We start from the raw sequence: 115343 nt of genomic DNA on the forward strand, positions 1-115343 counted from the left end.
CACGCTGGACCTCAGACAAAGAACTATATGCACGCATAAAAACTGCTCCCCGGAAGTCGGAACTGAATTTCTCAGTCCAACTTCCGGGAAGCAGTTCATCCCGGCCGTGCGGCCGTGGAAGTGAGAGAGCGTTCTGAAGAAACCCGCCAAAGGTGAGAGAGCGTCCCAAAAAAACCGGCAGGAAGTGAGAGAGCGTCCGTACTGGATGGGGCCAGTCGGTCCTAGGCGTCCGTGCGGAAGACCTGGACCACGGAGGGGCGCGGGGCACGGACCTGGCCGCGCGCCGGCGTCGTGCCTGCCGGAACGTAGTCCGGGAAGTACGAGTTGGGCGCGTCGAACGTCCCGTCCTCGCCCGGGTGCTGCACGGAGACGAAGACGGTGCGCTCGTCGTCGTGGATGATCGGTCCGCAGGTCTCGCCGTCGCGCGGCACGGCCAGGAACTGCTCCACCTTGCCGCGCTCAGCACCGTCGAGCGTGACCTTGAACAGGCCGTCCGCGCGGCCGATGCCGGAGGGGGCGCCGTCGGTGGAGATCCAGAGGTTGCCCACGGAGTCGAACGCCAGGTTGTCCGGGCAGGAGATCGGCGAGACCTGGTCCACCGGGAAGCCGGAGAAGTAGGTGACGTCGCCCTGGGCCGGATCGCCGCAGACCATCAGCAGGTTCCAGGTGAACTTGGTGGAGGTCTGGTCGCCGGTTTCGGTGATCTCCACGATGTGGCCGTCGCGGTTGGCGTTGCGCGGGTTGATCTCGGTGGCGCCTTCCTTGCCCACCTTGCCGCGGTCGGAGTTGTTGGTGCAGGCCACGTAGACCTTGCCGGTGTGCAGGCTGGGCTGGACATCCTCACAGCGGTCCATCTTGGTGGGGCCCACCTTGTCGGCGGCCAGGCGGGTGTAGACCAGCACCTCTTCCACGGACATGCCCGTCACCTTCGACACGCCGTTCTCAACCAGCGCCAGCCACTCGCCGGTGCCGTCGAACGAACCGTCGGACGGAACCGCTCCGGTGCCAGTGATCTCCGCGGCAGGCGAGTTGCCGGTGAACTTGGCGACGTACAGGTTGCCCGCGGACAGCAGAGTCATGTTGTGCTTGCGGTCGCCCTCGCGGTACTTGTCCTTGGAGACGAACTTGTAGAGGTAGTCGAAGCGCTCGTCGTCGCCCGAGTAAGCCACCACATGGCCGGACTCGGCCACGATCACGTTGGCGCCTTCGTGCTTGAAGCGGCCCAGCGAGGAGTGCTTCTTCGGGGTGGAGGTGGGGTCGAACGGGTCAACTTCCACGATCCAGCCGAAGCGGTTGGCCTCGTTTGCGTAGTCGGCGTTACGGGTGTCGAAGCGGGGATCGTCCAGTTCCCACTGGCGGGCCGTGGGCTTGTTCGTCAGGCCGTAGCGCTTGTCGTAATCGGACGTGCCCGGGGAGACGAAGTAGCCGTTGAAGTTCTCTTCGCCGGAGAGGATGGTGCCCCAGGGGGTGGTGCCGCCGGAACAGTTTCCCAGCGTGCCCTTGATCCAGCGGCCCGCATCATCGCCCTTGGTCTTGACCAGCGAAGAGCCCGCAACGGGACCCGTGAGTTCGTAGACCGTGCTGTTCAGGTAGCGGCGGTTGAGCCCGGCGCCCTTGACGTAGCTCCACGGCTGGTTCTTGTTCTTCCGCTCCAGCTCCACCACTGTGAGGCCGTGCGCGGCCTGGCCGACTTTCCGGACGTCCGCGGCCGGCATGGTGGCCGGGAACATGATGCTCTCGTTGGTGTATTCGTGGTTCGCGAACAGCAGGGCGCGGCGGCCCTTGCTGCCGGAGATCTCCAGGATGTCCGAGTAGTCGTTGTTGTAGCCGAACTGCTGTTCCTGGGCGGCGGCCGTCTGGTTGTTGAGGTCGAAGTCCGGCGCGGTGTTGAAGATCGGGTCGCCCCAGCGGATGACCGGCTGCCAGGTGAACCCTGCGGGCACGGTCAGCTTGTCCACGTCCGCGGCGACGGACGGGATCGCGGTGAACTGCAGCTTGGATACGCCGAAGCCGTCCTTTGCAGCGGCGGCGAGGCCCGTGCCGCCGTCGGCCACTGCAGTTCCGGCGGACGTTACTGCACTGCCGAGCACGACGGCGAGCGCGCCAGCGGCGCCGAAGCCGAGGGCGGCGCGGCGGGACATCGTGGCAGAGGCGATGTCGCGGAAGTAGCTGTTGGAGCTGGTGTTGCAGACCTCGCCCGAGCAGGCGTTGTCGCACTTCAGCGCACAGGTGACGGGGCTGCGCTTGCCTTTGGTGTGGCCGAGCATGGGTAGCAGGGCAAACTTACGTCCGGTCGTATCAGACATGGGGGCCTTCCAAGGGATGTGATGCGGTCCCGCCCACCCTTCCAGCGGATCCCAACCGGCAGTTGTCAGACAGGTGAAGATCCGGTGAACAGGAAGGAGTGAGAGAGCGTCGCAGGAAAACCCGCGGGAAGTGAGAGAGCGTCGCAGGAAAACCGACAGGAAGTGAGAGAGCGTCCGGGGTGGGGGAGCGGGGAGGTTACGGGCGGTCGCCTGCCGGGGATGCCAGCAGGGCGTGGACGCGGCGGAGGCGCTCCAGCCACCAGTCCCGGCGGTCCGGGGAAGCGGCGTATCGCTCCAGCAGCCCGGCGTCGGCGCCGACGTCGCGGACGCGGATGGCGCCGTCGTCGGCCACCAGCGGGTCCAGCGTGATGTCCTGCTCAAACAGTGACACCGTTCCCAGCCCGCACGCGTACGGCAGTTCGGGGAGCGCCGCCGCCAGGGCCAGCCCGGCGCGGATCCCCACCGAGGTGTCCAGCGCGGAACTGACGACGGCGGGCAGCCCTGCTTGGGCGACGATGTCCAGGGCGCGGCGCACTCCCCCGAGCGGCGCCACCTTCACCACGATCAGGTCGGCCGCGCCCGCCCGAGCCACACGAAGGGGGTCGGATTCCTTCCGTACGCTTTCATCCGCGGCAATCAGCACGGGGATGCCGGCGGCCCGCAGCCGGCGGCGCACTTCGGCCAGGCCCTCGATGTCCGGCACCGGCTGCTCGGCGTATTCAAGCCCGACGGCGGACAGCCGGGTCAGTGCCTCGACGGCGGCGGGCACGTCCCAGCCGCCGTTCGCGTCCACCCGGATGGCTGCGTCCGGGAGGGCGCTGCGGACGGCGGCAACCCGGGCGGCGTCGTCGTCGAGCGTCTGGCCTCGTTCGGCCACCTTGACCTTGACGGCGTCCACCCGGCCGAAGCGGGCCAGGACGTCCGGAACACGGTCCGAGGCAACGGCGGGAACGGTGGCGTTGACGGGAATCACGGAGCGGACGGGAGGCGGAAACCCCTCCCAGCCGGCCTCGATGGCGGAGGCGAGCCAGGGGGCGGCTTCGTCGTCGTCGTATTCGGGAAAGGGGCAGAACTCCCCCCAGCCGAGCGGGCCGTCCAGCAGCAGGGCCTCGCGCCGGGTGATGCCCCTGAACTTCACGCGCATGGGCAGGCTCACCACATGTACGGACGCCGCAAGCTGCTCCAGCGAAGGCAAAGCCGGGAACGAATCAGGGAGCTGGCGTTTGGCGTCGGCGGGCATGATTTCACTCTACCGGCCACGTCTGACGGTTATGGGGCCCGCGCTTTAAGCGCCTGGGCCAACAAGTCCTTGGTAGGGCCGACGGCGACTGGGGGCGAGCTTCACGTTTTATGAGACTCGTCGCCGCCGGCCCAGCTCAAGGAGCCCCGGGCATGCATTCCCTGCGGTTAGCCGCCTGATCTGCTGCGGGGCGGCCGGTGTAAAACCCGGCCGTTAAGAAGATCGTAGGGATTGAATGCCGGGCCCACATGAGTGAGTGCTACTCGTTTTTGCCGGTGGATGGTACTCAAGGAAGCGGCCATCACGCGCCGCCAATAGCGCATGATGGCCGCCTCCGGTGAGCGGCATCCAGTGGGTCGTTTGAGTGGGGCTACCGGTGCCCGCGGCCGTCATCATTGGCGCGGTCCAGCAGCTTGCAGATGTCCTTCGCGCGCCGGATGCTGTTGTGCTTAAGGGCCCGGGCCCGGAGACGTACTTCCCCCCGATAGCAGCGCCAGCGATAGAGTGGCGGGCATGGTTTTGCGGATGCCAATGCCCGTAGTGTCACCGTCCCGGGTCATTGGCATCCGCTACGGCCGCCGGCTTAGTGCTGATCGGCTGACGCCCGCTACGTCCCAGCCTATGAAAAATGGCCGCCGCCCGGCACGAGTATTTGCTACCTGTTTTGGCGGCGGATTGTTGCCAGTGTCCGCGGCGGATACGGTGCTCTCCTCCCCCAATCCAGCACCGGTCTCCGGCCTGTTCCCAGCTTTCTGTGGGACGCTGATGGTGATGAGTTCCCACCTTAAAGATTCCCGACGACGGCGGCCCGCCGGGCAGGTGCGTGGCGCCGTGGCGCTGGGTGCTCTGTGCATCCTCGCGACGCTGGCCTGTGTGGCCGGCCTGATCGCGACGTACTACTTCTTCGTGCGGACCACCACGGGCCAGTACATTGACGAATCGGCGCTGGTGGAGGCCGTGGCCATCCACGGCCCTGCCGGGAAGGCCGCCACCCGGTTCCTGGACTGGCTGCCCACGGTGTCGCTGGTGGTGGGCGCCGTCGTCGTCCTCCTCGTCTCGGTGATCCGGAAGCGCTGGCGTGCCGCCGGCATTGCCGTTGCCGCGTGCATCGGGGCGAACATCGCCACGCAGGTCCTGAAGGCGCTGTTGCCGGAGCGGCCGTTCCGCGGCGTGGAGACCCTGGAGCTGAACTCGCTGCCGTCCGGCCACACCACGCTCGCTGCCTCCGCCGCTGCCGCGGTGTTCCTGATGGCCTCACCGCGGTGGCGGCCGTTCGCAGGATTTGCAGGCGGCAGCTTCGCGATCATTTCCGGAGTTTCCACCGTGGTGAACCAGTGGCACCGCCCGTCCGACGTGATTGCGGCCTTCCTGCTGGTGGGCGTATTCGTCATCCCGGCCGGCTGGCTCATCATCCGCACCGGGAACACCTGGAACGTGTGGGACGGCTTCGGCGGGCACTGGGCGTCCTCGCGCTGGTGGCTGCGGCTGCCGGCCCTGATCTGCCTGGTATTCGCCGCGGCCGCCGCCTTCCTGCTGACCCGCTACGTGCCCGGCGAGGGCGGCAGCGGCACGAGCTACTTCTGGGGCGGCATCTCGCTGGTCGTGGCGGCCGGCTACCTCGCCGCCGTGGCAACCACCGCCCTGTTTGCGTTTGCCGCGCGCCGCCCGGCGGGTGGCTGACAGTCCGGCTACTCCAGGAACGAGGCGTTGAAGGAGTTCAGGTCCACCGGAATGCCGTTGAGGCTCTGCTCGAACTTCTGCTGAATGCCGATCCGCATGGTGCTGGAGGTGTTCCAGCCGCCGTACTGCACCGGCGTAGGCGCGAGGTAGTCGGCCGTCCAGGTGGAGTAGTTAAGGTTGCTTGCAGTGTTGGTGTCCCAGAGCGGCACGTCGGCGAAGGCCGTGCTGCCGCCCATGAGGTCCGGCCACATGCCGCTGCCGCTGTAGATAACCGGCCGCACGCCCATGCTGCGGACGCCGTCCACCATCTCGCGGGTTACCGGAGGGCTGCCCGGCTCCACGTCCAGGGCGAAGAACTGAAGCTGGGCTGCATACGGTCCCGCGGCGCTGATGCCGCCCCGCCAGCAGGAGGCGTCCCGCGTGTACACGGCAATTTTCAGGCCTGCGTCCAGCGCCATCTTCAGCTGGGCCTGGGTCCGGTACCAGGGGTCGCAAGTACCCCATGCGGTGGAGTGCATCACGTAAAGCCTGATCCCGGCGTCGTACGCTTTTTTGAACCAGGCGGGATCTGAGATCGCGGCTGTCGTGTCCACTACCTTCACCGAAGGGCTGGTGGCGGGCGGGCGGACCTTGGCGGGCTGCATCTTCACCTCCTGGACTGAGTTCTTAAAGGCTGAGTCGTTACGCGCCGAAGCGGGCTGCAGCGCTGCCGCCTGGACTTCCGACGCCGGCGTGGCCGCGGCGGGGGCCGAAACCGGTGCCGCGGCGGGGGGCGTTCCGAGGCCCAGCAGGAGGGGCAGTGCCGCGAGGGCGGCAACAAGGTTGATCTGAAGCAAAACGATACTCCTGGGTCTGGCCGGCCCGGTTGGATCGGGGGCAGGCATGGCGCAGCGAAGGCCGCGTTCGGGTGAGATGCGCAGTTGATCGAGCCCAGTTCCCGGTCAACCCATGGGACCGCGCACAAGGTGCGCCGAGGTCCGCCCCCTACTTTACGGATGTTGCAGCAGGTAGCGAAAAGCGGAAAAGAGAGTTGACCTGCCGGGTCCCTCATTGGTATAGGCCAGCGGAGTTCCGTCCCATTTACATTGCCGCCGGCGGGGGCCAGAATAAATCGCACAACAGCCTCCACTGGCTCAGCAGCGAGCTGACTTCCGTGCTGCTTAACCAGGGGGCTGATTTCATGGCCGGCATCTACGATTCAAAACTCTCCACCCGCGTGGATTTCCCGGCCCGGGCCAGGGCGGTGGCGTCCATTCCATCCTTGCTGAGGGTGCAGGGATTCCTGGGCACCCATGCCCGCCGCCAGCATGACCCGGGAATCTGCGATTTCACTTTGGGCAATCCGCATCAGATGCCGCAGGAGGCGTATGTCTCGGCGTTGCGGGACCAGCTCGAACCCCGGAACGAAAGCTGGTTTGCCTACAAGACGAACGGCGCGGAGGCCCAGGTCGCCGCGGCCCAATCGCTGCGGCGTCTGCTCGAGATGCCGTTCGAGCCGGAGGACTTCCTGCTCACCACGGGCGGTTTCACGGCCATAGCCATGGCGTTGAAGGCCGTGGCCGATCCGGGCGACGAGGTGATTTACAGCCTGCCGCCGTGGTTCCTGTACGAACCGATCATTGTTGAGGCCGGGCTGGTGCCGGTCAAAGTGCACATCAACCCCGAGACGTTCGACCTGGATCTGATGGCCATAGCCTCCGCCATTACGCCGCGGACCAGGGTGGTGATCGTCAATACGCCCAACAATCCCACGGGCCGGATCTACCCGGAGACGCTGCTGGTGAAGCTGGCCGCGATGCTGGAACTCGCCTCGGAGCGGAACGGGCGGCGGATCTATCTCCTGTCTGATGAGGCCTATAACCGGATTGTGTATGACGGCGCCCGCTTCCACAGCCCGGCCGAGTTCTATCCGTACACGCTGCTGGCCTACTCCTACGGCAAGACGCACCTGGCACCCGGGGAGCGCGTGGGGTACCTCGCTCTGCCGCCCACCATGCCGGACCGGGACGGCCTGCGCGAAATCCTGAGCGCCCTTCAGGTTGCCCTGGGGTGGATCTACCCCAACGCCCTGCTCCAGTACGCGTTGCCCGCGCTGGAGACGTTCACCATCGACGTCGCGCAGCTGCAGCGGAAGAGGGACCGGCTGTACCAGGAGCTGACCGGGATGGGCTACCAACTGCACCGGCCGGAGGGCTCGTTCTACCTCTTTGTGCACTCGCCGGTGGCCGATGACGAAGCGTTCACCGAGTCCCTGGCCGCCCGGAACGTCTATGTCCTGCCGGGGGTCCTGTTTGAAACACCGGGGTTCTTCAGGATCTCGCTGACCGCCAACGAGGACATGGTGGAACGCAGCCTGCCCGTGTTCGCAGAGGCCATCCGGCTGGCGGAGGTTGGGTAGGGCGGAAGCAGAAGCGCGAGCCAGGGGCCCTAATCGTTGCCCTGTCCGAGCCTGGCCACTATGGACGGGTGCACCAGCATGTTGCCCGTTTTCGCATGACGGAGCGTTTCCAGCACGAGCGCCAGGGGGCCTTCCTTCGGAAGGAAGGCACACACTCCCATTGCCGCGGCTTCGCACAAAGCCGCGGGCGTACATTCGGCGGTCAGCATCACGATTCTCGTCTCCGGTAACGCCAGCAAGATCTGCCTGGCGGCGTCCAGCCCGCTACCGTCAGGCAGCCGATAGGACATGATCACGGCATCGGGCTTCACGGAACGCGTCATGGCCACACCTGACTCGACTGACGTTGCTGCCCCCACGCCATGCAGGCCCGGCTCGCGCTCCAAGGCATCAGTGAGCTGCTCGACGAACATTTCGGGGTGTCCAATTGTCAGGACCATCCGTTCGGCCTCCCCCGGCTCCGGTCGCCTTGGCTCGGGTCGCGCGTGTCCGGTGCCTCCAGTGCCTGGGGTACCCGCAATCTCGAGTACGGTCTCCGGTTCGTCGGTAGCGGCCGTGCCTTGCAGGAGGCGGGCGTGCGCCGCCTGCAGGATCGGCCCCGGCGCGCACCCCATTTCCTGGTCCATCACGTGCCGGCACCGGTCAAATTCCCGCAGCGCTGCGGTCAGCTGCCCGGACCGTTCCAGCCCAAGGACCAGCACCGTCCAGGCGCGTTCGGCCAGGGCATCGTCCTCCAGCGCGGCGGCTGCCCAGAGGATGGCGGTTTCTGATTCTCCCAGCGCGCACGCCGCCTGGGCAGCTTGGACTTTGGCCTCCACCACCCGCGCCGCGTGCAGGGTTCTTTCCTCCTCCGCCCAGGCGGGCAGGAGTTCTCCGCCGAGCAAGGGCGCTGGAGCAAGGGCGAGTGCCTCCGTCAGGAAGCTGAGAGCCTGCCGCGGTTCAGCCTGCGCGGCCAGGCGGAACAGGACGTCGAACCGGTCGAGGTCCAGGTCCACCAGGGCCCTGTCCATGAGGTAGCCGCCGGTCACTGTCTTCAGCGGTCCGGCCCGTCCAGACCCGGGCTGCAGGTGGCGGCGCAGGACGCTGACGTGGCTTTCCAACGTTGGATGCGCCAGGACGGGGGCGCGACCCTCCCACAACAGGTCGATCAGCCGCCCCTTCGACACCGGGCTGCCCAGATGGAGCAGAAGGATTTCCAGGATCTGGCGTGGCTTGGGTCCGCCCAGGTCATGCGCGCCCAGCGTCAGAGCCCCGCGTCGAACGGTCAGCGGACCCAGGATGCTGACGTCCAGCTTGCCGGACGGAACCATGGCCTCCGAAGCCGACAACCCTCTGTGCGGTTCTGAAACCAATTCCACTTCCAGCATGCGGGAAACCCCCAATTCCACACCGACGGCGATTAGGGACCATCCTTACTCAGCAAGCTGATCATTAGCCTGAGTAACCGCTACTTGTTAATCGGCCCCGGCTCCCTCAAAAACCGCCGTCGGCTACCCACTGCCCCTGCCATTCCGCCGAACACGCCGGGCCATGTGTTGACTCACCGCGGGTCGCGGAGGAATATCGCAGGTGTCCGCACCGGCGCTGTCAGGGCTCCCGCCGTCGTGCAGCGCGGGTGGCCCCAGCCGGAAGAAGGATCGCGCATGTCCATATTCGCCACCACTCCCGAAAGCCAGGCGTTCGGCCAAAAGGCGAAGATTTACGACGACGAACTCCGGTCCCGCGGTTACGTCGCCAAGCACGCCAAGGACCTGGCGGTGAACCCGGAAGCGTATCTGGCGTTCGAAGCGCTCATCAGCGCCATCACCCAGAACATGGACCTCCGGCGGTACGAGCTGGTCACCCTTGCCGCAGCCCAGGCACTCGGATCCGCCCATTGCCGGCTTGCCCACGGGCTAAAAGCCCTGCGGGCCATTGACGAGGAAGAGCTGATCCAGATCGCCCGGGACTACCACAACGCGGGGCTGTCACCGGCGGAGGTGGCCATGATGGAGTACGCCGAACGGATCAGCACCGACGCCGTGAACATGACGGACTCGGACACGCTGGAGCTCAGGGACCACGGCTTCACCGACCGGGAAATCCTGGACATCACCCTCGCGGCTGGCGCCCGCAACTACCTGAGCCGCGTGCTGCAGGCCATCGCCGCCGAGGTGGACGTACCCACCAAGCTCTCCCCGCAGCTCCGCAGCGCCCTGTTGGCGCCGCTGGCCAAGTATGGAGCCGCCGCGAAGCCCCGCCACCGGGACGCCTGAACCCGCCGCCGTCAGGCCGCACGCCAGGCCAGCTCCTTACGCCAAAGGGGGCTCCCTACGCCAAAGCAGCTGCGAGCGCCCTGAGCATCCACTCCCGGTATGCCTCCGGGGTCCAGCCGGCGTCGTTCACCAGCGTGCGGTAGGCCTGAGGGTGCCCCAGCGACCAGATGGCAGCGGCAGCGTCCTCATCCGACATCCCCGACGTCAGGCCGCCCCGCTCCCGGACAGCCGCGGCCGCCTCGTGGTACCGCGTCAGCCGTTGCAGCGCCCGGGCCTTTTCCAGCTTCGCCACTTCCGTATCCACCGCCGCTGCCTGGGCAATGACACCCAGCACCGCCCCTGTCCGCTGATGGACTTCGACGAACCAGTCCGCCAGCACAGCCAGCATGGATTCGAGATCCGGAGCCCGGCGGGTCCGTTCGCGCATGAACTCCAGCACCTGCACCGGCGCGTTTGGCCCCGATGCTGCGGCGTCCAGCACTGCGGAGAGGAGCGCCGCCTTATTGCCCACGGAGTTGTAGACGGTCTGCACCGCAACCCCGCTCTCCACCGCGATGCCTTCGATGGTGGTGCGCACGTAGCCGTTCGCCAGGAAGAGCCGGCGGGCGGTGGCCACAATGTGCAGCCGGGTGTCCGCCGCCTGGGCCGTCCTGCGGGTGACCTTGGGTGATGCAGGGGTGGGTGCTGTGGTTTTTCCTGGCATGAGATTAGACTATCCCTCCACTCACTGGAATGGTATTCTAACCATATCGGAGCATAAGGTCGTTCGGTCAAGGGAGCCAGTCATGGACCAGGACGTGCATCAGTTTGATGTAGTGGTGCTCGGCGCCGGGCAGGCGGGTCTTGCCGCGGGCTATCACCTGTCCAGAGCGGGGCTGCGGTTCGTCATTCTGGAGCAGGCACCCCGGATCGGGGATGGCTGGCGGGCCAGGTGGGACTCCCTTCGGCTCTTCACCCCGGCCCAGCGCGACGGCCTCCCCGGCCTTGCCTTCCCGGCGGCCCGCAACACGTTCCCTTCCAAGAACGAGTTCGCCGACTACCTTGAGGCCTATGCCCGGGAGTTCAGCCTTCCGGTCCGGACCGGGGTGCACGTGGCGGGCGTTCGTCCAACGGACTCCGGCTTTGCCGTCACCACAGGCGATGGCGTGCTTCAGACGCACAACGTCATTGCCGCGGTCGGCGCCAACGTGGTCCCCCGCGTCCCGGCTGCGGCCGCCGGGCTGGATGGCGGGATCCTCCAACTTCACGGCTCGCAGTACCGGCGCCCGTCGGACATTCCGGAGGGGGACGTCCTGGTGGTCGGCGCCGGGACCTCCGGTGCCGAGATTGCGTTGGAGCTCGCTGCCACCCACCGGACCTTCATCGCCGGCCGCCCCACGCCGCACGTTCCCGACCCTGTGCTGCGCTGGGCCGACCCCCTCTACTGGCGCTTCATCCATTTCATCCTGACGACGGACAACCCGCTGGGACGGAAGGTGCGCGCCAATTTCCACCGGCGCGGGGCGCCGCTGATCCGGATCTCGGTCAAGGACCTGGACAGGGCCGGCGTGGTCAGGCTGCCGCGGTTCAGCGCCGTTGCCGGCGGACAGCCGGCGTTCGACGACGGCACGTCCCGCAGCGTACGGACCGTCATCTGGGCGACGGGCTACAAGCCGTCGCTCGAGTGGATCGAGGGCCTGAGCCTGACGGAGTGGGGCTGGCCGGAAACCCGCCGCGGCGCCGTGCCGGATCTGCCCGGGCTGTATTTCGTGGGCATGCCGTTCCAGTACTCGCTCACGTCGGGCCTCATCGGCGGAGTGGGCCGGGACGCGGCGTATGTTGTGGACGGAATCCTGGCGCGAACCCGGGAAGGCGTCCCCGCTCAGGTTAAGTAGCCCCGCTCCCCCAACTAGGTAGCAGTTAATGTCGTTATGGGGGCTCAAAACGACATCTAATGCGACCTAGTTGGGCGGGGCGATCTAGTTGGGCGGGGCGAGTTCGAAGATCCCGCAGCCGAAGCCGTCCGCGTGGATTCCGCCGTCGTCGACCGTCACGCCCTTGCCGATCAGGCTCCGGACTGCCGAACCCGGAGGAAGCTCCACCGTCACCCGGGCCGCACGCCGGAGCGGGTTGACGACGACCAGGTGCGTCTCGTTCCTGAGGTAAACGAGCGGATAGCCGACGGCGAGCAGTCTTCTGGACGGCCGGGTTCCCAAAGCCGGGGTTGATTTACGGAGTTGGACCAGGCCCCGGACAAAGTGCAGGAGCGACTGTGGATCGTCCATTTGTTCCGCTACGGTGGGCCGTTCCGGGTCGGGATCCTGCGGAAGGTACAGCTCCTGCGGCGGCGCTGTGGAGAATCCGGCGTTGGGAAGGGAGTTGTCCCACTGCATCGGGGTCCGGCAGCCTGCACGGTTGTATTTGGGCGTCCAGATGCTGCCTTCCTTCTCGGGGGCATCTTCCAGGTAGCGCATGCCGATCTCGTCGCCGTAGTAGATCGACGGAATGGAACCCCAGGTCAGCAGGAACGTGAAAGCCGCCGGGAGTTGTTCCCGCGTCCGGTTCCCGCACACCAGCCGCGAGAAATCGTGATCGGCGGAGGGCAGCACCACCAGGCGATCCGTCCCGTTGGTCTCGGGATGGTGATTCCACAGGCTGAGGAACCTCTCAAAAGCACGGGTTCCCGCGGCAGCGTCAGCGTCAGCGTCGAAATAGCAGGGCTCGGTGCTCTCCTGCCAGGGCAGGATGCCCGCGCCGCCGTTGTTGAAGAGCGCGCTGTGTTCGTCGTGGATGACGAGCGAGAAGTCCGCATCGAAGCCGCCGCGCACTCCGGCGTCCGCGGTCCTCAGCTCATCGCTCTCCGGGATGAGGACGGCGTCCGGATAAGCGCCGCGCATCCACTCCCCCAGCTCACGCCACAGAGCCGTGGTCTCAACGAGGCCGGGGTCGTCCTTCACCAGGGAGAATGCCATGTCCACGCGGAAACCCGCGATGCCCTGATCCAGCCAGTACCCGATGATTTCCCGGAGCGCCGCCCGGTTCTGTTGGGGTCCCGCCGCGTCCGGCAGTTGGCGCCACGGTTCGTCCGGCGTCAGCCGCGCAAATCCAAAATTCAGCGCCGGCTGCTCCGGGAAGAAGTTCTTCAGGTACCAACCGGGGCGGCTTCCCGGCGCGGCGACAAGGGCATCACCGGCGCGGTCCGACCAGACGTAGCGGTGGTCGGACTCGTCGTTCATGGATGCCTGGAACCACGGATGGTCAACGGACGTGTGGCCCGCCACCAGGTCCAGCAGCACCCGGATTCCGCGCGCGCCCGCTTCCTGGACGACGGCGATCATGTCCTCGTTTGTCCCGTAGCGAGGGGCGATGGTGAGGTAGTCCGACACGTCGTAGCCCGCATCGCGGAAGGGCGAGGCGAAGCACGGGTTGAACCAGATCACGTCCACCCCAAGCCACTCCAGGTAGTCCAGGTGCCGCCGCACCCCGGCGAGGTCACCCACACCGTCTCCATTCGAGTCCGCGAACGACTGGGGATAGATCTCGTAGATCACGGCGTCCGCCAGCCACTGAGGGGCCACCACGGCGCCGGCCGTTGCCTCCCTGCCAGCAGATGCCTCCACGCCGGTCACGAAGGCGTCCCCGGCAGAGCGTGGTGCGCGGCGGGGTCGAACGGGTCAAATGCGGCCGTGCCCATCATGAAGATCCCGCGCTGGGGAATCCAGAAGTCGCCCAGCCGGGTCTGCACCGGGAGGGGTTTCAGGCTGCCCAGGTCCTCGCCCCGCAGCGTGGCAGTGCTTCCCGAGATGAACCACACCCGCTTGGGGTTGGCCCGGAAACCCTGCCCGTTGGGTACCCGGCCAATGAGCCCCATCTTTCCCGACTGCAGCACCGGGCCTGCCACCGCTCCCATGACCCGCAGGAACGCCGGGTTCCGCCACAGTCTGGCCGGCAGGGCGGAGGCGACCGCGGACATCGCCCGGGTGATTGGTGTGGCGGCGAGGCTGACCTCCCAGTGGAGGCCGACGTCGTCCGCTATATCCACCGTGAAGCGGTGGTCATCAAGCCACGCGACGTCGATCCGGTGGACCGAGGTGGACTCCAGGGCGCTGCCGAAGTAGCGCGGGCAGGACACCGCAGCGGGCACACTCGTGTACATGGTCCAGGAACCGGAGGGGCGGCGCACCCACACCGACGTGTAGCCCGGCCCAACAGAGGTGACAGCGAACCTGCGCATGGCGAGCAGGTAGCCGGAGCTGAACGCCTGCCCCATGAGGCCGTAACCGGAAAACCGCTCGTCTTCCCCGTCCGGCAGCCGGGATTCGCGATCGGCGGAGGCGATGATCGCCCTGATGGACTCCATGGCGCGCCCCTACGCCTGCCGCCGGTAGGTGGCCTCAACCACCTGGTACGGGTCGTGGCCCGGAACCACGTTGTGCATGGTGATGCGTCCGCCGTTGCCGTCGCCGGGCTCGACGTGGATCTGCCAGCCCCAGTCGGGGCCCTCCGGAGCGGGATACGTGCAGGCCAGCCGGGCCACGCCGTCGTCGTCGATCGTCCCGGACAGGGTGAGCCACTGCGGCGCCGCATGGAAGGAATCCACCCACACGGCGGTCGCGCCCGCCGGACCTGAGCCCAGAAGCAGCAGGCCGTTCTGCGGCTGGCCCTCCTGCGACCAGGTGTACTCGATGGTCACGAAGTCCTTGGCCGTTACCGCGACCGTCGCGGCCGACACTGATTCCTGGTACTCATCGGTGGGCATGAACCGGAAACGGTTGTGGCCCTGCCAGCTTCCGGTGAACGGCGCCAAAAATTCGACAATTTTCATACGGGCAGTCTGTCCCGGATCCGCCTGCACCGCTAGTAGCGCAGCCCGGCGAAGCACATATGACAAGGGTAGGATCGTGAGGTGAAAAAACAATCCTGCGGTGCCTGCGGTTCGGCCGTTTACTTTGAAAACTCGGTCTGCCTGCATTGCGGGACCAATCTCGCTTACCTGCGGAGCTCGCGCGCCGTGGTGGTTGCGGACAGCCAGGGCCGGCACACGGATGCGTCCGGAAACACCTGGCACCGCTGCGTCAATTTGTTGCTATCCGGGTGCACTTGGCTTGCGCCGGAGAGCGGCCGCCAATGCTTCAGTTGCGAGCTCACGCGTACTCGACCGAACGACAGCGATGCCAAAGGCCTGACGCAGTTCGTTGCCGCCGAGCAGGCCAAGCGCCATCTCATTGCCGAACTCGATGAGCTTGGCATGCCCATCGTGACCCGCGCCGAAGATCACGACGGCGGCCTGGCGTTCGACCTGTTGTCCAGCGTCAAGGAAGATGTGGTGATCGGACATGCTGAGGGTGTCATTACCATCAATCTGGCCGAGAGCGACGACGCCTATCGCGAAAGAATGCGAACCCAACTCGATGAACCGTACCGGACCATGCTTGGTCATTTCCGGCATGAAGTGGGGCACTATTTCGAGACGGCGCTCGTGTTCGGCCACGAGGGACGGACGCGCGAGGCGAGGGAACTCTTTGGCGACGACACCAAGGACTACCAGGCAGAAATAGACCGCCACTACAGCGAAGGCGCTCCGGAGGACTGGAACGAGCAGTACATTTCAAAATACGCCACCATGCATCCCTATGAAGATTTCGCCGAGTCTTTCGCCCACTACCTGCACATCTGCGACACCCTCGATACCGCACGGGAGTTCGGACTAATTTCTGCCGCTTCCCGGGATTCCTCTTTCCGTACGCGTGTGGAAGAGGAGTGGCTGCCCCTCTCCATAGCTTTGAACCAGGTCAACCGCAGCATGGGGAAAGCCGATCTCTACCCCTTCGTTCTCTCAAGTCCCGTGATCGACAAGCTCGAGTTCGTCCACGGGCTGCGCACTTCAGCGACCCCCTAAGCCCGCCGGCGGCGGGCGGCCCCGGCCTCCTGTTTAGGCTGCTCGGGAACTGCCAATGGACCCACTTACCCTTCCGGCTCGCCGGCCGACATATCGCCGACGTCGGGCGTGCCCTCGGCGAGCGCGTAGCGCTGCAGCACCGCCCCCTTCGGTGAGGCGAGCACCGGCTCGATGAGGGTGAGGTTCGTCGGCACCACCCCGTCGGCGAAGACCTTCTTTCCACTGCCGAGGAGGATCGGATACACCCAGAGGGTGAGCCGGTCGAAGAGCTTCTCGGCGAAGAGGGTCTGCACGAAGTTGAGGCTGCCGATGACGTGGGTGTTCTCGTGCCGGTCGCGCAGTTCGCGCACGCCGGCCGCCACATCAGGGCCGAGCAGTGTGGAGTCGGCCCACTCGAGGGTTGGCGCCTGCCGGGAGGCGACGTATTTCGGGATGCGGTTGAACAGCTGCGCGATGTCACCGTGCTGATGCGGCCAGTACGCGGCAAAGATATCGTAGGTTCGGCGCCCCAGCAGCAGCGCGTCCATCCCGGCCATCCCGGACTGGATCTGCTCGCCGACCACCTCGTCGATGAGGGGTGCCTGCCAGCCGCCAAACTCGAAGCCGTCCGCAGGGTCCTCGTCCGGGCCGCCGGGCGCCTGCGCCACGCCGTCGAGCGTCGTGAACAGGTCTATGTGGATCAGTCCCATGCCGTGTTCCTCCTCTGTCGCCCGTCGTCGTCCCGGCGACGGGATCACTTCGAGGCTGGCACACGATTCCCGGCGAAGCAACAGGTAATGGACGCCGGCCGCTAGTAGTTCCGGCGGTGCCTGAGCCGGGGAATGGTGATGGCAAATACGACGGCGGCGGCGAACCCCAGTACGCCGGTGGCCCACACGCCGGCCCCCAGTGAGACGGCGGCGGTGACGCCGGAGAGGAGCACCGGGCCGCCGGTGGCGCCGGCGTCGGCAATAAAACGCCAGAGCCCCAGGAACTGGCCGCGGCCGCGGTCCGGAGAAAAGTCTGCGCCTAGGGTCATGATGAGGCCGGAGCTGATGCCGTTGCCGAACCCGATCAGCAGCGCCGCCAGCAGCAGGCCCACAAAGCTGCCCGTCAGCGGGATGAGCATCAGAGCGGTACCCATGATCACCGTGGACGGGATGGCCACCCACTGCCTGCCCTTGCGGTCCATGAGCTTGCCGGCCGGGTAGAACACCAGCATGTCGATCGCCCCGGAGAGTCCGTAGATCAGCGAGGCGTGCGTGGCGTCCATGCCCAGGTTGTCCGCCCACAGCGGGATGACCACCTGACGGGACGCTCGCAGTGCGCTGAGCAGCAGGATGCCGGCGCCCACGGTGAGGAACACCCCAGCGTGGGACCTGGCGATGCCGCGCATCGTGGGTTCCGGTCCGCGGTGCGCGTCGCCCGAACCGCCAACAGCGGGCAGGTCGGGGATGGTGACGGACAGGACGGCGGCCGCGGCCATGGCGGCCACACCCACCCAGTACGCGCCGCTGATCCCGGCAAACTGCATGACGCCGGCGCCTACGAACGGCCCGATGAAGATGCCGATCCTGCTCACGCCGCCCAGGGTGGACAGGGCGCGGGCGCGGAAGGCCACCGGCACCGCTTCGGTCAGGTATTTCTGCCGGGCCAGGCTGAAGACGCTTGCAGCCATCCCGACGACGATCATCGCCACGGCGAGCAGCCACAGTCCGTTGGGAATCACCGAGGACAGCCCCGCCGCCGTCAGCGCCAGCGCACCCGCCGCGGCGGCCCCCACGATGGACCAGCGTTCCCCGAATTTGAGGGTGATCAGGGAGGCCGGCAGGTTGAAGAACCACGAGCCCAGGCCGATCAAAGTGACGATCAGCGCGGCCACCGCCACGGACGCGCCAAGGTCGCGGGCCGAAAGCGCCACCACCGGCAACACCGCTCCCTCACCGATGCAAAAGAGCAGCGCGGGCCCGAACGCGGGGACGGCAATGCTGCGGAGGCTGAACGGTTTCGTGGCTTGTGCGGAGGTCATCCCTTTCATCCTATGCAGGCCCGGCCCGGACGGCCGCCCGGGCCAAAGGACTCGCAATACAGATTCCCGTGGCGGAATGGAATTTGATTGTTTGGCCGCAATCTCTGTGGCATTCTTTGCATGTCGCTGCGCTTCCGGGGCCAGCGAATCCTGGGGGCTACCGGAGGTCTCATCGCTGCACCATTTCCCCCGGCTCACATGTCTAAAACGGGGAGAAATCAATTGCACCAATTCACTACAAGTCTGCGCTCGTTGCGGAATACCAGAACTGCACGCAAAGCCGCAGCCGCCCTCACCTGCACCGCACTGCTTTCGGCCACTTTCTTTGTGGGCGGCACGGCAGCCACTGCGGCTCCGGTAGCGCCGGGCGCGGAAACATCCAACGCCCAGGGCGAGCAGGTGGGAGCCCCTGCAGTCGCACCGGCACCCACCGGTAAGGCGCTCGACGCCGGCCAGGCACCCGCCGCCGGCAGCGGCGCCGTCACCGGCGGCGGCCCCGTCACCGAGGGTGCCACGCCTGCCGGCGGGACGATCGACAGGACAAACAGCCAGCAGATCACCGATGTCTTCAACGCCATCAATGCCTTCCGGGCCACCAAAGGGCTAAAGGCCGTGACGTTCAACGCCACCGTGTCAGAAATGGCCGAGGACTGGTCCGACTACATGGCCACCAGCGGCAATTTCGGACACAACCCCGGCTTTTATTCGGATCCTCGAGTGGAAGGCCGCTGGACCTACGCGGCGGAAATCATCGCCGGCCGCCCGGACTACTCAGGCTCCGGGCTTGTGGATCAGTGGATCGCCTCACCCGGCCACAATGCGATCATGAGTGACCCCAACTACACCACCATCGGCGTCGGAATCGCCCGCGTCCAGGATGAGGTGTACCTCCTGGGCACCGTGAACTTCTTCAACTTCGAAGTCGCCCCGGCCGGCAGCTACACCACGGCCGCGGACTTCCTGAACAGCGGGTCCGAAATGTCCGGGCCGTTCGCGGATGTCCCCGCCGGAACCCAGTTCGCGGGCGAAATCAACTGGCTCGCCAGCAAGGGCATCAGCACGGGCTGGAAGGAAGCAAACGGCACCACCACGTACCGCCCGGTGACACCAGTCAACCGCGACGCGATGGCGGCGTTTATGTTCCGCCTGGCCCGCCTGGGAGGACAGCCCGACTACACACCCCCGTACTACTCGTGGTTCGATGACGTTGCTCCCGGGACGCAGTTCTACAAGGAGATCAACTGGCTGGCAGAGTACGGCATCTCCGGCGGCTGGGATGAAGGCAACGGCCAGTACACGTACCGTCCGCTGACGACGGTGAAGCGCGACGCCATGGCGGCGTTCCTCTACCGTCTGGCGGGCCAGCCCGAGTTCACTCCCCCGGCCACCTCGCCGTTCGCGGACGTGACCACGTCGACCCAGTTCTACAAGGAGATTACCTGGCTTGCCTCCGTGGGTATCTCCTCCGGCTGGGACGAAGGAAACGGCAGGTTCACCTACCGTCCGCTGAACTCCGTCAACCGCGACGCCATGGCTGCCTTCATGTACCGCCTGTACAGCATGCCGGTCAGCTAGGTACGGCTGGACAGGTGTCGACGGCGGCAACCGGCATGTCTTGTTGACGGTCGTTAACGGTCGATGCGGCAGGCGAGTTCATAGCCGTCGATCTCGTGAGTGATGGTGTAGTCGGTGGATGGGTGCAATCGCTTGACAATGTTTTTGAGGTTGCCCCATTCCTTGGGAATGCCTCCGGCGATCCGGTCCACGAGGATGCAGTCCGGGGTGGGGTTCGTGTTGCCGATCCAGTACACGTCGTGGTCATCGACTAGATAGTTCATCAGCCCGATGTCTGTCTCAACGCTCGCCCCGGCCGGCACCGGGGCGAGCACGGCCGCTGCGGCATCAGCCCGGGCGGGCGTTGTCCAGGCTTTCGGGTCAGTGAGGGTTCGTAGCGGTAGACCGGGTTGAAGCACCACCGCTGCGGTGATCGCGATGGCGACACCATGGGAGGTGTAGGTGCGCAGCCAAGCCCAGCGGCTATCGGGTCCGTGATCGATCGCGTCGAGGAGGGCGACGAATGCGATCGGCATGAGGACCGCACTGTAGTGCCAGGTGGGCCCCCAATGGCCGTCATTGGTGGACAGGAACCGCCATGCCAACGTCGGAACCAGCACGAGCGCAGCGGGGGACCGCGCTATCAGCCCTCCGGTGACCACGATGAGCAGGAGCAGAGTCTCACCCTTGGACGGATTGAAGAGCGAAGCGGGGTCGGACAGGACGGCCACGGGGTTCGCATTGCCTGCATAGGCCCATGCCCCGTTCGGGTTCAGCCCAGGCAGGATGACCCGGGTGGCCAGCACGAACCAGCCGATACCCCACACGGCCAGCCAGACGCCGACGGGTTTGCGGGCACGATAGGCGATGAGAAGGCCGACCGCGACCACAGTAAGCCCGAGGTCCTCTTTCACGAACACCAGGGGTGCCGCCCAGATCGCGGCCGCCCACCACCGGCTCTCAAGAACGGCGACGAGACTGGCGGTGAGGAGGGGAACGGCGAGGGCTATTTCGTGAAATTGAGCTTCCGCGGCGTTCTGCAATCCCCAGCTGAGCCCGAATGCGATCCCCAGGAGGATGCCAGCCGCTGGGCCGAGGCGTCGTTGCGCTGCGCGGGCGAGGATGCCTGCGGCCGCGGCGAAGCACAGCGCCTGGATCACGAGGAGGGTGAAGGCGTGGGGGAAAGCAGCGTAGACCGGAGCGAAGATGGCCAGCAACGGGTGGAAGTGGTCACCCAGAAGGTTGAACCCGTCACCCTTCACCGTCACAATCGGAGCCCGCAGCGTTGCGTACCGGTCGAGGAGTTGGGCGAAAATGCTCAGATCCCACGACTTCACCGTAAACTGCGACCACTGCCACGCCGCGAACACGACGTACGCCGCGGCGACGATAACTGCCACGACGACCGGTGCTATCCACAGAGAGTGAGCGTGGCGGGCTGGCTCTAGGCGAGAGGCAGGCTGCACGGCGGCCACAGGCCCGACAAGATGTTGATCACGGAACCGACTCTAACCCGCCGCTGGTGGATCCGGGATTGGCCTGACACGCCGGGCGGTGCCTGGAATGGCTGGGGAAGCATTTGTTCGACATGTTAATCCGGCCGGAATAGACTTCGCTCACTTGCACTTTTCCGGGTGCCGTTTGGATTCATTCTCTGGGGGAACAATTGAAAATGCTCGGGCGGCCCAAAACATTCGGGCCGGTAATCCTCGCGGTGATTCTGCCGCTGCTGTTTATGGCACCGGCACCAGTGGCCACCGCGGCAGTCGAAGCCACCATAAGCGGTACGTTATCCGTTCCCCGGGGTGCGGATGTGACGAATGCGTACGTGGCCATTTCGGGTACGAATTACTCCCGGCAGATCGGCGTTTCCGCGGACGGTTCGTACCGCTTTGGCGAACTCGCTGCCGGGTCCTATACGGTGCGCTTTGACTACCAGTCCTGGCCCAGCCCGGACAGCGCCCGCCCTGCCCCGCAGTGGTACAAGAACGGTGCCACATTCAGCCAGGCAACCAGCATCACGGTTGCAGCCGGCCAGAGCGTTAGCGGCATTTCGGCAACGCTCGACGACGGCGCTTTCATCAGCGGCCGGCTCACCTTGCCGTCGGGCGTGGACGCCTCAAAGGTCAGGATTGTTGCCAGCGAGACGGGACATACCAGCTACCTGCACTCCGCCACGGTATATGCACGGGCTGACGGCAGCTATACGCTGAAGGGCCTCCCGCCCGGCCGGTACCAGCTGTCCTTCTCTTCGCAGGACCGGGCCGGCGGCGGCATTGTCAGCACCTACTACGGCGGGTCCACCGAGGCCGCCGCCAAGGTCCTGGACGTCCCCCACCTCGGCGGCATCAACAATGTGGACCAGTCGCTCACCGCCGCCGGCGCCATCAGCGGTACGGTCACGGTTCCGGAAGGCATCTCGCCGGCGGGGGTCTTCGCCACCGCCAATCCGCAGGACGGGTCCAGCGGGGTCCCCAGCGCCCGGACGGATGCCAGCGGAAACTTCGACATCGGGCATGTGACTCCCGGGACGTACAAGCTCCTCTTTGAAGCAGACGGCCTCGAGCCGCAGTGGTACGGCCAGACTGACTGGTCCGTGGAGTCGCCCGTGCTGACGGTGGAGGCCGGGCAGGTCCTCTCGGGGCTGACGGAGGACATCCTGCTGACGGCCCCCGCTTCGCCGCTGGTGTTCGCAGACGTTCCCCCGGGCACCCAGTTCGAGGCGGAGATCAACTGGCTCGCCGGCCAGGGCATCAGCACCGGCTGGACTGAACCGAACGGCACCAAGACCTACCGCCCGCTGGGGCCGGTGAACCGCGACGCCATGGCCGCCTTTATGCACCGGCTGGCCGGCAAACCGGATTTCTGGCCGCCGCCCGTCTCACCGTTCGCCGACCTGGCTCCGAGCGACATGTTCTTCAAGGAAATCATCTGGCTTACCGCCCGGAACGTGTCCACGGGCTGGGTTGGCGGCAACGGCACCAGGACCTTCGGCCCGAGCCGGCCGGTCAACCGCGATGCGATGGCCGCCTTTATGTACCGCCTTGCCGGCAGGCCTGCTTTCACTGCGCCGGCCGCGTCGCCATTCACGGACGTGTCCACGGACAACGTGTACTACCACGAGATCACGTGGCTGGCCGCCCAGGGCATCTCCACGGGTTGGAAGGAAGCGGACGGGACTAAGACCTTCCGCCCGTACCAGGCGGTGAACCGGGACGCCATGGCGGCGTTCATGTACCGCTTCGCCTCCAAGTTCACCCCGGTGTAGTCCCGGATCGAATCCTCCCGGTCCTCTCTCGTGCCGGCCCTTTGCGGACTACGATCAGAAGTATCGCGAACTACACCTTCGCAGTCCCCGGGTTTACGTCGAATAAGGACGACACATGACATCGAAGTCCGCCAGCACGCGTGAACCGGTTGAACAGCCGCCTGCCGTCATTGGCGGGCTGGCTGGCCGGCTCAGTGACCTTGCCCGTGACCTGCAGCAGGAACAGGACACCGAAGCGATCCTGGCCACCATCGTCCACGCCGCCCTGGAACTGATCCCGCACGTCACCGATGCATCCATCAGCCTCGTGACCGGCCGCCGCCAGGTTCAGTCCCGGGCCGCGTCGGGGGAACTTCCCCTCAAGGTGGACGCGCTGCAAAGCGAAAAAGGCCAGGGCCCCTGCCTCGACGCCGCCTATGACCAACGCGTCGTCCGCGTCCCTGATCTGAGCAAAGGCAAACGATGGCCGGATTTTGCGCAGGCGGCCTACGACATTGGCGCGCGGAGCATGCTCTCCATCCAGCTCTTTGTGGAGGGGGACAAACTCGGCGCCCTGAACCTTTACGGCGACGAGGTGAACGTCTTCGACGAGGAATCGGAACAGATCGCAATGCTCTTGGCCGCCCACGCCGCCATCGCGTTCTCCGACGCCAAGGAAATCGCGCAACTGACCCGGGCACTGGACACCAGGGACCTGATCGGCCAGGCGAAAGGGATCCTGATGGAAAGATTCAAGATCACGTCCCAACAGGCCTTCCTGGTCCTGACCAAGGCCAGCTCCGAATCGAATATCAAGCTCAGGGACGTCGCCGAGCACCTCACCAGCAGCGGGGAAATCCCCACCCGCCGGAGATGACCCGGAGCTCTGCCAGCATAGGAGGCACGTTATGAACATCGCCGTCGCCGGGGGAACCGGGACTGTCGGCCGCCATGTGGTCAGCGCCGCCAGGGGGCGGGGGCACCAGGTGGTGAGCCTGAGCCGCGCAGACGGCGTGGACCTGCTCACCGGCCGCGGCCTCGACGAGGCACTCCGGGGCGTGGATACGGTTATCGACGTTTCCGGCCCCCGGGCCGTGTCCACCAAGAAGGCCGTGGACTATTTCACAAACAGCACCCAGAATCTGCTCGCTGCGGAGAAGAAGGCGGGGGTGCGGCACCACCTTGCCCTCTCGATTGTGGGCATCGACAGGGCGGCGTCGGGGCTCTACGCGGGAAAGCTGGTGCAGGAGGAGGCTGTCCGCCACGGGGATGTGCCGTGGACCATCTTGAGGTCCACGCAGTTCCACGAGTTTGTGCCGTTGACCGTCAGCGTCGCTTCACTGGGCCCGCTGGTGTTTGTTCCGCGGATGCGGACCCAGCCCGTGGCGGCCCGGGAGGTGGCGGAGGCGCTGGTGGATGCCGCAGAGGCAGGGCCGAGTGGCCCCATGGCAGACCTCGGCGGGCCACGTGCGGAGGAACTGGACGAGCTCGTCCGCGCCTACCTGCAGAAATTCCGCATGCGGAAGCAGATCGCGAAACTTTTCATCCCCGGTTCCATGGGCAAAGCCATGCGCAGCGGCGAGCTCATCCCCAAGCCGGGTGCCGCCGTCGGACGCCAGACGTTCCAGGAGTGGTTGGAGACGGACGCTTCCTCCCCAACGAACAGCGCCTAGACGTACCCGTCCACAATCGCGGCCGCGATCTCCTTGTAGGCGCGGCGGGTCTCGGGGCGCAGCACGTCCAGGGTGACCAGGTCGCCGTCGGCCACTCCGCGGTCATGCGGGACGGCGATCAGCTGCCGGCAGATGCCGGAGAGGTGTTCCTCGATCGCGTCCTTGTCCACGCGGGAGGAGACCTCATCCTTGTCCGTGATCACCACGATCGCGTTGCGGGCCAGGTCCTCGTAGCCGTGGCTCGCGAGCCACTGCAGGGTGCTGCGGGCACGCTTGGCGCCGCTCACCGCGTACCCGGCGGCGATCACCAGGTTGTCCGCGGACTGCAGGATGCCGCTCATGGCGTTGTGTGTGACGCCGGTGCCGCAGTCGGTCAGGGCCACGGAGTAGTAGCCGGAGATGAGCTTGCGGATCCGGAGGTATTCCTCGGCCGTGAGAGAGTCGGACACTTCCGGGTCCTGCTCCCCCGCGATCAGGTGCAGGCGGCCGGCGTGGTGCATGTAGCGGGCCAGTGCGGTGAGGGAGTCCACGGAGTCGATGTTCTTGAGCAGGTCCGTGATGGTGCGCGGGCTGGACTGCTGGTAGATGCCTTCGCCCAGGGCGCGCTCCACGAGGTCGCCCGAGTCCGGGTTGGCGTCGATGGCGCAGGGGGCGTCGCCGCGGAATTCGGCCAGCGTCAGGCCCACGCCCACGGTGGTGGAGGTCTTGCCGATGCCGCCCTTGAGGCTGAGCACCGCGGTGTTGTAGCTCCCCTGCAGCTGGCGCGAGATCCGCCGGCCCAGTTCGTCCTCTTCGCGCTGGCGGGGACCGGGGCCCAGGTTGATGGCTCCGCCGGTCAGTGCGAACAGGGCGCCGCGGAAGCCGCCGCGGGGGCGCGGCTTCTGTTCGCGGACAAAGGAACCGGGTGAGGTGATGAAGTCGGAAATGGGCGCGTCCGCAGCCGCCAGTTTGGCGGCCTGGCGGGAAACGTTCGACGGCGGCGCGCTGGGTTCCGCGGGCACGCCGCCCCGGCGGGAAGTGGCGGGCTGCGCCTCAGGCTGCGAGGCGGGCTGGGCCACCGGCTGGGCGGTGGGCTGGGCAGGAACAGCTGGAGCGGACGCCGGCACCGGGGCCGGAACCGGGGCCGCCGCGGAAACCTCGGCGCCACCTTCCGCTTCCACCTGCGCGTCCGCGACGGCTGCCGCTTCGGCCCAGGAACTCCGGCGGGTGGGCGCGGTGCGGCTGTTGTTCGGGGTGGCAGCGGCGGGCATGGTTCCTGTCCGGGCGTCCGGAGATGCACCTGCCGGGCGACGGAGGTCGCGGCGGCGGCGCGTCTGGGGCTGCCCTGCATTGTGTGCAGTGGCGCGTGCGTTCTTATCGGCCGATTCGGGCATGTTCGTCCCCCCAGGACATTCGGCAAAGCGTGCAACGGCTCTTTACGGCTTCGGTCAAGGAGCAATTCTAGGCGCAATAGGCCAAAAGTCCCCCATATACCGGCCAGGTTCCGGCGGAAGAGAGGCACGGCACAGTTGCCCGGGCGGTGCGTGCGCTTTACATTGAGGCATGGCCAACTCTTCCGAGCACGAGCGCGTCCTGGAACTTCAGGACCTCATTGTCGGCACGCAGAATGTCGCCGAATTCCTGCAACGCCTGTCCGTCATGGCGGCGGGGGCGCTGAGCCGTGAAACGTCCGGCACCGTCGAATGCGGTGTCACCCTGAAGCGGAGGCGCCGGACCTTCACCGTGGCCGGGAGCAGTCCCAAGGCGGTCCTCCTGGACGAGATCGAACAGCGCATCGGGGACGGCCCGTGCATCGAGGCGCTCCGGGTGAAGGCGCCGGTGCTGCTGGCCAACGTGGACACGGATCCGCGCTGGCCGGTCTACCGGGAAGCACTGGAGGCTGAGGGATGCCGTGCCACCCTGGGTGTGCCGCTGGAACTCGGTGAGGATGCGGCCGCCGCGCTCAACTTTTTCGCGTTCGAATCAGGCGTGTTCACCCCGGCAGTCGTGCAGGAAGCCGTGGAATTCGCGGACCTGGCCGGCGGTGCCGTGCGGCTGGCTGTGAGGCTGGGCACCGCGCAGTCGCTGGCGGACGATCTCGCCGCCGCCATGCAGAGCCGCACGTCCATCGACCTGGCGTGCGGAGTGATCATGGGCCAGAACCGCTGCAGCCAGGCTGAGGCCATGGCCATCCTCACCAAGGTGTCCAGCCACCGCAACCAGAAACTTCGCGTAGTGGCCGAGGAGATGCTCGCCAATCTTGTGGGCGGAGGCGTCCACACCCACTTCGATCCCTAAGGATTGAGGCACGACGCCGGCTGGCCGGCGCTGCGGAGTTCAGCGGACCCCACCGAAGCAGGGCCCCAAGGAGCAGCCCGCCGCTGCAGAGTTCAAACGTCAACTGGCCTGTGCGGACAAGTAGGGCTTGCGAGTGGCGCAGCTGCCAAAACAGGTACTGGCTACTGCCGTCTCAGCAGTTGGCAATCCATAAGCTTCAACCCATGAGCATCCAACACTCTCCAAGGTCGGGGCATCCAGTGGCGATCGGGTTTGTCATCGCAAGCTTGGCTTTTGCAGCGGGCGCGGCCGCGACGTCCTTCCTTCACGCATTCGCCGATTCCATCGACTGGCCGGATTACTGACCTACATCAGCCCGCCGGCGCTTCTTTACCCGTCGTCAGCCTCTCGGCGAGTCCGGAGAGCAGGATGCTGATTCCTTCATCCAGCTCCGCCTCTCCGTCGTAGTCCGCCAGGACGGGCGCCAGCTCGCGCAGGTTGGGGAAGTCCCTGGCAGGGAGCCGGTGCAGGCCCAGCCGGAGCAGCGCCACGTTTTCTTCCGGATCCACGATGTATTCCTGAAGTTCGTTCAGGATGTGGCCGTAGAGGAAGCCGTAATAGGCGCGGTAAACGTGGAGGGCGTCGTTCGGCGCAAAGCCCGCCTCGATCAGCAGCCCCAGGATCTGCTCCAGCGGGCGCAGCGTCCCCAGCGGACGGAGGCCCAGCGGTGTGGACAGCGGACGCGTCACCAGCAGCGGCACAACGTTCGGATGCCGGAGGGCCAGGAGCCGGAGGTCGTGCGCGATCCTGCGCAGCTGGGCCTGCCAGTCGGGGTCCGTCGGGAAGATCGCCAACTCGTTGAGGACCAGTTCGGTGATCCCGTCCAGCAGGTCGGCCCGGTTGGCGGCGTAACGGTAGAGGCCCATGGGGTCCCGGTCCAGCGCCTGGCCCAGCCGGCGCATGCTCAGCGCCTCGAGCCCCTCGGAGTCCACCAGCTCAAGCGCTGTCCGGAGGACTTCCTCCCGGTTCAGCCTTCTTCTGGAATCTGTTTCCTGCGGGGCTGACATGGCAGTGGGTCCTTACGTCGGTGTGGCCGGTGGGTGAAAGCATGTGGCTGTCCACTCTTGCTTAACCCGTAGTCTACGCCTAGAGTCTACGGTGTAGATGCATTCGGCGGAGACTAATTTTTAGCCCTACGGATGCGGCTCGTCACTGCTGCTAATCCAGGGCGTGGAACTCCTCAGGCCATGTGCAGGGATCTGGGGTTCAGCTGCTGTAGCCGAACGGCGGCACTTGACGCACGGTACGGAAAGAGCCAACCATGGGCATTTCAAAAATTGATCGTTTTCTCACTGAAGCCACCGTTCCGGACCAGGACGGCGACTCCTCCCTCAGGAAAGACCAGCTCTACGGGCTGTACACCAGCTGGTGCATGCTCAATCAGTTCATCCCGGCAACCGCCGGGGAATTCTGGTCGGAGATGAAGGCGCGCAGGATCAGGTCGTCGGACAGTCGCCTGCGCATGACCGGGGCAGCCGCCGCGGACTACATCCTGGCCACCCGCCCGGTCCTGGTCTAGCAGACAGCAGGCCCGGCAGAAGCACGACGACGAGAGGCCGGTTCGCGGTCAGCCTTGGGGGCTGACCGGGGAACCGGCCTTTTTTGCGCCTACCGGGCCAGGGCCTTCATCCCCTGCTTCGAGAGCGACGAACGCTGCCCGCAGTTGGAGCAGGTGATGCGGTACGCGCGTGACATCGTGAAGATCGGGATGAAGAACAGCGTGAACTTGTTCGCCCGTTCTTCGAGGTGCTGCTCCACGTACTGGCCGCAGGAGCGGCACACTGAAAGCCTCCCGGGCAGTGCCCGCAGGACGGTCTTGAGGCCGAAGAGTAGAAGCATCTCTGCCTTTCTGGGTTTTCTCGACCCGGGGTGGCGAAACACCTGGATTATCAGGGTGCTTACGGTCCAATAGTAATCATGCTTAGTATTAGGTGAGGTTTATCCAGCAGACCCACCACCGTGCTCCCAGCCGCGGTCTCCCGGAAGGCAGGCAACACGCACATGGCTTTGGCCCAGCAGAACAGACCGGCAGGATGGTCCACCCACCGCTTATTGTCGACGGCGGCGCGGCTGGACGAGCGCAGAATTAACCGCCGGCTGGTCGGGCTGGGGCTCACCAAGTCATCCTTCGACGCACTGGACTGCGTGGAGGAGCTGGGCCCTGCCACGCAGAACTGCCTGGCCGACGAACTTGGGATCACCGCCCAAAGCCTGGGCAAGATCCTGGACCGGCTAAGGGACCTGGGTCTCCTGACCAAGGAGCGCGGCGCGGGCGACGGCAGGAGCCGGAGCGTCCGGCTGACGCCCCGCGGGCGGTCCGTGCTGCGGACGGCCGAGGAACTCGTGCGCGGACTCCCCCGGCCCGAGCTTAAGGCGGAGCTGGATTTGCGGCGGCACCTGGAACAGCACATCGCGCATCTCGCGGAGCCCCCGGAAGCCCAGTCCGGCGATACCCAGTCCCGCGATACCCAGGCAGAGGCATAGCCTGACGCGAAAAGAGCCGGCCGCGAATGCACAAACTGCACCCACGGCCGGCCCTTCGAACCGCTAGCTAGTTCCGAACTTCGCGTTGTACCGGTACATGAACGCAGCCATCGCGTCCCGGTTCACCGCCTGGACCGGAGCATAGCTCTTGGACCCGTCCCCCGCCGTCCAGCCGGTGGTGATGCCGGTGGACGCCAGCCAGGTGATCTCCTTGTAGAACTGGTTGTTCGTGGCCACGTCCGTGAACGGGGACACCGCCGGCGGCGTGAACGCGGGCTTCCCGGCCAGGCGGTACATGAACGCAGCCATGGCGTCCCGGTTCACTGCCTGAACGGGGCCGTACGTCCTCGTTCCGTCGGGGTCCGTCCAGCCGGTGGTGATGCCGGTGGACGCCAGCCAGGTGATCTCCTTGTAGAACTGGTTGTTCGTGGCCACGTCCTTGAACGGGGACACCGCCGGCGGTGTGAAGGCCGGCTTGCCGCGCAAGCGGTACATAAAGGCGGCCATGGCATCCCTGTTCACGGGCAGCACCGGACCGAAGGTCTTGGTGCCGTCCGCCGCCGTCCAGCCGGTGCTGATGCCGCTGGATGCCAGCCAGGTGATCTCCTTGTAGAACTGGTTGCCTGTTGACACGTCCGTGAATGACGGCGCGGGAGCAACAGTGGCGTCCGGCGTGGTTGCCGAGGCCAGTAGCGTGCCTGTGCCCTTGCCGTCACCATAGATCCGCACCTGGATGGTGCTCTTGGCGGCAAGCCCGGTCAGTGTGACGTCGGACTTCTGTCCCGCCGCAACCGTCACCTTCGGACGGGTCAGGTCCCCGTTGACGATCACGTGGTAATCAACGGAAACGGTCGACGCCGCGTTGTTGAGTGAGACTGCAGCCTCGGCAGGCTTGGCCGGATCCAGCGTGATGGTTGCCTTCGGATCAGTCACGGGCACCACCGGGGCGTCCGGTGTGGTTGCCGAGGCCAGCAGTGTTCCCGTGCCCTTGCCGTCACCATAGATCCGCACCTGGATGGTGCTCTTGGCGGCAAGCCCGGTCAGTGCGACGTCGGACTTCTGTCCCGCCGCAACCGTCACCTTCGGACGGGTCAGGTCCCCGTTGACAATCACGTGGTAATCAACGGAAACGGTCGACGCCGCGTTGTTCAGTGAGATTGCTGCGTCCGCCGGCTTGGCCGGATCCAGCGTGATGGTTGCCTTCGGATCAGTCACCGGCGCCGCAGGGGCGTAGGTCAGTTCACCCGCCGGCTTGTCAGTCCCCACCGTCGCGCTCACTGGAACTGCCGCGGTTTCCGTGGTGACATTGCCGGAGAACAGCTTGCCCAGCTCGGGCTTGTTGTACGGCGGAGTGACAACCAGCAGGTACTTCCCGGTAGTCAGACCCGAGACGGTGAACTTGCCCTGCGCATCCGTGTACGTCATGCGGGTGACCAACGAACCGTCCGCGGTGTAGGCCTGGACCATCGCGTTAGGAAGGGCCAGCTTCGATTTGTCCGTGACGGTGCCGCTGAGGCTGCCGCCCTTGACCAGGGTTCCGTCCTTGCCGGTGATGGTCTGCCCGGTGGTGACCGCAACGGTGCTTGCGGCACCCACACCGGCGGACTCAGCCTTGTTCTGGAAGAACTGGGCCTCGGCCAGGGAGAAGCCGCTGGACCGGTTGAAGGCAACCTTGTAGCTTCCTGCTGCCAGGCCGGTGACGCTGTAGGCACCGGTACTGTCGGCGTAGCCCTGCTTGACCGGAGCGCCGGTACCGTCCAGGACAGTCACCGGGTTCTGCTCCCCGGCAGAAAGTCCGGCGAGCTTGCCGCTGATCGTGGCGCCCTTGACCAGCGTGGCGTTGATGCCCGTCAGATCCTGGGCCGCGGTCAGGGTCAGCGCGTTAGCAGTACCCGCCGTCGCCGCATTGTTGTACCACTGGTCCACGGCACCGCTGCTGTTGCCTGCGAACCTCACTTTGAAGGATCCCGCCGGGAGTCCGACCAGTCGGTAGCTGCCGTCCGCGGCAACCGCGGAGTAGGCCATATAGATGGATTTGCCGTCTGCGCTGTCAGCGTTGACGCTGACGTTACTCAGGCTGATTCCTGCGGGTACGGTCACCTTGCCGCTGATCGTGGCGCCCTTGGCGAGGGAGGCGTTGATGCCGGTGACATCCTGGCCCTTCGCGACGGTGACGGGATTGGCTGCTTCCGGCGTCGCTGCGTTGTTGTACCACTGCGTCAGGGCGCCGCTGCCGTTGCCGTTGAATTGGACCTTGTAGGATCCGGCAGGCAGCCCCACGAACCGATATGTGCCGTCGGCAGCAGGCCAGGCATTGCCAACATATGTTGCCGCAGCATCGGCCGTGGTCAGGCTGACGTTGGTGTGAGTCACGCTGATGCCGGCGGGTGTTGTGACTTTTCCGCTGATGGTGGCACCCTTCGTCAGGGTGCCGTTGATATCTGCGAGGTCCTGCCCCGGCGTCACGGCAACCGCGGTGGCTGTAGCGAAGGTCTCGGCATTGTTGTACCACTGGGTCAATGCTCCGCTGCTGTTTCCGGAGAACTGGATCTTGTAGGAACCTGCCTCGAGACCCGGGAGACGGTACGTGCCGTCCGCGGCCACCGTGGCTGAGGCTGCGTAGCCCGTTTCAGACGCAGCGGTGAAGGCCATGACGTAGAGCTGGGTGGCATCAGTGCCGGCAGGCACAGTGAGCTTTCCCCGGATGGATGCGCCCTTGGCCAGGGTGGCGTTGATGTTGCCCACGTCCTGGCCCGCGGTGACGGGAACGGCGATGGCGGTTTCCGCCGAGATGGCGTTGTTGTACCACTGGGACAGGGCGCCGCTGTTGCCTCCGGAGAACTGGAGCTTGTAGGACCCGGCGCGGAGCCCGCCCAGCTTATACTTGCCGTCGGCCCCCACCTGGGTGTTTCCGGCATAGGTGGCCATGCTGTCACCCGAGTACGCCGTCACGTTGACGCCGGTCAGCGTTATCCCAGCGGGAGCGCTGACGGTACCGCTGATGGAGGCACCCTTCACCAGGGAAACATTGATGCTGGCCACATCCTGCGCGGCTGCCACGTCCACGGCGTTCGCTGATGCAAACGTCTCCGCGTTGTTGTACCACTGCGAGATGGCACCGGTGCTTCCGGAGGAGAACTGGAGCTTGTAGGACCCTGCTTTCAGGCCGGCCACTTTGTAGCTGCCGTCCATGCCCACCGAGGCAAAGCCGGCCTGGGTCATTTGTGAGTCCGAGCTGTAGGCGCTGACGTAGGTGCGGCTGGGGTCGATCCCTGCCGGCACGGTGACCTTGCCGCTGATGGATGCACCCTTGACCAGCGCAGCGTCAATGCCAGTAAGGTCCTGGCCTGTTGTCAGCGTCAACGCGTTGGCTGCCTCAAGCGAGTCTGCGTTGTTGTACCACTGCGGCAGCGCACCGGCGTTGCTGCCTACGAACTCGATTTTGTAGGATCCGGCGGGCAGGCCAACAACCTTATAGCTGCCATCCGGGGCCAGCCTTGTGTAGGAGGAGAAGAAACCGCTCTGGGGGTCCGTGGGTACCACGTTGATGGACACGGAGCCCAGGTTGACGCCGGCCGAAGCGGTCACTTTGCCGCTGATGGTTGCACCCTTGACCAACGTGGCGTTGATGCCCGTCAGGTCCTGGCCCGCGGCGATATCGACTGCGTTTGCGGTGCTGAAGGATGCCGCGTTGTTGTACCACTGAGTCAGTGCCCCGCTTTGGTAGCCGGAGAACTGCAGCTTGTAAGAACCGGCGGCCAGCCCGGACAGCCGGTAGGTGCCGTCCTGGGCCACCTGGGTGCTGCCGGACTCGTTGTACTCTGCGTCAGTTGTGTACGCGGCTACCCGCATATTCGTCATGTCGGTCCCGGCGGGCGCGGTCACTTTACCGCTGATGCTGGAACCCTTAACAAGGGTCGCGTTTATACCGCTGAGGTCCTGGCCCTTCGCCAGGACCAGGGTTTCCGCGCCTGAGAACGTCGCCGAGTTGTTGTACCACTGCTCAATCGCGCCGCTGTTGTAGCCGGAGAACTTGAGCTTGTAGGAACCCGCGGCCAGTCCCGCGAGCCGGTAGGTGCCGTCTGCGTTCACTGAGACGCTGGTGCTGGGGCTGTACTCGTAGGCCGCCAGGGAGGCGTTAACCTGCATGGTGGTGATGTCAACGCCGGCTGGCACGGTGACTTTTCCGCTGATGCTGGCACCCTTGACCAGGGTGGCATTGATGCCGGTCAGGTTCTGGCCTACGGTCACAGTAACGGCCGTAGCGGTTTCCTGGGTCGCAGCGTTGTTGTACCACTGGGTTTCGGCCCCGCTGTTGTAGCCGGAGAACACGATCTTGTAGGAGCCTGCCGCCAAGCCCTCCATTCGGTACTTGCCGTCTGATGCCACCGAGGCCCAGCCCCAGGTTTGGGATTGCGGGTCCGAGGGTTGCCCGCTGACGTACGTGGACGCCAGGTCCACGCCGGCAGGCGCTGTCACGGTGCCGCTGATGGTGGCAGTGTTGGTGTCCACGGCGAGCGCCGGGACGTTTCCGATGAGCAATGTGGCAGCCAGAACCGCTGCAATTGTGGCGGTAATCCGCCTGAAAATGTGCGTGCGCAAGCGCATTTAGATGATTCCCCCATTAAACGATGCGACGAACACTGCCCCCGCAAGTGAACCCTGTTAGTCACAGGTGATCGCACTATATAGCCACGTAATCAATTTTCCAGTCGTTTTATCCTCAAGACTGTAATAAAGGCGATTGCCGCAGAAAATTTCCTTTCCACACGGCCGAAAGACACTCCTGAAAGCGCAATAATGATGAGCGTTGCCCATTGTTTGACTTGGAGATTAGTGAAAAATCCTGTCGGCGCACGGACGTTCACCTGGGCGCCGTCGCTTGCCATATGTGTCATGGTGGGTTCCCTGCTCGCATTCCTGCCCGGCGGCCTGTTCCGATTTGCCTGGGCCAAGGTGGTGGTTGTTCTTATTGCCTTGGGCGCAGGGCTCCTGGCCGGACGCGCCAACCAAGGCGGACGCCTGCCGCCGTCCACCATGATTCTCCTGGGCGCGGGCTCGATTGTTCTGTTGCTTGCCGCGCTACTCTCCCCCAGTCCGGCCGCTGCACTCTTTGGCCGGTGGCCGCGTTACGAAGGGGCAGTGGTCCTCGCGGTCTACGCCGCCACGCTGGTGCTGGGCGCCAAAGTCCTGGGCGGCACGGACAGCACCTCCAGATGGCAGGTCCTTCACCGTGCCCTGGCTCTGGCCTCAATCCCCCTCGCCATGATCTGCATCCTGGAATCAGCCGGCCTGCGGCCCCTGGGCGGCGCAGCCGACCTCAGGCCGGGCGCCACGCTGGGAAATGCCTCCGATCAGGGCCTGGTGGGCGTGATGATCGCAGGCGCCCTGGCCCTTCCCTCGCTGCAGCCGGGCAAGTCGTCCTGGCTGCTGCGGACAGGGTGTGCCGCAGCAGTTCTGATCGCGGTCCTGTCCGGCTCGCGTGCGGCGCTGCTGGGTCTGGTGGCAGTGGTCTGCGTCTGCACCCTGGGCGTCTTCCTCGCCAGACGCCCCGGCAAGCAGAGCCGCAAGAGGACCCCCACGCAAGGCCTCACGTGGAATGGAATGGCCATTGCGGGAGGCTCGCTCGCAGGGCTGGCGCTCCTCGTCGTCCTGATACCCGGTGCACGGGACCGCTTGTTCTACGGCGACACCGTGACCGGCCGGTGGCTTCTCTGGCAACAAACGCTGGAAATGGCGTGGGAGCACCCGTGGTTCGGCGTGGGCCCCGGCGGCTTTGTCGACGTGTTTCCCGGCTACCAGACCCAGCAGTGGGCGGAACAGACAGGTGGCGACTTTCCACCGGATTCCCCGCACTCATGGCTGCTCCAGGCACTTCTCGCCGGAGGCATTCCGCTGCTGCTCCTTGCCGTTCTACTGGCCGTCTCCACTATCCGCACGGCCGTAATCCGGATCCGCTCCGCGGAGGGAACCCAGCGAAACACCCTCATCGGTGCGCTGGCCGCCGTCGTGGGTTACGGCGTCGGACTCCTGACGGGGTTCACCTCCCCCGGCACGACGCCGCTGGCCGCTTTCATCTGCGGCGGACTCCTCGCAACTACCGTCGCCGCTTCAACGCAAAGTCATACGTCCCGGCTCCGCCAGTGGTTCCAGAGTCCGCCCGCCCGAACAGCTGCAACAGCGGCCGGAGCCCTCGCCGTCGTCGGGGGTCTGATCTTTGCCGTTCCGGCGGCTGTTGCTGAGTGGCCCATGGCGGCCGGAGTGAGCGCCGCCGGGAACGGGGACCTTGCCCAGGCGCAGCGCCATTTTCAGGCGGCGCAGGCACTGCGGCCATGGGACAGCGACACCGCCCTGCTGGCCGCGCAGGCCTTCGCCGGACCGGCCGCCGAGGGTGATCCCGAAGCTGCCGCACGCGCCGTGGAGTGGGCCAAAGTGTCGCTGGCCAGGACGCCCGACTCCGTCGAAGCCGGGCTGGCCCTGTCCATCGGTTACCTCAACAGCGGGGACATTCCGGCCGCCAAGCAGCAGCTGGACGAACTTGTCCAGCGCGCTCCCTACACGTCCGCGCTGTACGTCCAGCGCGGCATCGCATGGTTCGGCCTGGGCCAGCCGGAGCAGAGCATCGCGGACCTGCAGACGGCGGCGGCCCAGTCACCGGATTCGCCGGTTCCGTGGCAGGTGCTGGCCCGGGTGTACCAGCGCGTCGGCCAGGACGGCAAGGCCGCCCAGACGCAGGAGCAGGCGGACCGGCTCTCAGCCCCGCAAATCTCGTTACAGGAGTTCCCCAAGTAAATTCCCGTCAGCCACGTTCCACGGATCCGGGTAGCACTAGGGACCACCAACTTCGACTGGCGTGAGCCGTGTCTGATAGGTTCCGTCGCCCAGCTGGCCATAACCGTTGTCGCCCCAGGCATAGAACGTCCCATCGGTTGCAAGCGCGTATGCTGACCTGGCGCCGGCCACGACGCTCCGCGCCGGGGGGAGGCCGGCAATCTGCATGGGAAGGGACTTCTTCCACGGCCATTGGAGCGAAATGCCCAGCTGACCGTAATAGGTGTCGCCCCAGCCCCAAACAGTCCCGTCTGATTTCAGCGCATAAACGGTTGAATAGAAGCCGCTGATACTTTCGACGCCGCTCAGGCCCGGCACCTGAACAGGAGTGCTCCGGTGCTGGTCTGTTCCGTCGCCCAACTGCCCCTGCAAACCGTAGCCCCAGGCCCATACAGTGCCGTCGCTATGCAAGGCGTACGCACTTCCCCATCCTGATGTCACGGAGCGGACGTTGCTCAGCCCCACTACCTGCACGGGAGTCAACCTGGTGATCTCGGTTCCGTCGCCGATCTGGCCCACTACATTGGCACCCCAGGCCCATACAGTGCCGTCTTCAGCGAGTGCGTAGGCGTTGCCCGAGCCTGCGGCCACGGACCGGACCTTGCCGAGGCCCTGGACCTTGACGGGCAGCAGGCGGTTCGTTGTGGTCCCGTCCCCGAGCTGTCCGTCATAGTTGTGGCCCCAGGACCACACGCTGCCGTCCGCGTCCACGGCATAAACACTGTAGTAGCGCGTGGAGATGGACGTAATGTTTGAAAGGCCCGGAACTTGAACGGGCTGCAGTCGCGTCGTGGTCGTCCCATCACCAAGGGTTCCCCCGTCGTTGTATCCCCACGACCACACCGTCCCGTCAGACTTCAAGGCGTAGGCGGATCCCGTACCTCCCTCAATAGCCACAACATCCGTCAGGCCTACGACGTCGCCCGGCAGCGCGCGGCTGCCTGTGGTGCCGTCGCCCAAGGAGCCGTCGCCGTTGTAGCCCCACGACCTGACGGTTCCTCCGTAGTTAAGGCCGTAGGCAGAGGCGTATCCGCCTGCCATCGCTCTGATGTCTCCTGGGCTATGTTCTTCCGGCGGCGGCGTAGGATCCGGATCGGGCGCGGGATCCCCCGGCGGGAACGCCGCATCAAGATCCGACTCCCACTCGTCCAGGATGTATCTTGCTGAAATTGAGAGGGGCACGCTGTCGAAAAGTGTCTTGTCAATGATCGGGATTGTAATTCTTACGGCGACTTTGAGCTCGCCCTCTATGAACACCCGCACTGCAAAGCGATAACCGGCCGCGTCGCCGGTCACTTGGCCAAGGGCACCGGCCTGCATACCGATGACGAATACCGGACCGCCGACGTCGTAAAGCTTGGTGATCGCGTCAACAGTCGGGCCCATGCTGGCTTCGATGGAGCCTGCCACCTGGGCATCCCCGTTCCTTCCGTACACCGGTGTCTTGTAGGTCGTCTTCGGTGCTGTGCTCTTGTTCTTGATACTGGGTCCGCCGACGGTCGAAGCACTAAAGCCAATATCCTGGGTCCGGTGCACACCCAAGGCCACGGACACGGAGGCCTTGGCGGAGAACCTGCTTTCGAAGGAAACATCCAACGCGTTGGTTATGACCACCGGGACTGGTCCAATGAAAAAGACCTGCGACGGCAAGTCGATGGTGAAAAGCCGATTCTTGAGTGCTTCGGTTGTCTCGACCTTGAGAAAAGCCTCCGCAGTTACATCCACTTTTGTGGACGTCGTCAGAACCACACTGAATTCGTGCACCGTCACGTTGACTTTTCCCCAGTCGAACGACTGGGAAATCTTCGACACCACGCGAAGCCCGAGGCCTATCTGTGCGTTCCCTTCGAGCGCGATCCCGCCGGACGCTTTCATTGCCGCTTTGCTGGCTGCCAAGGTTGCGTCCGAGGCCGCTGACAGGTCCTTCTTGGGCTGGCCGGTCTCAAGCGCAAACTTGACCGCCATGGACAGAGACTCGTGGTGGTCAAGAATCACGCCGTCGTCTGATGCCTCAGCTCGTCCCAGCGCCTCGGGCCGAAGGACCTGGCTGGACGCCGGACCCGCAGAGCCGGCCAGGGTCTGCGCGTCCCCCGCATTCTGGTACGGAGCCAAGTCCACGTCCGCTCCGGTGGCTACAGTCACCGGTTGCACGCCCTCGTCCACCGCCACTACAGGGGTGTCGCCGGGCGCAGGGCTAGCTTCCTTGACGGCTGCCGGGTTCATTCCGTCGAGGACTACCGTTTGGTCGAAGTCGGACTGGTGGATGGCTTCCGTGAGGGTCGCAGGGACTGTGCGCGCCACCCAGCCCGCGGCAGTTTCATCAACCGATACCACGCGGCGGAGGAATCCGTTGGGAGCGGCCGCGACGGCTTGGGATGCAACAATCTCACCCGGAACAGCGGGTGGCTTGCTGTCAAAAAGTATCTTGTCCGGCGTAACCGCCTTAGGGGCGGCCGAACTATCCGTCGGGTCGAGAACCACAACGTCCGCAGCAACCACCGTTTCAGTTGGCCCGGGAAGCGTCGCCGTCACAGAAATACTCGCCGATGATCGGGCACCTGCCCTGTCGGTTGCCCTGACTTCAAAGGTGTAGGAACCGGATGCCGGAACACTCGTTTCCAATGTCCACCGTGTGCCTTGGGGGGTCTGCCGAACTCGAGGGAGTCCAATCAGGTTTCCGGAAACATAGACCTCCATGGCCGACAGGCTGGTGCGGTGCGTCCCCAGGGTGCCTTCCAGCGTGAGGCTGCCCGAGGCGCTCATGTCTATGGTGGCCCCTTGGGCCGGGCTGGTAACTTGCACGGACAAGCCCGAGTCTCCGGTTGCAGCCGCATTCGCTGCCAGCAGCGTTCCCAGCGGGAGGATGGTGGCAGCACCGGAGCCGGCGCTGAGACTCAGCTGCGTTTCGGAGCCGTCGAGAGGGATGAAAGCGAGTTGCGGGGCCGCGCCGGCAATGGCGTCAACCACGGAACCACCGCGTTCGGCGCCCCCGGCGGCCAGTACGGGCGCGCCTTCTACGGGCGCGCCTTCTACGGGCGCCGCTGAGACCAAGGCCAAGAGAACGGCACTGTCCGCTGGCGCAGCGACCTTCACGCCGGCGCCTGTGCCGCTGGCAATCTTCACTGTCTGCCCCGCGCCGGAGGGACTTGGAAGGTAGCTACCCGACACGTTCACCCTCGAGGAGTCTGCTGTGTGGTCGGGGATATAGCCGCGCACGTCCAGACGCAGCGAACCTGATCCTTCCTTCATCGATGCGGGCACCGATCCATCGTCTGACGGCGTGAGCACCGTGGAGATGATGTTGATGCCGGCGCGGACCGGAAGCAGCTGCCCGGCAAGGTCGAGCGTAGTGTCCTGGCTGCTGCGTACATCTACGGTGACGTAGACCCCTCGGACGCCGGTCGCCGGCACGCCCCCGGCGCCCGTGAGCCCGACCCGGCTTTCGTTGGCGGTCAGCGAGGCACCCCCAAGGCCCTGTGCAGTGTCTGCGCGCGTGACAGGTCGGTCTAGCACAATCGTGGAGCCCGGGGACGCCGCGTTGCCGTCGAATGTCGCGATGAGTTCCACCCGTACGGTGCTCGCCGACGAAGCATTCAGGACTGCTGCGGCGTTGTTCAGGGGCGCGAGCACTGTTGTTGAAGCTGCCCCTCGGGCCTCCACATGCAGGGCGGGTACTCCGTTAACGGACAGCACTGTTTCTGCTTGTGCATTTCTGACAGTGAGCCGGATCAATGCAGATGCGTGCCCGGCCGCACGCGCGCCCAGGTTGGCTGTGACGTCCTTCCCCGCCGGCAAAGGCTGGTCGCGCGCACTGAACCGGAACATGAAGGCAGCCATGGCATCCCTATTCACAGCCTGCAGGGGCCGGTAGGAGCGGCTGGCGCCCCCTTCGCTCCAGCCGGTGGAAATCCCCGTGGCTGCCAGCCAGGTAATTTCCTTGTAGAACTGATTGCCCCCGTCCAAATCAACAAACGGAGACACAGCGGGCGGTGTGAATTCCGGTTTGCCGGCCATTCGGTACATGAACGCGGCCATGGCGTCCCTGTTGACCGGTTGCAGCGGCCTATAGGTTCTGAAACCGTTACCTTCGACCCATCCTGAGGAAATACCCTGGGAGGCGAGCCACGCTATTTCTTTGTAGAACTGGTTATTGGGGGCTATGTCCGTGAACTGAGACTGAGCCGGAGCGTCGAAGGGTTGCTTTCCCAGAAGCCGATACATAAAAGCGGCCATGGCGTCCCTGTTAACCGGCGCCACTGGCCGGTAACTTCCGTCAGGCCATCCAGTGGAAATATCCTGGGCAGCCAGCCAGGTGATCTCGCGGTGGAACTGGTTATCGCCGGCAACGTCGACAAACGACTTTGCGCCGGAGGACGTCATGGCATCGGCATACACAGCGCCGGGAGGTTCCTGCGCCTGTACATACGGGCGTGACAGGTCCGCCCGGGCCGGCGCAACGCCTGCTGCCACCAGGAGAACTGCCAGGCAGCCGGCGAGAAAAAAGTCCCATGGTTTGCGGCTCGTAAATGCAGTCGTCAACGTCTCCCCCAAAAGTTGCCTCTCCGGCCTGATGGGATTCTACGGGCAACGTGCCCAAGGAACTATGAATTGGCGAAATACGACTCAACGGGGTTACAAGAGTTACAAGAGTGATAGAAGTGACAAAAATAAGCTTTAGTGAATCTTGATCATTTCTTTGAACCTGCTTGATGATCATCCCGAAGACTCGATCTATCGGAGCCGGACAGGCCTCGAAGGTCTGCGGATAAGCCGCACAAGTTCAAGGGGTACTGGAATGAGCAAAGTAGCTGGACGCAAGAAGCGCATCATCATCACCACCGCTGCCATGGTGGCAATCGGCGGCGGCGCGGCTTTCGCGTACTGGTCCGCAGTTGGCGTCGGCACCGGTGCGGCAACCGCCGGCCAGACGGTGGCGTTCAAGGTCCTCAGCAGCCCGGCCACCGGCGACGCCTTGAGCCCCGGCGGCCCCATCCAGACTGTTGCTTTCACGGTCAAGAACGAAAACACCGGTTCGCAGAACCTGGCAAGCGTGACCGCCAAGGTGGCCAAGGCTGACGGCACGGATTGGGTTTCCGGAACCTGCTCAGCTGCCGACTTCACTGTCACCTCGCCCTCCATCGCTACCGGCCAGCTTGCCGCAGGGGCTACTGCCTCCGGCACGGTCACCATCCAGATGGTCAACAAGGCCGCCAACCAGGACGATTGCCAGGGCGTCACGGTACCGCTGTACTTCGAAGCAAAGTGAAGGGGTAGCGCGCTGACGCTCCTTCTCAACACCGTCAGGTTCATTCCCCAATGGTGAACGTGGCACCCCACCACCCCCAAAGCCGATGTCGAAAAGGTGCGTATGTCCGGCAGGCACAACACCAGCTCCCCCGAATGCCCACGCGGCTTCCGGCGGGGGCTGGTGCTGTTTCAGCGCCTGATCCGTCGCGGCATTGCGGTCTGCGTCGCACTGGTTCTTGCGGTACTTTTGGGAGCTCCGGCAGCATCCGCATACTGGTCGGCAACCGGAAAGGGAAGCACGACGGCGGCCGTCACCACTCTGGCGCCGCCCACCAATGTGACGGTACCGTCGAGCAGCAACTCGAACGTGTCCGTGTCCTGGACAGGGTCGGCCGGGACGCCCGCAGCGACGGGCTACTTCGTCAGCCGCATCACCGGTTCCACATCCGTTCTGGCCTGTGGCAGCAGCCCGGCATCGCCGATAGCAGGCACCAGCTGCACGGACTCCTCGGTTCCAGAGGGTACGCACACGTACTTGGTCACCGCTGTCCACCGCTCCTGGACTGCGGTCAGTGCAGCCAGCGGAAACGTCACGGTGAACAACATGGACACCATCAACTTCATCGTCCAGCCGGCAGCCAGCGCAACGGCCGGGGCTTCCCTGCAGGGCGTGACCGTGGAGCTTCGGACTGCACTGGGGCTCAAGCTGATGAAGCCCGGGGTGCAGATGACCATCGGCATCGGCAACAATCCGGGCGGAGGGACGCTGTCCGGCACACTGACGGCGACCACCGATACATGGGGTGAGGCCACGTTCACGGGCCTGTCCATCAACAAAGCCGGCACCGGTTACACGCTGCTGGCTTCCAGCCCCGGCGTTTCCGGGTCGGTGAGCGCCCCGTTCACTGTCACGGCAGCGGCCGCCGCGCAGCTTGTGGTCACGGGTCCCGCTGCTGGCACAGCGTCCGCAGCCGCTAACATCGGGCCGTTCACTGTTCAGCGCCAGGACGCCTATGGAAACCCAGTGATCGCCGGCAACACCGCGCTTACACTCTCCTCGAACTCCAGCGGCACCAAGCTGTTCGCTACAACGGCTGGCGGATCCGCCGTCACGACGGTGACGATTGTCGCGGGCTCCGCGTCGGCGTCGTTCTACTATGGCGATACCAAAGCCGGTTCCTACAGCGTTAGCATCACCGCCGCAGGGCTGGCGCAGGTTTCGACGCCGGTTAATGTTTCGGCTTCCACGGCCGCGATCATTGAGTTCGTTCAAGGGCCGGTCGGCACGGCCAATGGGCAAACGATGGCGCCTGTTACTGCCCAGGTCCTGGATGCCTTCAGGAATCCGCTGATCACGAGTGCTAACCCCGTGACCATCACCAAAGTCGAACAGTCCGGTAACCTGAGGGGCGCAACACCGCAGTATCTCGCCGGCGGTCTGGCCACCTTCAGCGGGCTCTCGATCACCGGTAAAGGCGCCTATCACCTGATGGCGCATTACGGAACACTGAGCGTCACCAGCGCGGGCTTCAATATCACCTGAACGTCGGATCCGGTTCAATCTGAAGCGGTCGGTGCCTCCTTGGCCGGGGCTCGAGTTGTCGGAGGATAGGGGCATAAGTCCCGATCAATAGGCTGAGTATTGCAGCTTTGCCGCCCAGCCAGGGGCAAATCGGCAACCCGCCCGTCCCGCTGTCCGGTTAACCCGCGCTCACCTGCCTTTTAGCGACTGTAGTTGCTTTCGCACTGGCAGGGGCTGCAGCACTGATACTCGGCCCGACAGATCTGTTCCATCACAAGGCGCTTCAGGTTGGGACCGGATGCCTTGCCTTGACAGTGGTCGCCGCCACCGTGTGTGGAAGCGTGGGCTACGTCCGGGCCCACCGCCGGGACATGGTGATGGGCAAGGGTGCGGTGCAGCTAATTGACACCGCCTTGCCCCCTGAGATCGCTTCAGGGCGGCGCTGCGTGGCTCTACGACGGCCCCTCGACCTGTTCCGGCCTGGTCGGCGGGAGTCTGTACCCCACGCCGCGGACCGTCTGCAGCCATCGCGGATCTTCGCGGTTGTCCCGGAGCTTGCGGCGAAGATTGCCGATGTGGACCTCAACCGCCCGCTCATCGGCTTCGCTGACATAGTCGTTATCGCCGTAGTAGTCGCCACGGACAACCCGAACCAATTCACTCCTGGACTTTACCGCTCCGGCTCCGCGCATCAACTCGTGCAGGAGATCGAATTCGCTGCGCGTCAATTCGACAGGAGCCCCGCCCAGGACGGCCGTCCGGCTCCTGGCGTTCAGCGCCAGGCCATTATGCCGGAGCAGGCCCGGGGTGTTAGCAGCCGTGCGCTTTTCGGCCGCGAGATCTGCGGAGGAGTCTTGCCTAGGCCGACGCATCATCGCCGATATCCGGGCTCGCAACTCCAGAGGCCGAAATGGTTTGGTAATGTAGTCATCAGCCCCGCCTTGAAGAGCTGTCAGCAGATCAGGCTCGTCGGTCCTGCCGGTGAGCATGACGACATAAGCGCCGCTGAACTGACGGATACGGCGCAGAACTTCGAACCCGTCAATATCCGGAAGCCCGATGTCCAAGGTCACCACATCCGGCTGCTTTTCCCTTGCGACGTCCACACCCATGCGGCCATCGGATGCGATATGAACTACAAATCCCGCCTGAAGCAACACGGACTGCAAGAGATTGCGCACGTCGGCGTCATCCTCAATGACTACAGCCACGCCTAAATCGCTCATGGCCCCCCCATTCGCCCGGGCAAACCGCGCCAGCCCAGCCCCACCGCGGTATTCATGCCACATTTTCTAGGCTACAAGAAGCGGGTTTGTTCGCCTAACTTGTTGCTACGAACGTGCGCCGGGAAGCCGAATCGATTCGGGGTTGTCTATCCCTGGAACAGCGCCGCTGCCACCACGCCCGCGGTGATCACCACGAGGACGCCGAGCAGCAGGTAACCGCGCCACTTGGGGCCGGAGCGGTGCGGATTGATATCTACGTAGGGCATTACCGGCGGACCTTTACGGGAACGGGCTTCGCTGCGGCGCCGCGCTTGAGGCGGAGCAGCAGGTACAGAGCGGTGAACGGAATGAACAGGGTTCCCATCAATGCGCACAGCGCAAAGGCATAGTCGGTCAGGGCCACGGAATTACCTCCAGAATGCGTCGTTGCACTCGAGGCTGGCACGCTACGTGGAAACTTTCGCGCTAACGGCCGGCAACGAACGGTGGGATCCCCCATGTCGGATCGTGGATCACTCTATGGTGGCCGCACCTGATTTGTCCAACGCAGTATAGGCGCGCCACAAAACCTGTCAACTGGATGCCGGTTTTAGGCCGTGTGATTCCCGACTCAGCGACCCAGCGCCATCCACACCACGACGGCGGTGGCAGCGGCCAGCGCCGCCAGCCCCACGTTGGCCAGCACGCGCAAACGCCGCTTCCGCACCTCACGCCGCCAATCCCTGGACGTCAGACCACTCGTATATTTCCCCATGACGGCGATAGTACCTGCACAATGTTTCAGGAAAACCAAGTCAAGCGGTTTAAGACGCAGGAATTAGTGCGAGAACCCGTTCGCATCCCGCAGCGGGAAAGAGTTCCGGGTTTCCGGGGGCATGTTCTGCTGGTCCAGCCAGGATCGGACGGGGTACGGATCATCAGCGACGATGTTCCTCGCCACGAAGCGGCGGAACGCTTCCTTGATGGCTCTAATCATGCACTTACGCTACGGGCCTCCAACTCCTCTAGACAGAGTGGTCTGTACTCGTCTTTTCGGGGTTTCACCACTCGTAAGAGGATGTAAACGGTACTTGCTTTTCCGGAAGAGCGGCAAGAGTGTTAGCGGGCATTTCAGCAATTCAATAACAGCGAAAACCCCCTGCTTTTAAAACATTCGCACCGCATCTAGCGCCACTTCCCGGCGGAGGAGCATACTTTTAACGCCGCCCCAATCGATGGATATTCTCCACCCGGACGGCCCAACACCGGCCGTACCCATCGGGTCCGCCGGCATCCTGGCGAAGGCAGGGCATCCCGCCCCGTGCTTCGCGTCCCTTGCCGAACAATAATCTCGGGTCTCAGAGGGTTGGAAGAAAAAATGAGGAATCGCACCAGAACAGGACTGATGTCCATGGTGGCCGCAGCGGTGCTGGCCGTGGGGCTCGCACCCGCAACCGCCGTTGCGCATGACGGGTCCGGGCGCGGCGGCGACTCGGACAAAAGCGACGACTGGAAGAAGAATTCGCAGCAGCGCAAGCTGGTCAAAACGCTGCGGGATGTCACTGACGATTACCGCTGGCTGGATAACGCAAAGAGGGACGGCTACAAGAAGATTACCGAATGCATCGAGAAGGACGGCGTCGGCGCGATGGGATTCCATTACGCCAAGGAATCCTTGATCGATGACAAGACCCAGGCCCGCAAGCCGGAGATTCTGGTGTACATGCCAAATGATCGCGGACGCATGAAGCTGGTGGCGGTGGAGTTCCTGTCCACGGCAAAGGACCGGCCGGAGATCGCCGGACTGGACTTCGATAACGGGCCGTTCCCGGGTTCTTTTGCCCTGCACGCCTGGGTATGGAAGGACAATCCGGACGGCATGTTCGCGGCGTACAACCCGGACCACAAGTGCCCGAAGTAGCTGACTCCTAACAAAAGGTCACTCACGAAGGGTGGCGGCGCCGCGGTCCTGCCCGGTTGCCGCCACCCTTCACAAAGGTTGCAGGGGTCTCAGCCCTTCGCGGTGATCAGTGCATTCTGCAGGAGGGGAACCAGCTTAGAGTTCCGGCCCCAGACGGGGTCGAAGATCTGCAGTTCCCAGCACTCGGCCAGCGACTTGGCCAGTGTCTCGTTGGTCCAGTCCGTGTAGGTCTCGTGGGCATAGGATGGACCGCCGGAGCTGCCCAGCCAGGTGAACTCCCTCGCCCCGTCCAGCGTCACGCAGATCTGCCCGTTGCCCGACTCCCCCGGAGGGAACACCAGCACCACCAGGTCCGTTTCAACAAGCACTGCCGAGATGACGGCTGCCGACTGTTCCGTGCACCGGCCGGTCACAAAGGCCCGCTGCCCGTGGCCGCTGGATATCTCCGCCCCGGGCTGTGAGTCGTCCGTAAGGAAGCCAAGCCGGTTGATGGCGGCCAGGGCGTCGCTCATGGGGCCGTTCTCGCCAGCGTACTGCGGCGCGGCATAACCGGGCACGAAGCTGAGGGAACCCTCAAGCCAGCGCGCAGTCAGTTCGCAAGCGCCTTCAAGCGTGGTGCAGTTGCGCCACGCGTCCTCGTCGGGGACACCTTCAAACATGCAACTATCTCCTTCAAGTTCCCCAGTAGTCACAAGCAGAATGTATCACTGCTCACACTGGTTACGCTTCGTCACTTGTGTAACACATTGGTGATTACGGGGGCCGTGCGCGAATGACGAGTGTTAGGCATGAGCAGGAAGTTTCTCAGTTGGCAGGAGTTAAACAAGTAGCCTGGCATGAAATCCGAGTGGTGGACTGCTACCAGTGCGTACCAATTCGGGTATCCCCTACTGGTGTCACCCGGGGAACCTCTCCGTAGGGTCGGACGTACTGAGGAAACGACCGGGTGGCAGAAACGGAGCGAGTCCCGATGCAGGTCCGGGCCACAAGCGGCCCGGGTGCCGGCGACGGACCCGTTTTTTGCGTTTCTGGCATTCATCGAATTCCCTCGCGGTATTGATCCCCGTTGACCGGCGGCCATCCGGCGGCGGGTGCATCCGAGCGTCTTCCTCGTTGCCCCTGCAAAACTACTGCCACCCTGGGACGGTGCCCCATGCCCGATTCGATCAATTTAGTCCTCACCATCCTCGGCCCTGTCGTGTTCGTCGGTGTTTCCCTCATAGGCGTGCGGATGGCCTCCTACTGGTGGAGTTTCCTGTTCCGTTGGAAGCGCTTCCGCCGCAGCAAGCCCGTCTCAACCGACGATCTGCACGCCTTGGACGTGCCCTATGTCAAAATCCAGATCACCACCCGCGGATCAGCGGGGAGCACGGAAGTGATAGCGCGGGGAATCCGCAACATTGTCGCACTGGCGTTGGAGGATCCGGCTTTCTACGGCCGGTTCCTGTCCGTGGAGGTCGTGACCGAATCAGCGGCGCAGCCGGACGTGTTCCGGAACGCTTTCCGCGGCTCGCCCATCGTCGTTGACACCCTCGTCGTCCCGCACGTATACGAAACACCGAACGGCACCCGGCTCAAGGCCCGGGGGCTGCACTACGTGGTGGAGCAGCGCCGCGCGCTGTGGAACCGGAAACCGGGGCGGACCTTCATCGTCCATTACGACGAGGAAAGCGTTATGGTCCCGGCCGAGCTGCGCAAACTCATCGGTTGCCTGGCCACAACAAACAAAAGAATCCTCGAAGGTCCTATCTACTATCCGCTGGAATACATGCACGCCTCTGTCCTCTGCCGCGCCATGGAAGCCAACCGCCCCATCGGCTGCTACGAATGCCGTCAGGTCATGGAGTCCGGCGCTCCCCTGCATCTGCACGGATCAAACCTCGTCATCGACGAGTCGCTGGAAAACGATATTGGCTGGGACATCGGCTGCCTCGACGGCCAGCCGTTCATTGCCGAGGACTACGTATTTGGGATGAAGGCTTTCACCGGCTACGGGACGGACGTCTTTGGCTGGCACGGGTGCGTCATGCTCGAACAGCCTCCCTTCTCCGTCCGCAGTGCCTTCAAGCAGCGATACCGGTGGATTTTCGGGGTCCTCCAGGGGATGAACGCCATGAGCCGCAATCCCCTCTTCAAGTCGCTGCCCCGCAGGACGAGGACATCCTTGGTATGGGGCACCCGCTACCGGATCGGCACCTTCGCCCTCGGAGCGGTAGTCGGTGTGCTCTCCGCAATCATCTTCCCTGTGTTCCTGGTCCGATCCATGGAATCGCTGCTATTCAACAATGAGGCTCCGCTGCCAGCGCCAGGGAGCGCGTGGCTCGCCCTCGTGGGAATCATGTGGATGGGCTCGGTCTTCATCGGAGCCTGGCACAACGTCGCAGACGCCGGCCTGGACCGCTGGAGCCGCACGGCGGAAATAGCCAGGGCCCTCGTCGCGGCCCCGGTCGCCGGCCTGATCGAAAGCTCGGCAGCGCTCTGGGCCGTTCTCCAGTGGGCCGGGGGAATGCGCGAAGTCAGCTGGGTACCCACCCCTAAAACCAAACAAGCAGACCTCCAAAGCATCAGGAGCGGTGACTAGCCATGGAACAAAGCACCTCCATCCTCATCAACAACTCGCCCCTAGTCGCCGAAGGAGGCTTCCACCCGGAAACCCATGCCCGGGGCCACTACACCGTGGTCAACCTGCACGCGTCGTCGTCCGTGCAGCGCGCCCTGCTCAGGTCACAGATCAGCTGCGTAGCCCTGGTGTTCGCGGCCCTCCTCCTGGCCGGTGCGTACATCCTGATCCCGCTCGCAATGGCCGTGCACTTCGCGGTTCATCCGGTCCTGCTGTCCGTCACGATCGCAGCAGCCCTCCTGACTGAGTTGGCGCTGTTGGTGACGTTCATCGTCCTGAAAACCGAAAAGCCATCGGAGTAACCAATGGAGAAGCCCCCGATTTTCAGGAACCTTGCCCTCCTGATGTCAGTCATCGCGCTGACCACCGGCGGCCTCGCGGTCACCTTCAACGAAGCCCCGGGCAGGTTCCCGCTCCCGCCGGCGGGCCAGACCTACTTCGGCATCCAACTCGACTCCGAATTCGACGACGTGGAGGGCTACGCCGCCCGACTCGGTTCAACCCCGGCCCTCTACGGACGCTACGTGAATTTCCCGCTGACCGCCGAGGACGAATACCTCGTCAGCAACGAGATCCAGGACCTCGCCAAGAACCGATCGTCCCTAATGCTCACCATCGAACCAAGAAAGGACCTCAGCGTTGTGACCCCGCAGTCGCTCACGGACCTGACCCGGGCCCTGACCAACTGGAACCGTAAGGGGGTACCTGTCATGGTCCGGTTCGCACACGAAATGAACGGTTCCTGGTACCCGTGGGCCCAGCAGCCGGCAGCCTACATCGACAAGTTCCGCCAGGTCGCCGACGCCGTCCATAAATCCCCGGCATCGGCCATGCTCTGGTCCCCCAACGAAGGCGGAGGCTACCCCTTCGAAGGCGGCCCCTACGCCGCCCGAGGCGGCACCCCGGACTTCCAGGCCCTCGACACCAACAAAGACGAAAAAGTCAACATGGACGACGACCCCTACGCCCCCTACTGGCCCGGAGACGACGCCGTGGACTGGGTCGGCCTGTCCCTGTACCACTTTGGCTATGCCTACCCCTGGGGCGAGAACACAGTCCCGGAGCCCGGCAAGCTCGCGGCCAAGATCTCCGGTATGTACAAGAACCCCGATTCAGACCAGACCGCCGTACCGGATTTCCACGCCGAATATGCTGCCGGGCACCACAAGCCGTTCGCGATCTCGGAGACAGCTGCTTTCTACAACACCTCGCGAAGCGACGGCGCCCCGGAACTGACGATCAAGGAAGCGTGGTGGAACCAACTCTTCGACCCCGACCTCCAGCAACGGTTCCCCCAACTCAAACTTGCCGTCTGGTTCGAATTCTCCAAAGAGGAAGACCAGCCCGGGAACCCCGTCATCGACTGGCGAACCACCGCAGATCCGGCCACCGGTGAAGCCTTCGCCCAGGCATTGCCCAACCGCTTCGCCATGGCGCCGCTGAAGAAATAGGAAGACACCCCCATCGGCGGTCCTGGGAGACCGCAGCCGATCAGCCGGGTCCCTGCTGCGCATCTGATCGTTCCTGAATCATCCGGCGGCATGGCCGCCGCCGGGGCCTGCCGGGTCATGGGCCGGCAGGCAGCAGGGCGGGCCGACGGCTGCCAGGACCAGCATCACGCTGGAGGGCAACCGTCGGCCCCCATCCGCCCCTGCCGCCCGGCCAGAACCACGGACTTGCCGCAGCCCCGGGTGCCGCAGCCCTGGGCCGCTTAGTGGAGGAGACTGTCCAGGCGGAAGAGGAACGCCGCCATCGCGTCGCGGCTGATGGGCTGCAGCGGCCGGTAGGACCGCGCTCCCCCGGACTCGGTCCAGCCGGTGGAGATGCCGTTCTCGGCCAGCCAGGACATCTCCTTGTAGAACTGCTGGCCGGTGGAAACGTCGGCAAACGGTGACACCGCCGGCGGGGTGTAGTCCGGCGACCCGGCCATCCGGTAGAGGAACGCCGCCATCGCATCGCGGCTGATCGGCTGCAGCGGCCTGTAGGACCGGCTCCCGTCCGCTTCGGTCCAGCCGGTGGAGATCCGCTGTTCAGCCAGCCACGCCATCTCCTTGTAGAACTGCTGACCGGTGGACACGTCAGCAAAGGGCGATGCCGCAGGCGGCGTGTAGGCGGGCGAACCTGCCATCCGGTACAGGAACGCCGCCATGGCGTCGCGGCTGATCGGCTGCAGGGCCCGGTAACTCCGGCTCCCATCCCCTTCAGTCCATCCCGTGGAGATCTTCCGCTCCGCCAGCCAGGCCATTTCCTTGTAGAACTGCTGGCCCGTGGAAACATCCGCAAACGGCGAGGTAGCCGGCGGCTCGTAGGCGGCGGCCGTGGTCTTGAACGTGGCCGTCCATTCCGCTGCGGCATCCGAGGCCAGGACGTAGTCGGCTTTGGCGCGGGCTGTGACAGTCACCGTGCCGATTCCCGCGTGGGTCCCGGCTTCCACAGCCTGGCCACCCACCAGATAGTCAACGCCGTCTGTCGACGGCACCGTGTAGGTGTCGTCTGCAGTGCCGTCTTTGTCGGAGAAGACGACGGCGGCAGGTGTCACGGCGTAGGGGGTCGCCTTGAAAGTGGTTCTCCACTCGGCGGTAGCGCCTTCGGCCAGGACGTAGTCCGTCTTGGCTCGGGCGGCGACGGTGACCGTCCCGGTGCCGGGGTAGTCCCCTGCCCCGGTGAGGATGCCAGCCACGAGGTACTCGACACCGACCGTGGTCGGAACCGTGTACTTATCTTCGTCGGTGCCATCCTTGTCGGTGAACACGACGGCGGCAGGAGTCACAGTGTAGGGGGTCGCCTTGAACGTGACAGACCATTCGGCTGTGACACCCTCAGCCAGGAAGTAATCCGCCTTCGCCCGAGCCTTCACTGTGACGGTCCCCGACCCCGGATGCGTTCCGGCTTCAACTTCGGTGTCGCCGAGCAGGTACGCAACGCCCTCGGTGGCCGGAACTGTATAGCTGTCCTCGGCGGTGCCGTTCCTGTCCGTGAACACGACAGCGGCAGGCGTCACCGCATACGGAGTCGCTTTGAAGGTGAAGGACCACTCCGCGGTCGCGCCCTCGGCCAGGACGAAATCCGCCTTGGCCCGCGCCTTCACAGTGACTGTCCCGGATCCCTGGTGCGTTCCTGCTTCGACGACGGTGTCCCCGAGGAGGTATTCGATGCCTTCCATCGACGGAACCGCGTAGGTATCCTCGGCGGTGCCGTCCTTATCGACAAATACGACGGCGGCGGGAGTCGCCGAATAGGGCGTCGCCTTGAAGGTAGTGCTCCACTCGGCAGCCGCGCCTTCGGCCAGGACGTAATCGGCCTTTGCCCGAGCCTTGACTTNCACGGCGGCGGGAGTCGCCGAATAGGGCGTCGCCTTGAAGGTAGTGCTCCACTCGGCAGCCGCGCCTTCGGCCAGGACGTAATCGGCCTTTGCCCGAGCCTTGACTTTCACAGTTCCCGACCCCGGATGAGTCCCAGCCTCAACGACCGCTTCGCCGAGCAGGTACTCAACACCCTCGGTCGCAGGGACGGTGTAGGTGTCCTCGGCGGTGCCGTCCTTATCGACAAATACCACGGCGGCGGGAGTCGCCGAATAGGGCGTCGCCTTGAAGGTAGTGCTCCACTCGGCAGCCGCGCCTTCGGCCAGGACGTAATCGGCCTTTGCCCGAGCNACGGCGGCGGGAGTCGCCGAATAGGGCGTCGCCTTGAAGGTAGTGCTCCACTCGGCAGCCGCGCCTTCGGCCAGGACGTAATCGGCCTTTGCCCGAGCCTTGACTGTCACAGTTCCCGACCCCGGATGGGTCCCAGCCTCAACGACCCCGTCGCCCACCAGGTACTCAACCCCCTCGGTCGCAGGGACCGTGTACGTGTCCTCGGCCGTGCCGTCCTTATCGGCAAATACGACGGCGGCAGGGGTCACCGAGTAGGGCGTCGCCTTGAACGTGGCGCTCCACTCCGCGGTCGCGCCCTCAGCCAGGACGTAATCGGCCTTGGCTCGTGCTCGCACGGTAACTGCGCCGGTGCCCGGATGAGTCCCAGCCTCAACGACCGCGTCGCCGTGCAGGTACTCAACGCCCTCGGTCGCCGGAACTGTGTAAGCGTCCTCCGCAGTGCCGTCCTTGTCCGTAAATGTCACCGCTGCTGGCGTCACCCTGTAGGGAGTTGCCTTGAACGTGGCGCTCCACTCTATGGGGGCGCCACCCGCGAGGACGTAGTCCGGCTCCGCCCGAGCCCTAACAGTAACGGTCCCCGAGCCCGCGTATATTCCCGGTTGCACGACGGTGTCGCCTAGGAGGTAGTCGACACCGTCTGTGGCCGGAACCGTGTAGGTGTCCTCCGCTGTCCCGTCCTTGTCAGTGAAGACGACTGCCAGCGGCGATTTCTGATGTTCGGCGTCGACGACGGTGAAGGTGAGGAACTCCAAGCCCAGGCCATCCGTAGGGTTCAAAGTTTGCGTCCGGTTTCCCGCGACATCCATGTACTCGACAAACCCGATCCTGTAAGTCCCCGCTGCCCACGTAAGAGCGTCCACAGTTGCTAGAGAATAACCGCTGCTCAGATCACCAACACGAGATTCGGCACCCCGCCCGAAAATCCGTTGCGTCTTACCCGGCCCGTACAGCCAGAACTCAACATGGGCAATGTCAGACGTATCCGAAACCGTCCAGGCAAAACCGACCATCTCCCCCGGCCCAACTACCTCCGGCGACACCAAAGACACACTCGTCAACGCCGGCGGCGTGACATCCGGAGCGGTTCCTTCAACGGTGAAGGTAAGGAACTCCAAGCCCAGGCCATCCGTAGGGTTAAAAGTTTGCGTCCGGTTTCCCGCGACATCCAGGTACTCGACAAACCCGATCCTGTACGTTCCCGCTGCCCACGTAAGAGCGTCCACAGTTGCTAGAGAATAACCGCTGCTCAGATCGCCAACACGAGATTCGGCGCCCCTCCCGAAAATCCGTTGCGTCATACCCGGCCCGTACAGCCAGAACTCAACATGGGCGATGTCAGATGTATCCGAAACCGTCCAGGCAAAACCGACTGTCTCCCCCGGACCGACAACTTCCGGCGACACCAAAGACACACTCGTCAACGCCGGCGGCGTGACATCCGGAGCGGTGCCTTCGACAGTGAAGGTCAGCAGTTCCAGCTCCAGGCCATCCGTAGGATTCAGGGTTTGCGTCCGGTTTCCCGCGACATCCATGTACTCGATAAACCCGATCCTGTACGCCCCTGGGGACCAGGTAAGTGCGTCCACAACCGCGGAAGAATAACCACTGCTCAGATCGCCAACACGAGATTCGGCACCCCGCCCCAAGATCCGTTGAGTCTTGCCGGGACCGTACAGCCAGAACTCAACATGGGCGATGTCAGATGTATCCGAAACCGTCCAGGCAAAACCGATTGTCTCCCCCGGACCGACAACTTCCGGCGACACCAATGACACACTCGTCAACGCCGGCGGCGTGACATCCAGAGCGGTCGCCGCACTCGCTGCGGGTGACGTGAATACGAGGAGGATAACGAAGGTAGCAGCGAGACCGACCGAAAACCAACGACGAATTTTGAACCCCCAGATGTCAGCAAGGCACCAGAGCCAGATACGCTACCCCGCCCCCAACACCCGCAATGCAGAGTCAGAATAGCCCATCCATTGAAGATTCATGCAAAACCCGCAATGCGGAGTACTGAACGCTAGAGGGTACGCGAAAGCGCACCGTCCCTTAGTGGTGGGGCCTGTCAGATTAACGGTAGGTCTGGCCTGGCATGTGATTAATTGATTCTGTTCTCGAATGCGATCGCGAACGCGTTCAATGCCGGCTTCCACCTCGTGGCCCATCGTGCCCGGCCCTGCCCTGCCCTGTGGGGTCAAGGGACCGGGTCACGAGGTAGAGGCATTTCAGCGCCGCGGCATCATTCGGGAAATGGCCCCTAGCCCGTACCGCGCGCCGGTAGCGGGCGTTGAGGGATTCGATTGCGTTGGTCGAACAGATCACCCGGCGGATCTCGGCGTCCCAGTCAAGGAACGGGGCGAACTCGGTCCAGGCGTTGCGCCAGAGCCGTCCGATCGCCGGGTACTTCGTGGCCCATTTGGCCTCGAATTCCCTGAACCGTTCACGGGCTGCAGCCTCGGTCGGGGCGGTGCATACGGGCTTGAGGTCCCGTGCGAGCTCGTCCCAGTGCTGGCGGGGCGCGTAGCGGAAAGTGTTGCGGATCAGATGGATCACGCACGTTTGGACGGTGGCCTGTTCCCAGACCGCGGTGATCGCCTCGGGCAGGCCCTTGAGCCCGTCGCAGACCGAGATGCACACGTCCTCCACGCCGCGGTTCTTGATTTCGGTCAGGACCCCGAGCCAGTACTTCGCGCCCTCCCCGCCGCCGTCTCCGGCCCAGATTCCGAGGATGTCGCGTTCACCGTTCACGGTGACGCCCAGGACGACGTAGAAGGGCTTATTGCGCACTTGCCCGTCGCGGACCTTGACGTGAATAGCGTCGATGAAGACCACCGGGTAGACGCGGTCCAGAGGCCTGTTGGTCCATTCGGCCATCTCCTCCGAGACCTTCTCCGTGATCCGGCTGATGGTGTCCTTGGAGACAGTGGCGCCGTAGACGTCATCGAAGTGCGCCGCGATCTCTCCGGTCGTCAGGCCACGGGCGGTCAGGGACAAGACGAGCTCGTCGATCCCGTCCAGGCGGCGCTGGCGCTTCTTTACGATCTGCGGCTTGAAGCTGCCTTCGCGGTCCCTGGGAACATCGATCTCAACGGGGCCGACCTCTGTGAACACGGTCTTAGTCCGGGTCCCGTTGCGCACGTTCCCGTGCTCGGCCGCCCCGTGCCTCACGTGGCCGAGGTGCTCGGTAAGCTCCGCCTCCAGGGCGGTCTCGAGCACGTTCTTCGTCAGGCCCGCCAGCAGCCCACCCGGGCCCAGCAGGCTCACGCCCTGCTCGCGTGCCTGCTCCAGCAGCGCCTCCGCGAGCTCCTTCTGATCAATGATCTCTCCGGTCATGGGATCGATCATCTCTGCGGTCTCGGTCATAGCCTCGCCTTTCGGTCAGGCCACGCCGTTCCCACCGTTTTTCTTACAGTCCCTAGTGGTGCGCCTGCGTCTCCTGCAGTCTCTTGATGAACCAGCGGGACTGCTCCGCTCCGGCCCGTACGGCAGCACCGGGATCGCCTTGGTGGCGTCGCTGGGGGTGTCTCGGATGGACTGGATGGCCTGGCGGACGGCGGTGGACATGGTGTTGGCCATGGTCTTCACGAACTGGTCGCTGCAGGGTTCGCCGTGGCCCGGGATCAGGAATTCGTAGCGGTGCCGCAGCGCCGAGATGTGCCGCAGGGCATCGGCCCATTCTTCCGGAAAGGCGTCCTCGACGGACGGGTGAGAGCCCTGCTCCACCAGGTCGCCGGCGTACAGGGTGGTGGAGGTTCCCACCAGCAGGTCGCCGTCGGTGTGGCCGCGGCCCAGGTAGAACAGCGTGACGGTCTGGCCGCCGAGGTCCACCAGGACGGGCTGGTCCTTAACTATTGCGTTGGGGACCACGAGTTCGGCGTCGGCGTCGGCGTCGGCGTCGGCGCCTTCGCGAGCGCATGCCTGTTCAAATCGGCGCCCAAAGCTAATCCTCAGGGTGTTACATGCGCGCCGTTAAATGCCCTCCCGTCAAGTTGCTCGATCCGCCATGCGCCGCCGCGCCACTTTTAGCGTCCAATAGGCCTGGCTCAGGCCCGAGTTTCGTGCTGGTTGTGTTCAGCGGAAAGTCGAGTGAAGACAGCGTTGCTGCATGTTCCCGTCACAACTGGGCGGGCCTGAATCAGGTGTCGCAGCCTTGGCCCCGTGGTCCGCCGTTTGGGATATCCTTGCTGGCACCATAATGCGCGCCATAGGTCAACCGGCACGTCCTCAGGACCCCGGTTGCATCAGCGACTCAGCGGAGGAACAGGTCAGCCGTTCCGCCATTCAGCTCCTGCCGCCTGGGTGCCTTGGTTGCACGGCACCACGATGCCGTCCGCGGGGTTTTGGGTCATGTTCCCGCCCGGCGCCGCCACATCGACGGCTGCTCCGTAGTTGGAGTACGGTGCCAGATTGCCCGTGCGGGTGAGGGCGGCGACAGAGAGGACGTTCCGGCAGTTGGACGGACTGGCATCGGCAGCCGGCCGGTTCTCGTTGCCGGCAGCGGCGATCACTGCCGCCCCGGATTCGTAAGCGAAGTTGACGGCACTTTGGAAGGTTGCCGGGCAGGCCACGTTACCGCCGAGGCTCAGGTTGATGACGCGGGCGGGGTTTGGGTTCGCCGGCAGTCCGGCGACCGACCCGCCGGCGGCCCAGACGATACCGTCCGCGATGTCGGACATGTAGCCGCCGCAGGGCCCCAGGGCGCGGACCGGCAGGATCTTCGCCTCGGGTGCAACTCCGGAGATGCCGCTGGAGTTGTTGGCTGCAGCGGCGATGATGCCTGCCACCTGGGTGCCGTGCCATGAGGAAGGGCTGGCGGGTGCACCGTCACCGCACATGCCGGGCGGGGTCCAGTCACCTTCGTCGCGCCGGTTGGCGTCGCGGCCGCTGGAGTCCCTGGAGTAGGCGGGATCGGACATCATGTCGTAGCCGGGGAGCACGCTAGCATTCAGTTCCGAGTGGCTGGTGATCCCGGTGTCCACTACGGCCACCACCACGCCGGCGCCCCGGTTGAGTGACCACGCGTCGGGCATGTTCATTGTGCCGGGCCAGCCGCCGGACAGCAGTCCCCACTGCAGCGGATAGTACGGATCGTTCGGCTCCGCTGTCGGGTACATCCGGATGTCCGGTTCGGCGGATTCGACGGCGGGATCCCCCCTCAGCGCCTCCAGCGCCTTTTCGGTTTCGCCGGCATCCAGCGTGCGTTCGGCCCGCAGGACTCGGGCACCTGCGGCTGTTCCGCGGACGTCGGTCACAGGGACACCCAAGTTCCGGGCCGCTTTGCCGAGGGACTCTGTCCGCATGGGAGATCCCGCGGCGGTCTTGTCTTTGAACTTCACAATGAACTGGTCGGTGGCAGCACCGGTGCTGACGGCGGGAGCCGCCGGCGCAACCGGAAGCACCGGCGCGCCGTCAGCGGCAGCCGGGAGTGAAACCACGGAGCCGCAGACCAGCGCCCGGACACCGGGTATCAGTAAGCGGGCGGACAGACGGGTGCGCAGAGCGTGCAACATCGCGAAATCCTAGGGGCCAGGCGTCGCCCCCCCCCCCCAGGAGCCGGACCGCGGGAAATAGAGACCGCGGAATCCGCGTCAAGCACGAGTGTAACAACGTGTTTATGAATTGCTAGCCCTACGGCTCCGCCGGTTTTTAGTGGTGTGCCTCCGTCTCCTGCAACCGTTTGATGAACCAGCGGGACTGCTCGGGTCCGTAGGGCAGCACCGGGGAAATAATGGCTGCCGACTGCCCGTGCAGCGGCCGGTCACAAAGGCGCGCTGCCCGTGTCCGCTGGACATCTCGCTCCCGGGCTGGGAATCGTCCGTGAGGAAGCCAAGCCGGTTGATCGCGGCCAAAGCCTCGCTCATGGAGCCGTTCTCTTCGGCGTACTGCGGCGCGGCATAACCGGGCACGTAGCGGAGGGAACCCTCAAGCCAGCGTGAAGTCAGTTCGCAAGCGCCTTCGAGCGTGGTGCAGTTCCGCCACGCGTCCTCATCGGGGACACCTTCAAACATGCAACTATCTCCTTAAAGTTCCCCCAGTAGTCACATGCAGAATGTATCACTGCTCACACTCGCTATGCTCTGTCACTTGCGTAACACAACGGCGCGCAGGGACCATCCGTCAGGGCTGCACTTTGTAGCGGTACATGAACGCCGCCATCTGGTCCCGGAGGATGGAGGCTGCCGGCCGGAAAGTCTTGGACCCGTCCTCTTCAGTCCAGCCGTTGCTGATGCCCTGCTTGGCCAGCCAGGAGATCTCCTTGTAGAAGTTGTGCGTCGTGGGCACGTCGGCGAACGGCGACTCCGCCGGCGGAACATAGTCCTTCGGGCTGCGGCCTGCCGGAACAGGAAGGCCGCCATGTGGTCCTGATGAAAAGCTCACTCGACTACAACAAGGTCGCCTACAGGGGTAACGCGTTCTTCGTCATGACCGGTCGGCACGTTGAAACCAAGGGCAACGGCTCAGCGGGAACCACATGGACCGGCGCGGAAGGGCATTTCCAGCACACCGGGGCAGTGGCCCGCTCCGTGTTCAATGGTGTCCGCTTCGTCATCACCGGGGCGCATACCGAGCTACTCGACCTGTGGAACGGTGACGGCGACTTCATTGATGAAACCTCGCTGGACGCCTTTGTCTTCAACCAGCCGACATTCAGTTGGGGCACGGATGGGCCTGGTCGGCCTCGTTCGCCAGCCGTCTCGCGGTCTTCCCGCATAAGCCTTACGTCAACGAGACTAACGGGCGCCGGGGATCAAGCCGGGGGATTTTCCGTGGGGTTGGCACCACCGACTTGCGCCCGTACTTCGGCGCATCAGTTGTGCCAGGCCGGACTCAGACAGCAGCGCTGCCCACAGTTGTCCCGTCAATATCTGCAGGCGACGCGATGTCAAGGGTGCGGAAATCTTCGCCGACCAGTCCGGAACGAAGCCCATCTCGGCAGTGATCTGGGCTGCGCCGGCCACGGCAGCCGGGACCAACAACGCGATCTTCAAGGTTCCGGTCTACGTCGGCAGAATGTTCCTCGCGGACATCCGGGCGGACATCACCGTGACGGGATCCGACTCGCAGCGCGTTGGATACATCAACTTCAAAGCGCAGAACGGCGTCACCTTCATGTCCGCAGAAGCGGCCATGACGCTGACAACGGTTCCGACCGGGACCAACACGGGCCTGTCACTGCTGCCCACCTACTCGCAGCTCAAGGTTCCTGCAGGGACGCACTACGCGGAGATCGAACTCCAGCTCACGAAGATCCGCAACGGCGACTCGATCACCTTGTACCACCCGCAAGTGAACGTGGTGTAGGTTCCAACTCAGGCTCTGGAGTCCTCACTTGGGTGAGACTCCAGAGCGCGAGGATCGTGTAGCAGGCGAAAGCGATGGACTGGTTGCCGCCCCATGGGGAGAAGAACAGGTCCCAGATACCGTGGAGCGACGCGAATACGACGATGGGCATCATGGCGCCGTTCACGCGGATTATGGCGAGCACGAGCACTGCCAGGATGGCCACTGGCAACAGCACGCCGAGGACTCCGCCTTCGACCCACGCAGTAAAGAAGATGGAGTGAAGGGACACGCGGTGCCCGGCGCGGATCCAGACCGGCAGGTACATGGCCGGGTTGTGCATACCTAGGAAGTCCGCGACCCGGACGCCTTCCGCCAGTGTGATCGGATCGAGGCTCTGAACGTTGCCCCAGCCAAATAGTGGCTCTCGCATGATCATGGCAATGGACAAGGGCGATTCAGTGCGTCCGCCGAGGATCGCCGGTGTGTCATCGAGCGTCTGGCCGATGGTGCGCTGCTGAATCTCCAAGCCGAAGTACCCGGCCTTCATGGCCGACGGTAGGACTTCGGACAGAACGTAGACGATGATCCCGCCGACAATAGCTCGCATAGGCCGCCCCTTGCGTGGGCCGCCCTTCACGTAGATTGCGACCGCCGAGAGCATGCAGACCAAGCCCATTGATCTGTAGTCCCAGAAGATGCTGGCGATACCAACCAGGATGAGCATTGGGATAAGCATTGGCTTGGCGCGGGAGTTCATGAAGATGTAAACCAGAACTGTTCCCACGGGGTAGGCGATGCCGTACTTCCAAAGGTCATCGAACCCACCAAGCGTGTTTTCAGGCCGTGCGATCAAGTAGTACAGCAATTGCCCGAACGTGAACCATGCCAGGAGTTGCGCCGCCTCGATCTTGCTCGTGGTGATCCGGCTGAAGGCGAACAGGAAGATAGCGAACGACAGCGACTGCCCAACGTTCGAGTCCGGGATTTCAACGCCCTTGAACACGCAGACCAGTACGAAGGACGCCGAGCCGATCCCAGCAAACAGGAGGATTCGCTTCAGCCCGGCAGGAGCCTTGGTAGCGCTACGGAGCGGAAGCGTCGCGAGTGCGAGTATGAAGCCGAAGGGCATGGCCGTTCCAAGCATTGGAACGTTCGAGGCAAGTGCCACCAGACGACGGAAACCCAGCTTGTGATGTAGAGGCTGCTTATCACTTTGCGACAGGGTAGGTACTGGGATTCGACTTGCCTGCCTCACCGGGTGGCCCCCGCAGCTGACCGCTGCCTAGCCGGCGCAGCGCCAGCCGAACGCTTTGTCTTCAGCTTGAGCGCGGGCTTCTCCACCGATAGGAAGCTCGCAAAGGCAAGGGGCAGTGTGCATACGATGCTCAGCGTCACATACACCAAGGGCCCCAGTGCGTGAGCCCCGGCCAGGACTAGCAACTGCTGGACCGGAAAGGCGTACAGGTATGTCCCATAAGATATGTCCGTCTTGCTTCCGATGTGCCTCACCATCTTCGGCATGGAATTCCCAAGGTACATCATCAAATAGGCCGTCGGCAGGGCCGTCAGTGAGCGTCCGAAATCAAGAGCGCTGGCGGCTACGATAGCGACTGCCGCAAGTGCTGCGAGGCTCGCGAGCGACGGTATTTTCTCGGCGTAGGCGTGGAGCGCGGCGCCGGCGACGAAGAACGGAACCAGCAGGCCGAGCTCCCCAACGATTCCGCCGGTACCTCGTAGATCGATGACAACGCTGACCGCAGTCGCAGCGACAAGCGCAATCGGGAACAGGGCTACTGTCGTTCGAGCCTTCCTCCCCAGCAGTACGAGGCCGATCACGACGTAGCAGGCAAATTCGTAGCGCAAGGTCCAGAGGGAGCCGTTCCAGGCTTCCGGGTAAGGCGCCCCCGCCAGGGTCGTTCCGATATCACCGCCGCCAGCTTTGATCATCAGCGCGTTGCTGACCAGAAACTTCAGTCCGTCGAGCAGTGTCCACGAGCCGCGGAAGGCGCCTGCTAAGCCAGTTGCTGCGAAAGCTGTGAAGACCAGGCAGACCCAGTACCCCGGGAAAATTCGCAAGACCCGGCTCCACATGTACGTGCCCAGTCCGGACTGAAAACGACTGCGCGTAATGAGGTAGCCACTGATTGCAAAGAAACCACCAACAGCGAAATGGCCGAGGCTAAGATCGCCCACTGCCGGGTCTGGACCAAATCCGCCGATTGGAAATGAATGTGACACGATCACGAGAACCGCCAGCAAAATTCTGATCAGATTCAGGGCGTTGTCCCGCGTGATTTCTAGCGTTCTCATGTTTCCCCAGTCATTTCGTGGTCCGCCCATTCCACGCACCCATCCCGCTATCGTACTCGCCGTGCACTACGGTTCGGCTACTTCCCTTGCGTCAGGAATGCCACCAAAGGCCACAGGATCAAGAGCACTACCAAGTGAGCGCCCATCAAGCGATCGGGCTTATCCTCGGTCCGCCGAGTATCGTCTTCGCGTCGAGCGGCGAACCAGTTTGAAACGTGGTCGATCGGCCCAATGCGAGTCCCCCAAGGAAGAGTTGCAAGTATGCCCATAGTGTATCGGCTGACATAAGTTGCGTCACATGATGGGTGGCACCACGGCCGCAACAACATTTCGTCGGGTAAGGGATGCTGTAACACAGGTAGCAACAGGTAACATGCGTCACAAAGACGGGTATATGCCACTGTCGTTTACGCAGTAGCTACGCAGGTACCTTCTAGCCATGAACGGCAAGAAGAGTAACAATGCAGTGTCCCCCCAGGGCGGGAACGCCGCGGTGAAGCGCCGGGGACTTCTCCGGATTGGCACCCTCATGACGGCATTCACTAGCGCTTCCGCTATCTCAGCTTTCAGTAACACTGGGGCTCAAGCGGCTCCGGGGGATAAAACCTCTCAAAGTTATGTGCCTACCGCCGAAAAGGGCGTTGCATTAGGCGTCGCAACGTTGGACTCTGCGTCCAAAATTCCGCCTGCGCAACTTCCAGACCTTTCTTCCACCGTTGCCATTAAGGGCCTCGAGAGCTCCAAGGTGGATAAGGCGGGGACAGGATGCGTCTACGCGACCGACTATGGGGTGACCGCAGACGGCACAAGCGACGACACCGTCGCTCTCCAGGCATTCGTAACATATATATGCAGTAATGCGAGAGTCGGAATCCTCCCGGCCGGGACGATAAAGCTCACCACCAAGATTGATTTCCCGCAAAGGCCAGGGTGGCAGCTGCGTGGCGCTGGCTCAGAAAAAACCATCATCTTGCAGGCCGCGGATAACGTCCCGATCTTCGATATCGGCGCAACGTCGGGGCCGGCTGTTCACACTTTCTTGATCCAAGACATACGCTTCACCTTCGCCAACATACAACCGCCGACTAACACGAATGCCAACCCCATCGTGTTCAGCAAGGAAGCCTATTGGGGGACGTTCAGCCGACTCGTCTTCGTGAGGGGGTTCTATGCCTTCAAGGTGAACAACGCGGTTGGTGGACCATGGGGTTCAGTGTGGGACGGGATTCGCTGCGGATCGGAAATGACCGGCGGCGTAATGAACTGGTCGCTGTGCATTAACGGCGTACCGAACAATCACTTCGGGCGCATCTTCCTAGACGGGTCCAACATGCTCGGACCGATCTTCTGGGTCCGAGGTTACAACTTCACCATTGACACCATCGAGTTCGCCGCTGTTCACCAAGGCGCCCAACTGCTGGTACTCGATCCATCGTCACGTGTAGAGGTCTGCACCCTGAAGCTGGAAAACGGCACCTACGGACCCGGCTTCAACGGCAAGGCGCTGGTGGAGCTAAAGGGAAATGCCTACATGAATCTCGGCAACTTCCACATGGGCGGCAACAACATGGTCATGAACATGACCGGCGCCAAGTGCTACATGTTCGCCGTTAACAGCGGTGCAGGCGGCGGCGGGTACCTCCGCGCCGAGTTCGTTGACGCTCAATGGACTTCAAGGGCCGGCAATTCCTACGTCGCTTCGCCAGGCACCCTCGCCCGCGGCATTGATATCGGGGGGACACTTCTCTCACTCTGGGATATTACGGATTCCTCTTCGTCAACAACGCAGAACCGAACTCGCATCCTGTCCGCGATGAACGGCCGAATAAGCCTGGACAGAGGTGACGCCGACGTCACCCTGTCAGTCGGCAACGACAACATACAAATGTTCAACACACCGCTCACCGCGCCCCGCGTCGTCACGCTGCCCAGTGTGGGTGCCGCGTTCAATGGCCTCGAATACACCATCGTCTCCGCCGGAGCCGTGAACGGGGCCAACATCCTGACAGTCAAGTCCGGCGAAACTCCGCTCGCTACCCTAGCGGTGGATAACACTTCCATGCGCATAGGCTTCCGACGAACCAACACCCGCGACTGGGTCGTGATCCCTAAGTAACTGTCATACCCCAGATCGAAGGACCGAAAGACCGGGACCGTTCCCCAAACTTAGGCGCCGCTCGGATTGTTTCCAGTTAGGCGGGCGAACCCGAGGGGGTTCGTGACTACCGACGCGCAACGTAACATTAGGTGTTCTGGAGATTCGGGACAGACTGTTTTCAGACCCAATTGCAGGGATACCTTTTACTCGCCTCCCGGCCGGTACCACTCGAAAGACGTCGGCCCCTATCGCTCGTGGGCTCCCATGGAATCTCCTGCAACCGCTGAGCTATCTCGACGCCCCGCGCTTGACCCCTCGGTGAGAAGGGAACGATAGACCGGCCTGGCGAACCCCGCCATGAGCGAGCAATGGCACGATTCCCGCGTGGAATTGAATACCTAGATGATTAATTCCTATTGGTTTCAGTGGTCGCAGGCGATTAGGGAGCGCTTGCGGGGCGCGCCGGTGAGCCAGTTGTGCCAGATTCCGGCCGCGAGAGCAAGGAGCCGTGCAGCGACGCGTGCTTTGACGCCTTCAAGGGTGCGCCCGCCGTGTTCGTCGAGGGTGAGTTGGCCTTTGAGGGCATCGAAAACTGACTCTATCCATTGCCGGATGCCGCCGGGTTTGCCGAAGCGTGGCTTTTCGTCCTTGTGGTCAGGTCTGATGAGGTGTGCGCCGAGGTCTGCTGTGATGAACCGTTCAAAGTCCTTGCCGGCGAAGCCTTTATCGCCCAGGATGACCTGCCCGGCTCGGACGAGGTGATGGTCCTCTTCCAGAAGGGCCTGGGTGGCCTCGCGTTCGCCGACATTTCGGGTTCGCCAGGCCCCAGATGACCGGCATTCCTTCAGGGGTGCTGATCAAGTAGAGACGGAAGCCCCAGAAGAAACGTGAATGCGACGCGCAGTAGCCGTAGCTAGCATGGCCGGCAAGATCGCTGCGTTGGACGGTTACCCGTGACATTCCGCAGGGCAGCGGGGTGGAATCGACCAGCCGGAGCACGTCATACCAGGACGGGATGTCCTTGGCCAGGGCTGTGATCGTCGCGGAGATCAGCGTCCCGGCGGCCCGAAACCGTTTGTTGTATCCAGATTGCTGCGGGATGTCGGGGAACATCCCGGTCAGGTGCGTCCGGGCGTAACGGATCCACCTGGTTTCGGAGGAGTATCCGAGTAATTGCTGTGCCACCACCAGGCAGAGCAGCTCGGCATCAGACAGCCCGGGCTTGCGCCCGGGCCGCCGGTCCCGTGACACGCCAAGATCAGGCAGGACACGGTCGGTGAGAAGGACATAGAGTGTGGTCAGGACGGTGTTTAGTTCGGGGTTCACATACCGGGTTTAACACTCTCCGCCTTACTTTAAAAGGCTCACCACCGTCCTACGCAATAGGAATTACTCATCTAGTGCTGCGCGCGAGTCTCCTGTAGCCGCCTGATGAACCAGCGGGACTGCTCCGGCCCATACGGCAGTATGGGGATGGCCTTGGTGGCGTCGCTGGGGGTGTCGCGGATGGACTGGATGGCCTGGCGGACGGCCGTGGACATGGTGTTGGCCATGGTCTTCACGAACTGGTCGCTGCAGGGTTCGCCGTGGCCCGGGATGAGGAATTCATAGCGGTGCCGGAGCGCGGAGATGTGCCGCAGGGCGACGGCCCATTCCTCCGGGAAAGCGTCCTCGAAGGAGGGGTGTGAGCCCTGCTCCACGAGGTCGCCGGCGAAGAGCGTGGTGGACGTTCCCACCAGCAGGTCGCCGTCGGTATGGCCGCGTCCCAAATAGAAGAGGGTGACGGTCTGGCCGCCGAGGTCCACCAGGACGGGCTGGTCTTTCACGATGGCATTGGGGACCACCAGTTCGGAGTCAGCTCCTTCGCCTGCCGCCATTTCCGGCTCCAGGGCGGCGACCATGCGGCGCTGCTGGTCCCCGTTGTCCTCAATCTCCCGTGCACAGTTCTCGTGGGCATAAAACTCCGTGACGCCTTCGTCCGCGAAGATAGCGTTGCCGAAGAAGTGGTCGTAGTGGGCGTGCGTGTTCACCACCATCAGCGGCAGCTGGGTCTTTTCCCGCACCGCCGCCAGGATTTCCCGGCCCTGCCGGGGCCCGCCGCCGGTGTCGATCACTATGGCGCGTTCGGCACCGATTATGAGTCCGGTATTGAGCTTCGAGCCTTCGGTGGTCAGCACATGGTTGCCCTGGCCGACCTCCATCCATCGCGACATTCTGTTCTCCGTATTCGTGCGTTCCGGCGATCCTAGGACTCGATTCTACCCAGGAGACTTTGAGACCCCCGAAGGGGGAACGGATTCAGCGCGACCCAAGCCGTAACCGTAGCGGACTAAATGTTTACCCGTCCGAAACCTTTACCTGCGTACTCTCTGACTATGGGGACTAAACAACACAAAGCTCTTTGCTCGGCGTGTGGAACGGCAACCAACCACGTTACGGTTTACTGGAATTCCAGCGACGACGGCTCTCTAATTGCGAATGTTCAATGCTCCGAGCACTCGGACGTACCAGCATCTTGCTAGTGAACGCGAATTGATATCCGTGGCGAACCCATGTTGGACATCGGTTTTTGACGAAAAGTCCGGCCGGCAGTGAAGTCACGACCGCAACGCCAACGTCTTTAAGCTGGGAGGCGCACTGCGGAACATTAGAACGTCACATTCCCTACGGAGCTTCCCGGCTTTCACTGCAACGCCGACGGGAGGGTTCAGCTCAATGATTTCCCATGTTTGGCATGCCGGTGCGGTTACCGGGGGCCAAGGGCGTCAGGCGATTCCCGTGGCCGGACTGCCAGAGAACAACCGTCACCGAGGAGCATCCGATGGCTGGATCCCGGGCGAAACTCACTGCCCGGGCCGCCGGGTGGGCGACCGATGCACCGCAGCGTTCGATCTCTCGGCTTCCGCCCTGGCCCACCATCCCTGCGTTTCCGGCTCTTCGCGGTTGGTGGGGAAATGATTTCGTGTCGTAGCTAATAAAGGGCCCGTGACCCTGCTGGGATGAGTGTGTCTAGCATTCAACCAGGAACAGGACCACGATCCTTGACTAAGGCTATCGTTGTGGCGTCCGACACTGCCACCGCCACCGCGCCATGGACCCGGCCTTCCAGGATGACTACCGCACCCACCGGCCCATGGTCGAGCGGTCCATCGCCTGGCTCACCCGCGGCTACCGACGCGTTCCCCACCGCGGCATCAAACGGGACAACGCCTGGCTGAAGTTACGGACCACGGGACTAATCTTGCGACGAATGCTTGCCCTCGGACTGACCACGAAGAAGGGACCATGGGCGCTGGGATGATCCACCGCCCGGACACCGGCCAATCTATAAAACCACTGAATGACGCCCCGGATCCGAAGCAGAATGAACGCAAGCGGGCGGAACGACCCCGTTGTCGCACCTTAGGGTGCTGACCGGAACACGCCACTTGACGGCCATTGGTGGCGTTCCGTCCGCCCCACCACCAAGTTGTTCAGCAGCCTCCTAGGGCATCGGCAGGCCCCTGCAGATCGGCGCCGAAGCACTCACCGCAAAAAAGGCCGCCGTCTATCCCCGAAACCTACGCCAGCACATAACTCATGCGTTTACGCCTCAGGAAGCCCTCCCAGTAAACCGGTTCACTGCAACACGTAGGACCCACAAGATTCTGTGTGGCTTGCGGAATACGTGCGCAGTCAATTGAGCCACCGTCCTAAGCTGACTGGCTCGAAGCTGGAATTTTCCTACTGGAGAAGGCTCTATTTGGACGTCAAAATATGCAGCTACAACCTCGGGGGCGGCTCGAACTCCTCGCAATGCGTTGCCAATATTCAGACCATGTACCATTTGCAACCACATAGGATGAGTCACTACTTGCCTAATCGGCCCAAATTCGGCGATCTTATCATGCCGTCCCACATAGACGCCACGCAAAGGCTTGGCAGTCCGTCTTTCAATTAGTGAGATAAAAGGGCCAGATGGATCCGAACGGTAGTAAACTTCCCCTTCATCCGACATCTGGAGGCCGGACTGAAAGTTTATGAATTGATGATCCTCTTTACCGAATTGCGCCTGCACTGCATCGATGAAGTCCCGAGCCAATGCATCGTCATTGTCCACTCTCGTGGTGATAACCCAATCAGCGCTTACTCGTTCCTGCACGGCGGCAGCAGCCTTTTCTGGGCTTAGTGGTCCATCCACCCATACTGGCTCAAAAACTCCGGCAGCAAGGCGGTCAACTTCATCCTGGAACCATTCATCGCGATCGGCGTCGAAATAGATCAACCATCTGAAGTTCTTGTTTGTCTGGTTTATGACAGAGTAACGACACAAGCTTTCAAAGTATCCGATGCGATGGCGTAACCAGGCCTCACTAGCCCGCGCATCAAGCCGAGTATTAAATCTCGTCAGCAAGAAATGGTCGAAGTCCGAAGGATTAGGCGAAACGGTCCCCATGAGTATTCCTGTCTACTTTGCCGGGCCAGTTCGGTCTTCCGGCGAGCCCACGCTGTTTTCGTGGGCTAATTGAACGTCAATACGCGGTCTTCAGCCGATCAGCTGTAACGCAATGTTCGTGGCTTAGTATAGGTCACACCAACTACGAACAGGCGGCATGTAACTCCATACCTTCCCGACCACGCCTCCGGGAGCGCGACTAATCCCCGAAGTCTGGGTCGTCGCCTGCCGGTACTCTGCAGACATTGGAAGGTGCGGAAGTTCGACCCAAGCAGCCTTGTTCATCGTTCATCTGATGTTGGCATCGCAAACCCTTGAAGACCCAGGGCCAATCATCCAGCTCGAATCGGTCGAATAGCATGTGCCAGTAACAAACTATCTCCTGTCAGGTACCGGCATAGGATCACCATCGCGGGGTCCGGGCCGTGGGCGAGGCAATGCCTCTCCTGCATGAGCCGGCACCTGGGTCCGGTTCCTCCCGTATGCTAGAGGTCATGGGGAACAACCTGATTCTTTTGACCGCCGCAGTTACGCCTGATGTCGCCTTCGGGTCTTCTCTGTCCGATCCGAAGGAAAGGCTCCGTCAATACCGCTCGGCCATCGATGAGTGGTCACGTGTAGCGGATGCGTCCGATTGCGATCTGGTCACTGTTGAAACGACGGGTTCCGGTGATTCCCTGCGCGATCAGGTAAGAGTCGTAGACTTTCACGCCTCTGAAGACACAAAACAGCACGGGAAGGGCGCAGTTGAATCCGCAGCCCTCGACGCGGCCATCTTGGCTTGCGGACTCCCAGACAGCTCGACAGTCCATAAAGTGACAGGACGACTGACGCTCCGCAACGCTGAACGCTTAGTCGCTCCCCTGGATAATGGCGCGAGGGTTCGGAGAACGTTGGACCGAACATATTGCGACACCCGTTTTTTCTCCACAAACGTTAAATTTTGGCAAACTCACCTGTCCGGTATGGCTAACGAGGTGGCCGACGATAGTGGTCGCTATTTGGAGCACGTGATGGCTCACCGCCTGATGAATGCTGAGTATGGTGGCACCGCTGTCCAACGCTTTCCTGAACGCCCGATGCTTCTTGGTGTTTCCGGCACGACGGGCAAATCATATGGCACTCTGTGGCAGCGTGCGCTTTCCCCAGTTTTGCTAAGAGTTGAGGGTCTTCTCGACACCCGACTCAGGCTAAAGCAAATCTGACCAAAATCCATCACCTCCACGGAGCATGAGGCCGCGCCAGCATCCGGCTAACCTATCTGACTCCAGTCGCCTTAGTCCATAACGGGCGAGCCAGAGCACTATCTAGGCGGATGTTATTCGCCACCGACTTGGGTCGGCGTATTATCCTCCCTACGCCCCATCTTCATGCCCAGTGGGCGTCGTGGAAATCCGTCGGCAGCCCTACCCAACGCAAGATGTAGGAGGCTTAGACGTCGGTCAACACCGTCCCTGGGTTCTCCATCGCATCAGCCACGTACCGTAAGAACCCTCCGGCCGCGCCCCCATCGCACACCCTGTGGTCAAATGTCAGTGTCAGCTCAGTGACTTTGCGGACGGCAAGCTCACCATTGACGACCCACGGCCTGTCGATGATTCGGCCAACGCCAAGAATCCCCACCTCCGGCTGGTTGATGATCGCAGCAGAGCCGTCCACTCCGAAGACCCCGTAGTTGTTCAGCGTGAAGGTGCCGCTACCTAGCTGGGAAGGCGTCGCCCTGCCCTCCCGTACGACCACGGTGAGCCGGCGGATTTCGGCATCCAACTCACGAGCACTCATCCTGTCCGCGTTGCGGATGGATGGCACCATGAGCCCGCGTTCCGTCTGCGCTGCGAAGCCCAGGTTGACTCCGTCGAATGCGACGATCTCCTGGCTCTCACCGCCGACAGCGTCCTCCGTGGTGACGATTCTGGTGTTCAGCTCCGGATACTTCTTCAGCCCGGCGGTGACAAACCGCGCTATGAACGCCAATAGGCCGGGGGTGTTGTGCGGGTTCGCCCTCTTCAAGGCAGCACGCATCTCCACGAGGGCCGTAGCATCAACATCTACCCACACCGTGGCTTCCGGGATCTCCGAGCGGCTGCGGGTCATATTCGCGGCCACTGCCTTCCGAACGCCGCGGACAGGCGTCCGGGCGGTGACGCGAAGGCCAGTGCGGGAGTCGGTTTCCGCTCCGGTTTCGACAGGCTCAACCACCGGGGCGGGAGCAATCGCCGCTTCGACGTCCTTACGCATGATCAGCCCGCTCGTTCCCGAGCCCTGCAGGTCGCTCAAGTCAACGCCGTGGTCACGGGCCATTCGGCGGACGAGCGGCGAAATTACGGCACCGAGTTTGCCAGGCACGCGTGTACGCAGAAGCACGAGATCGTCGGCGGCTTTCTCGGCACTTGTCGTTTCGGCGGGCTCAACCACCGGGGTACGAGTTGCGACAGCACTGGCCTCAACATGTTCGACCACCGGCTGCTTCCGCGCGCGCGTGCGGCGGGCTACACCGTGGCCGCCGGATGTTCCGTAGCCGATGAGGACGTTGCCGGAGCCGGCTTTTTCCTCTTCGCGGTAGGTTTCGGCCGCTGTGGTTTCTGCAGGCTCGGTTTCAGCTGGCTTGGTCTCGACAGGCCCGACCGCCGCTTTGGCGCCAACGGGTGTCACCGAGATCAGCGGCTTCCCTACGTCGAGCGTCTGGCCTGGCTCCCCATGCAGCACAGCGACAGTGCCGGCGTACGGGGACGGGACTTCCACCATGGACTTCGCGGTTTCGACCTCGGCGATGGGCTGGTCCACCCGGATTTCGTCGCCCACTGCCACGAGCCAGTTCACGAGTTCGGCTTCGGTGAGGCCTTCGCCCAGGTCCGGCAGCAGGAATACTTTCGTTTCGCTCATCTGATCAGTCTTCCCACTGGAGGTCGTCAACGGCGTCGAGGATGCGGTCCACGCCGGGCAGGTAGTAGTGCTCAAGTTTCGGCGCCGGGTAGGGCACGTCGAAGCCCGTGACGCGGCGGATCGGCGCGGCCAGGTAGTGGAAGCACCTCTCCTGGACGCGGGCCACAATTTCCGAGGACACCGACGCGAAGCCGTGGGCCTCGGCGATGACCACGGCCCGGCCGGTCTTGCGGACCGAGGCGCAGACGGTTTCGTCGTCGAACGGCACTATGGACCGGACGTCGATGACTTCCAGCGAGCGACCTTCTTCGGCCGCCGCGGCTGCGGCGGCCAGCGCCGTGGGCACCGACGGACCGTACGCGATCAGCGTGGCATCCGTACCTGGACGTGCGACGGTGGCACGGCCTCCCGAGGATGTCCCCCGTTCGGTGTTGGCGGCGTGTTCGGCCCGGAGCCCTTCCAGGTCCACCAGGTCCTTGGACCAGTAGAGCTTCTTGGGCTCCATGAACATCACCGGGTCGTCGGAGTCGATGGCTTCGCGGAGCATGCGGTAGCCGTCGGCCACGGTGGCCGGGGTGAAGACCTTGAGGCCGGCGGTGTGGGCGTAGTAGGACTCGGAGGAGTCGCAGTGGTGCTCCACTCCCCCGATGCCGCCGGCGTACGGGACACGGATGACGATGGGCAGCTTGACCGCACCCTTGGTCCGGTTGTGCATCTTGGCCACGTGGCTGACGATCTGTTCGAAGGCCGGGTAGGCAAAGGCGTCGAACTGCATCTCGATCACCGGGCGCATGCCGTTCATGGCCATTCCCACGGCCATACCGACGATGCCGGACTCCGCCAGCGGGGTGTCAAAGCACCGGGACTCACCGAAGGTTTTAGTGAGTCCGTCCGTGATCCGGAAGACGCCGCCGAGCATTCCGACATCCTCGCCGAACACCAGCACGGAGGAGTCGGCGTGCATGGCATCCGCCATGGCGGTGTTTAGGGCTTTGGCCAGGGTGATGGTCTGCGGTCCGGTCGATTCAGCCGTGGCAGCTGCCTTGGCGGCGGCACGGGCGGTGGCCGCGCTGACGTTGCCATGGACCTCGGAGGACGTAGTGACGGTGGGGCTCATTTTGCGGCCTCATCCCGGGAGATTTCGTCGGCGAGCATGGCTGACTGTTCCTTCAGCTGTGGGGTTGGTGTGGAGAAGACGTATCGGAAGAGGTCCTGCGGGTCCACTGGGACGTCCTCGCCCAGGCCTTCGCGGAGCTGCGTGGCAACCGCCTCCGCCTTCTCCGCAATCCGGGCGGCGCCGTCGTCGTCGAGCAGTCCGCGATCCGTCAGGTAGGTCTGCATCCGCTTCAGCGGATCCCTGGCCACCCACTGGGCCACTTCGCTGTCCTGGCGGTAGCGGGTGGCGTCATCGGCGTTGGTGTGGGCCTGCATGCGGTAAGTGTGGGCCTCCACCAGGAGCGGGCCGGAGCCCTCGCGGGCCAGCTTGACGGCGCGGCCCAGCACGGCGAGCAGGGCGACCACGTCGTTGCCGTCCACACGTTCACCGGCCATGCCGTAGCCGACCGCCTTGTGGGCGAGCGAAGGCGCGACGGACTGGTGGGCCAGCGGCACCGAAATGGCGTACTGGTTGTTCTGCACGAAGAAGACAACCGGCAGATGGAAGACGGCCGCGAAGTTGAGGGCCTCATGGAAGTCGCCTTCGCTGGTGGCGCCGTCGCCACACATGGCCAGAACAACGGTGTCCTCGCCGCGGAGCTTTGCGGCGTGGGCGACGCCGACGGCGTGGAGCAGCTGGGTGGTGAGCGGCGTGCACTGGATGCCCACCTTGTGCTTTGTGGGGTCATACCCACTGTGCCAGTCGCCGCGGAAGAGCGTCATGGTCTGAACGGGATCCACGCCCCGCGCCATCACGGCCACGGAGTCGCGATACGTGGGGAAGATCCAGTCGCCGTCGGCAAGGCAGAGGGCGGCCGCCACCTGGCAGGCCTCCTGGCCGTGGCTTGATGGGTAAACAGCCATGCGGCCCTGGCGGACCAGAGCGGAATTCTGGTCATTGACGCGGCGGCCGACGACAAGCTGCTCGTACGCGGCCAGCAGTTCGGCGTCGCCGGGCAGCGCGTATTCGTGGCCGGGCTGGGCGCCCTGCTCGGTGTGGGGGTTCAGGGTGCCGTCCTGGTCCACCATTTGGATCTGGTGGCGGGCCGGCAGCATGTAGTCCTCCACCGTGATGCCGAACTTGCGCACAGCCTCGGCTGCCGCACCTTCGGTCACGTGGTTCCCGTTCGCCTGTTCCGGCGCGTCCTGCCCGAGGGCGGTGTGGTCCGCGGAGATCGTCATTGGTCCGTCCTTCTGTAGCCACTATTCGCTTCAAGTATCGCTCTGAAGGAACTTTCGTATCCAGTCCCGTGCAGAATCGTGGAGAAGTACGCGATTGTGGCCTAGTCTGAAAGACGAATCGTAAGTGTGAGCTGCATTACCGGCGGGAGTTGTGGACAAATGGCAGAGACGGAAGCGGACCAGGCGGCGGTGCCGCTGGATGACGTGGACCGGAACATCATTGCGGAGCTGACCCGGGACGGGCGGATGTCCGTGACGCAGGTGGCCGAGAACGTGCACATCTCACGGGCGCACGCGTATACGCGGATCGCCAGGCTGACCGGCGAGGGCGTGCTGACCAAGTTCACGGCGCTGGTTGATCCTATTAAGGCGGGACTCAAGTCCTCTGCCTACGTAACGCTGAAGGTGAGGCAGCATTCCTGGCGCGAACTGCGGGAGCTGCTGCGTGCGATTCCGGAAGTGCACCACATTGCCTTGGTTGGCGGGGACTTTGACGTCATCCTGCTGGTGCGGGCCCTGGACAACGTGGACCTGCGCCGAGTGATCTTCGACCAGTTGCAGTCCATGCCCGGGGTGTTGGATACGCAGACGTTTCTGGTGTTTGAGGATGTGGATACGCGGTAGAGGCTGGATCTCGCGACCACCAGTTGACGACTCCGTCTTGTATCGCACCGTAGATGGCAATTCACACCGACGAGTCAGCTCTCGAACCAACGCTTCAGCCCGCAGGCCAAAGTTGACCGTGAACCGCGCGAACTCCTGACCACCGACGCCAACTTGAGTCCCCGACGGGTTCCACTTTCAAACAGGCATGGCAGAGGGTTCCAGAAAGCACAACCCTCTCTGGTGCCGGCACGAGGGCATCAGGACAGCAGCACAACACCTGCGTTCAGATATCGGAATGGTTTGACGGAAACCTAATGGCCGTGCTGCCGACGCCCGGAATCGAACAAGTCTTAGATGTGCGGCGTCACCCTCCTAGTGCGAATTGAATAAGGTGTCCGACCGTTAGAATGGACGGGATGCAACACTCGCGCTGTGGTGGTGGCAACTTCCCGCCGACAGACCTCAGCAATCGACACAGGGGGCCTGGCTTGGATTTACGCGACTATATCCGCATTTTGCAGCGAAACTGGATGGTAGTTCTAGGCGCTATGTTGATTGGACTGCTTGCGGGAGGCGCAGCATCCGTTCTCGTCAAGCCAACTTACACGGCCGAAACGCAGCTATTCGTCGCCATTCAGAGCTCCGGGTCGGTTCAGGAGCTCCAACAGGGCAACACATTCAGCCAAGCCCGAGTTCAGTCCTATGTTAAGACTGCGGCCACTCCGGTTGTGCTTCAACCAGTAATCGACAGCCTGGGCTTGGACTTATCGCCCGGCGATCTGGCTGAACGGGTAACAGCTTCGGCCGATCTAAATACAGTGCTAATCAAGATTGCTGTAGATGACCAGTCTCCAGTCCAAGCTGCTGCAGTGGCTCAGGCAGTAGGCGACAGCCTCATTCGCGCAGTCGAGAGACTCGAAGCCCCGAAAAACGGCGGCACTTCGCCAATCAGTCTTTCCGTAATCACTCCCGCTGCGGCACCATCTTCGCCATCGGCGCCAAATACAAGACTAAACCTCCTACTGGGTCTTCTAGTTGGCACATCGTTAGGAGTCGGTGCCGCGCTGCTGAGAACTACCCTCGACAACCGTATTCGAGGTGAAGCTGACCTGCGAGGTGTGACCGAATCACCCCTCCTGGGCGGTATCGCGTTCGACAGCGACGCCACAAATAAGCCCCTGCTTACGCAAGCGCCGCACCAAAGCCCTCGTGCTGAATCATTCCGCCAGATACGAACAAACTTGCAGTTCGCGAACGTGTCCGGAATTGCTCAAACGGTTCTGATTACGTCATCCCTGCCGGGAGAAGGTAAGAGCACCACAGCAACCAACATAGCGATCGCCCTGGCCGAAGCCGGTCAAACAGTATGCCTTGTTGACGCAGATCTCCGGCGGCCCATGATCAATGAGTATCTGGGTCTCGACAGGAACGCGGGTTTGACTACTGCTCTGGTGGGCCTTGCACCGGTTGGCGACCTTCTTCAACCTTGGGGTAACGACCAACTGTTTGTCCTAACGTCCGGCCAGATACCACCAAATCCGAGCGAATTGCTAGGGTCGGCTGCCATGAAGAATCTGATTAGCGGTCTGGAAGCGGAGTTTGACGCCGTCATCATTGACGCTCCTCCCCTACTTCCGGTCACAGACGCGGCCGTACTCTCACAGCACGTGGGAGGAGTAGTTGTCGTAGTCGGATCACATAAGATCAAACGCCAAGACCTCGAGAAATCCATGCGGGCACTGGAAATGGTGGAGGCTAATTTGCTCGGGATAATCTTGAACCGCCTTCCATCCAAAGGTCCGGATGCCTACACCTACAGCTACTACAGCCATGAGGGCGACTCGGGACGCAGGCGCGAGAAACGCGGACGTAACGAAGGACAGTTCCACATAACGAATAGTTACGACACTTCAGACAACGACGGTTGGAACACCGACACACGACCACCAGCGTTCTTCCCGGATTCGCGCGTTTAACCGCGTTCCGGGTCTAGATGAGAATATTCGCTGTAGCGGAAGTCCGCTTGGTTACGCATCTCTGACAAGGGGGGTCCTAGCCAAGTCAGATTATGGCCCGCTGGCTCTGACACTTAGCCTGCGGCGCGCTAAAGGGGAGTCACAAGGCCTGGTCAGATTCCGCAGGCCGAGAGTCCTCGGATCGTGTATTCCACGCGCTCAGCGCGCCAAAACGAAGTAATATGCAGACGACCTTAGGGATTCCCCTATGGTCCGAGTGGATTGACGACCCCAAATAGTACCGCAGTACTTAGGTGCCACAGTTTAGAGGAAGTAAGAAATGCCCAGAAGAATCGACGCTTTGGAAACGGTTACAACTGGCGCCCGGCCCGGATCCGGACGCCCATAATGAGCGGACTTATAGTCCACGAATGGATTTCGAAGGCTGGAGGCTCGGAAAAAGTTCTCGATGCCTTCACGGAGATTTACCCCGATGCGGACATAAGGTGCCTTTGGAGTGACGTTAATGATCGATATGCAGATCGAAACGTACACGAGACATGGATGGCACGAACACCGCTCCGCAAATCAAAGGCGGTAGCACTCCCATTTATGCCAGTGACATGGGCTATACCACCCAAAAAGGACTTCGAGTGGGTCCTGACCAGCTCTCATTTGTTCGCTCACCACGCCCGAGTCATGAACGGATCGCTACCAGCAAGAAAGTTCTCCTACGTGCACACTCCGGCGAGGTACCTCTGGAGTTCCGACCTCGACGAGCGGGGAGCAAATCCGGCAATCCGGGCGGTTGCGCCTCTATTCAGAGTCATAGATAAAGCTGCTTCAAAATCTACATTCGAATTTGCGGCTAATAGTGAGTTTATTCGAAAGAGAATTCAAACAACGTGGGGCTGCGATGCGAAGGTAATATATCCACCTGTTGATGTAGCCAGAATTCAAAGCGTGGCGGACTGGTCGGATTTTGTAACAGGCGATGAACGACGCGTCCTAGATTCCCTTCCCACAAACTTCATTCTTGGTGCTTCACGTTTTGTTCCATACAAACGACTTGACCTAGTGATCGAAGCAGGTCTGGCGTCGTCACTTCCTGTCGTCATAGCCGGTTCTGGGCCAGGCTTGCGAATGCTTAGAGAGCGTGCCGACGAAAGCGGCATTCCAGTGATATTCGTGGAGCGACCATCCGATGAAATGCTCTTCGCACTATACCAACGCGCCATGGTCTTCGTTTTTCCGGCCATCGAGGACTTTGGCATTATGCCCGTTGAGGCCATGGCGTGTGGCACTCCTGTTGTTGTTAATTCCGTTGGCGGAGCCAGCGAAAGTGTCAATGCGCCGATTGCGGGGGTTGCAATAGAGGAATTCACAGGAAGGGCCATTGCGGATGCCGTCTATAACTCGGCAGGCATCGAGCGAGATGTGGTCTCAGAAAATGCACGAAGATTTTCGCTCCAAAGGTTTAAGACCGAAATTGCCGAGTGGATTAGTCGGGGAAATTCAATATGAACAAACTAGCGGCACACGCTAATAGAAGAACCAGTCAGCCGAATATTTTGGTCCTGGGGACCGCTGACTGGGATCAGGCTATCGCGACCAACCAGCACTATATTGTGCGTGAATTACTTCGCTCTTATCCCTTGACCTACAGTGAATCTTTCGGACTACGAAAACCGGAGTTTCGGCGCCGCGATTTGTCACGAATGGTCAAGAGGCTTCTCCCTCGCAGAAAACGATCGGCAACTATAGCCATGAAGGGCAGGCCTCGACCAACAGGACTAGATGTCGTATCACCTATTATTATCCCATTGCACACCAGCATTTCACGCCCTTTTAACAAACGGAAAATTCATCGCCTTTTTCGTCACTGGATCACGGCGGAGGGGCCGAAGATCCTGTGGACTTACACACCCGTGACATATGGCCTTGAGGAATATGCCGATTCGACTGTCTATCACTGCGTAGATCTCTTGGGTGAGTTTCCCGGCGTCTCAGCATCGATGATCAGGAACCAAGAAGCTCGTCTGGCACCACACACAGCTACGGCTATTGGTAGCAGCCAGGTCGTCGAACAACATTTAATTGATACAGGATTCAAAAACGTTCTACATTGGCCGAACGTCGCGGATGTTGAAACTATCCTGAATGAGCGACCGACCGAATCAGCCAGAGACCCCAAGCGCGTTGTGTTTGCGGGGAATCTAAGTCGAGCCAAAGTGGATTTCAAACTGCTGCGCGACATCGTTGAAGCTGGCTTTGAATTGCACCTGGCTGGCCCGATCGCCGAGGGCGGAGGAGACGCGACTCCAGAAGTGGAGGACTTAAGGGAGCGCGGAGCCGTCTATCACGGACTCCTGTCGCTAGAGGAACTATCACGACTTTACTGGACCTGTAGCGTCGGACTAATTCCGTACAAACTCACGTCGTACACACGTGGCGTCAATCCACTTAAGACCTTTGAATACCTCGCGGCGGGCTTAGGCGTCGTCTCTACAGCCGTTCCGGCAGTCCAAGCTGTCCCAGGACATGTCGTTGTAGTCGAGGATGCCATCGATTCTGCTGCTGCAATTGAGGCAATCTTGTCGGTGACCAACTCAGATGCCGTCGACTCCAGGATGGAAATTTCCAAGATGAATAGCTGGCTCGGCCGAGGTGAATCTGCTCGACAACTAGTGGCTGATACCTTCGCCGATATCGACACGCCTGGAAGTCTATAGTTGAGATTCTTTAGTTCGTGCTGGCTGCGGAAGGATTTCCATTCCTTCCGCGGGCGTGCTCCAGCCGGACGTTGACTTAACCTGAAAGGAAGCAAATGAAAGTTCCTGACGCGCCCAGGTCTGGGCCCGTGGTCATTATGGAGCCAAATTTCAACGGCCACCGCATGGTCTATTGTCGACTAATATCGGAATTTGCGCTTTCGCAATCGAGGCAAGTAATTCTCGCAACTAGCTCCGAAACAATTGATTCGACCGAGTACAAGACCCACATGAAGCACCTATCTCATAAGATATCTATCCATGATTTAGGGCCGCTCATGCCAAAGCCTAGCTGGCGATACCAGCGAAGATTGCTTCGCAACATTGACCGAATAGTAGCTGGTGATCATTTTGCCCACATAATTGTCTTGGAGGGGGATAAGTTCATTCTCCCACTGGCCGCCCATACTACGTCTCATCGAAAGGCCTTGACCGTACTTGTTATGAGGGCTCCCCTTGAAGCCCGAGTTTCAGGGTTCAATAACCTCCTCAAGCGATTCGGCATCGCCGTATCTCAGCGGCGAGGCGTTGATATAAAAGTTCTGGCACCAGCACTCAAAGCTATACACCCCTATCGCTACCGGGGATATGATGCCGTGCCTGATCCAGTTGACATCAGTTCTACACCTGAATCAATAGAACGGTACCGGGCGGATATGAACCTGGATATGTCCAGACTGTGGGTGGGCGTATTTGGAAACATTACTCCGCGAAAGAATCTCGATCTAGTTGCCGACGCAATCGGGAAGTGCCATTCATTGCAATATGGCCTTCTGATAGCTGGAAAGATCACCCAGGAAGAGCGTTCAAGGTGCGATCCGAGTCTCCAGCGTCTTCGCGATTCCGGAACAGCCGTGATTTTCGACTCTCGACTGCTATCCGATAGCGAGTTGGATTCAGCGATCGCATCGGTACAAGTAGTAGCCATTGCTCACAGTTCGGAGGGACCCAGCGGAATCTTGGGCAAAGCCGCTGCTTCCGGCGTCCCAGTTGCGGCAGCTGGGGCAGTCAGCCTGCGAGAAGATATTGAACGGCTTGGCGCTGGCACGTGGGCACCGCTAGATGTAGACGCTTTCGCCGACGCGTTGCACGGCGCTGCGACCTCTACTCGTAAGGAAAACGCCGGGTTGGCTGATGGTCGGGACTTCGCTTCAGCTTTGCTGTCAGTCACGCCGGGCAAGCAGTGAGTTTCTTCGGTAAGTTGTGGGCGCAGAAGAGATTTGGTTCTGCTCTAGCTTTCCGAGTCATCGCCCGGTTCGCTGGTTCACTAGGTCAAGCTGGGTTCCTGATTCTTCTAGCACGAGAACTCGGACCCGCTGAATTTGGCATAGTAGCCATCGTTTTGTCTGTCGGATACATAGTCAGTGCGTTCACGAGCTTTGGCACAGGCGTACGAGTCCTCCGGTTGGCGGCTGAGACCGATTCTCAGCGAACGGCTACAAAGTTCCTGTACATGCGGATAACTGGCACCGCATTGACGGCTGTGATTTGCAGCACTATGGTCTTTGCCGCAAGCCCGACCTCGACGTTAATTGCCGTCTCTATGATTGCCAGCGATCAAGTGGTCGATTACGCTCAGGCATATTTGGCTGGTACCAATCGGCAGATCAAGTCGTCGCTGGTTGTCATTTTCCAGCGACTCATTCCGTTCATGGTGATCGGTTCTGCGAGCCTCGCCAGTTTTTTCTCCGGAGAGCTGATCATGATCAGCTTCTTGTCGACTCTCATTTGCGGCCTACTGATTCCCTTGCGAGAACGAGCGAAAAGTGTGAGGTATTGGTCAAAGGACACTTGGTCGGAACTTAAAGGTTCCACTGGCTATTGGATGAGTAGTCTGGCTCCCAATATCGGTCAGTTGCAGGCACCGGCGCTAGGGCTAGTAGTCGACGCTGCGAGCGTTGGCCTCTTTGCAATAGCTGCAAGGTTGACGAACCCACTCTCGATTTTGGTCGGGGCTCTTCAGACTCTTCTGATGCCCGAGCTAGCCCGCCGGCGGGGCACGGCTCGATTTCGAACCCTGTATCGTGCCTCAGTGTCAGCGTCGGCTGCCTACGGACTCGCACTATGTCTTTCAGCATGGCTAATCACAGATATCGCAATTCTACTTCTAGGACGAGACTATGAAAGTGCGCGTTGGCTCATCATCGGGATGATCATTGCGTCGGGAATGTCCGCAGTCTCTCAGGCATTCCAGTCGAAGCTCTTGGCTGAGGGCAGGGCCGCGGTTGTTGCATGGATCGTCGGTACTGGAAGTTCTATCGGACTTGCAGCCTTAGTGGTAATCGTGGCCCTAGGTGGTATGCCGTGGCTCTGGGTGAGTCCAATAGTTGCCCAAGCCATAATCGCGGTAGGCCTTGCGTCGAGCGCCAACGCCGCCCTTCCCAGAGTGGGTAGACATTCCAATCACTAGTCTGCCCAGGCAGAGGACGCCCCAGTTTCCGGGACGCCATTCGCTCCCCGGACCACTCCTCCTGACGAACTCTGGAAGCCTTCCCCGGTTAGGTTGGTGAATGACCCAGCCGAGAAACATTCCTGTCAATGGCGTCGCTGTAGGTAGTATTGGGGCGGATAAGCTTCACAACATCGCGCAGCATTCCTTGTTGCGCGATTCTTCATTTTACTTGGGGGCACCTTTGACCAAACGCGCGTTAATCACCGGCATCACTGGCCAGGATGGCTCTTACTTGGCAGAACTACTCCTGCGTAAGGGGTACGAGGTCCACGGACTCATCCGAAGGGCTTCGACGTTCAACACGGCACGGATCGACCACATGTATGTAGATCCTCATGACCCAGCAGCTAAGCTTTTCCTTCATTACGGTGACTTGAGCGACGGTGCTAGGCTCGTAACGCTCCTTGCGGAAATTAAGCCAGACGAAGTGTATAACCTGGCCGCACAGTCCCATGTGCGAGTCTCGTTTGATGAACCAGAGCACACGGCAGATACAACAGGTGTCGGCACAATCCGCCTTCTCGAAGCGGTTCGTATGTCAGGTATCAAGACTAGGTTTTACCAAGCTTCCTCCTCCGAAATGTTCGGTGCCACACCGCCGCCCCAGAATGAAGAGACGCCCTTCTATCCCCGCTCTCCCTATGGCGCGGCCAAGGTGTACAGCTACTGGATCACAAAGAACTACCGCGAGGCGTACGGCATGTTCGCTGTCAACGGGATTCTCTTTAATCATGAATCCCCCCGCCGCGGTGAGACGTTCGTCACTCGGAAGATCACGCGAGCTGTGGCTGCAATCAAAGCCGGGAAGCAGGACGTTCTGTATATGGGTAACCTGGATGCCGTCCGCGACTGGGGATACGCTGCCGAGTACGTTGAGGGCATGTGGCGGATGCTCCAAGTTGATGAACCGGATGACTTCGTTTTGGCCACGGGCGGGAACTACACCGTGCGCGACTTCCTTCAGATCTCATTCGAACACGCCGGCCTCAACTGGGAGAATCACGTACGCTTCGACGAGCGCTACCTGCGCCCGACGGAGGTTGACGCTTTGGTGGGCGATGCCTCTAAAGCTCAGGAGAAGTTGGGGTGGAAGGCGTCCGTCCATACGCCGGAACTGGCGCGCATAATGGTCGACGCTGACATTGAGGCTCTCAAGCATGCGGGCAATCATTGGATCGACAGTGTGGACCTGGCAACGTGGAAGAACTAAACGTCGTGCCGACCGATTTCACACCCGGCGAACTTGATAGGTCAGAAACTTTCTACGTTGCAGGTCATAAGGGCCTAGTTGGGTCCGCCATTTGGCGAAACCTTAAAGCCGCAGGTTTCACTAATCTGATCGGCCGCACTTCGTCCGACCTCGATCTGAAGGAGCGCGATGCGGTGTTCGCGTTCTTCGCGGCAACCAAACCAAAGTATGTGGTGCTTGCGGCGGCTAAAGTCGGAGGAATTCTGGCTAATAGCACCTATCCAGTGGACTTCCTCAGCGAAAATCTCCGGATTCAAGTAAATGTCCTGGATGCTGCGGTCAAACACGGTGTAGAACGTCTCCTATTCCTCGGGTCGTCGTGCATCTATCCCAAGTTTGCTGAACAGCCCATACGTGAAGATTCCCTGCTCACAGGTCATCTAGAGCCGACAAACGATGCCTACGCAATCGCCAAGATTGCCGGAATCATGCAAATTCAGGCCGTCCGTCGGCAGTACGGGCTGCCGTGGATTTCTGCTATGCCGACTAATTTGTATGGGCCGGGAGACAACTTTTCTCCTGAGGGGTCACATGTACTGCCGGCAATGATTCGGCGTTATGACGATGCTGCCAAGTCGGGTGCCTCCAGCGTGACCAACTGGGGCACGGGGACTCCTCGGCGAGAATTCCTGCATGTGGATGACATGGCGTCTGCGTGCCTGCACCTCTTGGAGAACTACGATGGGCCCGCCCAAGTAAACGTGGGCACCGGGACTGATGTAACTATCAAGGAACTCGCAGCGATAGTTGCTGATGCTGTGGGCTTCGACGGCGAGATGGTCTGGGATACCACCAAACCGGACGGTACGCCACAGAAGCTCTTAGATGTATCTGAGCTCACCAAAGCGGGCTGGACTGCAGGGATCGGGTTGCAAGACGGCGTTCAGCGGACTGTCGAGTGGTACCGCGCAAACGTCGACAGTGTCAGATCCTAAAGGCTAGCAATGGGGGCAGCGGCAGGCTTGAAAACCAAAGTCATAAAAAGCATTCGAGAATCAACGGGCGCTTCTGACTGGCGGCGACGGTACTCGTCACGCATTAGGTTTATTGACGCCGGAGTAATCATCTGGGCAGTGGCGGGTGCCTTCGGCATCAGATTCGGTATCCCTGACCTCGACACCAGCCACATTCGTGACTCTGACTACGTCCTGCTCTCCATTGCACTTGTTGTAGCGTGGTGGATCTTACTTGAGGTCTGGGGCTCACGAGAGGCTCGAGTACTCGGCTCAGGAGCAGAAGAATACAAGCGCGTTATTGCCAGTTCCGCCTGGTTGTTCGGTTTAGTAGCGATCGTGTCTTATGCACTGAAGATAGACACAGCCCGGGGTTTTGTCGGTTTGGCTTTCCCCGCAGGTGCCGCGGGCCTGCTAATAGGTCGTTGGCTCGTCAGACAGCACCTTTCCCTGGAACGTAAATATGGGAAGAGCGACTCACGGGTACTTATCATTGGCGGCCCATTCTCTGCGGCCCACTTGGTCCGATCACTTAATAGCGCACCTTCAGCCGGGTATCGCCCTGTTGGTGTTCACTTGCCCGGGGCTGTTCCTGAACTGACGTCGAACTTCTCAGTGCCGGTCACTGGCACTCAGGCCGACTTCGATTCCATACTGGCCATCATTGTCGAGGCAAATGTAGATGCTGTGGCTGTCTCTGCGGGTGTTAACATGCATCCCCAAGACCTTCGACGACTCGGGTGGGAGCTTGCAGCGAGAGATATTGGGATGATCTTGGCACCGGCTCTTACGGACGTAGCGGGACCTCGAATTCATACCCAGCCGGTCGCTGGTTTACCACTGATCCATGTGTCTACCCCCAAGCTCACAGGCGGGAAGAAAGTGGCCAAGCGGGCTTTCGACATAGTAGGTGCGGGCGTGTTGGTTGCCTGCCTCGCGCCGTTGTTCCTTGTGTTGGCTGCGCTAGTCCGCTTTACGGATCCTGGCCCTGTCTTCTATCGCCAAGAACGAATTGGTCTTCGCGGGACGACTTTTCACATGCTGAAGTTCCGGTCTATGAAAGTCGACGCTGACGCCCAGTTAGGCGAGTTACTGGCAGCACAAGGCTCCGCTGATACACCTCTTTTCAAGGTTGAAAATGACCCGAGGATCACGCCCCTAGGACGGGTCTTGCGAAAGTACTCTCTGGATGAGCTGCCCCAGCTACTCAACGTGCTGGGCGGTAGCATGAGCCTTGTCGGCCCGAGGCCGCAGCGCGAAGGCGAAGTTGCACTCTATGACGACGCGGCCCATCGGCGGCTCTACGTTAGTCCTGGCATGAGCGGCCTTTGGCAGGTCAGTGGGCGCTCCAACCTTAGCTGGGAGGAGAGCATCCGGCTCGACCTCTACTATGTGGAAAACTGGTCGCTCATGGGTGACGTGGTCATTCTCTTCAAGACTTTCAAAGCCGTATTTACAAGCACGGGCGCGGTTTGAAAAGTTCCGCTCTTTTTCAACGGCAACAACCGCCCATTCTCTTGGGGAAGGCATCAAAATGCGTATATCAGTAATCGGCTGCGGGTATCTCGGAGCCGTCCATGCAGCTTGCATGGCCAAACTTGGACACGATGTCGTTGGCATAGACGTTGACGAACAAAAAATTGCTGCACTCTCAGCAGCCAAGGCACCGTTCTACGAACCGGGACTTGAAGAGCTTCTCGAAGAGGTCCAGACAACCGGCCGGTTGTCCTTCACAACCGACATGTCGGCGGCTGCCGGCAGTCGTGTGCACTTCGTCTGTGTTGGCACTCCACAGAAGAAAGGCGAGAACGGCGCGGACCTGACCTACGTCGATGCCGCCGTCAATGGGCTCGTGCAATACTTGGCGCCGGGGGACATCGTCGTAGGAAAATCGACGGTCCCCGTTGGAACAGCCTCGCGGCTCTCCGATCTGGTGAGAGCTCACGAGTCGGATGCCCATCTGATATGGAATCCCGAGTTTCTTCGCGAAGGCCACGCAGTAACCGACACGCTCAATCCTGACCGGTTCGTTTACGGCGTCGCCGGTGGCTCCGAAGACCATCCGGCTGTCGCTATCCTGGACGACGTCTACTCTGTTTCGCTCTCCGCTGGAACTCCTCGGCTCATCACTGATCACCCGACCGCCGAGTTGGTCAAAACCGCCGCCAACTCATTCCTGGCGACCAAGATCTCCTTCATCAATGCAATGGCTGAACTGTGCGAGGCTGCTGGCGCTGACGTAACGCGTCTGGCGGATGCTATCGGTATGGACGACCGAATCGGCCGGAAATTCCTCAATGCCGGCATCGGCTTCGGCGGAGGCTGCTTGCCGAAGGACATTCGGGCTTTTATGGCACGAGCCGGCGAATTGGGTGCGGACCAAGCCCTAACCTTCCTGCGGGAAGTTGACTCTATCAACATGCGGCGCCGCACGCGCGTGGTGGAACTGACTCGCGATCTCTGCGGCGGAACCCTGCTGGGCAAGCGAATTACAGTTCTGGGAGCAGCATTCAAGCCGGAAAGTGACGACGTTCGAGACTCCCCCGCGCTCAGTATTGCCGCGCAACTCCAGCTGCAGGGTGCCGTTGTGACCGTGACAGATCCCAAAGCCCTTGCGAACGCGGCCAAGAGGTTTCCGGAGCTTCATTACGAGACCGAGACAAACATTTCAGTCGAAAAGGCCGACGCCCTGCTGCTACTTACGGAGTGGCAGGAATACCGGAATCTTGACCCGTACGAGCTCGGCGGGCGCGTCTCATCCCTCCGCATCCTTGACGGACGCAACGTTCTGGACTCGGAAAAGTGGCGAGCCGCGGGCTGGGTTTATCGCGGGTTGGGACGCCCTTGACGATGGGTCACATGGATGACGACCAAAACCCGGCCGTAAGGGGCCCCAGTCGCTCTAAGGGTCTGGCTAGAAGCAAGCGGCGCCGTCCGCTCCTTATTTCGGCGGTGGTTCTTGCCTCGGTTGGACTCCTGCTGCTGGCTGCTGGCGCATGGTTGGGTACAAGAGCGAACATCGTCAAGAACCAGCTTGAAGCAGCGGCTCAGCTAATCCCTGTACTCAAAACGGATATGGCGGACAACAAGCCCGAACAGGCCTCCGATACGGTCGAACAGCTCCGCTCGCATACAAAAGCGGCACGCGAAGCCGTCGAAGATCCGGTCTGGACATTAGCCTCCGTAGCGCCCGGCGTTGGCCCGAACTTCAGTGCAGTGGCTGAGGTTGCTCGCTCAGCTGACGACGTATCCACGTTGGGCGTCGCCCCACTGGTCCGGGTGTTTGATTCGCTCAACTGGGACAGCCTTGTACCGAGCAGCGCAGGGACCGACCTGAGCGGCCTCCAAAAGGCCTCCCCTAGTATTGTGTCCGCGGCTCATGCTGTTCGCGTATCTGCGGATCGGCTCGAGCGAATCGATGCCGGCGATCTCTTGCCCCAGGTCGCTGACCCACTGGCGCGAGCTAGGGAGCAACTTGAGGCAGTGACCGGAGCGCTGGACGCTTCGGCCGATGCCTCACAGGTCGCCCCCGGCCTGCTGGGGGCAAACGGCCCGCGGAACTACCTGCTGATGATCCAAAACAATGCCGAAGTCCGGGCCTCGGGAGGCATCCCCGGAGCTCTTGCCGTGCTGACCGTCGATCAAGGGAGACTCTCGCTGGCCGCCCAAAGCAGTGCTGGCGACGTTGGAGTCATGCAACCGCCTCTGCCCGTTGACGCCGAACAACAACAGATCTATTCCGGACGCCTTGGAAAATTCATGCAGGACGTCAACCTGACGCCGGACTTTGCTACTACTGCGACTACAGCCCAGGCGATGTGGGAGCGAAAATCAGGACAGCGCGTCGATGGCGTCATTTCTATGGACCCTGTGGCACTGAGCTACATTTTGGACGCCACGGGCCCTGTCAAAATCAGCAACCCAGAACTACTCGCATTGGCTTCCGGTCTCCCTACGGAGTTGAACGGCAAGAACGTTGTGCCGACTTTGCTCTCCGATGTCTACGCCAAGATCGAACAGCCAAAGCTTCAAGACGCCTACTTTGCAGGCGTCGCCCAGGAAGTCTTCACTGCTCTCTCCAACGGTAAGGGTGACGCGAAGGCCCTCGTCGAGGGCATTACGCGCGGAACTAGTGAAGGGCGCGTCCTTGTTTGGTCGGGCAAGACGGATGAACAGTCGATCATTGCAAAGTACGCCTTGAGCGGCTCAGTATCCGGCGCCAGCGTCGCTCCGGCTCAGTTCGGCGTGTACTTCAACGACGGAACAGGCGCCAAGATGGACTACTACGTCAAGCGCACGGTGCAACTCGTTGAAGAATGCACTGGAAATGACTACGGACAACTAAAAGTCCGGATCACGAGCACCAATACAGCACCGGCGGATGCCGCTAACGCATTGCCGGAATACGTGACTGGGGGCGGCATCTTTGGCGTACCGCCGGGTTCGGTACAGACAAATGTCATCGCTTACGGCCCAGTCCAAGCGAACGTCGAAACCGCGACCGTAGACGGCAAAAAGACGGATTTCGCCGCGCACAGGCACAGCAACAGGCCAGTAGGATCCGTAACAGTCACTTTGGCGCCTGGTCAAAGCAGCACAGTGGAACTGACTTTCGGAAAGATTGTCCAACACACTGAACCTAACCTGGTTGTCACGCCGACTGTCCAGCCAATCAAAGATGTGGTGCTCGGCACCAAACCGGCAGAATGCGTTCCGGGTAAGTAGACATCGCGTTAACAGTATGTAAAGCGACTTGATTCACTTTGGTAACACCCGTCACGGGGTGTTACCGTTTACTCGGGCACATCAAATGAGATTTCAACCTACGGTCACTCGGGGGATCGGAAATCTCCACCACATCACGTGACACATCGTAATTACGGTCTCAGGGGGACTCATGAAGAAATCACTTGCAGCAATCGCACTTGCAGGTTCCATCGCACTTATCGGCGCAGCTCCTTCCGTGGCTGCAACCTACCCGGCACCGCCGGCCAACGCCGCAGTTTCTGACGGGACCGTTGGCCCCGGCGAGCAGTTCGTCTTCCGCGGCAACGGCTTCCTGGCCGGCGAAGGCCTGTCCATCACCGTGACTCTGGGCAGCGCTCCGGCAGCAACCGGCTCCAGCGTCTCCAACGGTAGCCGCACGGTACCGACCAAGATCACCCTGCCGCTGGCACCGCAGACCTTCTCCACAACGGCTGACGCCAACGGCGCTTTCGCCTTCCCGCTGACCATCAGCGAAACGGGAACCTACACGCTGACCGCTACGGGCCTCACCTCGGGCAAGACAGCAACCGCCGTTGTCACCGTTGAGGGCACCGGCCTCGCCAACACCGGCGGCGCTCCGCTGGCTAACACCGGCGCCGGCCTTGCCAACACCGGTGCCGACGCAAGCCTGGTTCTCTGGTCCCTGGTGGGCGCAGGCGCACTGGCTGCCGGCGCAACCTCGGTAGTTGTGGTTCGCCGCCGCGCCAAGGCTGAAGCCGCAGCGTAAGGCTAAACCAACAGCACCAAAGAGGGTGGGTGGTCTCCGGGAAACCGGAGACCACCCACCCTCTTTTTTGCGATTTCGACGACCTCAATCACCGCTGTGTGGTATTGATAAGACTTATGGGGAGACATTGGCGCAGACCACGCTGGCAGTTCGACTTCACTGTGCCGCTTCCCCCGCCACAGGCACTCCCCTACCTCGTCCTGGCGCTCCTAGCCATCGCGGCGCTGGGAGTGGCGGCTTTGGCGCTGCTCCGGACGTCCTGAGGCCCGTTTGAAGCGCCTGAAGCAGCCGCGGTTTTGGCGGGGAGTGCTTGCTGCCATGCTGGTTCCGCTTGCGCTGGTAGCCTTCTGGCCCAGCCCGGTCGACCAACCAGTGCAGGACCACCTTGCTGTCTTCCTCTTCGTCATCCATGCGCTGGGAATTCCCGGCTGGGTAAATTACGCGTTCGTCGAGGCCACGGCCAACGTGTTGCTCTTCGTGCCGCTCGGCGCGGTTGCTTCACTAGCATTCCCAAGAAAGCGGCTTTGGCAACTTGGCGCGTTCGGTCTGGTGGTCTCGGGCTGCATGGAGCTAGGGCAGCAGCTCTTTCTTCACGATCGGTTCGCGAGCCCGCTGGACCTTGTCACAAACACCGCGGGCTGTGTCATAGGGGCACTGGCGGCCCGGGCTGGAGTCCTGGAGCTCAAACGCCGACAGGCTCAACGCCAGATGACGTTGAGCCTGCCGAAAAGCAATTTATGAACCGACTTACTCGTTCACGAATTCCTTCATCCACGTCTTCAATTCTTCACCGAAGTCCACGCGCTCCGAGGCGATAGAGATAACAGCCTTGATGTAGCTGAGCTTGTCCCCGGTGTCGTAGCGGCGTCCACGGAACACCACACCGTACACACCGCCGCCTTCGCCCTCGGCGGTGGCCAAGGTTTGCAGCGCGTCCGTCAACTGGATCTCCCCGCCACGGCCAGGCTCCGTCTTCTCCAGCACGTCAAAGACCGCCGGGTGCAGTACGTAGCGGCCAATGACGGCCAGGTTGGACGGAGCCTCGTCCACGGACGGCTTCTCCACCAGGCGGTTCACCTGGAAGTAGTCCTCGCCTTCCACGGCCGTGATGTCCGCGCAGCCATACGCGCTGATCTGCGACGGGTCCACCTCAATCAGGGCGATCACAGAACCGCCGGTCTTGGCCTGGACGTCGATCATGATGCTCAGGAGGTCCTCCTGAGCATCAATGAGGTCATCACCCAGCAGTACCGCAAACGGCTCGTCCCCGACGTGCTGGCGGGCGCACAGCACCGCGTGGCCCAGCCCCTTCGGATCGCCCTGCCGCAGGTAATGCAGCGGCGCCAGGCTGGACGCGTGCTGGACGGCCTCCAGGCGCTCCAGGTCGCCCTTGAGCTCCAGTGTGCGCTCGAGAGCCGGGGCCCGGTCAAAGTGGTCCTCCAGCGCGCGCTTCGAGCGGCCCGTGATCATCAGCAGATCGTCCAGGCCCGCCTTGACGGCTTCTTCAACCACGTACTGGATTGCGGGCTGGTCAACAACCGGCAACATTTCCTTCGGCATTGCCTTGGTAGCGGGCAGGAAGCGAGTTCCCAATCCGGCAGCAGGAATGACGGCTTTTTTTACAGTTTTCCCCAAAGTCATAGCTGAACCATATAAATCCTTAGTGTAATCCCGCAATCGGTAGCCAACATTAAGCGCACGCGCGCATAGCACCTTTACAATTCATACCCGCGTAACGATGGGTACCCCTGCCCATCGCGAGCGGTTCGCTTCCACGACATACTTCTGCTTGCAGCTTTCACAAAAATTGGGGGACATCTTGAATGACGAACAACAGCCCGGCGTTCCGCAGCAGCCGGAGCACAACGGGTGGCAGCAACCGCCTTATCCGCCGCGCGCGGACCAGTACAACTTCAACCAGCCGCCGTACGGCAACCCCGGACACGGACAATATGGCCAGCCCGGCCCGATGCAGTTCGGCCAGATTCCGCCGAAGCGCAAATTCCCGGTGTGGGGCTGGGTGCTCATCGGTATCGGCACCCTGACCATCCTGGCCTTTGGAGGTCTGTTGTGGCTGGGAGCAATTGTCCAAGCCTCGCAAGCCTCCCCGACGTCCCCGAATACGGCCGGCAGTTCAGAGTCCGCTCAGGCGACGGAGGAAGCCACCACCGACGAATCCTCGGCCGCAGCCTCCGGCGAAGAGGACCTCTACATCTTCCAGGACGCCGACTTCACCTCGCCGCCAGTCTGGTCCGTGCAGATGCCTGCCGGCTGGACCATCTCAGATACGAAAGACGGCACCACCCAGTACCGCAGCAGCGACAACCCCTGCCTCTTCACCACCCACCAGGCCATCCTGCCGCCCAGCGGTGCCGTCACCGATGAGGAGGCCACACAAGCCTCCATGCAGGCGGAAATTGAAGGCGTCAAAAAAGCAGCCGCCTCCCCGGTCACAGTAGTGACCGACGCTGACTCGCTCTACGCCAAGCTCCGCAACGCAGACGGCCGCGTTATCGAGCTTCAGGAAGCCGAGCTGCGGTTCAAGAACAAGATCGACGTGGACCTGGTGGTCCGCCTGGCCGTGCGCGCCATGCCGTCCGGAAACGGCCTGATGGAACTCGACCTCGCCTGCCCCGCCAACATGCCGACAGAATCAGACGTGTGGACGGAACTGACGGGCAGCGTCACCATGGTGGACGATCCGGCGGTTTAATTTCAGCGGCCGTTGAACTCCGGTGTCCGCTTTTCCTGGAACGCCTTGAAGCCCTCCGAGTAGTCCTCGGACTTGCACAGCCGGGCCTGCTCCGCGTTTTCCTCTTCCATGGCTTCCCAGAGGCCGAGGCGCTGGTCGCGGATGTGGGCCACCAGGTCCTTGCTGGCGTTGAAGGCACCCGTGGCACCCGTGGCAACCTTCGCCACGATGCCGCGGGTGTTTTCCAGCAACTCGCCCTTGGGCATGGCACGGCTGAACATGCCCTGCGCCACGGCCTCGGCGCCACTCATCAGCTCGGCCGTGTAGATCAGGTCCAGGGTCCGGTGCATGCCCAGCCGCTCGGTGAAGTACCAGTGCCCGCCGGAGTCCAGCGTGGCGCCCAGCTTGGCGAACGGCGAGCCGAACTTGGCGTCCTCCGCCACATACACCACGTCCGTGGCCAGCAGCAGGCCCAGCCCCACACCCAGGCACGCGCCCTGCGCCGCCGCGAACGTGGGCGCCGGGAATGCGGTCATCTTCTTCAGCAGCGGCTGCAGCAGTCCGCCCAGGTACCCCTGGACGTCGTCCGTTTCCGGCGTCACGCTCGCAATGTCCCGGCCAGCGCAGAAGGCGCGTCCCTCTCCCCTGAGCAGCAGCGCCCGCACCTCACCGCGAGAGGCGGCGGCAGCGGCGTCGTCGTACGCCTGGGTTAAATCCTTCAGCGCCTGCTCGTTCAGCGAGTTCAGCTTGTGCGGGGCGTTGAGGACAACCTCGGCGATGCCGTCGGCGATGGAGAGGGAGATCATGGGGCTCCTGTTCGTGGCCGTGACAGCCGGGTTGGGAAAGGCTTAGACGTCGAAGTCGACCGTGACGTCCGGGGTGGTGGGGTGGGACTGGCAGGTGAGCACGTAGCCCTTGTCCAGTTCATCCTGCTCCAGGGCGTAGTTCTCGTCCATGGTCACCTTGCCCGTGACCAGCTTGGCGCGGCACGTGCCACACACTCCCCCGGCGCACGCGAACGGCACGTCCGGGCGAACGCGCAGGGCGGCGTTCAGGATGGATTCGCGCGCATGGGTGGGGCTCTCCACCTTGCCCTCGAGGCCGTCCAGCTTGAACGTGATCTTGTAGGTCTCCTTGGACTCGTCCGCGATCACCGGGCGGCCGATGTTGCCTTCGGGGCGGTCCGGCTTGCCGGAGGTGAACAGTTCGAAGCGCACATGCTCCGGCTGCACCCCGCGGGCTGCCAGGGTGTCCCGGCACAGCTGCACCAGCTCGAACGGCCCGCACAGGAACCACTCGTCCACATCGTCGGCGTGGATGGCGGTGCCCAGCAGCGCCTGGAGCTTCTCGGCGTCGATCCTTCCGCTCAGCAGCGGCGCGATGCGCTGCTCGCGGGACAGCACGTGGTGCAGGGCCAGGCGGCTCGGGTACTTGTCCTTCAGGTCCGCCAGCTCCTCCAGGAACATCACGTCCATGGCGGCCTTGTTGGCGTAGATCAGGTCGAAGCGGGTTTCCGGGTTGGCCGCCAGCAGCGTGCGGGCAATGGCGATCACCGGGGTGATGCCGGAACCGGCGGCGATGGCCACGAAGCTGCCGGGCTCCCCCGCCAGGTCCTCCGGGTGGTTCATGGAGTTCATGACGTTCTGCTCCACCGTTTTGCCGTCGCGGCCGTGCTTGGAGACGAACGCGCCCATGGGGCTCATCACGTCCAGCTGGTCGCCGGCCTTCAGCTCGGCGTTCGCCCAGGTGGAGAACAGCCCGCCCAGGTCCTTCTTGATGGCCACGCGGATCTCGCTGGTGCCGTCTGCGAAGCTGCGCGGCTCGGCGCAGATGGAGTAGCTGCGGCGCACCTCGTGCGGCTGGCCGTCCTCATCCGGCATGGTGGTACGCAGGGCCACGTACTGGCCCGGCAGGTAGTCGTACTGGCCGGCAAGCTCCGCCGGAACCCCGAACGTCACTTCGATGGCATCTTCCGTGAGCCGGCGGACTTCCGCCACCGTCAGCGTGTGGAAGGACGCACGACGGCGGCCGGTGGCCGTGGCCTGTTCGGCGGCAGTCTGGCGGACAACAGTCATGGGAGCACCTGTTCCTTACAAAACTTTGAAGTAGTCGAACGGTTCCTTGCAGTCCTGGCAGACGTACAGCGCCTTGCAGGAGGTGGAACCGAAGCGGGTGAGTTCCTTGGTGTTCAACGATGAACACTGCGGGCATTTGACGGCCAGGCTCAGGCGGACGGGCCCGGCGTGGCGTACTGCGTTGCTGTGGCCGCTGGGCGGCGCGATGCCGTACTCCTGCAGCTTCGCCTTGCCGGACTCGGTCATCCAGTCCGTGGTCCACGCCGGGCTGAGCACCAGCTCCACGTGCACGTTGGGGTAGCCCTCCTTGGCGAACACCGCATTGAGGTCATCGCGGATGGCGTCCATGGCCGGGCAGCCCGAGTACGTGGGCGTGATGGTGACCTGGACGGCGGGCACCATGCCGCCGTCGTCGAACAGCTTTACATCCCGCAGGATGCCCAGGTCCGCAATGGTGAGCACCGGGATCTCGGGATCGCACACCGTGGCGGCGAGGTCCCAGGCCTTCTGCTCCGGAGTTTTCGCTTCCTTGCGGTCGCTCTCGGCGGTGGGGTGGCTGACGTACATGGCTACCAGCTCGCTCCGGGGTGCTGGCGGGCCAGCACCTGCATCTCGGCCAGCATGTAGCCCAGGTGTTCGGAGTGCTTGCCGCGGCGTCCGCCGCCCAGTGCGGCCGGAACCTGCGGAACCTCAAGTTCTGCCTCGGCCAGGACCTCGCCGGTGAGGCGGTCAAAGTCAGCGCGGAGGCTGGAAGGCTCGACGGCGGCACCCGCCGCCGCGAGGCGGGCGGTGAGTTCGTCGTCGGCAAACAGTTCGTCGACGTAGGGCCAGATGACCTTGAAGCCGTGGATCATCTTGCGGCGCGATTCGTCCGTGCCGAGGGCCAGGCGCAGCACCCACTGGGCGCTGTGGTCCCGGTGGTAGTCCACTTCCTTCACGGCCTTGGCGGCGATGCCGGCCAGCGTGGCGTCCGTGGAGTGCGTGAGCCGGCTGTAGAGCTCGAACTGGTAGTAGCTCACCACGAACTGGCGGGCGATGGTGACGGCGAAGTCCCCGTTGGGCTGCTCGAAGAGTTCCACTGAGCGGAACTCGTCCTCGGAGCGGAAGTAGGCGAGGTCGTCCTCGCTCTTGCCGTTGAGGCCACCGGCGTAGCTGAGGAAGGAGCGGGCGTGGCCCAGCTGGTCCAGGGCGATGTTGCCCAGGGCGATGTCCTCCTCCAGCTCGGGGGCGCGGGAGATCCAGTGGCCCAGGCGCTGGGCCAGGATCAGGGCGTCGTCGCCCAGGCGCAGTGCGAACTCGGCCACGTCCTCGGTGGGCTTGGCGGTGCCGCGGCTGACGGCGAGCGCGATGTCCTCCGGGCGGAGCGCGTTGCCCGGCGTGATGCGGGTGGCGCTGGCGGTGGCGTCTCCGCTGGTGCCGGCGGTGGTGACGCCCACGGAGATGTCCCCGTGGCCGCCTGTTTCTTCAGTGGTTGCGGGTGAGGTGCTCACAGGTGCTTCACGCCCTCGCTCTTGGTGTAGTACGTCGCGTGCCGGTAGTCCTTGCCCTGGGGCGACTCGAAGAAGGCGCCCTTGGCGTCCGGATCGCTGGAGGCGATGGCGTCCGCGGGGACAACCCAGATGGACACGCCCTCGTTGCGGCGGGTGTACAGGTCACGGGCGTTGCGCAGCGCCATCGCTGCGTCCGGCGCGTGCAAGGACCCGGCGTGCACGTGGGACAGGCCGCGGCTGGAGCGGACAAAGACTTCCCAGATGGGCCAGACGTTGCCGGCGGGGGTTTCGGGGCTCATGCTGCGGATTCCTTCTCTGCTTGCTTGCGGGCGTACGCTGCGGCGGCTTCGCGCACCCAGGTACCGTTCTCGTGTGCTTCGCGGCGACGCTCCAAACGCTGGGCGTTGCAGGGGCCGCGGCCCTTCAGGACCTCGTGGAACTCGTCCCAGTCCAGCGGGCCGTGTTCCCATTTCTTGGTTTCTTCGTTGAAACGGATGTCCTTGTCCGGGAGGGTGAGGTCCAGGACCTTGACCTGCTCCATCATCATGCCGACGAAGCGGTTGCGCAGTTCGTCATTGCTGAAGCGCTTGATGTTCCAGGCCATGGACTGCTTGGAGTTGGGTGAATCATCGTCCGGCGGGCCGAACATCATCAGGGCCGGGGCGTACCAGCGGTTTACGGCTTCCTGGGCCATCTGCTTCTGCTCGGGGGTGCCGTGCGAGAGTTCCAGCAGGATCTCGAAGCCCTGGCGCTGGTGGAAGGATTCTTCCTTGCAGACGCGGACCATGGCGCGGCCGTAGGGGCCGAAGGACGCGCGGCACAGCGGAACCTGGTTGGCGATCGCGGCGCCGTCCACCATCCAGCCGATGGCGCCCATGTCCGCCCAGGTGCGTGCGGGGTAGTTGAAGATGGAGGAGTATTTGGCCTTGCCGTCCATCAGGTCCTGCATCATTTGGTCGCGCGGCTGGCCCAGGGTCTCGGCGGCGGAGTACAGGTACAGGCCGTGGCCGGCCTCGTCCTGGACCTTGGCCATGAGGATGGCCTTGCGCTTCAGGCTGGGGGCGCGGGAAATCCAGTTGGCTTCCGGCTGCATGCCGATGATCTCCGAGTGCGCGTGCTGCGAGATCTGCCGGATGAGGGTTTTGCGGTAGGCAGCCGGCATCCAGTCGCGGGGTTCGATGCGCGAATCCTCCGCCATGACGCGGTCAAAGTACGCCTGACCTTCAGCCTCGTGCCGGGCTGCCTCTTCCAGCTGTTCAGGTGTCAGCTCAGCGGGCACTGACTGCAGGGTCTGCGTTGCCATGGTTGCTCCTATGCATATCCGATAAATAATTACCGACCGTTCGTTCAGGATATGCGGAAGCCGTGAGATGCGTCAAGCACCGGGGGCGCTTGGTGGGGTTGTTTTGTGCCTGACGCGGCAGGGCGACCTGGTGCCAGCGGGAGTACTGGATACTAAATCCGCGTATGTAGGCTGTGGGCATGACGGCACCGCAGATCTATGTCAGTTTCCCCGGCACGGCGCGCGAAGCACTCACCTTTTACCGTGACGTCTTCGGTGGAGAGCTATCCCTCTACACCAAGGCGGACTTCGGTAGCAGCGACGGCCCGCCGGATCACATCGCCCACGGAGTCCTCACCGGCACCGTTGCCCTGGCCGGATCGGATGCGCCAGCCGACGGGAAGACGGTCCGGTTCGAAGGCCTCATGCTCTCGTTGCTGGGGAACGCCGAACCAGAGACCCTCCACGAGTGGTTCGACAAGCTCGCCGTCGGCGGCCACGTGGTGGATCCCCTTGCCCCCAAGCCTTGGGGTGCATCCGATGGCCAGGTGATCGACCGCCACGGGCTCCACTGGCTCATCGGGTACGAGCCCGCCCCTTGAGCAGTGCGGCTGCTCGAACAGTTGCCCAACGACCGCATCAACCAAAGCCGCACCCGGGCGTTGTGGGGTAGTTTTGGGGCGTGAACGCAGCCGCCCGAAGGAAGCTCCCCCTCTGGGCTTTGCTCGCCCTCAATATGCTGGTGGCCCTCCTCGCCATCGCCTTGGTCCAGGCGTTCCTGGTCAAGGTGTATCGGGTGCCGTCCGGCTCCATGGAGCAGACGCTGCAGGGCTCGCAGGGCGGCGGCGACCGGATCCTGGTGAACCGGCTGGCTTACGCGGGCAGCTCACCGCAGCAAGGGGACGTGGTGGTGTTCACCCGTCCGGCCTCCTGGCAGCATGAAACAGCAGCGCCCGACGGCGGCGGGCTGGGTTCCGTGGCACGCGCCTTCGGCGACCTGACGGGGATCGGCGTTTCCAACGAGCAGTTCCTGGTAAAGCGCGTCATCGCCGTGGGCGGCCAGACCGTCAGCTGCTGCGGCACCGACGGCAGGCTCAGCGTGGACGGCCAGCCGCTGGACGAGCCCTACATCTACCAGGACTTCCCCTTCCAGGCCGGGGTTTTAGACTGTGCATCCGTTCCCAGCTCGGCGCGCTGCTTCCCGTCATTCACTGTTCCCGAAGGCCAGCTGGTGATGCTGGGCGACCACCGCTCCGGCTCGGCGGACTCGGTGGTGGACTGCCGGACGCAGGCCGGGAACCCGCCGTCGGCGTTTTCGAATGACGCGTCGCCGGAGTGCGTCCGGACGGTGGCGACTTCCGAGGTTATCGGTGAAGTGGCCCTGCGGATTTGGCCGCTGGATCACGCCGGCGGAGTTGGCTGAGGTCCTTGACGATCTTCGGGACAGCGCGCAGGAAGCGGGCCCACCGGGCCTGATGCTGCCGGAGCCGGCCTCGGAATGACAGGTCCGCGTAGATGTTCCCCGTGAGGAAGACCTCTGTGGGCGGGAAGACCGCGCGGAAGAGCATCTTCGGCTTGTCCCGCAGCGGGGCCTGGGCAATGGCGATGATCCGGGCGCTGCCCGGCTCCTTCGCTAGCAGGCGGTTGCGCCATTCCGTGGAAGCCTCCGGCCATTCTTCTGGCTGCGAGCCCAGGTCCTCGAGGAAGGGTCGCATGGCCGCCAGGCAGCCGGTGGCCGTGGCGACGGCCAGGATTTCCGCCGCGTGCGACTCCCGCTTGGTGAGCTCCGCCAGGAACACGAGCTCCTGGCTGCACGCCGGAAGATGGGGCGAACGGAGGGCATGCAGGGCAAGGATGAGGATTCCCAGCGCCTTTGACGGGACCCGCACCACCTGCCCTGCAAGTTCAAGGTCCTCCGTGTGCGCCCACATCACGTCGAAGGAGTCGCCGGGAGGGTTTTCCATTCCGGGAAAGCGGAAGTGGACGTCGATGCAGCAGGGCCATTCCGGGTGATCGATGGTGGTGGAGTGACGCGGGAAGCTGCGCTCGTCCGGGTCCACCGGGCGCTCCCGCCAGCCCCTCTCCCGCATGCCGTTGAGCAGTGGTTCCAGGTCCGCCGGGGGCACAAAGACGTCCACGTCCACTGACATCTTGGGCAGCCGTAGCCCCTGGACCACGCTGGCCGGACCCTTGATGAAGAACGCCCGGATCCCCAGGCTGTCCGCCACCCGCTGGACCAGGGCATGGCCCAAGAGCACGGCTTCGGGAATGCTCAGCTGCGTTTTGTCGGTTGGGTTCTGCGTGGCTGGGTTCGGCACGGCTGACCTAGCCCCGTGCCCGGCGCCCGGCGGGCACCGGTTCCAGGACGTCGTCGTCGTTCTTCCGCTGGATTTGGCTCTGGAAGGTGTCGTCAACAAACGCCTCCGGGGCGAGGGATTCCGGAGCGGAGTGATAGTCGGGTGCCGATCCGGTGGCGGAGGTGTACGTGCCGTAGTAGGAGTATGCGTCCGTGCCCTTGGTGGGCACGTAGTTGAGAACGGCGCCCAGGATGCGGCCCTTCACCTTTTCCAGGTTGCCCAGGGACTGCCCCAGCTGTTCCTGGGTGGTCCGGCCCGTGCGGATCACCACGATGGCGCCGTCCGCGACGCGGGACAGGACGGCAGCATCCGTGACGGGCAGCAGCGGCGGGGCATCAATCAGGACGATGGCATTCTCTGCCAAGGCATTGAGCATGTTCTTCATGGCCTTGGACCCGAGCAGCTCGCTGGGGTTCGGCGGAATCCGGCCCGAGCCGAGGACGGACAGGTTCGGCAGCGCACCCCAGGGCTGCAGGACGTCCTCCAGCTCGGCGGTGCCGGTGAGCACATCGGTGACCCCGACTCCCGGAACCAGGTTGAAGACGTCCACCAGCGTGGGGCGGCGGAGGTCGCCGTCGACCACTACAACGTTCTCGCCGGCGGCCGCCATGGTGACCGCCAGGTTGGCGGTGACCGTGGACTTGCCTTCAGCCTGCATGGAGCTGGTGACCACGATGATCCGCGGCGGCTGGTCCACGTCCAGGAAGCTGATGTTGGTGCGCAGTTCCCGGAGGGCCTCGGCCATCGCGCCGCCGGCGTCGTGGAGTTGCGCGGCGGCGCCCGCGTCCAGGATCGTGCTTTTTTCGTCCAGGCGGTGGTCAATGGGGAGGGTGCCGATGACCGGGACCTCGAAGAGCCGTTCAATCTCCGCGGCGTTGCGGATCCGACGGTCCAGGTGCCGGCGGACCAGCGCATAGGCCACGCCCAGGGCCAGGCCGATCAGCGCGCCGAGCGCAAGGGTGAGCTTGACGTTCGGGGACACAGGGCTAGTGGGAAGGACGGCCTTGCCCAGCGGGAGGATCCGGACGGCGGAGGCCGTGGCCGCTGGTGCGGTGGCAGCGTCCGGTGAGGTGCCGGCGTCGGGCGTGGTTGTTTCTGTTGTGGCTGTTTCCGGGGTGGCCGTTTCGATCGCTTCCACCTGGGCGGCGAGGCCGTTGACCCAGGCATCGGCCACGCGCTGGGCGGTTGCCGGATCCGGCGACTGGGCCGTCACCCGGATCTCCGCGGTGTCCAGCGGAACCTTCACACTGATGGTGCCGAGCAGCGCATCGGCGGTGGTCTTGAGCTCCAGGGAGGCGATGACCCGGTCCGCTACCAGCCGGGACTTGGCCACGGACTCGTAGTTCTTGACCTTCGCCTTGGCCAAGCTGTCCCCGGCGAGGGAAAGGCTCACGTTGTCCGAGCCCGGCGTGACCACAATGCCGCTGGAATCGGACGAGTAGATCTTCGGCTGAAGGACCGTCCAGCCGAAGGCCGTCAACGTGGCCAGCAGGGTGAAGGCGACGATTGCCTTCCAGTACGTACGCACCACCCGCAGGTAGTCGGCCAGGTCCAGGCCGGCTGGTGTTTCGCCCGCGGGCACAGTGTTGACGCTCATGGTGGTTCCTTCCAAGTTTGTATGTTTCCCTGCCCGGTCTTCGTCGCCGGAGTGATGCGTCGTGCGGTGCCCCGCGCGGCTGGCGGCTAGTCGCCGCCCTGCGTATTCGGTGCCTTGCGTTATTCGGTGCCCTGTTCCAAGACTGATTTGGCGATCAGCTGCCCGGCGGCTGCAGCGACGGCGGCTTTGTAGTCCTCCGGCCGGCCGTGCACTTTTGCGATTTCTTCGGCCAACTGGTCCAGCGTTACTGCGTTTGCGGTTGCTTCCCAGATCGCCGGCCCGATCCCGCTCAGCCGCACGATCTCCGCTTCCAGCATCACCAGCAGGTCGCCGTCGACCGCTACGGCATCCTTCGGTTCAACCCGGCGGATCCAGCCGTCCGGGATGGGGGTCGCGTCGTCGGGCTCGGCTTCTACTGCGCGCGCTGGGCGGGTGCGGGCCTCCCAGACGGGCTTCGAACGGCGCTGCTTGCGGAAGAGCGGCTCCAGGGCTGCCGGCAGGTCCTCGGCCTCCGAATAGGTCACCTGCCAGACTCCCCCGACGCGGTCGATCAGCCGGCACAGCGACTGCAGCGGCTCGTCGATTTCGGCCTGCGAGGACGAATCCGGGATGAGCGCCAGCAGCCCGTCAGCCAACGGGAGCTGGCGGAGGGTTGGCTCCTGGTGTGCTTCTTGGTCCGGTTCAATCCGGTTGAGCAGCACGATGGACTGGATGAAGGGCTTGGCCGGTGCCGGCAGGAGCCCGAGCTCGTCGGGACCCACCTGGCGTTTGGGTGCGCCGGGCCCCTGCTTCACGGACAGCGGCTTGGGGTACGGAAGCACCGAGCCGTCCGGTCCGATGGCGACCGTTTCGTCCGTGACATACCCGTACGTCCCGGCCAGTACCGAGGCAGCCGTGGTCTTGCCCGTGCCGGACTTGGCCACGAGAGCCACCACGGCGCCGGTCTCCGGAGAGGCCACGCCGCAGGAGTGGAGCATCATTAATTCGCCGGCGTTCTCCAGGATCGCGGCGACCGTGAGCCGGGAGGTGAGGTTCTCAGCCAGCTCCGCAAAGGAGGCTGCCTGCAGGGGGAACGTGCCGCCGTCGTACGTTTGGGACAAGTAGGAGACGGAAGCGGAGTACGGCAGGGATTCCGTGGGTTCCTTGGCGAGCGGCGGGACCATCGGTGCCCCGGCGCCGGCACAGCGCGACCAGGCAGAGCGCATGCTTTGCTGCTGCTCGAGGGTGACCGAGCGGCCCCAGCGGATGGCGAACTGGGTGCCGAGGACGTCGACGCTCAGCAGTTCCCCGCCGCCGCGCAGATCCTCAAAGAGCCGGGCGTCCCAGCCGCTGGAGAAGTCCCAGTCGAGCTGCGAATCTATGCCATGCTCATTGTCCTCGCCGCTCATGACTCCCCCTTTCCGTCCAGCCGGTTGGTGCTTTGGTTTCTACTAACCCGGGATGCCAGCAGCTTCGATGAGCCGCTGGGCTTCCAGGCTGGCCAGGAAATTTTCCACTTGGTGCGCCAGTTGGCCGGCCGCGTCCTCGAAGGTGGCTTCCAGTTCGGCGATGACGTCCGCCTGGTCGCGGCGGCCGTCGATCAGTTGCCAGATGGCCGCAGCCGTGCCGTCGAGGACTACGGGCTGGGTTGCGTCCAGGTGGAGAAGAGCAACCCGGTTTGTTGACTCGGTGCGGACTTCTGCGACCAGGGTGCCTCGGCGGTAGATCACTTTGTCTGCCTCTATCGATCTAGGGTCACGGGAAGGTGACCGAAAGTGCGATGCCGGGCAAGGTGACTGACTTGCTGTCGGGCAGCGTCAGAGTGATGGTCATCGTGTAGGAGTACGTCACCTTCTTCGGCAATGGGTTGACGCGCTGGTACTGGAAAGAAAGAGGAATGTTCAGTGTCTCGCCGCTTGCAAGGGGACCAACGTTCGAGAACGTAGCGCTGTACTCATGGGCAGTGGAGTAAGCAGGCGAGCCCAGGGCAGCCGGCGCCATGGACTGGATCCCGGCTCCTGCGAGCACTCCCCCCGACGGGGCAATGTTGACGGTTCCCGTGATTGTTCCGGTGATTGCGCTACCAGTGTTCTGGATGTCGAAACTCGTGGGCCCGATGCCGGTAAGGTTCGTGCCCGTACCTGTACTTGTCGAACTGACAAAAGTTAGGCCGGCTGTATTTGCGCCCTTGAGCGTCAAGGTAGCGCTGTAGATCGGCCCAGACGCCGACGCTGCCGGCGCTGCAATAGCGGCTGCGATGACCGGCACGGACCAAGCTGCTCCCTTAACAATCCTGCGACGGCTGAGACCGCCCTCTTCGCTGCTCGTGACCTCTGCGTTCAGAACCTCAGACAATTTCGCCCCCACATGTTTTTCGGCTGGGGCCAGTCCTGATTGGACCGGCCGTGTGCTTTCACCGCGTTTTCGCCGGCTGCGACCACTCTTCCCAACGACGCGAAAGGTTCACGCAACCGTCTTGCAAGATTCACTCAAGGTTTCCTGTGTATGCAGAATTGAGGATTTCGGGTTGCCCCTTAAATGTCAGTCCCCACTGGCAGAGTTATCCCATGGAAGCCGTTGGAGAACTCGCCCCGAACCAGGCCACGCGCCTGGGCGGGTTTTCCGATGTGCCGCCCCTAGTAGTCACGCCAACGCGCAGCCTTCGCGCGGTGACCGCAGGCGCCCTCGCCGGCTCCCACTTTCGCGTGCCGGCGTCCGACGACGGTGGTTCCGATGATCTGGTCCGGAGCCTTGAGCTGCTCAAACGTGCCGTGTCAACGGCGGTCGAGGACGCCGGGCGGCTCGGTTTCCGGGAGGCTGCCGACTTCGCCGCCAACGTCGAGGACGTCTCCCGGACCCTCGAATATCTGCAGATCGTCGCGGCCGGAGCTGTCGACCGGACGCGGCGCGAGGCTTCTGCGGCCGCGCGGGCGGGCACCGGCTCGGTCTCAAGTTCGGGCGCAGCGGTTGGCTGGACCACGGGTTGGGGCACCGACGCGGTTGCCGCCCAAGGGCCGGTCGGCTGGGCCCCCCGGGCCGGTGGCTGGGTCACCGGCCCCGGACCAGCGGCAGCGGATCCCGACTCGCTGGAACCCGAACCGACGAATACCGGATCCATGCCCTCAGGCCCGGTGCCAGATCCGGCTGATGACGGGTGCCGGAACGCCGCCGAGTTCCTCCGCACCAGCTTGCGGATCAGCATTGCCGAGGCCCGGCGGCGCCTCAGCTTGGCTGACGCGGTGCTGCCGAGGACCGGGATTACCGGGCACATCGAGCCTCCGGAACATCGCGAACTCGCGGCCGCCGTCGCCGCCGGAACCGTTGCGTCCCGCTCAGCGACCATCGTCACCATGGCACTGGAGCGGGTCCGGCACCACGCCCCCGAAGACACCATGGCCCGGATGGAACATGACCTGACCCGCCACGCGGCCGGGAGCGACCCGGATTTCGTGTCCCGGATCGCGAAGCGCTGGATCGAGGGGCTCGACCAGGACGGGTCCGAACCGTCTGAAGAAGAGCTCCGCCGCCGGCAGGGCGTGTTCCTCCGCCAGCCACGCCGCGGGCTGTACCATGTGGAATTTTTCGCCACCGCCGACCAATACGAACCGCTCCTGACCGCCATGAACACGGCCACCAACCCCCGCACCCGCACAGGCGCCGACACCGGCGCGGGTAGCGGCGGCGGCAGCGACAGCGACAGCGACACCACCGGCACCGGTGAAGCAGAGCAGGACCTGGAACTGGAACTGGATCAGCGGACCCGTCCGCAGCAGCTCCTGGACGGCCTCGTCGGCGCCTGCAAAGCGGGCTTGGTCGCCGGGGCGCTCCCGGCCGCGGGCGGGCTCCGGCCCCAGGTCATGGTCACCATCGACTACCGCGACCTCCTCGACAAGCTCGAGAACCTCGAGCGCACCACCGCGGCCTCAGGCACCGGCCAGAGCACCGACGCCACACGCAGCACCGGCACCGGCATCCCGGGCACGGGCTCGTTCACGTTCACCGGCCCCGTCACTCCCGCCACCGTCCGCAAGATCGCCTGCGATGCGGACATCATCCCCGTCCTCCTGGGCAGCCAGGGCAGGATCCTGGACATCGGCCGCACCACCAGGGTGTTTCCGCCGCACATCCGCAAAGCCCTCACCGCCCGCGACCAGGGCTGCGCGTTCCCGGGCTGCACCATCCCCGCACCCTGGTGCGAAGCCCACCACATCACCTACTGACCCTGCTCTGCAGCCATCACCACCACCTGATCCACAAGGAACAGTGGCAGATCCACGTCAAAACCGGGGTGCCCTGGTTCATCCCGCCACCCCACATCGACCCACGCCAGGTCCCGCGACGAAACAAACTGCTTCAGGTGCTGAAAGTTCAGGCACTGAACAGCGGGCTGGGCACTGCCGCCCTGCAAAGCGGCCGGCGCCCCACCTCATGAGTGGATGGCCCCACCTCAGAGGTGGATGACGGAGGTGCACGCCAGAATTGTCGGCGCCTGCTTGCCATGCTCGTGGACGGTGACTTCTGCGGTCACCTCGAAGTCGCAGCGATCGCTATTCCTGCCACGCCGGCCATAACCGTCGATCGCGAAGTCCAGCTCCGTTGAACCTGCGGCCACCTCGTACATGAATGCCGCCGTGAACGTGGCACCCTTGAGCGTTAGGGTCGGCAAGACGCATGCCGTACCCACGCTGATGAAGGAAAACGACAGGCTGCCAGGCACCGGCACCTGCCCGCCAACGCGCAAGGCCGATGAGACGGGCACTACCGGATTGATGGTGATTCGGACGCTCACCTTTCCGGAAACGGCGCCAAGACCCCGCAGGCCGAGCTCGACAGGGACCTTGACGGCGGGCCGAAGGTGGCCGGCCTCATTGGGATGCGTGGTCGAAGGAATGGCCCGAATGCCCGAGACGAGCACCGCTGAAGCTGACCCGGTCGAAGCAGTCGCCGCCGCGGCTGGCACAAATGAAGCTGGCGTAGCTGAAGCCGTCGTCTCTGAAACCAGCGAAGCCCCGGCCGGCGTCACTGAAACCGCCGTGACCGGTGCCGCCGTGACCAAAGCTGGCGCCGTCGCGGACTGGGAGACGGTGGCAGCGGTCATGGCCGGAGCCGGCCGCAGGCCGCCCCACACCGCCCTGCGGCGCGTGGCTCCGGCATGGTCCTTGATGCGATAAGCAAGCTCTGACATCTACGTCCCCCGTAGCAATCGGTTGGGCCTCCCGGCCGGGCCGCCCAGCTGCTGTGACCGTGTTCTTCACCGGTTGACCCCACTGTGCCTGTTGTGCCTTCAGGTTCACGCAACCGCGCGGCAAGATTCGATCAAGATCTGCCCGTTCCTCCGGGCGGTTTGCCCCCGGACAGGAACTGCCTGCGTGTTAAGTTGAAGATCAGGGATCGCACCGATCTGACAGCCACTCCGGAAAGAGCCCTCACCGTGGAATCGCCAACGCCCGTACGGATCCTCACAGTCTGCACGGGAAACATCTGCCGCTCCCCCGTGGCCGAACGCCTGCTGCAGGCCGGCCTGGACCAGGTCCTGCCCGGCGGCTTCGAGGTGCGGAGCGCCGGCACCCGCGCCATGGTGGGCAGCCCCATCCAGCCGCTCTCCGCCGACATCGTGAACATGTACGGCGGCACGGACAAGGGCTTCGCGGCACGGCAGCTGACCCCCAAAATCCTCCGCGACACGGACATCGTGCTGACCATGACCTCCAAGCACCGCGGCGAGGTGCTGCAGCTGGACGCCTCCCTGCTCAAGCGCACATTCACCATTCGGGAATTCGCGCGGATGCTCGAAGCCCTCGAGGAGCGTGACGCCGCCGCGGGTGAAGCCAGCCGCAATGAAGGCAACAACAAAGCGCCCGACGCCGGCACGCTCTGGCGTGGCCTGCCCGCCCGCCTCGCCTCAGTCCGGCACCTCGCCCTGGCCGCGGACAGCGCGGACAACGAAGTGATCGACCCGTACAAACGAGGCCCCGAGGTGTACCGGCAGATGGAAGACGAACTGGCCCCCGCCATCCTCACCATCCTCCGCTACGCCCGGCTCAACACGCCCACATAACAGCACTTCCGGCGTCGCCCTTTTCCGCATCAGCGGTGGTAGCGTCCGGTTATGGACAACCAGTCTGATCCGGAAGGAGCGGCTGAAAGCAAGCCGCCGCAGGGAAATTTCGCGTGGCTTCCCGTCTGGCTGCGCCGGCAGCCCCTTTGGCTCAAAGCCGTCCTGGCCATGGTCCTGGTGATCGCCCTGGGCAGCACCGCGTACGCGTTCTCGCAGGTGGGACGCGGCGGTCCGCCTGCTCCCACCGCCAGCGGGGTGGCGACGTCGGAAAGCGCCACCGCGACGCCGTCACCCACCGAACCGGCCCCGGCACCGCCCGCGCCTCCACCGGCGCCCGAACCGCCGCCCGTGGCCATGAACATCCTGATCATCGGCAGCGACAGCCGCGGCGACTCTCGGGCGGAAGAAGCCCAGGCCGCCGCCGGAACACCGGCCGATCAGCGCGGCGACGTCCTGATGCTGGTCCACGTGCCGGCCGACCGGCAAAGGATCTACGGCATCTCGATCATGCGCGACATGTGGGTGAACATCCCCGGCCGCGGCGAAGCCAAGATCAACGCCGGGCTGGAACTGGGCGGTATTCCGCTCATGGTCCAGACCGTGGAGGGGCTGTTCAACACCCACATCGACCACGCCGTGATGGTGGACTTCCCGGGCCTGTGGGCCGCCACCGATGCCCTGGGCGGCGTGGACGTGAACGTCACCGTCCCCTTCACGTCCACCCACGACACCCGGCAGAATTTCCCCGCCGGCATCAACCACCTCACCGGCGGCCAGGCCCTTGAGTTCGTCCGCGAGCGCTACGCATTTGCCGACGGCGACTTCCAGCGCATCCGCAACCAGCAGACATTCCTCAAAGCCGTCATCAGCAAGTTCATGAGCGCCGGCACCCTCACGAACCCGCAAACGGTGCTGAACGTGGTCAACGCCGTCCGGCCGCACTGGACGGTCAGCCCAGGCCTCACCGTGGAAACCATGGCGAAGCTGGGCTTCAGCCTGCGTGACGTGGGCCCCGAAGATGCCATCTTCTTCCGGCTGCCCGACGGCGGCTTCGGCTTCAGCACCACCGGGCAGTCGATCGTCTTCCAGAACCCCGGCGCGATTGGCGCAATATCAGCAGCACTCGCCAGCGGAACCCTGGCGGACTACGTGGCGGCCAACGGATTCGAGGGCGGGAACTGAGGGGTCTGGACTTGAGGGCTCGAGACCACCATGCCAAAGGGCCATCTGCAGGCGATTATGGGCCTACACAGGTGGCTGTTGAAGCATGGTGATGTTTTCGGTGAGATGAGTTACCGGCGACGGCGGCCGCTTAGGCGGCGAGGCCGCCGTCGTGCGTTCCGGTAACGTGCGTTCCGGTAACGTGCGTTCCGGTGAGGTGAGCTCCGCTGCTTAGGCGGCGAGGCTCATGGCCCGGTTCCTTCGTCGGGTTGCCGTCTCCGTACCCTTGTGCGCGGTAACCCGCGGTGCGGGAGCCAGGACGCTGATGTTGCATTCCGACTGGAGCGGATCAATGGACGCCGGCAGGTGGTGCGATTCCGAACATGCCTGCAGCTGCTCCATTGCAGCCGGCTCAACATGTGCGTGGCTCACATCCAACACCAGGTGGAGCCCTTCTTTCAAATGATTTGCCCTCTTCACAACCACATACAGGGCCTGGAGGCTTTTCGCCGTCACATGTCCTTGGGCGGCGACTTCAGCCTGTCCGCAATCGAGATCGAGCCGTACTAAAACCTTGAGTTTGTCGTTCAAGTGTTTCCCCTATTCACTGCATGGCCGCGACGCTGCGACCTCCATCAGACTAAGGAGCGAATGTGACCTACGCAACACTGAGCGTCACATGCGGAAAGAGTGGCGTTATGAACGGCGGGGGGTGTTGTGGCCGGCTGCGGCGTGGGGTAATGACTCGCCTACGATGGAGCCGGTGAAGACCTGGACGTTTGTGGCATGGATGGAACGCCGCCAGATCGGCCTGTATCTTGCCGCGATTGTGGCCGGTGCCGCAGCGGGTTTGTTGGCGCCGGACTCGGCCGCCGCGCTGGAGCTGGCCATCAATCCGGTACTGGGGCTGCTGCTCTACGCGACATTCCTGGGGATCCCGTTCGCGTCACTGGGACGCGCCCTACGCGACGTGCCCTTCATGGCGACGGTGCTGGTGCTCAACTTCGCCGTGGTGCCCCTGGTGGTGTTCGGGCTGAGCCGTTTCGTCGCCGGCGATCAGGCGCTCCTGGTGGGCTTACTGCTGGTACTCCTCACGCCGTGCATAGACTACGTGATCGTGTTCACCGGTCTGGCCGGCGGGGCCGCCGACCGGCTGCTCGCCGCGGCACCGGTACTGATGCTCGCCCAGATGCTCCTGCTGCCGGTGTACTTGTTGATGTTCGTGGGGCCGGAGCTGGTGTCGGCGATTGATCCGGCGCCGTTTGTGCAAGCACTGGTGGGGCTGATCATCGTTCCGCTGGGTTTGGCGGCGCTGACGCAGTGGCTTGCCGGGCGGTTCTTGCCGGGCGGGGAAGGTGACCTTCCCGCCGTCGGGCACCCGGGTGACGGCGCCGCCGTCGGGCGTTCCGTTATCGGTTCCGCTGCGGGGCACAAAGTCATGGCGGTGATGCAAGCGCTGATGGTCCCGCTCATGATGGCGACGCTGGCCGTGGTGGTGGGTTCGCAGATCGTGGGCGTGCGCCAGGAACTGGGTTCGCTGCTGGCCGTGGTGCCGCTGTATGCCGCGTTCCTGCTGGTGATGGTGCCGCTGGGCCTGCTCGCGGCCCGGACCGCCCGGCTGGATGCCCCGGCGAGCCTGGCCGTGGTGTTCAGCGGCGCGACCCGCAATTCGCTGGTAGTGCTTCCGCTGGCACTGGCGCTTCCCGAGCCGCTGGCCCTCGCCGCGCTGGTGGTGGTGACGCAGACCCTGGTGGAGCTAGTCGGCATGGTGGCCTATGTGCGCTTCCTGCCGGGGTTGGTGCCTGCCGATTCGCGGCTCCGACACTAGGCCCTGGCATACGGTGGGGCTGAGCTATTCACGCTGGGCTGGGAAACTTCACGTGAGCTAAGGGCCGGCGGTGCCTGGGGAAGCCTCGGTCTCAGAAGGCTTATCACCGCCGGCCCAGCTCAACGTGATCCGGAACGTTGTCCGGGCCAAGTATCGGACTGGCGGGAGTTCCCAGGGGGACCAGGTCCTCCGCCGACCGACTCCTACAGACTATTTACCGCCAACATCCTGTGCGTGAGTGGCCACTACTTGTCTTTAAGTTGTAGAAGTGACGCGGTGTGCAGGGCGCTACGCACGAAGAAAGCGGACCACTCTATCCCCCGGTAGCGAACGCGGGTGCCCGGAGCGGAATAGCTTTATATATTGAGTCAATGACCCAGACTCCAGTGCAGCACCCTGCCGACCACACCCCTGCGTCCGCCGCCCCCGTTGCCCGGAAGGTCCCGAAGGAACGGACCCACCACGGCGACACCTTCGTGGACAACTACGAATGGCTGCGGGCCAAGGACTCCGAGGACGTGGTGGAGCACCTCAAGGCCGAAAACGCCTACCAGGAGAGCGTCACCGCCCACCAGGAACCGCTCCGGGAAGCGATCTTCCAGGAAATCAAGGGACGCACGCAGGAGACAGACTTGTCTGTCCCGAACCGCAAGGACGGCTGGTGGTACTACACCCGCTCCGTGGAGGGCAAGGAGTATGGCATCCAGTGCCGAGTCAAGGCCCGGAACACCGGGGACCCGGTGGCCGACTGGACGCCCCCGGCGGTGGAGGCCGGCGTCGAACTTCCCGGCGAAGAAGTCCTGCTGGACTGCAACGTGGAAGCCGAAGGCAAGCCGTTCTTCGCGGTGGGCGGCACCGCCGTGACCGTGGACGGCAACCTCTACGCCTACGCCGTGGACAACGCCGGCGACGAACGCTTCACGCTGCGCTTCAAGGACCTGCGCACCGGCGAAATGCTTCCGGACGTCATCGAGAACATCTTCTACGGCGTCTCCTTCTCCCCCGACGGCACGCGCCTGTTCTACACCGTGGTGGACGACGCCTGGCGCCCCTACCAGGTGAAGTCCCACGTGCTGGGCACGCCGGTCGCCGACGATGAGGTGATTTACCAGGAGGACGACGTCGCCATGTGGCTGGGCTTCGATCTCTCCTCCGACAGGCGTCACCTCGTGCTGAGCATCGGCTGCTCCGAGTACAGCGAGACGCGGCTGCTCCGCTTTGACGATTACGACGCCGGACTCAGCACCGTGATCTCCCGCGACGAACGCGTCCTCTACGAGGCCGAGCCGTTCCTGCTGGATGGTGCCGAACGGATTCTGGTGACGCACAACCGGAACGCCATCAACTCCATGGTGTCGCTGGTGGACCCGGCCGAGCTCGCTAAGCCGCTGGCCGAGCAGGAGTGGACCACCGTCGTCGAACATTCCGACCAGGTGCGCGTCAACGGCGCGGGCGTCACGTCCACGCACGTGATTGTGTCCGTCCGCAAGGACACCATTGAGCGCGTGCAGGTGCTGGCGCTGGCCGGTCTGGGCACGCCCGCGCAGGGCGATCCGGTGGAACCGGCGTTCGACGAGGAACTGTACACCGCAGGTGTGGCGGGGTCCGACTACGAGGCGCCGGTGATCCGGATGGGCTACACGTCCTACTTCACGCCGTCGCGCGTGTACGACTTCGTGCTGCCCACCGCTTCCCAGCCCGCGGGCGAGCTGCTGCTCCGCAAGGAGAGCCCGGTGCTGGGCGGCTACTCGCCGTCCGACTACGTGGCCACCCGGGAATGGGCGACGGCGGCCGACGGCACCCGCGTTCCACTGTCGGTACTGCGGCACGCCTCGGTTTCCCGCGATTCCTCCGCGGCCGGGCTGGTGTACGGGTACGGTTCCTACGAACTGAGCATGGACCCCGGCTTCGGCATCCCGCGGCTGTCGCTGCTGGACCGCGGGATTGTGTTCGTGATCGCGCACATCCGCGGCGGCGGCGAGCTGGGCCGGCACTGGTACGAGGACGGCAAGAAGCTCCACAAGAAGAACACGTTCACGGACTTCATCGCGGCCACGGACTGGCTGGCTGGTTCCGGATGGGTCGCGCCTGACCGCATTGCCGCGATGGGCGGGTCCGCGGGCGGTCTGCTGATGGGCGCCGTGGCCAACCTGGCACCGGAAAAGTACGCCGCCATTGTGGCCGCCGTGCCGTTCGTGGATGCGCTGACCACCATCCTCGATCCGGAGCTGCCGCTCTCCGCCCTCGAGTGGGAGGAATGGGGCAACCCGATCACGGACCCTGACGTGTACGCGTACATGAAGTCCTACACGCCGTACGAGAACGTTGGCGCCCTGCCCTATCCGAAGATCGCCGCCGTGACCTCGTTCAACGACACGCGCGTCCTGTACGTGGAGCCGGCCAAGTGGGTGCAGGCCCTTCGTGCGGTTTCCACCGGGTCCGAGCCGATCGTCATGAAGATCGAGATGGACGGCGGCCACGGCGGGGCCTCCGGCCGGTATGTCCAGTGGCGCGAGCGGGCCTGGGACTACGCCTTCGTGGCCGACTCCGTGGGCGCCGTGGAGCTGCTGCCGGGGGCCGGGCTGAAGTAGGGTTCAACTCCCCATCGATTGCTCCGTAACGGCCGTTCTGAGCCCCCAAAACGGCAGTTACGGAGCAGCGGATGGGGTATGTGGCGGGCTATCCGCCGTCGTGGTGTTCGGCCAATAAGTCCGCGAGGGTCTCGAGGTTCGCGCGGACCGTCCGGGTATGGGCCTTCTGCACGAACGGGTCGGCCAGTTTGCCGAAGACCCCGCCGAGCCCGGTGCCTGCATCGATGCGGTGGGTGAGGCGGGTCCCGTCGCCCTCGGACTCAAGGGTGTCTGTGATGGTGAAGTCGAACTTGCCTTCAACGGAACGGATCACCGTCTTGTTGGGCGGATCGAAGTGGGTGTTTTCGCTGACCCAGTCGAAGTGCCGGCCCAATACCTTGCTGCTGCCTTTGGTCCGCGTGCCCACCCCAACGGGACCGTCGCCTATCTGTTCTGCCTGGACAACGGATGAATCCCAGACGGGGATGTTCTCGCTCTTGATCAGGAACTCGAAGACCTCCTGGGGCGGGCGGGCTATGAAGACACTTTCTTCGATCACGGGCATGGCGGGCACTCCTCGGACACGCCTGCTGACGGCACGGCTCGGCCGCCAGGTAGGTTTAGCGCCAGTGTGGTCCGCCCCCGGCTGTGGTGTCAACGCTGCGGCGGCCCGGCGGAAGGGCCCGTAGAACCCGACGATAATCCGATGGTTGAGCCTGTCGAGACCCGGTCCCGACAGGCTCCATCACCGGTGGTTGGCTCGAACTATGCGGTGACTGGACCCGTCGGTGCCGCGGCGCTGGCGGCCTGTCCGCGGCGGCCGCTGGGCCACATTTGCACAGCCATGACGAACGCCCAGGCGGCCATGAGCACCAGCGCCACCAACCGGGGCGCCGAATCGAACAGGCCAACATAGGAAACCATCAGGCCGTGGATGATCCATGCGATTCCCGAAGCCGCGGCCAGCCATCCCGGCCAGCGGGCGAACGCGTAGCCGTACGCGATAGCCAGCCCGTAGAAAATCAGCGCGAGTCCGAGCAGGATGTTGGAATAGCTCTGCAGCGCGTACTCAGTCCATCTCAACCCCATGGCTGCCGAAAGCGCTGACGACTCCTGATCGGCGGGAGCCACCGCCCAGGAATCCACCGCCCATTTGAGCGCCACACCATCCACCGCCTGGAGCATGGTGATGGCCGCCGCGGTCAGCACCACCGCGACCAGGCCGAACCGCGCCAGCGGTTTTGGCCCCTCCTTCTTGGCGGTCATGGCAAAGTACAGGGCCACGAGCCCGCCGAAGAACATCAGGGCGGCGAGCCACTGCGTGAAGTGGATGGCAATCCAGCCATCGGTCTGCGCGTACTCCCTAAAGACTGCAGTGTGGTTCATGGGGTCTTCCCTGGACGGGTGCACCGCCGTTGCGGCCACCAGCAGGATGACCCCGAGGGGAAGCGCAATCGCACCGATCCTCCCCCAGAATGCTCTTGGTTCCACGTCCGTTTCCATCGCCTTCTCCTCTCCAAGCCGGCTGCTTCCCAACGGTGCCCGTGATCCCCTGCGGGAGGCATGGCCAGGCTTTCCATCGCTTCAATGTGGCTGGAGCGGGCGAGATTAACTTCGCCCGTAGCAACAGATTAGGAGCATGAAGCTAGAAGAGGTAGCCCTTCTCGAAGAGCGCACCCTGGCCGCTTCAGCACACTGGGGGCCATAGACACTGCCACCGCATCTGCAGCCTGCGTACCGTGGTGGATGTGGACGAAGTGAGCTACTCCAGAACCGATGCTGAACCCCTACGGAGAGGTAACACACGATGAGACTGACGCTGATGCAGTTCTTAACCTTGGACGGCGTGTCGCAGGGTCCCGGCTCCCCGGATGAGGACACCAGCGACGGCTTCACCCAAGGAGGGTGGTTTGTCCCGCACTTGGATGAGGAGTTCGTGCAACAGGCTGTGGACTGGCTGGGCCAGGCGGACGCTTTGCTATTCGGCCGCCGCACCTACGACAACTTTTCGCGCGACTGGCCCCAGATCACGGACCCCGATGATCCGTTCTCCGAAAAGATGAACGGCCTGCCGAAGTACGTGGCCTCCCAGAGCTTGAAGCAGGCCACGTGGGCACCGACGACCATCCTCTCCGGGGACGTCGCCGCACAGGTCGCCGAATTGAAGCGGCAGCCCGGACGGGAGCTGCAGATCCACGGGAGTTCCAGACTGGCGCAGTCCCTGCTGGCCGCCGGGCTGATTGACGAGGTGAGGCTGGTGATCGCCCCGGTGGTGGTGGGGAACGGGCGGCGGCTGTTTCCGGTGGGAGGCGCCCCGGCGGGCCTGCGCCTGGTCAGCAGCAGTACGACGCCGGGCGGACTCGCCATTCTTGTCTATGAGTCGGCAGGGCCTCCGGAGTACGGGACGTACGAGGCCGGCGCCTAGATCCAGGCAGCTGGCGCGTCAGCTGCCTGCTTTCCGTGCTGTCCATTCGTCGCGCAGCATGGCGTAGACAACTTCCGTGGCCCACACGCCCTTGTACCGCCACTTGTCCACGTGCTTGCCCTCCAAGCGCATGCCCAGCCGCTCGCAGATCGAAGCCGACGCCGTGTTCAGCGCGTCCAGTTTGGCGTCGATCCGGTGGAAGTCCAGGCCCTCGAACCCTAGCTTCAGCATCGCCTCCGCAGCTTCGGTGGCGTAGCCCTTGCCGCGCGCTCCCGGGGCCAGGCTCCAGCCCACCTCCGCCTGGCCGAGGCCCGGCAGCCATTTCAGCACCACTTCGCCGATCAAGCCCGGAGAATCCGCGGCCTCAATGGCCAGTGCCACCCAGTCGCCTTCCTTTTTGAAAACAAAGTTGGCGTAGTTGCCCACCCGTTCCATGCACTGCGTGTAGCTCTTGGCTTCGCCCGGCAGGAACCGCGCGGTTGCGGGCAGCGAGTGGTAGGCGTAGAAGGCGTCGAGGTCGGCGGCCTCGAAACGGCGGAGGACCAGGCGGTCGGTGCGGATGGGCAGTCTGATGTCCGGCATGGTTTGAGCGTACCCTCCGCCGCTTCAGCACACTGGGGGTGTCCGATAGACACTGCCACCGGGCGGGCGGCCTGCGTAGCGTTGTGGATGTGGACAGAAAAGACGAAATCCGTGAGTTCCTGATGTCGCGTCGCGCGAAGATCAGCCCGGAGCAGGCCGGCATCCCGAACTACGGGGAGCTGCGGCGGGTGCCGGGCCTCCGCCGTGAGGAAGTGGCGCAGCTCGCCGGGGTAAGCACGGACTACTACACGCGGCTGGAACGCGGCAGCCTCCGCGGCGTCTCTGACTCGGTGCTTGAGGCCGTGGCCTCCGCTCTTCAACTGGACGACGCCGAGCGGACTCACCTGATGGATCTGGCGCGGACTGCCAACTCTCCCTC

94 protein-coding genes and 8 pseudogenes (1 of these 102 running past the window's edge) are annotated in these 115343 nt (G+C 63.3%); 50 read left to right on the top strand and 52 right to left on the bottom strand.

Annotation, left to right across the window (positions count from 1 at the left end; translation table 11 throughout):
- Positions 1-221 precede the first annotated feature (221 nt).
- Entirely contained in the window at positions 222-2306 is a 2085-nt protein-coding gene (locus tag ASF98_RS17385) for a PhoX family protein (RefSeq protein WP_055804404.1), read from the bottom strand.
- A gap of 196 nt (positions 2307-2502) precedes the next feature.
- The gene (locus ASF98_RS17390; RefSeq protein ID WP_055804407.1) at positions 2503-3546 is read right to left on the bottom strand and encodes an o-succinylbenzoate synthase; all 1044 of its coding nucleotides are present in this window, start codon (positions 3544-3546) and stop codon (positions 2503-2505) included.
- 765 nt (positions 3547-4311) lie between these two features.
- Between ASF98_RS17390 and ASF98_RS17395 the strand changes: the two genes are divergently transcribed.
- Positions 4312-5226 carry a phosphatase PAP2 family protein gene (locus tag ASF98_RS17395; RefSeq protein WP_055804410.1) on the top strand — a complete coding sequence of 305 codons (915 nt, stop codon included), beginning with the start codon at positions 4312-4314 and terminating at the stop codon, positions 5224-5226.
- An 8-nt stretch (positions 5227-5234) separates the two neighbouring features.
- On the opposite strand, the gene ASF98_RS17400 is transcribed toward ASF98_RS17395, so the two are convergent.
- On the bottom strand, positions 5235-6062 hold the full coding sequence (locus ASF98_RS17400) for a hypothetical protein (RefSeq protein ID WP_055804413.1): 828 nt from the start codon (positions 6060-6062) through the stop codon (positions 5235-5237).
- 344 nt (positions 6063-6406) lie between these two features.
- Here ASF98_RS17400 and ASF98_RS17405 point away from each other — a divergent pair, with 344 nt between their 5' ends.
- Positions 6407-7624 (top strand): aminotransferase class I/II-fold pyridoxal phosphate-dependent enzyme, encoded by a 1218-nt coding sequence (locus tag ASF98_RS17405; RefSeq protein WP_055805064.1) that lies wholly within the window; start codon positions 6407-6409, stop codon positions 7622-7624.
- A 29-nt stretch (positions 7625-7653) separates the two neighbouring features.
- Here ASF98_RS17405 and ASF98_RS17410 read toward each other — a convergent pair whose 3' ends face one another.
- Positions 7654-8991, bottom strand: coding sequence for a BTAD domain-containing putative transcriptional regulator (locus ASF98_RS17410; RefSeq protein ID WP_055805067.1), 1338 nt, complete (start codon positions 8989-8991; stop codon positions 7654-7656).
- A 276-nt stretch (positions 8992-9267) separates the two neighbouring features.
- On the opposite strand from ASF98_RS17410, the gene ASF98_RS17415 reads away from it, so the two are divergent.
- The gene (locus tag ASF98_RS17415) at positions 9268-9879 is read left to right on the top strand and encodes a carboxymuconolactone decarboxylase family protein (RefSeq protein ID WP_055804416.1); all 612 of its coding nucleotides are present in this window, start codon (positions 9268-9270) and stop codon (positions 9877-9879) included.
- 55 nt (positions 9880-9934) lie between these two features.
- On the opposite strand, the gene ASF98_RS17420 is transcribed toward ASF98_RS17415, so the two are convergent.
- Entirely contained in the window at positions 9935-10582 is a 648-nt protein-coding gene (locus ASF98_RS17420; RefSeq protein WP_055804419.1) for a TetR/AcrR family transcriptional regulator, read from the bottom strand.
- Between the two features lie 82 nt (positions 10583-10664).
- Between ASF98_RS17420 and ASF98_RS17425 the strand changes: the two genes are divergently transcribed.
- A complete protein-coding gene (locus ASF98_RS17425) occupies positions 10665-11753 on the top strand; it encodes a flavin-containing monooxygenase (protein ID WP_235506062.1) in 1089 nt (362 codons plus the stop codon).
- A gap of 84 nt (positions 11754-11837) precedes the next feature.
- On the opposite strand, the gene ASF98_RS17430 is transcribed toward ASF98_RS17425, so the two are convergent.
- Genes ASF98_RS17430 through ASF98_RS17440 form a run of 3 tightly spaced genes read right to left on the bottom strand, consistent with a single transcriptional unit; the run spans position 11838 to position 14683 of the window.
- The gene (locus tag ASF98_RS17430; RefSeq protein ID WP_235506063.1) at positions 11838-13487 is read right to left on the bottom strand and encodes an alpha-amylase family glycosyl hydrolase; all 1650 of its coding nucleotides are present in this window, start codon (positions 13485-13487) and stop codon (positions 11838-11840) included.
- A complete protein-coding gene (locus tag ASF98_RS17435; protein WP_055804422.1) occupies positions 13484-14218 on the bottom strand; it encodes a hypothetical protein in 735 nt (244 codons plus the stop codon). The genes ASF98_RS17430 and ASF98_RS17435 overlap by 4 nt, the downstream gene beginning before the upstream one ends.
- Positions 14219-14227: 9 nt before the next feature.
- On the bottom strand, positions 14228-14683 hold the full coding sequence (locus ASF98_RS17440; RefSeq protein WP_055804425.1) for a DUF1579 family protein: 456 nt from the start codon (positions 14681-14683) through the stop codon (positions 14228-14230).
- An 81-nt stretch (positions 14684-14764) separates the two neighbouring features.
- On the opposite strand from ASF98_RS17440, the gene ASF98_RS17445 reads away from it, so the two are divergent.
- A complete protein-coding gene (locus tag ASF98_RS17445) occupies positions 14765-15757 on the top strand; it encodes a zinc-binding metallopeptidase family protein (protein ID WP_055804428.1) in 993 nt (330 codons plus the stop codon).
- A gap of 65 nt (positions 15758-15822) precedes the next feature.
- On the opposite strand, the gene ASF98_RS17450 is transcribed toward ASF98_RS17445, so the two are convergent.
- Together ASF98_RS17450 and ASF98_RS17455 are read right to left on the bottom strand one after the other, a co-directional pair.
- The gene (locus tag ASF98_RS17450; RefSeq protein ID WP_055804431.1) at positions 15823-16446 is read right to left on the bottom strand and encodes a dihydrofolate reductase family protein; all 624 of its coding nucleotides are present in this window, start codon (positions 16444-16446) and stop codon (positions 15823-15825) included.
- 101 nt (positions 16447-16547) lie between these two features.
- Positions 16548-17765 (bottom strand): MFS transporter, encoded by a 1218-nt coding sequence (locus ASF98_RS17455; protein ID WP_055804434.1) that lies wholly within the window; start codon positions 17763-17765, stop codon positions 16548-16550.
- Between the two features lie 198 nt (positions 17766-17963).
- On the opposite strand from ASF98_RS17455, the pseudogene ASF98_RS25180 reads away from it, so the two are divergent.
- Both ASF98_RS25180 and ASF98_RS25185 read left to right on the top strand, forming a co-directional pair.
- Positions 17964-18644, top strand: a pseudogene (locus tag ASF98_RS25180) (CAP domain-containing protein); the annotation flags it as partial.
- A 258-nt stretch (positions 18645-18902) separates the two neighbouring features.
- Positions 18903-19340: an S-layer homology domain-containing protein gene (locus ASF98_RS25185; RefSeq protein ID WP_442854050.1), complete on the top strand. Its 438-nt coding sequence runs from the start codon at positions 18903-18905 to the stop codon at positions 19338-19340.
- A 53-nt stretch (positions 19341-19393) separates the two neighbouring features.
- On the opposite strand, the gene ASF98_RS17465 is transcribed toward ASF98_RS25185, so the two are convergent.
- Positions 19394-20719 (bottom strand): DUF2079 domain-containing protein, encoded by a 1326-nt coding sequence (locus tag ASF98_RS17465; protein ID WP_055804440.1) that lies wholly within the window; start codon positions 20717-20719, stop codon positions 19394-19396.
- Positions 20720-21054: 335 nt separating this feature from the next.
- On the opposite strand from ASF98_RS17465, the pseudogene ASF98_RS25190 reads away from it, so the two are divergent.
- The 4 genes and pseudogenes from ASF98_RS25190 to ASF98_RS17480 form a co-directional block, all read left to right on the top strand.
- Positions 21055-21927 (top strand): annotated as a pseudogene (locus ASF98_RS25190) (carboxypeptidase-like regulatory domain-containing protein); the annotation flags it as partial.
- 216 nt (positions 21928-22143) lie between these two features.
- Positions 22144-22587 carry an S-layer homology domain-containing protein gene (locus ASF98_RS25195; protein WP_442854051.1) on the top strand — a complete coding sequence of 148 codons (444 nt, stop codon included), beginning with the start codon at positions 22144-22146 and terminating at the stop codon, positions 22585-22587.
- Positions 22588-22702: 115 nt separating this feature from the next.
- Entirely contained in the window at positions 22703-23443 is a 741-nt protein-coding gene (locus ASF98_RS17475; protein WP_055804446.1) for a GAF and ANTAR domain-containing protein, read from the top strand.
- Between the two features lie 31 nt (positions 23444-23474).
- Entirely contained in the window at positions 23475-24239 is a 765-nt protein-coding gene (locus tag ASF98_RS17480; RefSeq protein ID WP_055804450.1) for an SDR family oxidoreductase, read from the top strand.
- On the opposite strand, the gene ASF98_RS17485 is transcribed toward ASF98_RS17480, so the two are convergent.
- Positions 24236-25612 (bottom strand): ATPase, encoded by a 1377-nt coding sequence (locus tag ASF98_RS17485; RefSeq protein WP_055804453.1) that lies wholly within the window; start codon positions 25610-25612, stop codon positions 24236-24238. The two genes, ASF98_RS17480 and ASF98_RS17485, sit on opposite strands and share 4 nt — an antisense overlap.
- Positions 25613-25781: 169 nt before the next feature.
- On the opposite strand from ASF98_RS17485, the gene ASF98_RS17490 reads away from it, so the two are divergent.
- Positions 25782-26516, top strand: coding sequence for a GAF and ANTAR domain-containing protein (locus tag ASF98_RS17490; protein WP_055804456.1), 735 nt, complete (start codon positions 25782-25784; stop codon positions 26514-26516).
- 350 nt (positions 26517-26866) lie between these two features.
- Here ASF98_RS17490 and ASF98_RS17495 read toward each other — a convergent pair whose 3' ends face one another.
- On the bottom strand, positions 26867-27562 hold the full coding sequence (locus ASF98_RS17495; protein WP_055804459.1) for a TetR/AcrR family transcriptional regulator C-terminal domain-containing protein: 696 nt from the start codon (positions 27560-27562) through the stop codon (positions 26867-26869).
- A gap of 254 nt (positions 27563-27816) precedes the next feature.
- Here ASF98_RS17495 and ASF98_RS17500 point away from each other — a divergent pair, with 254 nt between their 5' ends.
- Complete coding sequence (locus ASF98_RS17500; protein WP_055804462.1) at positions 27817-28074, top strand: hypothetical protein; 258 nt, start codon at positions 27817-27819, stop codon at positions 28072-28074.
- 89 nt (positions 28075-28163) lie between these two features.
- Here ASF98_RS17500 and ASF98_RS17505 read toward each other — a convergent pair whose 3' ends face one another.
- Positions 28164-28394 (bottom strand): zinc-ribbon domain-containing protein, encoded by a 231-nt coding sequence (locus tag ASF98_RS17505; RefSeq protein ID WP_055804464.1) that lies wholly within the window; start codon positions 28392-28394, stop codon positions 28164-28166.
- Between the two features lie 162 nt (positions 28395-28556).
- Between ASF98_RS17505 and ASF98_RS17510 the strand changes: the two genes are divergently transcribed.
- Positions 28557-29039, top strand: a complete 483-nt coding sequence (locus tag ASF98_RS17510; RefSeq protein ID WP_082506913.1) for a MarR family winged helix-turn-helix transcriptional regulator — start codon at positions 28557-28559, stop codon at positions 29037-29039.
- 63 nt (positions 29040-29102) lie between these two features.
- Here ASF98_RS17510 and ASF98_RS17515 read toward each other — a convergent pair whose 3' ends face one another.
- Entirely contained in the window at positions 29103-33641 is a 4539-nt protein-coding gene (locus ASF98_RS17515) for a carboxypeptidase regulatory-like domain-containing protein (RefSeq protein ID WP_162242339.1), read from the bottom strand.
- Between the two features lie 234 nt (positions 33642-33875).
- On the opposite strand from ASF98_RS17515, the gene ASF98_RS17520 reads away from it, so the two are divergent.
- On the top strand, positions 33876-35831 hold the full coding sequence (locus ASF98_RS17520; RefSeq protein ID WP_055804479.1) for an O-antigen ligase family protein: 1956 nt from the start codon (positions 33876-33878) through the stop codon (positions 35829-35831).
- Between the two features lie 36 nt (positions 35832-35867).
- Here ASF98_RS17520 and ASF98_RS17525 read toward each other — a convergent pair whose 3' ends face one another.
- Positions 35868-40409, bottom strand: coding sequence for an RCC1 domain-containing protein (locus tag ASF98_RS17525; RefSeq protein WP_156372454.1), 4542 nt, complete (start codon positions 40407-40409; stop codon positions 35868-35870).
- Between the two features lie 256 nt (positions 40410-40665).
- Between ASF98_RS17525 and ASF98_RS17530 the strand changes: the two genes are divergently transcribed.
- Positions 40666-41136, top strand: coding sequence for a hypothetical protein (locus tag ASF98_RS17530; RefSeq protein ID WP_055804484.1), 471 nt, complete (start codon positions 40666-40668; stop codon positions 41134-41136).
- 102 nt (positions 41137-41238) lie between these two features.
- The gene (locus ASF98_RS17535; protein WP_055804487.1) at positions 41239-42660 is read left to right on the top strand and encodes a hypothetical protein; all 1422 of its coding nucleotides are present in this window, start codon (positions 41239-41241) and stop codon (positions 42658-42660) included.
- 431 nt (positions 42661-43091) lie between these two features.
- On the opposite strand, the gene ASF98_RS17540 is transcribed toward ASF98_RS17535, so the two are convergent.
- The 4 genes from ASF98_RS17540 to ASF98_RS24240 all read right to left on the bottom strand — a co-directional run bounded on the left by ASF98_RS17540 (position 43092) and on the right by ASF98_RS24240 (position 44841).
- Entirely contained in the window at positions 43092-43865 is a 774-nt protein-coding gene (locus tag ASF98_RS17540; protein ID WP_055805081.1) for a response regulator transcription factor, read from the bottom strand.
- Between the two features lie 265 nt (positions 43866-44130).
- A complete protein-coding gene (locus ASF98_RS24230; protein ID WP_156372455.1) occupies positions 44131-44268 on the bottom strand; it encodes a hypothetical protein in 138 nt (45 codons plus the stop codon).
- A gap of 207 nt (positions 44269-44475) precedes the next feature.
- The gene (locus ASF98_RS24235; RefSeq protein WP_156372456.1) at positions 44476-44619 is read right to left on the bottom strand and encodes a hypothetical protein; all 144 of its coding nucleotides are present in this window, start codon (positions 44617-44619) and stop codon (positions 44476-44478) included.
- A 63-nt stretch (positions 44620-44682) separates the two neighbouring features.
- Positions 44683-44841: a hypothetical protein gene (locus tag ASF98_RS24240; RefSeq protein WP_156372457.1), complete on the bottom strand. Its 159-nt coding sequence runs from the start codon at positions 44839-44841 to the stop codon at positions 44683-44685.
- Between the two features lie 381 nt (positions 44842-45222).
- Between ASF98_RS24240 and ASF98_RS17545 the strand changes: the two genes are divergently transcribed.
- Positions 45223-45765 (top strand): hypothetical protein, encoded by a 543-nt coding sequence (locus ASF98_RS17545; protein WP_055804489.1) that lies wholly within the window; start codon positions 45223-45225, stop codon positions 45763-45765.
- A gap of 89 nt (positions 45766-45854) precedes the next feature.
- On the opposite strand, the gene ASF98_RS17550 is transcribed toward ASF98_RS17545, so the two are convergent.
- Positions 45855-46424 (bottom strand): DUF6919 domain-containing protein, encoded by a 570-nt coding sequence (locus tag ASF98_RS17550; protein ID WP_055804491.1) that lies wholly within the window; start codon positions 46422-46424, stop codon positions 45855-45857.
- 494 nt (positions 46425-46918) lie between these two features.
- Here ASF98_RS17550 and ASF98_RS17555 point away from each other — a divergent pair, with 494 nt between their 5' ends.
- The 3 genes from ASF98_RS17555 to ASF98_RS17565 are packed head-to-tail and all read left to right on the top strand — an operon-like array spanning position 46919 to position 49836.
- On the top strand, positions 46919-48346 hold the full coding sequence (locus ASF98_RS17555) for a glycosyltransferase family 2 protein (RefSeq protein ID WP_055804496.1): 1428 nt from the start codon (positions 46919-46921) through the stop codon (positions 48344-48346).
- A 2-nt stretch (positions 48347-48348) separates the two neighbouring features.
- A complete protein-coding gene (locus ASF98_RS17560) occupies positions 48349-48687 on the top strand; it encodes a hypothetical protein (RefSeq protein ID WP_055804499.1) in 339 nt (112 codons plus the stop codon).
- Positions 48688-48690: 3 nt separating this feature from the next.
- Entirely contained in the window at positions 48691-49836 is a 1146-nt protein-coding gene (locus ASF98_RS17565) for a glycoside hydrolase family 26 protein (protein ID WP_055804503.1), read from the top strand.
- A gap of 260 nt (positions 49837-50096) precedes the next feature.
- Here ASF98_RS17565 and ASF98_RS24885 read toward each other — a convergent pair whose 3' ends face one another.
- The 6 genes and pseudogenes from ASF98_RS24885 to ASF98_RS17590 all read right to left on the bottom strand — a co-directional run bounded on the left by ASF98_RS24885 (position 50097) and on the right by ASF98_RS17590 (position 58419).
- Positions 50097-51548, bottom strand: a complete 1452-nt coding sequence (locus ASF98_RS24885) for an S-layer homology domain-containing protein (RefSeq protein WP_156372466.1) — start codon at positions 51546-51548, stop codon at positions 50097-50099.
- A 2591-nt stretch (positions 51549-54139) separates the two neighbouring features.
- Positions 54140-55404, bottom strand: a pseudogene (locus ASF98_RS17575) (IS256 family transposase).
- A 52-nt stretch (positions 55405-55456) separates the two neighbouring features.
- A pseudogene (locus ASF98_RS17580) lies at positions 55457-55917 on the bottom strand (MBL fold metallo-hydrolase); the annotation flags it as partial.
- Positions 55918-56306: 389 nt separating this feature from the next.
- A complete protein-coding gene (locus ASF98_RS17585; RefSeq protein WP_055804506.1) occupies positions 56307-57551 on the bottom strand; it encodes a S8 family serine peptidase in 1245 nt (414 codons plus the stop codon).
- 246 nt (positions 57552-57797) lie between these two features.
- Positions 57798-58049: pseudogene (locus ASF98_RS25200) on the bottom strand (DUF6919 domain-containing protein); the annotation flags it as partial.
- A gap of 109 nt (positions 58050-58158) precedes the next feature.
- Positions 58159-58419 carry an S-layer homology domain-containing protein gene (locus ASF98_RS17590; protein WP_055804509.1) on the bottom strand — a complete coding sequence of 87 codons (261 nt, stop codon included), beginning with the start codon at positions 58417-58419 and terminating at the stop codon, positions 58159-58161.
- A 558-nt stretch (positions 58420-58977) separates the two neighbouring features.
- Between ASF98_RS17590 and ASF98_RS17595 the strand changes: the two genes are divergently transcribed.
- Positions 58978-59343 carry a hypothetical protein gene (locus ASF98_RS17595; RefSeq protein WP_055804511.1) on the top strand — a complete coding sequence of 122 codons (366 nt, stop codon included), beginning with the start codon at positions 58978-58980 and terminating at the stop codon, positions 59341-59343.
- Here ASF98_RS17595 and ASF98_RS17600 read toward each other — a convergent pair.
- Together ASF98_RS17600 and ASF98_RS17605 are read right to left on the bottom strand one after the other, a co-directional pair.
- Positions 59309-60454, bottom strand: a complete 1146-nt coding sequence (locus ASF98_RS17600) for a hypothetical protein (RefSeq protein WP_055804514.1) — start codon at positions 60452-60454, stop codon at positions 59309-59311. The genes ASF98_RS17595 and ASF98_RS17600 overlap by 35 nt on opposite strands.
- A gap of 122 nt (positions 60455-60576) precedes the next feature.
- The gene (locus tag ASF98_RS17605) at positions 60577-61635 is read right to left on the bottom strand and encodes an acyltransferase family protein (protein WP_055804516.1); all 1059 of its coding nucleotides are present in this window, start codon (positions 61633-61635) and stop codon (positions 60577-60579) included.
- 439 nt (positions 61636-62074) lie between these two features.
- Here ASF98_RS17605 and ASF98_RS17610 point away from each other — a divergent pair, with 439 nt between their 5' ends.
- Positions 62075-63751 carry a hypothetical protein gene (locus ASF98_RS17610; RefSeq protein WP_156372458.1) on the top strand — a complete coding sequence of 559 codons (1677 nt, stop codon included), beginning with the start codon at positions 62075-62077 and terminating at the stop codon, positions 63749-63751.
- A gap of 404 nt (positions 63752-64155) precedes the next feature.
- Here the strand turns inward: ASF98_RS17610 and ASF98_RS23805 are convergent.
- Positions 64156-65059 (bottom strand): annotated as a pseudogene (locus ASF98_RS23805) (IS982 family transposase).
- 71 nt (positions 65060-65130) lie between these two features.
- Positions 65131-65946 carry an MBL fold metallo-hydrolase gene (locus ASF98_RS17620; RefSeq protein ID WP_055804523.1) on the bottom strand — a complete coding sequence of 272 codons (816 nt, stop codon included), beginning with the start codon at positions 65944-65946 and terminating at the stop codon, positions 65131-65133.
- Positions 65947-66821: 875 nt separating this feature from the next.
- On the opposite strand from ASF98_RS17620, the pseudogene ASF98_RS17625 reads away from it, so the two are divergent.
- Positions 66822-67034 (top strand): annotated as a pseudogene (locus ASF98_RS17625) (IS5/IS1182 family transposase); the annotation flags it as partial.
- Between the two features lie 291 nt (positions 67035-67325).
- Here ASF98_RS17625 and ASF98_RS23810 read toward each other — a convergent pair.
- Positions 67326-68168, bottom strand: coding sequence for a glycosyltransferase (locus ASF98_RS23810; RefSeq protein ID WP_082506916.1), 843 nt, complete (start codon positions 68166-68168; stop codon positions 67326-67328).
- A 494-nt stretch (positions 68169-68662) separates the two neighbouring features.
- On the opposite strand from ASF98_RS23810, the gene ASF98_RS24250 reads away from it, so the two are divergent.
- A complete protein-coding gene (locus ASF98_RS24250; RefSeq protein WP_156372459.1) occupies positions 68663-69373 on the top strand; it encodes a hypothetical protein in 711 nt (236 codons plus the stop codon).
- 226 nt (positions 69374-69599) lie between these two features.
- Here ASF98_RS24250 and ASF98_RS17630 read toward each other — a convergent pair whose 3' ends face one another.
- Genes ASF98_RS17630 through pdhA form a run of 3 tightly spaced genes read right to left on the bottom strand, consistent with a single transcriptional unit; the run spans position 69600 to position 73388 of the window.
- Positions 69600-71051 carry a dihydrolipoamide acetyltransferase family protein gene (locus ASF98_RS17630; RefSeq protein ID WP_055804530.1) on the bottom strand — a complete coding sequence of 484 codons (1452 nt, stop codon included), beginning with the start codon at positions 71049-71051 and terminating at the stop codon, positions 69600-69602.
- 4 nt (positions 71052-71055) lie between these two features.
- The gene (locus ASF98_RS17635; RefSeq protein WP_055804533.1) at positions 71056-72168 is read right to left on the bottom strand and encodes an alpha-ketoacid dehydrogenase subunit beta; all 1113 of its coding nucleotides are present in this window, start codon (positions 72166-72168) and stop codon (positions 71056-71058) included.
- The gene (gene pdhA / locus ASF98_RS17640; RefSeq protein ID WP_055804536.1) at positions 72165-73388 is read right to left on the bottom strand and encodes a pyruvate dehydrogenase (acetyl-transferring) E1 component subunit alpha; all 1224 of its coding nucleotides are present in this window, start codon (positions 73386-73388) and stop codon (positions 72165-72167) included. The genes ASF98_RS17635 and pdhA overlap by 4 nt, the downstream gene beginning before the upstream one ends.
- Positions 73389-73547: 159 nt before the next feature.
- Here pdhA and ASF98_RS17645 point away from each other — a divergent pair, with 159 nt between their 5' ends.
- The 14 genes from ASF98_RS17645 (at position 73548) to ASF98_RS17695 (ending at position 89609) form a co-directional block, all read left to right on the top strand.
- Entirely contained in the window at positions 73548-74012 is a 465-nt protein-coding gene (locus tag ASF98_RS17645) for an Lrp/AsnC family transcriptional regulator (RefSeq protein ID WP_055804539.1), read from the top strand.
- Positions 74013-74482: 470 nt separating this feature from the next.
- A complete protein-coding gene (locus ASF98_RS17650) occupies positions 74483-75970 on the top strand; it encodes a polysaccharide biosynthesis tyrosine autokinase (protein WP_082506917.1) in 1488 nt (495 codons plus the stop codon).
- A gap of 387 nt (positions 75971-76357) precedes the next feature.
- Positions 76358-77473 carry a glycosyltransferase gene (locus tag ASF98_RS17655; protein WP_055804542.1) on the top strand — a complete coding sequence of 372 codons (1116 nt, stop codon included), beginning with the start codon at positions 76358-76360 and terminating at the stop codon, positions 77471-77473.
- Between the two features lie 299 nt (positions 77474-77772).
- Complete coding sequence (locus tag ASF98_RS23815; RefSeq protein WP_162242340.1) at positions 77773-78681, top strand: glycosyltransferase; 909 nt, start codon at positions 77773-77775, stop codon at positions 78679-78681.
- Between the two features lie 95 nt (positions 78682-78776).
- Positions 78777-79907 carry a glycosyltransferase gene (locus ASF98_RS24255; protein WP_156372460.1) on the top strand — a complete coding sequence of 377 codons (1131 nt, stop codon included), beginning with the start codon at positions 78777-78779 and terminating at the stop codon, positions 79905-79907.
- Positions 79904-81130, top strand: a complete 1227-nt coding sequence (locus tag ASF98_RS25205) for an oligosaccharide flippase family protein (protein WP_082506919.1) — start codon at positions 79904-79906, stop codon at positions 81128-81130. The genes ASF98_RS24255 and ASF98_RS25205 overlap by 4 nt, the downstream gene beginning before the upstream one ends.
- A 223-nt stretch (positions 81131-81353) precedes the next feature.
- Entirely contained in the window at positions 81354-82382 is a 1029-nt protein-coding gene (gmd, locus tag ASF98_RS17665; protein WP_055805084.1) for a GDP-mannose 4,6-dehydratase, read from the top strand.
- Positions 82370-83356 carry a GDP-L-fucose synthase family protein gene (locus tag ASF98_RS17670; protein WP_156372461.1) on the top strand — a complete coding sequence of 329 codons (987 nt, stop codon included), beginning with the start codon at positions 82370-82372 and terminating at the stop codon, positions 83354-83356. The genes gmd and ASF98_RS17670 overlap by 13 nt, the downstream gene beginning before the upstream one ends.
- A gap of 9 nt (positions 83357-83365) precedes the next feature.
- On the top strand, positions 83366-84850 hold the full coding sequence (locus tag ASF98_RS17675) for a sugar transferase (protein WP_055804550.1): 1485 nt from the start codon (positions 83366-83368) through the stop codon (positions 84848-84850).
- Between the two features lie 58 nt (positions 84851-84908).
- Entirely contained in the window at positions 84909-86222 is a 1314-nt protein-coding gene (locus ASF98_RS17680) for a UDP-glucose dehydrogenase family protein (protein ID WP_055804553.1), read from the top strand.
- 11 nt (positions 86223-86233) lie between these two features.
- A complete protein-coding gene (locus tag ASF98_RS17685; RefSeq protein WP_235506065.1) occupies positions 86234-88099 on the top strand; it encodes a DUF4012 domain-containing protein in 1866 nt (621 codons plus the stop codon).
- Between the two features lie 172 nt (positions 88100-88271).
- Positions 88272-88868 carry an LPXTG cell wall anchor domain-containing protein gene (locus tag ASF98_RS17690; RefSeq protein ID WP_055804555.1) on the top strand — a complete coding sequence of 199 codons (597 nt, stop codon included), beginning with the start codon at positions 88272-88274 and terminating at the stop codon, positions 88866-88868.
- Between the two features lie 116 nt (positions 88869-88984).
- Entirely contained in the window at positions 88985-89131 is a 147-nt protein-coding gene (locus tag ASF98_RS24260; protein WP_156372462.1) for a hypothetical protein, read from the top strand.
- Between the two features lie 55 nt (positions 89132-89186).
- Positions 89187-89609, top strand: coding sequence for a VanZ family protein (locus ASF98_RS17695; RefSeq protein WP_156372463.1), 423 nt, complete (start codon positions 89187-89189; stop codon positions 89607-89609).
- A 6-nt stretch (positions 89610-89615) separates the two neighbouring features.
- Here ASF98_RS17695 and galU read toward each other — a convergent pair whose 3' ends face one another.
- Positions 89616-90509, bottom strand: a complete 894-nt coding sequence (gene galU, locus ASF98_RS17700) for a UTP--glucose-1-phosphate uridylyltransferase GalU (RefSeq protein WP_055804562.1) — start codon at positions 90507-90509, stop codon at positions 89616-89618.
- Between the two features lie 178 nt (positions 90510-90687).
- On the opposite strand from galU, the gene ASF98_RS17705 reads away from it, so the two are divergent.
- The gene (locus tag ASF98_RS17705) at positions 90688-91581 is read left to right on the top strand and encodes a hypothetical protein (protein ID WP_055804565.1); all 894 of its coding nucleotides are present in this window, start codon (positions 90688-90690) and stop codon (positions 91579-91581) included.
- 2 nt (positions 91582-91583) lie between these two features.
- On the opposite strand, the gene ASF98_RS17710 is transcribed toward ASF98_RS17705, so the two are convergent.
- Genes ASF98_RS17710 through paaA form a run of 6 tightly spaced genes read right to left on the bottom strand, consistent with a single transcriptional unit; the run spans position 91584 to position 96428 of the window.
- Positions 91584-92366: an enoyl-CoA hydratase/isomerase family protein gene (locus tag ASF98_RS17710; RefSeq protein WP_055804568.1), complete on the bottom strand. Its 783-nt coding sequence runs from the start codon at positions 92364-92366 to the stop codon at positions 91584-91586.
- A 42-nt stretch (positions 92367-92408) separates the two neighbouring features.
- On the bottom strand, positions 92409-93635 hold the full coding sequence (paaE, locus tag ASF98_RS17715) for a 1,2-phenylacetyl-CoA epoxidase subunit PaaE (RefSeq protein WP_055804570.1): 1227 nt from the start codon (positions 93633-93635) through the stop codon (positions 92409-92411).
- Positions 93636-93650: 15 nt separating this feature from the next.
- On the bottom strand, positions 93651-94202 hold the full coding sequence (gene paaD, locus ASF98_RS17720; protein WP_055804572.1) for a 1,2-phenylacetyl-CoA epoxidase subunit PaaD: 552 nt from the start codon (positions 94200-94202) through the stop codon (positions 93651-93653).
- A 2-nt stretch (positions 94203-94204) separates the two neighbouring features.
- Positions 94205-95125, bottom strand: coding sequence for a 1,2-phenylacetyl-CoA epoxidase subunit PaaC (paaC, locus tag ASF98_RS17725; protein WP_055804575.1), 921 nt, complete (start codon positions 95123-95125; stop codon positions 94205-94207).
- Positions 95122-95424, bottom strand: coding sequence for a 1,2-phenylacetyl-CoA epoxidase subunit PaaB (gene paaB, locus ASF98_RS17730; RefSeq protein ID WP_028271515.1), 303 nt, complete (start codon positions 95422-95424; stop codon positions 95122-95124). The genes paaC and paaB overlap by 4 nt, the downstream gene beginning before the upstream one ends.
- Positions 95421-96428: a 1,2-phenylacetyl-CoA epoxidase subunit PaaA gene (paaA, locus tag ASF98_RS17735; protein WP_055804578.1), complete on the bottom strand. Its 1008-nt coding sequence runs from the start codon at positions 96426-96428 to the stop codon at positions 95421-95423. The genes paaB and paaA overlap by 4 nt, the downstream gene beginning before the upstream one ends.
- A 179-nt stretch (positions 96429-96607) precedes the next feature.
- Between paaA and ASF98_RS17740 the strand changes: the two genes are divergently transcribed.
- Both ASF98_RS17740 and lepB read left to right on the top strand, forming a co-directional pair.
- Entirely contained in the window at positions 96608-97009 is a 402-nt protein-coding gene (locus ASF98_RS17740) for a VOC family protein (protein WP_055804581.1), read from the top strand.
- 80 nt (positions 97010-97089) lie between these two features.
- Complete coding sequence (gene lepB / locus ASF98_RS17745) at positions 97090-97830, top strand: signal peptidase I (protein WP_235506066.1); 741 nt, start codon at positions 97090-97092, stop codon at positions 97828-97830.
- Here the strand turns inward: lepB and ASF98_RS17750 are convergent.
- From ASF98_RS17750 to ASF98_RS17770, 5 genes are all read right to left on the bottom strand, one after another.
- On the bottom strand, positions 97772-98725 hold the full coding sequence (locus ASF98_RS17750; protein ID WP_055804587.1) for a nucleotidyltransferase family protein: 954 nt from the start codon (positions 98723-98725) through the stop codon (positions 97772-97774). The genes lepB and ASF98_RS17750 overlap by 59 nt on opposite strands.
- Positions 98726-98732: 7 nt before the next feature.
- Positions 98733-100361 carry a polysaccharide biosynthesis tyrosine autokinase gene (locus tag ASF98_RS17755; protein ID WP_055804591.1) on the bottom strand — a complete coding sequence of 543 codons (1629 nt, stop codon included), beginning with the start codon at positions 100359-100361 and terminating at the stop codon, positions 98733-98735.
- Between the two features lie 119 nt (positions 100362-100480).
- A complete protein-coding gene (locus ASF98_RS17760; RefSeq protein ID WP_055804595.1) occupies positions 100481-101749 on the bottom strand; it encodes a hypothetical protein in 1269 nt (422 codons plus the stop codon).
- 42 nt (positions 101750-101791) lie between these two features.
- On the bottom strand, positions 101792-102070 hold the full coding sequence (locus ASF98_RS17765; RefSeq protein WP_055804597.1) for a PqqD family protein: 279 nt from the start codon (positions 102068-102070) through the stop codon (positions 101792-101794).
- Positions 102071-102095: 25 nt separating this feature from the next.
- Positions 102096-102608: a hypothetical protein gene (locus tag ASF98_RS17770; RefSeq protein ID WP_235506067.1), complete on the bottom strand. Its 513-nt coding sequence runs from the start codon at positions 102606-102608 to the stop codon at positions 102096-102098.
- A 299-nt stretch (positions 102609-102907) separates the two neighbouring features.
- Between ASF98_RS17770 and ASF98_RS17775 the strand changes: the two are divergent.
- A pseudogene (locus ASF98_RS17775) lies at positions 102908-104772 on the top strand (DUF222 domain-containing protein).
- A 15-nt stretch (positions 104773-104787) separates the two neighbouring features.
- Here the strand turns inward: ASF98_RS17775 and ASF98_RS17780 are convergent.
- A complete protein-coding gene (locus tag ASF98_RS17780) occupies positions 104788-105255 on the bottom strand; it encodes a hypothetical protein (RefSeq protein WP_055804600.1) in 468 nt (155 codons plus the stop codon).
- On the opposite strand from ASF98_RS17780, the gene ASF98_RS17785 reads away from it, so the two are divergent.
- From ASF98_RS17785 to ASF98_RS17795, 3 genes are all read left to right on the top strand, one after another.
- A complete protein-coding gene (locus ASF98_RS17785; protein ID WP_055804603.1) occupies positions 105239-105511 on the top strand; it encodes a hypothetical protein in 273 nt (90 codons plus the stop codon). The genes ASF98_RS17780 and ASF98_RS17785 overlap by 17 nt on opposite strands.
- A gap of 260 nt (positions 105512-105771) precedes the next feature.
- Positions 105772-106398 carry an arsenate reductase/protein-tyrosine-phosphatase family protein gene (locus ASF98_RS17790; protein ID WP_055805094.1) on the top strand — a complete coding sequence of 209 codons (627 nt, stop codon included), beginning with the start codon at positions 105772-105774 and terminating at the stop codon, positions 106396-106398.
- 51 nt (positions 106399-106449) lie between these two features.
- Positions 106450-107580: an LCP family protein gene (locus ASF98_RS17795; RefSeq protein WP_055804606.1), complete on the top strand. Its 1131-nt coding sequence runs from the start codon at positions 106450-106452 to the stop codon at positions 107578-107580.
- 210 nt (positions 107581-107790) lie between these two features.
- Here the strand turns inward: ASF98_RS17795 and ASF98_RS17800 are convergent, their stop codons facing one another.
- Entirely contained in the window at positions 107791-108150 is a 360-nt protein-coding gene (locus ASF98_RS17800; RefSeq protein ID WP_055804609.1) for a hypothetical protein, read from the bottom strand.
- Positions 108151-108313: 163 nt separating this feature from the next.
- Between ASF98_RS17800 and ASF98_RS17805 the strand changes: the two genes are divergently transcribed.
- Together ASF98_RS17805 and ASF98_RS17810 are read left to right on the top strand one after the other, a co-directional pair.
- Complete coding sequence (locus ASF98_RS17805) at positions 108314-109387, top strand: arsenic resistance protein (protein ID WP_235506069.1); 1074 nt, start codon at positions 108314-108316, stop codon at positions 109385-109387.
- 371 nt (positions 109388-109758) lie between these two features.
- Positions 109759-111978 carry a S9 family peptidase gene (locus ASF98_RS17810; protein ID WP_055804612.1) on the top strand — a complete coding sequence of 740 codons (2220 nt, stop codon included), beginning with the start codon at positions 109759-109761 and terminating at the stop codon, positions 111976-111978.
- Positions 111979-112066: 88 nt separating this feature from the next.
- Here ASF98_RS17810 and ASF98_RS17815 read toward each other — a convergent pair whose 3' ends face one another.
- Together ASF98_RS17815 and ASF98_RS17820 are read right to left on the bottom strand one after the other, a co-directional pair.
- On the bottom strand, positions 112067-112522 hold the full coding sequence (locus ASF98_RS17815; RefSeq protein WP_055804615.1) for an SRPBCC family protein: 456 nt from the start codon (positions 112520-112522) through the stop codon (positions 112067-112069).
- A gap of 200 nt (positions 112523-112722) precedes the next feature.
- Positions 112723-113460, bottom strand: a complete 738-nt coding sequence (locus tag ASF98_RS17820) for a hypothetical protein (protein ID WP_055804618.1) — start codon at positions 113458-113460, stop codon at positions 112723-112725.
- A 319-nt stretch (positions 113461-113779) separates the two neighbouring features.
- Between ASF98_RS17820 and ASF98_RS17825 the strand changes: the two genes are divergently transcribed.
- Positions 113780-114382 carry a dihydrofolate reductase family protein gene (locus tag ASF98_RS17825; protein ID WP_235506070.1) on the top strand — a complete coding sequence of 201 codons (603 nt, stop codon included), beginning with the start codon at positions 113780-113782 and terminating at the stop codon, positions 114380-114382.
- An 18-nt stretch (positions 114383-114400) separates the two neighbouring features.
- On the opposite strand, the gene ASF98_RS17830 is transcribed toward ASF98_RS17825, so the two are convergent.
- A complete protein-coding gene (locus ASF98_RS17830; RefSeq protein ID WP_055804625.1) occupies positions 114401-114964 on the bottom strand; it encodes a GNAT family N-acetyltransferase in 564 nt (187 codons plus the stop codon).
- A gap of 89 nt (positions 114965-115053) precedes the next feature.
- On the opposite strand from ASF98_RS17830, the gene ASF98_RS17835 reads away from it, so the two are divergent.
- Positions 115054-115343: the 5' portion of a helix-turn-helix transcriptional regulator gene (locus tag ASF98_RS17835; protein ID WP_055804628.1), read on the top strand. 649 nt of this gene lie beyond the right edge of the window; 290 of the gene's 939 nt are visible here — the first part of the coding sequence; its start codon is at positions 115054-115056; its stop codon lies beyond the right edge, outside the window.

Source organism: Arthrobacter sp. Leaf337, assembly GCF_001423745.1.
In the GTDB taxonomy this organism is placed as follows: Bacteria; Actinomycetota; Actinomycetes; order Actinomycetales; family Micrococcaceae; genus Arthrobacter.

Bases quoted from the DNA above. Each gene is read 5' to 3' on its own strand.
- ASF98_RS17385 (WP_055804404.1), bottom strand. From the start codon at position 2,306: ATGTCTGATACGACCGGACGTAAGTTTGCCCTGCTACCCATGCTCGGC.
- ASF98_RS17390 (WP_055804407.1), bottom strand. From the start codon at position 3,546: ATGCCCGCCGACGCCAAACGCCAGCTCCCTGATTCGTTCCCGGCTTTG.
- ASF98_RS17395 (WP_055804410.1), top strand. From the start codon at position 4,312: ATGGTGATGAGTTCCCACCTTAAAGATTCCCGACGACGGCGGCCCGCC.
- ASF98_RS17405 (WP_055805064.1), top strand. From the start codon at position 6,407: ATGGCCGGCATCTACGATTCAAAACTCTCCACCCGCGTGGATTTCCCG.
- ASF98_RS17410 (WP_055805067.1), bottom strand. From the start codon at position 8,991: ATGCTGGAAGTGGAATTGGTTTCAGAACCGCACAGAGGGTTGTCGGCT.
- ASF98_RS17415 (WP_055804416.1), top strand. From the start codon at position 9,268: ATGTCCATATTCGCCACCACTCCCGAAAGCCAGGCGTTCGGCCAAAAG.
- ASF98_RS17420 (WP_055804419.1), bottom strand. From the start codon at position 10,582: ATGCCAGGAAAAACCACAGCACCCACCCCTGCATCACCCAAGGTCACC.
- ASF98_RS17425 (WP_235506062.1), top strand. From the start codon at position 10,665: ATGGACCAGGACGTGCATCAGTTTGATGTAGTGGTGCTCGGCGCCGGG.
- ASF98_RS17435 (WP_055804422.1), bottom strand. From the start codon at position 14,218: ATGGAGTCCATCAGGGCGATCATCGCCTCCGCCGATCGCGAATCCCGG.
- ASF98_RS17440 (WP_055804425.1), bottom strand. From the start codon at position 14,683: ATGAAAATTGTCGAATTTTTGGCGCCGTTCACCGGAAGCTGGCAGGGC.
- ASF98_RS17450 (WP_055804431.1), bottom strand. From the start codon at position 16,446: ATGGGACTGATCCACATAGACCTGTTCACGACGCTCGACGGCGTGGCG.
- ASF98_RS17455 (WP_055804434.1), bottom strand. From the start codon at position 17,765: ATGACCTCCGCACAAGCCACGAAACCGTTCAGCCTCCGCAGCATTGCC.
- ASF98_RS25185 (WP_442854050.1), top strand. From the start codon at position 18,903: ATGTTCCGCCTGGCCCGCCTGGGAGGACAGCCCGACTACACACCCCCG.
- ASF98_RS25195 (WP_442854051.1), top strand. From the start codon at position 22,144: ATGGCCGCCTTTATGCACCGGCTGGCCGGCAAACCGGATTTCTGGCCG.
- ASF98_RS17475 (WP_055804446.1), top strand. From the start codon at position 22,703: ATGACATCGAAGTCCGCCAGCACGCGTGAACCGGTTGAACAGCCGCCT.
- ASF98_RS17480 (WP_055804450.1), top strand. From the start codon at position 23,475: ATGAACATCGCCGTCGCCGGGGGAACCGGGACTGTCGGCCGCCATGTG.
- ASF98_RS17485 (WP_055804453.1), bottom strand. From the start codon at position 25,612: ATGCCCGAATCGGCCGATAAGAACGCACGCGCCACTGCACACAATGCA.
- ASF98_RS17490 (WP_055804456.1), top strand. From the start codon at position 25,782: ATGGCCAACTCTTCCGAGCACGAGCGCGTCCTGGAACTTCAGGACCTC.
- ASF98_RS17495 (WP_055804459.1), bottom strand. From the start codon at position 27,562: ATGTCAGCCCCGCAGGAAACAGATTCCAGAAGAAGGCTGAACCGGGAG.
- ASF98_RS17500 (WP_055804462.1), top strand. From the start codon at position 27,817: ATGGGCATTTCAAAAATTGATCGTTTTCTCACTGAAGCCACCGTTCCG.
- ASF98_RS17505 (WP_055804464.1), bottom strand. From the start codon at position 28,394: ATGCTTCTACTCTTCGGCCTCAAGACCGTCCTGCGGGCACTGCCCGGG.
- ASF98_RS17510 (WP_082506913.1), top strand. From the start codon at position 28,557: ATGGCTTTGGCCCAGCAGAACAGACCGGCAGGATGGTCCACCCACCGC.
- ASF98_RS17530 (WP_055804484.1), top strand. From the start codon at position 40,666: ATGAGCAAAGTAGCTGGACGCAAGAAGCGCATCATCATCACCACCGCT.
- ASF98_RS17535 (WP_055804487.1), top strand. From the start codon at position 41,239: ATGTCCGGCAGGCACAACACCAGCTCCCCCGAATGCCCACGCGGCTTC.
- ASF98_RS17540 (WP_055805081.1), bottom strand. From the start codon at position 43,865: ATGAGCGATTTAGGCGTGGCTGTAGTCATTGAGGATGACGCCGACGTG.
- ASF98_RS24235 (WP_156372456.1), bottom strand. From the start codon at position 44,619: ATGGGGAAATATACGAGTGGTCTGACGTCCAGGGATTGGCGGCGTGAG.
- ASF98_RS24240 (WP_156372457.1), bottom strand. From the start codon at position 44,841: ATGATTAGAGCCATCAAGGAAGCGTTCCGCCGCTTCGTGGCGAGGAAC.
- ASF98_RS17545 (WP_055804489.1), top strand. From the start codon at position 45,223: ATGAGGAATCGCACCAGAACAGGACTGATGTCCATGGTGGCCGCAGCG.
- ASF98_RS17550 (WP_055804491.1), bottom strand. From the start codon at position 46,424: ATGTTTGAAGGTGTCCCCGACGAGGACGCGTGGCGCAACTGCACCACG.
- ASF98_RS17555 (WP_055804496.1), top strand. From the start codon at position 46,919: ATGCCCGATTCGATCAATTTAGTCCTCACCATCCTCGGCCCTGTCGTG.
- ASF98_RS17560 (WP_055804499.1), top strand. From the start codon at position 48,349: ATGGAACAAAGCACCTCCATCCTCATCAACAACTCGCCCCTAGTCGCC.
- ASF98_RS17565 (WP_055804503.1), top strand. From the start codon at position 48,691: ATGGAGAAGCCCCCGATTTTCAGGAACCTTGCCCTCCTGATGTCAGTC.
- ASF98_RS24885 (WP_156372466.1), bottom strand. From the start codon at position 51,548: ATGGAAGGCATCGAATACCTCCTCGGGGACACCGTCGTCGAAGCAGGA.
- ASF98_RS17585 (WP_055804506.1), bottom strand. From the start codon at position 57,551: ATGTTGCACGCTCTGCGCACCCGTCTGTCCGCCCGCTTACTGATACCC.
- ASF98_RS17600 (WP_055804514.1), bottom strand. From the start codon at position 60,454: ATGCCCTTCGGCTTCATACTCGCACTCGCGACGCTTCCGCTCCGTAGC.
- ASF98_RS17605 (WP_055804516.1), bottom strand. From the start codon at position 61,635: ATGAGAACGCTAGAAATCACGCGGGACAACGCCCTGAATCTGATCAGA.
- ASF98_RS17610 (WP_156372458.1), top strand. From the start codon at position 62,075: ATGAACGGCAAGAAGAGTAACAATGCAGTGTCCCCCCAGGGCGGGAAC.
- ASF98_RS17620 (WP_055804523.1), bottom strand. From the start codon at position 65,946: ATGTCGCGATGGATGGAGGTCGGCCAGGGCAACCATGTGCTGACCACC.
- ASF98_RS23810 (WP_082506916.1), bottom strand. From the start codon at position 68,168: ATGGGGACCGTTTCGCCTAATCCTTCGGACTTCGACCATTTCTTGCTG.
- ASF98_RS24250 (WP_156372459.1), top strand. From the start codon at position 68,663: ATGGGGAACAACCTGATTCTTTTGACCGCCGCAGTTACGCCTGATGTC.
- ASF98_RS17630 (WP_055804530.1), bottom strand. From the start codon at position 71,051: ATGAGCGAAACGAAAGTATTCCTGCTGCCGGACCTGGGCGAAGGCCTC.
- ASF98_RS17635 (WP_055804533.1), bottom strand. From the start codon at position 72,168: ATGAGCCCCACCGTCACTACGTCCTCCGAGGTCCATGGCAACGTCAGC.
- pdhA (WP_055804536.1), bottom strand. From the start codon at position 73,388: ATGACGATCTCCGCGGACCACACCGCCCTCGGGCAGGACGCGCCGGAA.
- ASF98_RS17645 (WP_055804539.1), top strand. From the start codon at position 73,548: ATGGCAGAGACGGAAGCGGACCAGGCGGCGGTGCCGCTGGATGACGTG.
- ASF98_RS17655 (WP_055804542.1), top strand. From the start codon at position 76,358: ATGAGCGGACTTATAGTCCACGAATGGATTTCGAAGGCTGGAGGCTCG.
- ASF98_RS24255 (WP_156372460.1), top strand. From the start codon at position 78,777: ATGAAAGTTCCTGACGCGCCCAGGTCTGGGCCCGTGGTCATTATGGAG.
- ASF98_RS17675 (WP_055804550.1), top strand. From the start codon at position 83,366: ATGGGGGCAGCGGCAGGCTTGAAAACCAAAGTCATAAAAAGCATTCGA.
- ASF98_RS17680 (WP_055804553.1), top strand. From the start codon at position 84,909: ATGCGTATATCAGTAATCGGCTGCGGGTATCTCGGAGCCGTCCATGCA.
- ASF98_RS17685 (WP_235506065.1), top strand. From the start codon at position 86,234: ATGGATGACGACCAAAACCCGGCCGTAAGGGGCCCCAGTCGCTCTAAG.
- ASF98_RS17690 (WP_055804555.1), top strand. From the start codon at position 88,272: ATGAAGAAATCACTTGCAGCAATCGCACTTGCAGGTTCCATCGCACTT.
- ASF98_RS24260 (WP_156372462.1), top strand. From the start codon at position 88,985: ATGGGGAGACATTGGCGCAGACCACGCTGGCAGTTCGACTTCACTGTG.
- ASF98_RS17695 (WP_156372463.1), top strand. From the start codon at position 89,187: ATGCTGGTTCCGCTTGCGCTGGTAGCCTTCTGGCCCAGCCCGGTCGAC.
- galU (WP_055804562.1), bottom strand. From the start codon at position 90,509: ATGACTTTGGGGAAAACTGTAAAAAAAGCCGTCATTCCTGCTGCCGGA.
- ASF98_RS17710 (WP_055804568.1), bottom strand. From the start codon at position 92,366: ATGATCTCCCTCTCCATCGCCGACGGCATCGCCGAGGTTGTCCTCAAC.
- paaE (WP_055804570.1), bottom strand. From the start codon at position 93,635: ATGACTGTTGTCCGCCAGACTGCCGCCGAACAGGCCACGGCCACCGGC.
- paaD (WP_055804572.1), bottom strand. From the start codon at position 94,202: ATGTACGTCAGCCACCCCACCGCCGAGAGCGACCGCAAGGAAGCGAAA.
- paaB (WP_028271515.1), bottom strand. From the start codon at position 95,424: ATGAGCCCCGAAACCCCCGCCGGCAACGTCTGGCCCATCTGGGAAGTC.
- paaA (WP_055804578.1), bottom strand. From the start codon at position 96,428: ATGGCAACGCAGACCCTGCAGTCAGTGCCCGCTGAGCTGACACCTGAA.
- ASF98_RS17740 (WP_055804581.1), top strand. From the start codon at position 96,608: ATGACGGCACCGCAGATCTATGTCAGTTTCCCCGGCACGGCGCGCGAA.
- ASF98_RS17755 (WP_055804591.1), bottom strand. From the start codon at position 100,361: ATGAGCGTCAACACTGTGCCCGCGGGCGAAACACCAGCCGGCCTGGAC.
- ASF98_RS17760 (WP_055804595.1), bottom strand. From the start codon at position 101,749: ATGAGCGGCGAGGACAATGAGCATGGCATAGATTCGCAGCTCGACTGG.
- ASF98_RS17785 (WP_055804603.1), top strand. From the start codon at position 105,239: ATGCCCGAGACGAGCACCGCTGAAGCTGACCCGGTCGAAGCAGTCGCC.
- ASF98_RS17795 (WP_055804606.1), top strand. From the start codon at position 106,450: ATGGACAACCAGTCTGATCCGGAAGGAGCGGCTGAAAGCAAGCCGCCG.
- ASF98_RS17805 (WP_235506069.1), top strand. From the start codon at position 108,314: ATGGAGCCGGTGAAGACCTGGACGTTTGTGGCATGGATGGAACGCCGC.
- ASF98_RS17810 (WP_055804612.1), top strand. From the start codon at position 109,759: ATGACCCAGACTCCAGTGCAGCACCCTGCCGACCACACCCCTGCGTCC.
- ASF98_RS17815 (WP_055804615.1), bottom strand. From the start codon at position 112,522: ATGCCCGTGATCGAAGAAAGTGTCTTCATAGCCCGCCCGCCCCAGGAG.
- ASF98_RS17820 (WP_055804618.1), bottom strand. From the start codon at position 113,460: ATGGAAACGGACGTGGAACCAAGAGCATTCTGGGGGAGGATCGGTGCG.
- ASF98_RS17825 (WP_235506070.1), top strand. From the start codon at position 113,780: ATGCAGTTCTTAACCTTGGACGGCGTGTCGCAGGGTCCCGGCTCCCCG.
- ASF98_RS17830 (WP_055804625.1), bottom strand. From the start codon at position 114,964: ATGCCGGACATCAGACTGCCCATCCGCACCGACCGCCTGGTCCTCCGC.